Origin of the sequence: Pseudomonas sp. 44 R 15 (assembly GCF_900004965.1) — a bacterium.
GTDB lineage: Bacteria > Pseudomonadota > Gammaproteobacteria > Pseudomonadales > Pseudomonadaceae > Aquipseudomonas > Aquipseudomonas orientalis_A.
In genome coordinates this window covers 1-112,715 of record NZ_CVTU01000035.1, presented here as the reverse complement: position 1 = coordinate 112,715, position 112,715 = coordinate 1, and the positions used below count along the sequence as shown (strand labels likewise).

At 59.3% G+C, this 112,715-nt stretch carries 114 protein-coding genes and 2 pseudogenes (1 of these 116 running past the window's edge); 48 read left to right on the top strand and 68 right to left on the bottom strand.

The window, feature by feature from the left end; all coding sequences use genetic code 11:
* The 3 genes from tsaB to ppc form a co-directional block, all read right to left on the bottom strand.
* Positions 1-199, bottom strand: the 5' end (the start) of a protein-coding gene (gene tsaB, locus BFP93_RS03545) for a tRNA (adenosine(37)-N6)-threonylcarbamoyltransferase complex dimerization subunit type 1 TsaB (RefSeq protein WP_065891952.1). It extends 488 nt beyond the left edge of the window; the window shows 199 of its 687 coding nt (coding positions 1-199); it begins with the start codon at positions 197-199; its stop codon lies off the left edge, out of view.
* An 89-nt stretch (positions 200-288) separates the two neighbouring features.
* Positions 289-936, bottom strand: coding sequence for an adenylate kinase (gene adk / locus BFP93_RS03540; RefSeq protein WP_003172225.1), 648 nt, complete (start codon positions 934-936; stop codon positions 289-291).
* A gap of 280 nt (positions 937-1,216) precedes the next feature.
* Entirely contained in the window at positions 1,217-3,844 is a 2,628-nt protein-coding gene (gene ppc, locus BFP93_RS03535) for a phosphoenolpyruvate carboxylase (RefSeq protein WP_065886059.1), read from the bottom strand.
* Positions 3,845-4,007: 163 nt separating this feature from the next.
* Between ppc and BFP93_RS03530 the strand changes: the two genes are divergently transcribed.
* The 3 genes from BFP93_RS03530 (at position 4,008) to BFP93_RS03520 (ending at position 5,901) form a co-directional block, all read left to right on the top strand.
* Positions 4,008-4,352 (top strand): pilin assembly protein, encoded by a 345-nt coding sequence (locus BFP93_RS03530; RefSeq protein ID WP_065891951.1) that lies wholly within the window; start codon positions 4,008-4,010, stop codon positions 4,350-4,352.
* 281 nt (positions 4,353-4,633) lie between these two features.
* Positions 4,634-5,059, top strand: coding sequence for a DUF4398 domain-containing protein (locus BFP93_RS03525; RefSeq protein ID WP_065886057.1), 426 nt, complete (start codon positions 4,634-4,636; stop codon positions 5,057-5,059).
* 56 nt (positions 5,060-5,115) lie between these two features.
* Positions 5,116-5,901, top strand: coding sequence for an OmpA family protein (locus BFP93_RS03520; RefSeq protein WP_065886056.1), 786 nt, complete (start codon positions 5,116-5,118; stop codon positions 5,899-5,901).
* 29 nt (positions 5,902-5,930) lie between these two features.
* Here the strand turns inward: BFP93_RS03520 and BFP93_RS03515 are convergent, their stop codons facing one another.
* The 8 genes from BFP93_RS03515 to prfB all read right to left on the bottom strand — a co-directional run bounded on the left by BFP93_RS03515 (position 5,931) and on the right by prfB (position 13,151).
* A complete protein-coding gene (locus BFP93_RS03515; protein WP_065886055.1) occupies positions 5,931-6,125 on the bottom strand; it encodes a hypothetical protein in 195 nt (64 codons plus the stop codon).
* Between the two features lie 310 nt (positions 6,126-6,435).
* Complete coding sequence (locus tag BFP93_RS03510) at positions 6,436-6,834, bottom strand: type III secretion protein (RefSeq protein WP_122561479.1); 399 nt, start codon at positions 6,832-6,834, stop codon at positions 6,436-6,438.
* A 166-nt stretch (positions 6,835-7,000) separates the two neighbouring features.
* Positions 7,001-7,327, bottom strand: coding sequence for a hypothetical protein (locus BFP93_RS03505; protein ID WP_065886054.1), 327 nt, complete (start codon positions 7,325-7,327; stop codon positions 7,001-7,003).
* Positions 7,324-8,229: an alpha/beta hydrolase gene (locus BFP93_RS03500; protein WP_065891950.1), complete on the bottom strand. Its 906-nt coding sequence runs from the start codon at positions 8,227-8,229 to the stop codon at positions 7,324-7,326. The genes BFP93_RS03505 and BFP93_RS03500 overlap by 4 nt, the downstream gene beginning before the upstream one ends.
* A 66-nt stretch (positions 8,230-8,295) precedes the next feature.
* Positions 8,296-9,573, bottom strand: a complete 1,278-nt coding sequence (locus BFP93_RS03495; RefSeq protein WP_005785511.1) for a flavohemoglobin expression-modulating QEGLA motif protein — start codon at positions 9,571-9,573, stop codon at positions 8,296-8,298.
* Between the two features lie 35 nt (positions 9,574-9,608).
* Positions 9,609-10,325, bottom strand: coding sequence for a TetR/AcrR family transcriptional regulator (locus BFP93_RS03490; protein WP_083203333.1), 717 nt, complete (start codon positions 10,323-10,325; stop codon positions 9,609-9,611).
* A gap of 166 nt (positions 10,326-10,491) precedes the next feature.
* Positions 10,492-11,994 carry a lysine--tRNA ligase gene (gene lysS / locus BFP93_RS03485; protein ID WP_065891949.1) on the bottom strand — a complete coding sequence of 501 codons (1,503 nt, stop codon included), beginning with the start codon at positions 11,992-11,994 and terminating at the stop codon, positions 10,492-10,494.
* 61 nt (positions 11,995-12,055) lie between these two features.
* Positions 12,056-13,151 (bottom strand): peptide chain release factor 2 gene (prfB, locus tag BFP93_RS03480; RefSeq protein WP_104501908.1). Its coding sequence is split into 2 segments (ribosomal slippage): positions 12,056-13,078 and positions 13,080-13,151, totalling 1,095 coding nucleotides; the frame shifts between segments, so codons are not numbered across the junction.
* A gap of 525 nt (positions 13,152-13,676) precedes the next feature.
* On the opposite strand from prfB, the gene BFP93_RS03470 reads away from it, so the two are divergent.
* A complete protein-coding gene (locus tag BFP93_RS03470) occupies positions 13,677-15,944 on the top strand; it encodes an S-type pyocin domain-containing protein (protein ID WP_065891948.1) in 2,268 nt (755 codons plus the stop codon).
* 1 nt (position 15,945) lies between these two features.
* Positions 15,946-16,200 (top strand): bacteriocin immunity protein, encoded by a 255-nt coding sequence (locus tag BFP93_RS03465; RefSeq protein WP_065891947.1) that lies wholly within the window; start codon positions 15,946-15,948, stop codon positions 16,198-16,200.
* Between the two features lie 146 nt (positions 16,201-16,346).
* On the opposite strand, the gene BFP93_RS03460 is transcribed toward BFP93_RS03465, so the two are convergent.
* From BFP93_RS03460 to BFP93_RS03425, 8 genes are all read right to left on the bottom strand, one after another.
* Positions 16,347-17,348, bottom strand: a complete 1,002-nt coding sequence (locus BFP93_RS03460; RefSeq protein WP_065891946.1) for a response regulator — start codon at positions 17,346-17,348, stop codon at positions 16,347-16,349.
* Between the two features lie 51 nt (positions 17,349-17,399).
* Positions 17,400-18,410, bottom strand: a complete 1,011-nt coding sequence (locus tag BFP93_RS03455; RefSeq protein WP_065891945.1) for a chemotaxis response regulator protein-glutamate methylesterase — start codon at positions 18,408-18,410, stop codon at positions 17,400-17,402.
* Positions 18,407-20,680: a hybrid sensor histidine kinase/response regulator gene (locus BFP93_RS03450; protein WP_065891944.1), complete on the bottom strand. Its 2,274-nt coding sequence runs from the start codon at positions 20,678-20,680 to the stop codon at positions 18,407-18,409. The genes BFP93_RS03455 and BFP93_RS03450 overlap by 4 nt, the downstream gene beginning before the upstream one ends.
* A complete protein-coding gene (locus BFP93_RS03445; protein WP_065891943.1) occupies positions 20,677-21,378 on the bottom strand; it encodes a chemotaxis protein CheW in 702 nt (233 codons plus the stop codon). Before BFP93_RS03445 ends, BFP93_RS03450 begins: the two co-directional genes overlap by 4 nt.
* Positions 21,375-22,634: a CheR family methyltransferase gene (locus BFP93_RS03440; protein ID WP_065891942.1), complete on the bottom strand. Its 1,260-nt coding sequence runs from the start codon at positions 22,632-22,634 to the stop codon at positions 21,375-21,377. Before BFP93_RS03440 ends, BFP93_RS03445 begins: the two co-directional genes overlap by 4 nt.
* Positions 22,631-23,143: a chemotaxis protein CheW gene (locus BFP93_RS03435; protein WP_065886045.1), complete on the bottom strand. Its 513-nt coding sequence runs from the start codon at positions 23,141-23,143 to the stop codon at positions 22,631-22,633. Before BFP93_RS03435 ends, BFP93_RS03440 begins: the two co-directional genes overlap by 4 nt.
* Complete coding sequence (locus BFP93_RS03430) at positions 23,143-24,765, bottom strand: methyl-accepting chemotaxis protein (protein WP_065891941.1); 1,623 nt, start codon at positions 24,763-24,765, stop codon at positions 23,143-23,145. Before BFP93_RS03430 ends, BFP93_RS03435 begins: the two co-directional genes overlap by 1 nt.
* Before the next feature lie 164 nt (positions 24,766-24,929).
* The gene (locus BFP93_RS03425; protein ID WP_065891940.1) at positions 24,930-25,640 is read right to left on the bottom strand and encodes a tellurite resistance TerB family protein; all 711 of its coding nucleotides are present in this window, start codon (positions 25,638-25,640) and stop codon (positions 24,930-24,932) included.
* A 303-nt stretch (positions 25,641-25,943) separates the two neighbouring features.
* On the opposite strand from BFP93_RS03425, the gene BFP93_RS03420 reads away from it, so the two are divergent.
* Positions 25,944-27,569, top strand: coding sequence for a glucan biosynthesis protein D (locus BFP93_RS03420; RefSeq protein WP_065891939.1), 1,626 nt, complete (start codon positions 25,944-25,946; stop codon positions 27,567-27,569).
* A gap of 55 nt (positions 27,570-27,624) precedes the next feature.
* Here the strand turns inward: BFP93_RS03420 and BFP93_RS03415 are convergent, their stop codons facing one another.
* From BFP93_RS03415 to BFP93_RS03405, 3 genes are all read right to left on the bottom strand, one after another.
* A complete protein-coding gene (locus BFP93_RS03415; protein ID WP_065886041.1) occupies positions 27,625-27,810 on the bottom strand; it encodes a hypothetical protein in 186 nt (61 codons plus the stop codon).
* 284 nt (positions 27,811-28,094) lie between these two features.
* Positions 28,095-29,201: an NADH:flavin oxidoreductase/NADH oxidase gene (locus BFP93_RS03410; RefSeq protein WP_065891938.1), complete on the bottom strand. Its 1,107-nt coding sequence runs from the start codon at positions 29,199-29,201 to the stop codon at positions 28,095-28,097.
* Positions 29,202-29,352: 151 nt separating this feature from the next.
* Complete coding sequence (locus BFP93_RS03405) at positions 29,353-31,254, bottom strand: potassium transporter Kup (RefSeq protein ID WP_065886039.1); 1,902 nt, start codon at positions 31,252-31,254, stop codon at positions 29,353-29,355.
* Between the two features lie 366 nt (positions 31,255-31,620).
* Here BFP93_RS03405 and BFP93_RS03400 point away from each other — a divergent pair, with 366 nt between their 5' ends.
* The 4 genes from BFP93_RS03400 to BFP93_RS27005 all read left to right on the top strand — a co-directional run bounded on the left by BFP93_RS03400 (position 31,621) and on the right by BFP93_RS27005 (position 33,835).
* Positions 31,621-31,911: a type II toxin-antitoxin system RelB/DinJ family antitoxin gene (locus BFP93_RS03400; protein ID WP_057723256.1), complete on the top strand. Its 291-nt coding sequence runs from the start codon at positions 31,621-31,623 to the stop codon at positions 31,909-31,911.
* Positions 31,877-32,191 carry a type II toxin-antitoxin system YafQ family toxin gene (locus BFP93_RS03395; protein ID WP_065891937.1) on the top strand — a complete coding sequence of 105 codons (315 nt, stop codon included), beginning with the start codon at positions 31,877-31,879 and terminating at the stop codon, positions 32,189-32,191. The genes BFP93_RS03400 and BFP93_RS03395 overlap by 35 nt, the downstream gene beginning before the upstream one ends.
* Before the next feature lie 323 nt (positions 32,192-32,514).
* Complete coding sequence (locus tag BFP93_RS03390; protein WP_065891936.1) at positions 32,515-33,135, top strand: DarT ssDNA thymidine ADP-ribosyltransferase family protein; 621 nt, start codon at positions 32,515-32,517, stop codon at positions 33,133-33,135.
* Between the two features lies 1 nt (position 33,136).
* Positions 33,137-33,835, top strand: a complete 699-nt coding sequence (locus tag BFP93_RS27005; protein WP_083205593.1) for a DarT1-associated NADAR antitoxin family protein — start codon at positions 33,137-33,139, stop codon at positions 33,833-33,835.
* Between the two features lie 95 nt (positions 33,836-33,930).
* On the opposite strand, the pseudogene BFP93_RS03385 reads toward BFP93_RS27005, so the two are convergent.
* Positions 33,931-34,723 (bottom strand): annotated as a pseudogene (locus BFP93_RS03385) (DNA adenine methylase).
* Positions 34,724-35,252: 529 nt separating this feature from the next.
* Between BFP93_RS03385 and BFP93_RS03380 the strand changes: the two are divergent.
* On the top strand, positions 35,253-36,821 hold the full coding sequence (locus tag BFP93_RS03380) for a hypothetical protein (RefSeq protein WP_141687937.1): 1,569 nt from the start codon (positions 35,253-35,255) through the stop codon (positions 36,819-36,821).
* Between the two features lie 53 nt (positions 36,822-36,874).
* On the opposite strand, the gene BFP93_RS03375 is transcribed toward BFP93_RS03380, so the two are convergent.
* Positions 36,875-37,846, bottom strand: coding sequence for a hypothetical protein (locus BFP93_RS03375; protein ID WP_065891934.1), 972 nt, complete (start codon positions 37,844-37,846; stop codon positions 36,875-36,877).
* Positions 37,819-38,234, bottom strand: a pseudogene (locus tag BFP93_RS03370) (hypothetical protein); the annotation flags it as partial. The gene BFP93_RS03375 and the pseudogene BFP93_RS03370, both read right to left, overlap by 28 nt.
* Before the next feature lie 154 nt (positions 38,235-38,388).
* On the opposite strand from BFP93_RS03370, the gene rimO reads away from it, so the two are divergent.
* The 5 genes from rimO to tsaA all read left to right on the top strand — a co-directional run bounded on the left by rimO (position 38,389) and on the right by tsaA (position 42,308).
* Positions 38,389-39,729 (top strand): 30S ribosomal protein S12 methylthiotransferase RimO, encoded by a 1,341-nt coding sequence (gene rimO, locus BFP93_RS03365; protein ID WP_065886038.1) that lies wholly within the window; start codon positions 38,389-38,391, stop codon positions 39,727-39,729.
* A gap of 103 nt (positions 39,730-39,832) precedes the next feature.
* On the top strand, positions 39,833-40,300 hold the full coding sequence (locus tag BFP93_RS03360; RefSeq protein WP_065891933.1) for a GNAT family N-acetyltransferase: 468 nt from the start codon (positions 39,833-39,835) through the stop codon (positions 40,298-40,300).
* A gap of 67 nt (positions 40,301-40,367) precedes the next feature.
* Positions 40,368-41,078 carry an rRNA pseudouridine synthase gene (locus tag BFP93_RS03355; protein ID WP_065886036.1) on the top strand — a complete coding sequence of 237 codons (711 nt, stop codon included), beginning with the start codon at positions 40,368-40,370 and terminating at the stop codon, positions 41,076-41,078.
* 69 nt (positions 41,079-41,147) lie between these two features.
* Positions 41,148-41,609, top strand: a complete 462-nt coding sequence (locus BFP93_RS03350) for a DUF1456 family protein (protein ID WP_005785469.1) — start codon at positions 41,148-41,150, stop codon at positions 41,607-41,609.
* Positions 41,610-41,612: 3 nt separating this feature from the next.
* Positions 41,613-42,308 (top strand): tRNA (N6-threonylcarbamoyladenosine(37)-N6)-methyltransferase TrmO, encoded by a 696-nt coding sequence (tsaA, locus tag BFP93_RS03345; RefSeq protein ID WP_065891932.1) that lies wholly within the window; start codon positions 41,613-41,615, stop codon positions 42,306-42,308.
* A 117-nt stretch (positions 42,309-42,425) separates the two neighbouring features.
* On the opposite strand, the gene fpr is transcribed toward tsaA, so the two are convergent.
* Positions 42,426-43,205, bottom strand: coding sequence for a ferredoxin-NADP reductase (gene fpr / locus BFP93_RS03340; RefSeq protein ID WP_003189055.1), 780 nt, complete (start codon positions 43,203-43,205; stop codon positions 42,426-42,428).
* 124 nt (positions 43,206-43,329) lie between these two features.
* Between fpr and BFP93_RS03335 the strand changes: the two genes are divergently transcribed.
* Entirely contained in the window at positions 43,330-44,256 is a 927-nt protein-coding gene (locus BFP93_RS03335; RefSeq protein ID WP_010212678.1) for a LysR family transcriptional regulator, read from the top strand.
* Positions 44,257-44,259: 3 nt separating this feature from the next.
* On the opposite strand, the gene BFP93_RS03330 is transcribed toward BFP93_RS03335, so the two are convergent.
* The 3 genes from BFP93_RS03330 to BFP93_RS03320 form a co-directional block, all read right to left on the bottom strand.
* Positions 44,260-44,622, bottom strand: coding sequence for a diacylglycerol kinase (locus BFP93_RS03330; protein ID WP_003189051.1), 363 nt, complete (start codon positions 44,620-44,622; stop codon positions 44,260-44,262).
* Between the two features lie 76 nt (positions 44,623-44,698).
* Positions 44,699-45,349: a response regulator transcription factor ErdR gene (gene erdR, locus BFP93_RS03325; RefSeq protein ID WP_065891931.1), complete on the bottom strand. Its 651-nt coding sequence runs from the start codon at positions 45,347-45,349 to the stop codon at positions 44,699-44,701.
* Between the two features lie 251 nt (positions 45,350-45,600).
* Positions 45,601-46,320, bottom strand: coding sequence for a tRNA-uridine aminocarboxypropyltransferase (locus BFP93_RS03320; RefSeq protein ID WP_065891930.1), 720 nt, complete (start codon positions 46,318-46,320; stop codon positions 45,601-45,603).
* A gap of 178 nt (positions 46,321-46,498) precedes the next feature.
* Here BFP93_RS03320 and BFP93_RS03315 point away from each other — a divergent pair, with 178 nt between their 5' ends.
* Both BFP93_RS03315 and BFP93_RS03310 read left to right on the top strand, forming a co-directional pair.
* Entirely contained in the window at positions 46,499-46,933 is a 435-nt protein-coding gene (locus tag BFP93_RS03315; RefSeq protein ID WP_065886032.1) for a PA3611 family quorum-sensing-regulated virulence factor, read from the top strand.
* Between the two features lie 295 nt (positions 46,934-47,228).
* Positions 47,229-48,341 (top strand): LOG family protein, encoded by a 1,113-nt coding sequence (locus BFP93_RS03310; protein WP_065891929.1) that lies wholly within the window; start codon positions 47,229-47,231, stop codon positions 48,339-48,341.
* 203 nt (positions 48,342-48,544) lie between these two features.
* On the opposite strand, the gene recX is transcribed toward BFP93_RS03310, so the two are convergent.
* The 24 genes from recX to BFP93_RS03200 all read right to left on the bottom strand — a co-directional run bounded on the left by recX (position 48,545) and on the right by BFP93_RS03200 (position 64,751).
* Entirely contained in the window at positions 48,545-49,012 is a 468-nt protein-coding gene (gene recX / locus BFP93_RS03305) for a recombination regulator RecX (protein WP_065886030.1), read from the bottom strand.
* A gap of 8 nt (positions 49,013-49,020) precedes the next feature.
* Complete coding sequence (recA, locus tag BFP93_RS03300; protein WP_005785454.1) at positions 49,021-50,079, bottom strand: recombinase RecA; 1,059 nt, start codon at positions 50,077-50,079, stop codon at positions 49,021-49,023.
* A gap of 83 nt (positions 50,080-50,162) precedes the next feature.
* A complete protein-coding gene (locus tag BFP93_RS03295) occupies positions 50,163-50,663 on the bottom strand; it encodes a CinA family protein (RefSeq protein WP_065891928.1) in 501 nt (166 codons plus the stop codon).
* 81 nt (positions 50,664-50,744) lie between these two features.
* Positions 50,745-51,245 carry a lysis system i-spanin subunit Rz gene (locus tag BFP93_RS03290; protein WP_065891927.1) on the bottom strand — a complete coding sequence of 167 codons (501 nt, stop codon included), beginning with the start codon at positions 51,243-51,245 and terminating at the stop codon, positions 50,745-50,747.
* Complete coding sequence (locus BFP93_RS03285) at positions 51,233-51,790, bottom strand: glycoside hydrolase family 19 protein (RefSeq protein ID WP_065886027.1); 558 nt, start codon at positions 51,788-51,790, stop codon at positions 51,233-51,235. The genes BFP93_RS03290 and BFP93_RS03285 overlap by 13 nt, the downstream gene beginning before the upstream one ends.
* Before the next feature lie 22 nt (positions 51,791-51,812).
* A complete protein-coding gene (locus tag BFP93_RS03280; protein WP_065891926.1) occupies positions 51,813-52,814 on the bottom strand; it encodes a contractile injection system protein, VgrG/Pvc8 family in 1,002 nt (333 codons plus the stop codon).
* A gap of 9 nt (positions 52,815-52,823) precedes the next feature.
* The gene (locus BFP93_RS03275; protein ID WP_065886025.1) at positions 52,824-53,036 is read right to left on the bottom strand and encodes a tail protein X; all 213 of its coding nucleotides are present in this window, start codon (positions 53,034-53,036) and stop codon (positions 52,824-52,826) included.
* Positions 53,029-53,412, bottom strand: coding sequence for a phage tail protein (locus BFP93_RS03270; RefSeq protein ID WP_065891925.1), 384 nt, complete (start codon positions 53,410-53,412; stop codon positions 53,029-53,031). The genes BFP93_RS03275 and BFP93_RS03270 overlap by 8 nt, the downstream gene beginning before the upstream one ends.
* Positions 53,412-55,634: a phage tail tape measure protein gene (locus BFP93_RS03265; protein WP_065891924.1), complete on the bottom strand. Its 2,223-nt coding sequence runs from the start codon at positions 55,632-55,634 to the stop codon at positions 53,412-53,414. The genes BFP93_RS03270 and BFP93_RS03265 overlap by 1 nt, the downstream gene beginning before the upstream one ends.
* Positions 55,635-55,640: 6 nt before the next feature.
* Positions 55,641-55,766: a hypothetical protein gene (locus tag BFP93_RS29085; RefSeq protein ID WP_256095160.1), complete on the bottom strand. Its 126-nt coding sequence runs from the start codon at positions 55,764-55,766 to the stop codon at positions 55,641-55,643.
* Positions 55,763-56,344 carry a phage tail assembly protein gene (locus tag BFP93_RS03260; RefSeq protein WP_065891923.1) on the bottom strand — a complete coding sequence of 194 codons (582 nt, stop codon included), beginning with the start codon at positions 56,342-56,344 and terminating at the stop codon, positions 55,763-55,765. Before BFP93_RS03260 ends, BFP93_RS29085 begins: the two co-directional genes overlap by 4 nt.
* Positions 56,345-56,395: 51 nt before the next feature.
* Positions 56,396-56,902, bottom strand: a complete 507-nt coding sequence (locus BFP93_RS03255) for a phage major tail tube protein (protein ID WP_065886021.1) — start codon at positions 56,900-56,902, stop codon at positions 56,396-56,398.
* On the bottom strand, positions 56,902-58,068 hold the full coding sequence (locus BFP93_RS03250) for a phage tail protein (protein ID WP_065891922.1): 1,167 nt from the start codon (positions 58,066-58,068) through the stop codon (positions 56,902-56,904). The genes BFP93_RS03255 and BFP93_RS03250 overlap by 1 nt, the downstream gene beginning before the upstream one ends.
* A gap of 2 nt (positions 58,069-58,070) precedes the next feature.
* Complete coding sequence (locus BFP93_RS28795) at positions 58,071-58,244, bottom strand: hypothetical protein (RefSeq protein WP_176717546.1); 174 nt, start codon at positions 58,242-58,244, stop codon at positions 58,071-58,073.
* An 86-nt stretch (positions 58,245-58,330) separates the two neighbouring features.
* On the bottom strand, positions 58,331-58,567 hold the full coding sequence (locus BFP93_RS03245; RefSeq protein ID WP_065891921.1) for a tail fiber assembly protein: 237 nt from the start codon (positions 58,565-58,567) through the stop codon (positions 58,331-58,333).
* A gap of 12 nt (positions 58,568-58,579) precedes the next feature.
* Positions 58,580-59,332: a hypothetical protein gene (locus tag BFP93_RS03240; protein ID WP_065886019.1), complete on the bottom strand. Its 753-nt coding sequence runs from the start codon at positions 59,330-59,332 to the stop codon at positions 58,580-58,582.
* 80 nt (positions 59,333-59,412) lie between these two features.
* On the bottom strand, positions 59,413-59,955 hold the full coding sequence (locus tag BFP93_RS03235) for a phage tail protein (protein ID WP_065891920.1): 543 nt from the start codon (positions 59,953-59,955) through the stop codon (positions 59,413-59,415).
* Positions 59,952-60,590: a phage tail protein I gene (locus tag BFP93_RS03230; RefSeq protein WP_065891919.1), complete on the bottom strand. Its 639-nt coding sequence runs from the start codon at positions 60,588-60,590 to the stop codon at positions 59,952-59,954. Before BFP93_RS03230 ends, BFP93_RS03235 begins: the two co-directional genes overlap by 4 nt.
* On the bottom strand, positions 60,587-61,582 hold the full coding sequence (locus BFP93_RS03225; RefSeq protein ID WP_065891918.1) for a baseplate J/gp47 family protein: 996 nt from the start codon (positions 61,580-61,582) through the stop codon (positions 60,587-60,589). Before BFP93_RS03225 ends, BFP93_RS03230 begins: the two co-directional genes overlap by 4 nt.
* Positions 61,579-61,911: a phage baseplate protein gene (locus tag BFP93_RS03220; RefSeq protein WP_065886015.1), complete on the bottom strand. Its 333-nt coding sequence runs from the start codon at positions 61,909-61,911 to the stop codon at positions 61,579-61,581. Before BFP93_RS03220 ends, BFP93_RS03225 begins: the two co-directional genes overlap by 4 nt.
* A gap of 12 nt (positions 61,912-61,923) precedes the next feature.
* Positions 61,924-62,532: a phage baseplate assembly protein V gene (locus BFP93_RS03215; protein ID WP_065886014.1), complete on the bottom strand. Its 609-nt coding sequence runs from the start codon at positions 62,530-62,532 to the stop codon at positions 61,924-61,926.
* Between the two features lie 3 nt (positions 62,533-62,535).
* Positions 62,536-63,051, bottom strand: a complete 516-nt coding sequence (locus tag BFP93_RS03210; RefSeq protein WP_065891917.1) for a hypothetical protein — start codon at positions 63,049-63,051, stop codon at positions 62,536-62,538.
* Between the two features lie 19 nt (positions 63,052-63,070).
* A complete protein-coding gene (locus tag BFP93_RS03205) occupies positions 63,071-63,409 on the bottom strand; it encodes a phage holin family protein (RefSeq protein WP_065886012.1) in 339 nt (112 codons plus the stop codon).
* 592 nt (positions 63,410-64,001) lie between these two features.
* Entirely contained in the window at positions 64,002-64,751 is a 750-nt protein-coding gene (locus tag BFP93_RS03200; RefSeq protein ID WP_170876040.1) for a LexA family transcriptional regulator, read from the bottom strand.
* Between the two features lie 255 nt (positions 64,752-65,006).
* Here BFP93_RS03200 and BFP93_RS03195 point away from each other — a divergent pair, with 255 nt between their 5' ends.
* Genes BFP93_RS03195 through BFP93_RS03185 form a run of 3 tightly spaced genes read left to right on the top strand, consistent with a single transcriptional unit; the run spans position 65,007 to position 66,563 of the window.
* On the top strand, positions 65,007-65,495 hold the full coding sequence (locus tag BFP93_RS03195; protein WP_065886011.1) for a Panacea domain-containing protein: 489 nt from the start codon (positions 65,007-65,009) through the stop codon (positions 65,493-65,495).
* Complete coding sequence (locus BFP93_RS03190; RefSeq protein WP_065886010.1) at positions 65,488-65,859, top strand: hypothetical protein; 372 nt, start codon at positions 65,488-65,490, stop codon at positions 65,857-65,859. Before BFP93_RS03195 ends, BFP93_RS03190 begins: the two co-directional genes overlap by 8 nt.
* A 41-nt stretch (positions 65,860-65,900) precedes the next feature.
* A complete protein-coding gene (locus BFP93_RS03185; RefSeq protein WP_065891916.1) occupies positions 65,901-66,563 on the top strand; it encodes a hypothetical protein in 663 nt (220 codons plus the stop codon).
* Positions 66,564-66,671: 108 nt separating this feature from the next.
* Here BFP93_RS03185 and BFP93_RS03180 read toward each other — a convergent pair whose 3' ends face one another.
* On the bottom strand, positions 66,672-67,220 hold the full coding sequence (locus BFP93_RS03180) for a hypothetical protein (protein ID WP_065891915.1): 549 nt from the start codon (positions 67,218-67,220) through the stop codon (positions 66,672-66,674).
* Between the two features lie 410 nt (positions 67,221-67,630).
* Between BFP93_RS03180 and BFP93_RS03175 the strand changes: the two genes are divergently transcribed.
* The 3 genes from BFP93_RS03175 to fdxA all read left to right on the top strand — a co-directional run bounded on the left by BFP93_RS03175 (position 67,631) and on the right by fdxA (position 71,155).
* On the top strand, positions 67,631-67,912 hold the full coding sequence (locus BFP93_RS03175) for a DUF3077 domain-containing protein (protein ID WP_065891914.1): 282 nt from the start codon (positions 67,631-67,633) through the stop codon (positions 67,910-67,912).
* A 185-nt stretch (positions 67,913-68,097) separates the two neighbouring features.
* Positions 68,098-70,689, top strand: a complete 2,592-nt coding sequence (gene mutS / locus BFP93_RS03170) for a DNA mismatch repair protein MutS (RefSeq protein ID WP_057724799.1) — start codon at positions 68,098-68,100, stop codon at positions 70,687-70,689.
* A gap of 142 nt (positions 70,690-70,831) precedes the next feature.
* Positions 70,832-71,155: a ferredoxin FdxA gene (gene fdxA / locus BFP93_RS03165; RefSeq protein WP_065891913.1), complete on the top strand. Its 324-nt coding sequence runs from the start codon at positions 70,832-70,834 to the stop codon at positions 71,153-71,155.
* A 461-nt stretch (positions 71,156-71,616) separates the two neighbouring features.
* Here fdxA and apbC read toward each other — a convergent pair whose 3' ends face one another.
* Positions 71,617-72,711, bottom strand: a complete 1,095-nt coding sequence (gene apbC, locus BFP93_RS03160) for an iron-sulfur cluster carrier protein ApbC (protein WP_065886007.1) — start codon at positions 72,709-72,711, stop codon at positions 71,617-71,619.
* 171 nt (positions 72,712-72,882) lie between these two features.
* On the opposite strand from apbC, the gene metG reads away from it, so the two are divergent.
* From metG to BFP93_RS03140, 4 genes are all read left to right on the top strand, one after another.
* Entirely contained in the window at positions 72,883-74,934 is a 2,052-nt protein-coding gene (gene metG / locus BFP93_RS03155) for a methionine--tRNA ligase (RefSeq protein WP_065891912.1), read from the top strand.
* Positions 74,935-75,021: 87 nt separating this feature from the next.
* Positions 75,022-76,008, top strand: coding sequence for an electron transport complex subunit RsxB (gene rsxB, locus BFP93_RS03150; protein ID WP_065891911.1), 987 nt, complete (start codon positions 75,022-75,024; stop codon positions 76,006-76,008).
* 69 nt (positions 76,009-76,077) lie between these two features.
* On the top strand, positions 76,078-76,716 hold the full coding sequence (gene nth / locus BFP93_RS03145; protein WP_065891910.1) for an endonuclease III: 639 nt from the start codon (positions 76,078-76,080) through the stop codon (positions 76,714-76,716).
* 107 nt (positions 76,717-76,823) lie between these two features.
* A complete protein-coding gene (locus BFP93_RS03140) occupies positions 76,824-77,006 on the top strand; it encodes a PA3496 family putative envelope integrity protein (RefSeq protein ID WP_065886003.1) in 183 nt (60 codons plus the stop codon).
* Between the two features lie 91 nt (positions 77,007-77,097).
* Here BFP93_RS03140 and BFP93_RS03135 read toward each other — a convergent pair whose 3' ends face one another.
* From BFP93_RS03135 to BFP93_RS03125, 3 genes are all read right to left on the bottom strand, one after another.
* Positions 77,098-77,730, bottom strand: coding sequence for a response regulator transcription factor (locus BFP93_RS03135; protein ID WP_003188986.1), 633 nt, complete (start codon positions 77,728-77,730; stop codon positions 77,098-77,100).
* Between the two features lie 628 nt (positions 77,731-78,358).
* Positions 78,359-79,576, bottom strand: coding sequence for an argininosuccinate synthase (locus tag BFP93_RS03130; RefSeq protein ID WP_065886002.1), 1,218 nt, complete (start codon positions 79,574-79,576; stop codon positions 78,359-78,361).
* 129 nt (positions 79,577-79,705) lie between these two features.
* On the bottom strand, positions 79,706-80,614 hold the full coding sequence (locus BFP93_RS03125; protein ID WP_065891909.1) for a flagellar protein MotY: 909 nt from the start codon (positions 80,612-80,614) through the stop codon (positions 79,706-79,708).
* A gap of 156 nt (positions 80,615-80,770) precedes the next feature.
* Between BFP93_RS03125 and pyrC the strand changes: the two genes are divergently transcribed.
* Together pyrC and rnt are read left to right on the top strand one after the other, a co-directional pair.
* Positions 80,771-81,817: a dihydroorotase gene (pyrC, locus tag BFP93_RS03120; RefSeq protein WP_065886000.1), complete on the top strand. Its 1,047-nt coding sequence runs from the start codon at positions 80,771-80,773 to the stop codon at positions 81,815-81,817.
* Positions 81,814-82,488 (top strand): ribonuclease T, encoded by a 675-nt coding sequence (gene rnt / locus BFP93_RS03115; RefSeq protein WP_065885999.1) that lies wholly within the window; start codon positions 81,814-81,816, stop codon positions 82,486-82,488. The genes pyrC and rnt overlap by 4 nt, the downstream gene beginning before the upstream one ends.
* Positions 82,489-82,746: 258 nt before the next feature.
* Here rnt and BFP93_RS03110 read toward each other — a convergent pair whose 3' ends face one another.
* The gene (locus BFP93_RS03110) at positions 82,747-83,349 is read right to left on the bottom strand and encodes a peroxiredoxin (RefSeq protein ID WP_057724790.1); all 603 of its coding nucleotides are present in this window, start codon (positions 83,347-83,349) and stop codon (positions 82,747-82,749) included.
* A 244-nt stretch (positions 83,350-83,593) separates the two neighbouring features.
* On the opposite strand from BFP93_RS03110, the gene BFP93_RS27000 reads away from it, so the two are divergent.
* Both BFP93_RS27000 and bfr read left to right on the top strand, forming a co-directional pair.
* Entirely contained in the window at positions 83,594-83,812 is a 219-nt protein-coding gene (locus tag BFP93_RS27000) for a bacterioferritin-associated ferredoxin (protein ID WP_083203330.1), read from the top strand.
* A gap of 200 nt (positions 83,813-84,012) precedes the next feature.
* Positions 84,013-84,483, top strand: a complete 471-nt coding sequence (bfr, locus tag BFP93_RS03105) for a bacterioferritin (RefSeq protein WP_065891908.1) — start codon at positions 84,013-84,015, stop codon at positions 84,481-84,483.
* Between the two features lie 68 nt (positions 84,484-84,551).
* On the opposite strand, the gene grxD is transcribed toward bfr, so the two are convergent.
* Entirely contained in the window at positions 84,552-84,890 is a 339-nt protein-coding gene (gene grxD, locus BFP93_RS03100; protein WP_027604591.1) for a Grx4 family monothiol glutaredoxin, read from the bottom strand.
* A gap of 99 nt (positions 84,891-84,989) precedes the next feature.
* Positions 84,990-87,098 (bottom strand): molybdopterin oxidoreductase family protein, encoded by a 2,109-nt coding sequence (locus BFP93_RS03095; RefSeq protein ID WP_065891907.1) that lies wholly within the window; start codon positions 87,096-87,098, stop codon positions 84,990-84,992.
* Between the two features lie 362 nt (positions 87,099-87,460).
* Here BFP93_RS03095 and BFP93_RS03090 point away from each other — a divergent pair, with 362 nt between their 5' ends.
* The 3 genes from BFP93_RS03090 (at position 87,461) to BFP93_RS03080 (ending at position 90,634) form a co-directional block, all read left to right on the top strand.
* Entirely contained in the window at positions 87,461-88,357 is an 897-nt protein-coding gene (locus BFP93_RS03090; protein ID WP_083205592.1) for a methionyl-tRNA formyltransferase, read from the top strand.
* Between the two features lie 316 nt (positions 88,358-88,673).
* Positions 88,674-89,594, top strand: a complete 921-nt coding sequence (argF, locus tag BFP93_RS03085) for an ornithine carbamoyltransferase (protein WP_065885995.1) — start codon at positions 88,674-88,676, stop codon at positions 89,592-89,594.
* Complete coding sequence (locus BFP93_RS03080) at positions 89,591-90,634, top strand: ABC transporter ATP-binding protein (RefSeq protein ID WP_065891905.1); 1,044 nt, start codon at positions 89,591-89,593, stop codon at positions 90,632-90,634. Before argF ends, BFP93_RS03080 begins: the two co-directional genes overlap by 4 nt.
* A 147-nt stretch (positions 90,635-90,781) precedes the next feature.
* Here the strand turns inward: BFP93_RS03080 and ybaK are convergent, their stop codons facing one another.
* Complete coding sequence (gene ybaK, locus BFP93_RS03075; protein WP_065891904.1) at positions 90,782-91,252, bottom strand: Cys-tRNA(Pro) deacylase; 471 nt, start codon at positions 91,250-91,252, stop codon at positions 90,782-90,784.
* A 325-nt stretch (positions 91,253-91,577) separates the two neighbouring features.
* On the opposite strand from ybaK, the gene BFP93_RS03070 reads away from it, so the two are divergent.
* The 11 genes from BFP93_RS03070 to BFP93_RS03020 all read left to right on the top strand — a co-directional run bounded on the left by BFP93_RS03070 (position 91,578) and on the right by BFP93_RS03020 (position 104,001).
* Positions 91,578-92,432 (top strand): MIP/aquaporin family protein, encoded by an 855-nt coding sequence (locus BFP93_RS03070; protein ID WP_065891903.1) that lies wholly within the window; start codon positions 91,578-91,580, stop codon positions 92,430-92,432.
* Positions 92,433-92,508: 76 nt separating this feature from the next.
* On the top strand, positions 92,509-94,014 hold the full coding sequence (gene glpK / locus BFP93_RS03065; protein ID WP_065891902.1) for a glycerol kinase GlpK: 1,506 nt from the start codon (positions 92,509-92,511) through the stop codon (positions 94,012-94,014).
* An 83-nt stretch (positions 94,015-94,097) separates the two neighbouring features.
* Positions 94,098-94,853, top strand: a complete 756-nt coding sequence (locus BFP93_RS03060; RefSeq protein ID WP_057724781.1) for a DeoR/GlpR family transcriptional regulator — start codon at positions 94,098-94,100, stop codon at positions 94,851-94,853.
* 223 nt (positions 94,854-95,076) lie between these two features.
* Positions 95,077-96,615 (top strand): glycerol-3-phosphate dehydrogenase, encoded by a 1,539-nt coding sequence (gene glpD / locus BFP93_RS03055; protein ID WP_065891901.1) that lies wholly within the window; start codon positions 95,077-95,079, stop codon positions 96,613-96,615.
* A gap of 378 nt (positions 96,616-96,993) precedes the next feature.
* A complete protein-coding gene (locus tag BFP93_RS03050; protein ID WP_065885989.1) occupies positions 96,994-97,920 on the top strand; it encodes a glutamate/aspartate ABC transporter substrate-binding protein in 927 nt (308 codons plus the stop codon).
* A 193-nt stretch (positions 97,921-98,113) separates the two neighbouring features.
* A complete protein-coding gene (locus tag BFP93_RS03045) occupies positions 98,114-98,860 on the top strand; it encodes an amino acid ABC transporter permease (protein WP_065885988.1) in 747 nt (248 codons plus the stop codon).
* The gene (locus tag BFP93_RS03040) at positions 98,860-99,531 is read left to right on the top strand and encodes an amino acid ABC transporter permease (protein WP_046071144.1); all 672 of its coding nucleotides are present in this window, start codon (positions 98,860-98,862) and stop codon (positions 99,529-99,531) included. Before BFP93_RS03045 ends, BFP93_RS03040 begins: the two co-directional genes overlap by 1 nt.
* Entirely contained in the window at positions 99,528-100,262 is a 735-nt protein-coding gene (locus tag BFP93_RS03035) for an amino acid ABC transporter ATP-binding protein (RefSeq protein ID WP_065885987.1), read from the top strand. Before BFP93_RS03040 ends, BFP93_RS03035 begins: the two co-directional genes overlap by 4 nt.
* A 165-nt stretch (positions 100,263-100,427) precedes the next feature.
* Entirely contained in the window at positions 100,428-102,329 is a 1,902-nt protein-coding gene (locus tag BFP93_RS03030) for a sensor histidine kinase (protein WP_065891900.1), read from the top strand.
* Positions 102,326-103,663 carry a sigma-54-dependent transcriptional regulator gene (locus BFP93_RS03025; RefSeq protein WP_065891899.1) on the top strand — a complete coding sequence of 446 codons (1,338 nt, stop codon included), beginning with the start codon at positions 102,326-102,328 and terminating at the stop codon, positions 103,661-103,663. Before BFP93_RS03030 ends, BFP93_RS03025 begins: the two co-directional genes overlap by 4 nt.
* Positions 103,663-104,001: a GlpM family protein gene (locus BFP93_RS03020; RefSeq protein WP_065891898.1), complete on the top strand. Its 339-nt coding sequence runs from the start codon at positions 103,663-103,665 to the stop codon at positions 103,999-104,001. The genes BFP93_RS03025 and BFP93_RS03020 overlap by 1 nt, the downstream gene beginning before the upstream one ends.
* Before the next feature lie 122 nt (positions 104,002-104,123).
* Here BFP93_RS03020 and BFP93_RS03015 read toward each other — a convergent pair whose 3' ends face one another.
* The 6 genes from BFP93_RS03015 to BFP93_RS02990 all read right to left on the bottom strand — a co-directional run bounded on the left by BFP93_RS03015 (position 104,124) and on the right by BFP93_RS02990 (position 111,488).
* Positions 104,124-105,521: a sigma-54-dependent transcriptional regulator gene (locus BFP93_RS03015; protein WP_065891897.1), complete on the bottom strand. Its 1,398-nt coding sequence runs from the start codon at positions 105,519-105,521 to the stop codon at positions 104,124-104,126.
* Positions 105,511-107,289, bottom strand: coding sequence for a sensor histidine kinase (locus BFP93_RS03010; protein ID WP_065891896.1), 1,779 nt, complete (start codon positions 107,287-107,289; stop codon positions 105,511-105,513). Before BFP93_RS03010 ends, BFP93_RS03015 begins: the two co-directional genes overlap by 11 nt.
* A complete protein-coding gene (locus BFP93_RS03005) occupies positions 107,289-108,413 on the bottom strand; it encodes a GNAT family N-acetyltransferase (protein ID WP_065891895.1) in 1,125 nt (374 codons plus the stop codon). The genes BFP93_RS03010 and BFP93_RS03005 overlap by 1 nt, the downstream gene beginning before the upstream one ends.
* A 138-nt stretch (positions 108,414-108,551) precedes the next feature.
* Positions 108,552-109,400, bottom strand: a complete 849-nt coding sequence (locus tag BFP93_RS03000; RefSeq protein WP_065885980.1) for an alpha/beta hydrolase — start codon at positions 109,398-109,400, stop codon at positions 108,552-108,554.
* The gene (locus BFP93_RS02995) at positions 109,397-110,791 is read right to left on the bottom strand and encodes an aspartate aminotransferase family protein (RefSeq protein ID WP_065891894.1); all 1,395 of its coding nucleotides are present in this window, start codon (positions 110,789-110,791) and stop codon (positions 109,397-109,399) included. Before BFP93_RS02995 ends, BFP93_RS03000 begins: the two co-directional genes overlap by 4 nt.
* Positions 110,784-111,488, bottom strand: coding sequence for an HAD-IB family phosphatase (locus BFP93_RS02990; protein ID WP_065885978.1), 705 nt, complete (start codon positions 111,486-111,488; stop codon positions 110,784-110,786). The genes BFP93_RS02995 and BFP93_RS02990 overlap by 8 nt, the downstream gene beginning before the upstream one ends.
* A 229-nt stretch (positions 111,489-111,717) precedes the next feature.
* Between BFP93_RS02990 and BFP93_RS02985 the strand changes: the two genes are divergently transcribed.
* On the top strand, positions 111,718-112,488 hold the full coding sequence (locus BFP93_RS02985) for a MipA/OmpV family protein (protein ID WP_065891893.1): 771 nt from the start codon (positions 111,718-111,720) through the stop codon (positions 112,486-112,488).
* Positions 112,489-112,715 lie beyond the last annotated feature (227 nt).

Sequence of the window (112,715 nt, the reverse complement as noted above, 5' to 3'; positions counted from 1 at the left end):
CGGGGCCACGGCCGAAAGCGATGGCATCCACGGCCGCCAGGCTGGTGCCGGCGTCTTCCAGCAGTTGCTTGATCATCGGCAACAGCTTCTGCGCGTGCAGGCGCGGGATCACCTCGTAGTGGCTGGTTACTTTGCCATCGTGCAGCAAGGCAACCGAGCAAGCTTCAGTCGCGGTGTCCAGGGCCAGCAGGGTGCTCATGTGTGTGGGTGTCCAAGTCGAAAAAAGTGCGCCAGTATAAACAACAACGGCCCGCAAGCGGGCCGTTGTCAATGCAGCCGATCAACGCATCAGCTCAGTGCTTGCAGCACCTTGGCTGTAATCGCCTCCACGGAGCCGACGCCAGGGATATGGCTGTACTTCGGCTTGCCCTGGGCAGCGGAGAGCTTCTGGTAGAAGTCCACCAGCGGCTTGGTCTGGGAATGGTAGACCGACAGGCGATGACGTACGGTTTCTTCGGTATCGTCCTTGCGCTGCACCAGGTCTTCACCGGTGACATCGTCCTTGCCTTCAACCTTCGGTGGGTTGTAGACGACGTGGTACACGCGGCCCGAGCCTTCGTGCACGCGACGACCGGCAATGCGCTGGACGATTTCTTCGTCCTCGACGGCGATTTCAACCACGGCGTCCAACTCGACACCGGCCTTGACCAGGGCTTCAGCCTGGGGAATGGTGCGCGGGAAGCCGTCAAACAGGAAACCGTTCTTGCAGTCTTCCTGGCTGATGCGTTCCTTGACCAGGTTGATGATCAGGTCATCGGAGACCAGGCCACCGCTGTCCATCACACTCTTGGCGATCAGGCCCAGCTCGGTGCCGGCCTTGACGGCCGCGCGCAGCATGTCGCCGGTGGAGATTTGTGGAATGCCGAATTTTTCAGTGATGAACTTTGCCTGAGTACCTTTACCGGCCCCGGGAGCTCCCAGCAGAATGACGCGCATCGATGTGCTCCTCAATTTTTTATAGAGATGACGCTCGGATTCGCCGCGTGGGGCCAATCTCGTAAAAATGTGGTTCCAGGCCGATCAAACGGCCAAAGGCTGATCAAGATACACAGCGGGCCCTTGCCACACAAGCCGCCCAAAGTAGGAGAAACCCGCGCCAGGCGTGCGTCGGCCAACGGGTTTGCCTGAGCGCAACCCCGCCCCTCAAACAACGACCGCCCTTTTCCGGGCGGTCGTCGCAGTTCATTCGCAAGCCGTTGAGAACACGCGAAAAACCTCAACCGGTGTTGCGCAAACCTGCGGCAATACCGGCTACGGACACCAGCAGCGCCTGTTCCAGAGGGCTGTCCTGCGCCGCTTCGCGCTGGCGCGAGCGGGCGAGCAATTCAGCCTGCAACAGATGCAGGGGGTCCAGGTAGGTGTTGCGCAGGCGGATGAACTCCAGGGTGTCCGGGCTGTGGGCCAACAGTTGCGACTGCCCGGTCAGGCCAAGCACCACCTCGCAGGCCTGCGACAATAGGTCGCGTAAATGCGCGCCCAATGGCAGCAAGTCAGGTTGCACCAGGCGCTCATCATAGAGCCGGGCGATATCGGCGTCGGCCTTGGCCAGCACCATTTCCAGCATATCGATGCGGGTGCGGAAGAACGGCCACTGTTCGCGCATCTGCCCAAGCAACTCACCCTCGCCGCGCTCCAGGGCCTTGCTCAATGCCGCTTCCCAGCCGAGCCAGGCGGGCAGCATCAAGCGGGTCTGGGTCCAGCCGAAGATCCACGGAATCGCGCGCAGGCTTTCAATACCGCCGGCACGCCGCTTTGCCGGGCGGCTGCCCAACGGCAAACGGCCCAGCTCCTGCTCCGGTGTGGACTGGCGGAAATACTCGACGAATTGCGGATTTTCCCGCACAACCGCGCGGTAGGCGCTGACGCCGTCGGCCGCCAATTCGTCCATCAAGTGACGCCAGGCCGGTTCCGGGGGCGGTGGTGGCAACAGCGTGGCTTCGAGCACTGCGGCCAGGTAGAGGTTGAGGTTCTGCTCGGCAATGTCCGGCAGGCCGAACTTGAAGCGGATCATCTCGCCTTGTTCGGTGGTGCGGAACCGCCCCGCCACCGAGCCCGGCGGCTGCGACAGAATCGCCGCATGCGCCGGGCCACCGCCACGGCCGACGGTGCCACCGCGACCGTGGAACAACAGCAACTCCACTTGCTGCTCACGGCAGATGTCCACCAAGCGCTCCTGCGCCCGGTACTGCGCCCAGGCGGCGGCGGTGGTGCCGGCATCCTTGGCCGAGTCCGAATAGCCGATCATCACTTCCTGCGGGCCTTGCAACCGCGCGCGATAGCCCGGCAGCTGCAACAACCGCTCCATCACCGGCCCGGCGTTATCCAGGTCGGCCAGGGTCTCGAACAGCGGCACCACACGCATTGGCCGCTGCACGCCGGACTCTTTGAGCAGCAATTGCACCGCCAGCACATCCGAGGCGGCACCGGCCATGGAAATCACATAGGAGCCCAGCGATGCGGCCGGTGCAGCGGCGATTTCCCGACAGGTGTTCAAGACTTCCGCCGTGTCTGCCGACGGCTTGAAGTAACCCGGCAGCAGCGGTCGACGATTGTCCAGTTCCTTGCTCAGGAAGTCGATGCGCGCTTCTTCGTCCCAGTCCTCATAACGTCCCAGGCCAAGGTAGTCGGTGATTTCAGTCATGGCCGACGCGTGGCGAGTGGAGTCCTGGCGCACATCCAGGCGTACCAGGAACAGGCCAAAGGTCACGGCGCGGCGCAGGCAATCGAGCAACGGGCCATCGGCGATCACGCCCATGCCGCACTCATGCAGCGACTGATAGCACAGTTGCAGCGGACCGAGCAGGTCGCGATTGTCCTGCAACACCTGCTCCGGTGCCGCTGCGGTGCCATTCAACGAGGCATGGGCCCACTGGCGCGTGGCGCGCAGACGTTCGCGCAACTGCTTGAGCACCGCACGGTAGGGTTCGACGCTGTCTCCCGCCTGGGCCTGCAACGCCGCGCTGGCCTGTTGCATGGACAACTCGGAGGCGAGTTGATCGATATCGCGCAGATACAAATCCGCCGCCATCCAGCGCGCCAGCAACAGCACTTCACGGGTGACCGGCGCAGTGACGTTCGGGTTGCCGTCACGGTCGCCGCCCATCCACGAGGCAAATCGAATCGGCGCCGCCTCAAGCGGCAGGCGCAAACCGGTTGCGGCATGCAAGGCCTGGTCGGCCTTGCGCAAATAATTCGGGATGGCCTGCCACAAGGAATGCTCGATGACGGCAAAGCCCCATTTGGCCTCATCCACCGGCGTAGGCCGCACGCGACGGATTTCCTCGGTGTGCCAGGCCTCGGCGATCAAGCGTTGCAAACGTTCACGGATATGCTCGCGTTCGGCACGGGTAAGGTCACGGTGATCCTGCAGCGCCAGCTGGGCGGCGATCGCGTCGTACTTCTGGATCAGGGTGCGACGTGCGACTTCGGTGGGGTGGGCGGTGAGCACCAGTTCGATTTCCAGCCGCGCCAATTGGCGCGCCAGGGATTCATCGCTGTGCCCTTCACGCTGCAGCCGGGCCAACAGTTCCGGCAACACGCGGGACTCGAAGGGCGCCGGTTGCGACTCATCGCGCCGGTGAATCAACTGGTACTGCTCGGCAATGTTGGCCAGGTTGAGGAACTGGTTGAAGGCCCGGGCGACGGGCAGCAGTTCGTCTTCCTGCAGTTGATTCAGGCTCGTGCTGAGTTCATCGCCCGCGCCGCGCCGGTCAGCCTTGGCGCCTTTACGGATCTGCTCGATCTTGTCGAGAAAATCACCGCCGTATTGCTCTGCAATGGTGTTGCCCAACAGTTCACCCAGCAGGTGAACATCCTCACGCAAGCGTGCATCGATATCACTCATCAGCCACTCTCCAGCCAGAAATCCGGGACGCGCAGGGGGTCCAGAGTGCCGTCGGCGCAGGTTTCTGACAAGACACTTTAAACCTTGCCGCTTCCCGCTAGTCTCAACATCAGGTCGCCGCGTTATGCACACCGGCGGCTGGACACTCATTATTGAGGTTGCCATGAAAATTCGAGACCTGCCCCAGCATTGGGAAGAGACCGCCAAGGGTCAACTGACCAAAACCGAATACGCCATTCATCTGGATGTGGAGGCCGCCGCGAGACTGGCCGCCCTGGCCGAGATGTACCCCAAGCGTCACGCCGAAGAACTGCTCGGCGAGCTGATCGGCGCCGCCCTTGAAGAATTGGAAGCCAGCTTTCCCTACGTCCAGGGGCAGCAGGTGATTGCCACCGATGAGGAAGGCGATCCGCTGTACGAAGACGTTGGGCCCACACCGCGATTTCTGACCCTGTCACGCCGCTATCTGCATGATTTGTCAGCCGGTAATGACGAACAGCAGCACTGATCACTGTCTTACCCACCCCAATTTAACCCCTGTATTCCGGGCCTTTCAGCGGCCCGGAGTACCGTTGTGCGTGGTGAAAGTTCCAATTTTCTAGAGCTGACCATTCAGTCAGATATTTTTTTAGGCAAATCGCCATCTTCGCTGAACTTTTGAAAAAAGCCTCCGGTCACAGCCAGTAAGCCATCACTTGGAACGCTCGTTTGAACTGGCGTCATGTGCTTTACCGCCGGGCCCGCAAACGAACACCAAGATGGATTTTGATGTTTTTCAGGAGCTACCCAATGGAGTTGAAGACGATGAAGACCAGCACTGCCAAATCCTCGTTTAACCACCTGCGCGGGCTTAAATTGGCCGCGCTGGCAATCGGCACCAGCTTCGTTCTGGCAGGTTGCGCCGGTAACCCGCCGACAGAGCAGTACGCAGTGACCCAGTCTGCGGTCAACAGCGCGGTCAGCGCCGGTGGCACCGAGTTCGCAGCCGTGGAAATGAAGTCGGCCCAGGACAAGCTCAAAGAAGCTGAAATCGCCATGCACGACAAGAACTACGACAAAGCCCGTATGTTGGCTGAACAAGCCGAGTGGGATGCTCGTGTCGCTGAGCGTAAGGCCCAGGCTGCCAAGGCCGAGCAAGCGGTGAAGGATTCCCAGAAAGCAGTTGATGAGTTGCGTAAGGAAGGCATGCGCCCGGCTGCTATCCAGCAGAAGTAAGCCGCTGCCCCTTGATTGCATCGCACCTGATATCGAATTGAAAGGACGACACGACTATGCGTAAACAATTGATGATCCCTGCCCTGTTGGCGATGAGCGTTGCCCTGGCAGCCTGCTCCACTCCGCCGAACGCGAACCTGGAAAACGCACGGACCAACTTCACGGCCCTGCAAACCAACCCGCAGGCGACCAAGCTCGCAGCCCTTGAAACCAAAGACGCCAGCGAGTGGCTGGACAAGGCAGACAAGGCCTACCGCGACAAGGAAGACGAGAAGAAAGTCGACCAACTGGCTTACCTGACCAACCAGCGTGTAGAAGTGGCGAAAGACACCATTTCCCTGCGTGAGTCCGAAGCCAAGCTGAAAAACGCTGGCGACGAACGTGCCCGCGCCCTGCTGGACGCCCGTGACGCGCAGATCAAGCAACTGCAAAACAGCTTGAACGCCAAGCAAACCGATCGCGGCACCCTGGTGACTTTCGGTGACGTGCTGTTTGCCACCAACAAGTCCGACCTGAAATCCAGCGGCCTGGTCAACATCACCAAGCTGGCTCAGTTCCTGCGCGACAACCCGGACCGTAAAGTGATCGTCGAAGGCTACACCGACAGCACCGGTTCCGACTCGTACAACCAGAGCCTGTCCGAGCGCCGCGCCGCTTCCGTACAGCGCGCACTGGCCCAGCAAGGCGTGGACATTTCGCGCATCGTGACCCAGGGTTACGGCAAGGAATACCCGGTTGCCGACAACGGCAGCGTTTCCGGCCGTGCGATGAACCGTCGCGTCGAAGTGACCATTTCCAACGACAACCAGCCAGTCAAGCCACGCTCGTCCGTTGCTAACTGATTGATTGAAGCGGCATAAAAAAACCCACCTTATGGTGGGTTTTTTTTCGGCTCGTCGAACTGTACGGTTCGACCGGTATCTTCAGCCGGCATTTGAATCTGCGGGCCCGCCTGCTTGTCTGCCTGGCTCTCAAGCCTGTTGCGGCGAGCAGCTTCCTGTTCAATCGCCACATGCTGCCTTGCCATGATCAGCATATTTTCCAGCACTGGAATCTTGAATTCCATCCTCGCCTCAAACCGTGTGAGTGACACGCTTTGTGTGGTATCTGACGAAATAAGGTTCCAGGCATTCCTGCCCAGACCGACGACTGGCCATCCGATGCACGAAAAAAAACCGCCCCTGCAGGCTAATGCCGTTCAGTTAAGGCTTTTTGTAGGAGCGAGCTTGCTCGCGAAAAACCACAGGCGCCGCGTTCAACCAGGAAACACGCGTTATCGTTGACGTTTTTCGCGAGCAAGCTCGCTCCTACAGAGGGCGATGTACGCTTAACTGAACAGCATTAGCCCCTGCAGGCGGTTTTTCCATGAGGCTTGATCAGTTGCCGATTTGGCCTGAACCTTGATAGTCCGGCTGCTGGATCTGCCCCTGCCCCTGGCCCGCGCTCTGCCCACCGCTTTGGCCATCTTCGGCACCTTGACCGCCCTGGGCACCTGGAGCGCCCTGCGCACCGCCCGCCTTCTGCGCGAGCAACTTCTTCAGCAGCTCCTCCAATTCCTTGAGAGGATCTTCACCACCGGCACCACTATTTCCCTGGCTGCCTTGAGAACCTTTGGCTTTAATATCCTGGATCTGCTTTTGTACATCTTTAATCTGCTGGTCGAGGCCTTGCGAGCTTCCCTGGCCATTGCCAGCGCCGCCCACACCCCCCATGCCGCCCATGCCACCCATGCCACCCATGTTCCCGCCGCCCGAGATACCGTTGATTCCTGCCATAAATGCTAACTCCAACCTATGAATTAAGGGACCGATCAGCCTTGCCAATCGGTGAATAATCAGTGGTGGGTGAGTCAGGATGGTTCCGGCCGGTCGAGTGGCTGACATGCGTGAAATCAATAGTCTGTAAAGACTAGGGTGGTTTCCCACGGCTGGGAGGCAGAATTCACTGTTGCAGTTGCGGAGTTTCTTGCCCGATGCAACGTACTGCCTGTTTCTTGTTATTCACCAGTACGCCGCTCAGGCCTTTCTGGTCGGTATCGAACATCACCAGCACCCCGTCCACGCACTGCGCCACTTGAGCGGCGGGGGTCAGTGAGACTTTGTAATCCTCCCCCGGCACGGTCTTGAGCATCGTGAATTCACTGAGCAGCAGCGCATCTTCCGGCTTGGCGAAGTGCAGGTAGCCGTAGTACCACAAACAACCGACCGTACCGATGATGGTGCCGATCCCTGTGAGAATCAGCGGGATCATGTTGCGCTCTTCACTCATTGCGGGCTCTCTGATGGGTCAACCTTGGAAAGGGGGTAATTCGGTATTTCGCCCAGACGCCGCAGGCCGTTGAAATGCTGCGGGTCATCCAGGTAACGCAGCATGACGGTTTGCCAGGTCTTGTCGGCAAACGTCTGCACATGCCCGCCTCGCGTCAGCTGCAGTACCCTGGGCGGCGGCGCCGCTTGGTACAGGCGTATGCCGTTGGACACGGGCACGATCGGATCATCCAGGCTGTGAAACAGCAGTTTGGGAACGCCCTTGAGCTGGGGCATGGCGTTGATCGCGCTGTCGGCGTCAGGTACCAGCCAGGACAGAGGGACCTGAAACGGCCATGTTAACCAGGATGTGCTCAGGGCAAATTGTCCCACGTCACGATAACTGGCGGGCACACCGTCCAATACCAGGGCCTTGAGCCGGGACTGGCGCTCGGGGTGAGCCGCCAGATAATGCACCGCCAATGCGCCGCCCAGGCTTTGGCCAAGCACGACCAACGGCTGCCCCTGGGCTTCGGGCGCCTGATCCAGCCAACTGAAGGCTGCGTCCACGTCCTGGTAGATAGCCGGCAGTGACGGCTTGCCTTGCGAAAGCCCATAACCGCGATAGTCGAGCAACAGCACCTGGTAGCCCTGCTCCGGCAACCACCAACTGCCGCCCAGATGCCACGCCAGGTTGCCGCCGTTGCCGTGCAGGTGCAGCACCGTGCCTTTGAGGGGCACGCCAGGCTTGGCCGGCAGCCACCAGGCGTGCAGTTTCACGCCGTCGGCAGTGGTGAGGGTGACGTCGCGATACGCCAGGTGGGCTTTTTCCGGCGTGAACGGCAGGCCGGGCTCGGGGTAGAACAGCAGGGAGCTGCAGCCGTTCAATGTGAGTAGCAGGCACAGAATGCCGAGGATTCTCATCCGTTGAGCCTCGTGAGTGAGATGAAATGGGCGGACGTGGGAGATCCCAGGTGAGTCGACGTCCGGTCAAAGGATATTGGAATAGTCCGCCTCGATCCGGTCCAGGCTCAAATGGTTGAGGAAGTTGGAAAAGCACATCCAGGCCGCCAGTGCGTTCATGTCGCGAAACTGTTCGGGCAGGTACTTGGGCGGCACGACCAGGCCTTCGTCGACCAGTTGACGCAAGGTGCGCATATCTTCGAGGGTGGTCTTGCCGCAGAACAGCAACGGCACCTGTTCCAGCTTGCCCTTGCGCACGGCCAGCTGGATGTAGTTGTAGACCATGATAAAGCCCTTGAGGTAGGACAAATCCTTGGTGAACGGCAGACCGGTCGGTACCGAGCCACGGAACACCCGACTGGCGTTGCCGTAGCTTTCCGCCATTTCAAAGCCCTGCTCGCGGAAGAACTCGAACACCTGCAGGAAGTCGGCGCCCTCCTCCACCATATGGATGGCGCGGGTGCGGTTGGTCAGTTTGCGCAGCCGGCTGGGGTAGGAGGCAAACGTGATGATCTCCATCAGGATCGCCAGGCCTTCCTGGGTCACGGTGGACGAGGGTGGCCCCTTGGACAGGAACGTGCAGATCGGCTGGTTCTGGCCATTGAGGGTGGTGCCCACATGCACCAGGCCTTCGTGCACTTCCAGGGCGCGCACGTCACGGTCGTTGAACATCGCGTCGGCGCGGATCTTGATGTAGTCGGCGCCCGCGGCTGCGTCGGCGACGATGCCATCGGACTCGAATACGCGAATGGTCTCCTCGGCCTCGCCGAATACCTTGTTCAAGCGGGTCTGCAGCAGGCTCACCGCATCCTTGGCGGTCAGGGTCTTGGCTTCGTCCTTGAGGTCGCCCCGGCCATCGATGTTGTTCAGGTAGTCCGAAAGCATCAACCCCAGGTCCGCCAGCGTCGGGTCGCCGGCGTGGAAGGCGTCGGAAGCGGCGCCGTAGAGTTCCTGGGAAATCAGGCCGAAGTCCTCGGTGCCACGGGCTTCGAGCATCCGCACGACCATGCGGTACTCCCGGCACATGCGGCGCATGATCTGCCCCACCGGGCTGAACTGGCCGAGACGGCGGGTAATGTCGCGCTCGATGTTCTGGAACTCCAGCTTGACCGCGCTGGAATCGAACGACAACGGCCGGTTCAGGTAGTAATCGCGATCCACGGCGGGCATGGCCTTGCCCTTGGCCTTGAGAAAGCCCTGGCGAATGTTCTCGTCCCACTTCACCGCGTCGAGGACGCGGATCGGTGTTTGCGCCAGCACAATGCGATCGGACAAGCTGCGTATCGTCTGCTGGTAATCGTCCACCCGGTGCTTCCTCTTTGAACGTGGCCTTTCTGGTATCAGACTGAAGCCAATACCAGGTGCATGTAACGCTTGAGTATCTCCAGCATTTCTTCACCGGTCAGCGGCTCTGCGCCGCCCAACAGGCCCTGATATTCCATCCGACTGATAATCGCCGTCAACACCTTGGCATCCTGCTGCGGCTCGCGGGAGCCCAAGACCTGGAAAAACTGCCCGGTGCCTTGCAGCAGGATCTGTTGGTGGGAGCGTACCAGTTCGGCAAGGCGCGGATTGAGCAAGGCTTCCTGGCGGAAGGCCTGCTCGGCCATCAGGTATTCGCGACGGTTGATCAACTGGCGCTGCACATAGTCGGCGGTCAGCCGCGCAATGTCATCGGCCAACTGCGAGCGCGACGCCGGACTGCCGTCGCCGTAAGCGACCATCTCGCGCAGCAGGCCTTCGTTGCGCACCCACAGCTTGCCCATGAACGCGGCGCTGCGTTCGACGTATTGGGCGAAGGTGTCGGTGAGCAGGTCATCGATATCCTTGAAGTAGTAAGTGGTGGCCGACAACGGCACGCCGGCCTCCGCCGCCACGGCCCGGTGCCGCACGGCACGTACGCCATCGCGTACCACGATGCGCATGGCCGCATCGAGAATGTCCTGCCGGCGCTGTTCACTGCCCCGCCGGCTGGCCTTGCGGCCTTGGTACTGGACGCTATCGGCCACGGCAGCGGCAACGCCGGCGGCGCCTTCTTGAGCCATTACGCGGTTCACCACATTTCCCTCTTCTAAGTGTGACGCGCAGCGTCACAGGATGCATTCCCACGCAGAGCGTGGGAACGAGCAACCGATCAACAAAACCTGGCGCTATTTGTTTGACGCGAATTTACGCCACATAAAAAAGCCGCCTTATAAAAGGCGGCTTCGGATTTCGCTACGGTTACGCTTGTGGCCGCATGTGCGGGAACAAGATCACATCGCGGATCGACGGCGAGTTGGTCAACAGCATCACCAGCCGGTCGATGCCGATACCTTCACCGGCGGTGGGCGGCATGCCGTATTCCAGGGCCCTTACGAAGTCGGCATCGTAGTGCATGGCTTCGTCATCACCGGCGTCCTTGTCGGCCACCTGGGCCATGAAGCGCTCGGCCTGATCTTCCGCGTCGTTAAGCTCGGAATAGGCGTTGGCGATTTCACGGCCGCCAATGAACAATTCGAAACGGTCGGTAACGTTCGGGTTGTCGTCGTTACGACGCGCCAGCGGCGACACTTCGAACGGGTACTGGGTAATGAAGTGCGGCTGTTCCAGCTTGTGCTCCACCAACTCTTCGAAAATCATCACCTGCAACTTGCCCAGGCCTTCGAAGCCCAGCACTTTGGCGCCGGCCTTCTTGGCGATGGTGCGAGCCTTGTCGATGTCGTTCAGGTCGTCAGCGGTCAGCTCAGGGTTGTACTTGAGGATCGAGTCGAACACCGACAGACGCACGAACGGCTCGCCGAAGTGGAACACTTTGTCGCCATAAGGCACGTCAGTGCTGCCCAGCACCAGCTGCGCCAGTTCGCGGAACAGCTCTTCGGTCAGGTCCATGTTGTCTTCGTAGTCGGCGTAGGCCTGGTAGAACTCCAACATGGTGAATTCAGGGTTGTGCCGAGTCGAGACGCCTTCGTTACGGAAGTTGCGGTTGATCTCGAACACCTTCTCGAAGCCGCCGACCACCAGGCGCTTGAGGTACAGCTCCGGCGCGATCCGCAGGAACATTGGCAGGTCCAGCGCATTGTGGTGGGTTTCGAACGGCTTGGCTGCGGCGCCACCGGGGATGGTCTGCAGCATCGGCGTTTCCACTTCCAGGAAGTCACGCTGGGCCAGGAAGCTGCGGATGTGGGCGATGACCTGCGAACGCACGCGGAAGGTCTGGCGCACGTCTTCGTTGACGATCAGGTCAACGTAGCGCTGGCGGTAGCGCTGCTCGGTGTCGGTCAGGCCGTGGTGCTTGTCCGGCAGCGGGCGCAGGGACTTGGTCAGCAGGCGCACGCTGGTCATCTCGACATACAGGTCGCCCTTGCCGGAACGGGCCAGGGTGCCCTCGGCGGCGATGATGTCGCCCATGTCCCAGGTTTTCACCGAGGCCAGGGTTTCTTCGGAAAGGGTCTTGCGGTTGACGTAGACCTGGATGCGCCCGGTCATGTCCTGGATCACCATGAACGAGCCACGGTTGAGCATGATGCGACCCGCCACCTTGACCGGGATCGCCGCTTCTGCCAGCTCTTCCTTGGTCTTGTCCGCGTACTCTTTCTGCAGGGCATCGCAGTAGTTGTCGCGGCGGAAGTCGTTGGGGAAGGCGTTACCCTTGGCGCGCTCGGCAGCAAGCTTTTCCTTGCGCAGGGCGATCAGGGAGTTTTCTTCCTGTTGCAGGGCTTGCGGGTCGAGTTGTTGGTCGCTCATGTCTTAAATTTTCCATCAGGTTCGTTGTCCCCGGCCAGTGGCCGGGGATCGCCTACAATCTTTACAGCCCCGATTTCAGGCTGGCTTCCAGGTATTCGTCGATATCGCCGTCGAGCACCTTGTCGCAGTCGCTGCGCTCGATGTTGGTGCGCAAATCCTTGATCCGCGACGCATCGAGCACGTAGGAACGGATCTGGTGCCCCCAGCCGATATCCGACTTGGTGTCTTCCAGCGCCTGGGACGCGGCGTTGCGCTTCTGCATTTCCTGCTCGTACAACTTGGCCCGCAGCATTTTCATGGCGGTGTCCTTGTTGGCGTGCTGGGAGCGCTCGTTCTGGCAGCTGACCACGGTGTTGGTCGGTACGTGGGTGATACGCACGGCCGAGTCGGTGGTGTTTACGTGCTGGCCACCGGCACCGGAGGAACGGTAGGTGTCGATGCGCAGGTCGGCCGGGTTGATCTCGATTTCCACCTTGTCGTCGATCTCCGGGGAGACGAACACCGCCGAGAAGGACGTATGGCGACGGTTGCCGGAGTCGAACGGGCTCTTGCGCACCAGGCGGTGCACGCCGATCTCGGTACGCAACCAGCCAAAGGCGTATTCACCCTTGATGTGCACGGTCGCGCCCTTGATACCGGCCACTTCACCGGCGGACAGCTCCATGATGGTCGCGTCGAAACCGCGCTTGTCGGCCCAGCGCAGGTACATGCGCAGCAGGATGTTGGCCCAGTCCTGGGCCTCGGTGCCGCCGGAACCGGCCTGGATATCCAGGTAGGCGTTGTTCGGGTCCATTTCGTGGCTGAACATGCGACGAAATTCAAGCTTGGCGAGGTTTTCCTCGAGACGGGCCAGCTCGGCGACAACATCGCCCACGGCGCTTTCGTCATCTTCTTCGACGGCCATGTCCAGCAGGTCGCGGCAGTCGGCCAGGCCGGTGTTCAGCTCGTCGAGCGTGTCGACGATCTGCGCCAGCGCAGCGCGCTCGCGCCCCAGTTCCTGGGCGTACTCAGGTTTGTTCCAGACACTCGGATCTTCAAGCTCGCGATTGACTTCGGTCAGACGCTCATGCTTTTGATCGTAGTCAAAGATACCCCCGAATAGTTTCGGAGCGCTCGGACAGGTCCTTGATGGTGTTAAGGATCGGGTTGATTTCCATGGCGGGCAGCACTCGTTGGCGAACTTTTGAAAGCCGGCGAGTATAACGGCAAACGCCTGGAAACGGCAGTCCACCCGGCCGAAAAGGCAGAGGTTTGTACACAATCCCAAGACCGATGAAGAGCCCCCTCCCACGGGTTGGCGATACCCCGCGTTAGAAAACCAGCACTACTACTAGCCAAAACTACTAGCCAAAACTGACCGTTCATCTGTTTATACAAATATTCTGAAAATCAAAATTAGGGACTGCTTGGAAGACCACAAACCAGCCCACTTCAACAAAAACAAACAATTAGGTTTCTTTCAAAATTATCCTAAGACTTGAACTGCAAACATACAGGAATACAAACACACCAGTTTCAGAACCGTCTTACAAAGCCTCCTACAGACATCAAGTCAAACCAAAACGCCATCAGTTTTTAATTCCGCCCCTCTCAAATAAGTTTGATCAAAGCAACTGAGATTTTTCTTCAGGACGAACAAACTTTCGAACCCGATCACGCTTACATACGGACGGAGAGACCCCATGGCACAACAAGGGTGGCAGCCAGGACAACCGTTACAACTCAAACCGACAATAATTACCGCCGGGAGACGAAATACTTATTGGGGTGGTGAAGGTGGAGGCTACGTAGGAAGTGGAGATGGGTGGGGCCTTCAAGAGGGGCCACGTCGAGGCGAAGGAGACCGTAGCCGCTTCAAGCATTTTGACTTCCCTAGCACCACCGCCGATTTCATTGGAGAGCAAAAGTACAACCAATCCTTGATTGACGCAGAGTACAGTGCACGGTTTGCGACGCTCGCCGCTGAAACTGAACGCGAACTCGCAGAAAAACAGCAAGCAGCGAAACTTTCACAGCCACTCACAGAAAGTGCCTCAGCCATTATCGATCAAAAAATCACATTTGAAATAATCGACGCAAAAAAAACCAAATACACACGTACTGCACCACTCATTTATGGGCTCTATGATCAAAGCCCTTTTTACCTGATGGAAAACCTAACCTATACAAAGCTACGTGAAACACTTGCCTCTTCTGACCCGATAACAAATCTGGGCGGCGCGTACGCACTTTACGACAACGTATGGAGGGCCGCACAGGAACTCAAGGCTCTCTCGCTCTCCATAGATATTCTGACTAAAAAACTTTCAGGGCTGGCAAAGACCAGGCAAGCGCTGGAGACCCACTTAGCCGAACATGATCCCGCCTGGACGAATTTACACATTGAGTATCTGAAGACCATTGCAGATGAATTGGACATTCACGTGCAGTTGCTGCCGGAATACCTGCAGGTGGAACTCGCTTCTCTTGCCGGTTCGGTCGTTGGATTGACACCCGACCAAACCCTCATGCTTTACAAAACCACGCTGGACAAAATGATCGAAGAAACGATGGCTGCGATCAAACCTATTGATCCACCGTTAGCCATAAACCAGAACGGGTTGATCATTTACTACGCCGCAGCCAACCCACTGGTTACACCGCCATTGAGCAAACCTGAGCTTGAAGGGCTGAAACAACTTATTTATCTGCAGCAGAACACCACGCTTGGCGTGAAATGGCTCAGTCATCATGATTTTGTGCTCAAGTCAGAGTCCGCGAGGTATCTGGCCAATGCCTCCAATGCAATCAGTGACCTCGCAGAACGTGCGCAGCAGGTAGCAACGGCGCAGGCGCGTATTGAAGCGGTACGAGTAGCCAATACCTATCGCCTGTCGGGCCCCGCTTCTGCGACTCAAGCGGTAGTCATGACCTCAGTTGGGACTATCGCTACAGCGGAAGGGATTACTGTCACGCTGCAAGCCGCCATTCGTGCAGCCGTGGCCGCATTGACGGAGTTGGTTGCCAGTACCTCCAGTGGCTTAATGGTAGGTGTTTCAGCTCTGATCTATTCCCCAAAACTCGCGAATGGAGAGCTTCCAGAGCGTTATGCGCTTGGCACACCGGTCTCAACCTTCGTAGCAGACCTTAACGAGTCAACGATAACCTCGGCAGTCAACGGCACAATTGACCTTCCGGTTCGCATGAGCTCGAAGACGGCTGCGGATGGGCGCTCACAAGTATTCGTGGTCAACGCCGACGGTACAAGCGTGCCTTCCAAGGTCAAGGTGGTTGCTGCGACCTATGATCCAGCGCAGAAGGTGTACACCGTTACTACGGGTGACGCTCCACCAAAATTCTTGATCTGGACACCTGTCGTCGTCCCTGGGAATAGCTCAACAACACTGCCCGCTAATCAGTCTGAGCCGTCCATTTATATTGGTGCTACGGTCACTCCGGTTGAAGGCAGAATTGATTCGTTTCCAGGAGTCAGTGAGGCGAGCTTTGATGACTTCATAACAGTCTTCCCTATAGATTCAGGACTACCTCCGCTCTACATAATGTTCAGGGATCGGCGGGAAGATCCCGGAATTGTGACAGGTGGCGGGCAAGCTGTAACGGGTTCTTGGCTAGGAGCGGCCTCACAAGGTGAAGGTGCCCCTATACCATCGCAAATTGCCGATAACTTAAGAGGCCAGGAATTTAAAAATTTCAGAGCGTTTCGCGAAGCCTTCTGGAAATCGATTGCGAACGACTCGGAACTGGCGAATCAGTTCAACCGTCAAAACCTACTAAGAATACTTAACGGCAAAGCCCCATATACGAGCAAACTTGAGCATGCAGGAAAATCTGGTAAATTCGAGCTCCACCATAAGATATTCACCTCCAAAGGCGGAGAAGTTTTCGACATAGACAACATCTACATAGTCACTCCAAAACTCCACAAACAAATTCATGGCAAAGGTGATTAGGATGAAAACTTCAATTTCCGAGTACACAGAAACCGAATTTTTAGAATTCGTAATTTCCCTTTGTGACGCGAGTGCTCGTACTGAGGAAGAAGATGACGAAATGCTATTAGAGTTCACGCGCCTTACAGAACATCCTGACGGATCAGATCTCGTCTACTATCCAAGAGCTGACAGAGAAGACAGCCCGGCGGGCATTGTAGAAGAAGTTAAACAGTGGCGTGTGGCTAATGGCAAGCCTGGATTTAAAATAGAATAATCTCTCTGCTACCTCCTGCCATCGACTCTACATAGATGGCGGGCTTCTTCGTCCAACCACGTTCATGTGCACTTAATTTGGATGAATACCAAGCTCACAATGTGGGAGGGAAGCCCCTCCCACATTTAATGGGTTACAGTCTGAACTCACTCGATGCCGACTTGATTACGCCCATTATGCTTGGCCATATACAGTCCCTTGTCCGCCGCCATGATCAACTGCCGGCAATCGGTGCCCTGTACGGGTGTCAACGTCGACAGGCCAATGCTGATGGTCAGGCTCGAACCTTCCGCCGGCGCGATATGCGGGATTTTCAGGGCGGCCACCGCCATGCGCAGTTTTTCCGCCACCAGCCGCGCACCGCCCGGCGAGGTGTTGGGCAGCACCAGCGCGAACTCTTCGCCGCCATAGCGTGCCGGCAGGTCCGAGGGACGGCTGCTGGCTTCGCGGATGGTATTGGCGACTTTGCGCAAGGCCTCGTCACCCTCGACGTGGCCAAAACTGTCGTTGTAGGTCTTGAAGAAGTCCACATCGATCATCAGCAAGGAGAGTTGGGTCTGGTCGCGCATGGCTCGGCGCCATTCCAGTTCCAGGTATTCGTCGAAGTGACGGCGATTGGACAGCCCGGTCAGTCCATCGGAGTTCATCAGCCGTTGCAGCACCAGGTTGGTGTCCAGCAACTGTTGCTGGCTGACCCGCAGCGCACGGTAAGCCGCGTCGCGCTGCAACAGGGTCATGTAGGAGCGCGAGTGATAGCGAATGCGCGCCACCAGTTCGATATTGTCCGGCAGCTTGACCAGGTAATCGTTGGCCCCGGCCGCAAACGCTGCGCTCTTGATCAGCGGGTCTTCCTTGGTGGAAAGCACGATGATCGGGATATTCGCCGTGGCCGGGTGATTGCGGTACTCGCGCACCAGGGTCAAGCCGTCGAGGCCGGGCATGACCAGGTCCTGCAGGATCACGGTCGGCTTGATGCGAATTGCCTGCGCGATCGCCTGGTGCGGGTCGGCGCAAAAGTGGAAATCGATGTTTTCTTCATGGGCCAAGCCGCGCCGCACAGCTTCGCCGATCATGGCCTGGTCGTCGACCAGCAGCACCATGGCGGCGTTTTCGTCGGTCTTGAAGTCGTCAAGTTGTAGATCATTCATGTGCGGTCACCTGAATTACGCCTGCAAACCAGCACGGCGGGAGATTGTCGATCATGTTGCAAAGACCTCCTGCAATCGCGGCGCAATTTTTTCCAGTGGGCGAATTTCAACAGCGGCGTCAATCGCCGCCGCTGCTTTGGGCATCCCATACACCGCCGAACTCGACTGGTCCTGGGCGATGGTCAAATATCCTTGTTCGCGCATCAACTTGAGGCCCTGGGCGCCGTCGCGCCCCATGCCGGTCAGCAGTACGCCGACGGCGTCACCGATCCAATAGCTGGCGACACTTTCGAAAAACACGTCGATGGACGGCCGGTAAATCTCGTTCACCGGCTCTGCGGTATAGGCTAGCGTGCCATTTTTCAACAAGCGAATATGGTGGTTGGTACCGGCCAGCAAGACCACGCCGCTCTGCGGTGGCTCACCCTCTCGCGCCAGGCGCACCGGCAGGCCGGACGCACTGCTCAACCACTCGGCCATGCCGGCGGCGAACACCTGGTCCACATGCTGGACCAGCACGATGGCGGCGGGAAAGTTGCGGGGCAATCCCTTGAGCAGGACTTCCAGGGCAGCCGGACCGCCCGCTGAAGAACCGATCGCCACCAGGCTCTGGCGTTTGCCGGTGCTGCGCTCGGGCGCGGTTTCGGCGCGCACACGGCTACCGCGCTGGCCGATCAGCCAGCCGATATTGAGGATCTTGCGCAACAACGGCGCTGCCGCATCCCTGGGGTTGCCCACGCCGAGTGCCGGGGTGTCCACCACATCCAGGGCGCCGTGGCCCATGGCTTCGAACACCCGGCTCATATTGGCCTGGCGGTCGACGGTCACCAGCAGAATCGCGCAGGGCGTCTCGGCCATGATCTGCCGCGTGGCCTCCACGCCGTCCATTACCGGCATGATCAAGTCCATCAGGATCAGGTCCGGCAGCCGTTCGGCACAGCGCTGTACCGCTTCCAGGCCATTACTGGCCACCCATACCACCTCGTGCGCGGGTTCCAGGTTCAAGGCGCGCCGCAACGCCTCGACGGCCAGGGGCATGTCATTGACGATCGCAATCCTCATGCCCGGGCGCCCCCGATCAGCTCAACCACGGCGTCGAGCAAGGCATCGTCGTGGAAGCTGGCTTTGGCCAGGTAATAGTCGGCGCCGGCGTCGAGGCCTCGGCGTCGGTCTTCTTCCCGATCCTTGTAGGAAACCACCATCACCGGCAACGATTGCAGGCGACTGTCACGGCGCAAGAGTGTGACCAATTCAATACCGTCCATGCGAGGCATATCAATATCAGTGATAAGCAGGTCGAAATCCTCGGAACGCAATGCGTTCCAGCCATCCATGCCATCGACCGCAACGGCCACTTCATAACCGCGATTGAGTAATAACTTGCGTTGCAGCTCACGCACGGTCAGCGAGTCGTCCACCACCAGCACCCGCTTGCGCGGTGCCTCGGTAGCCTGCTGGGTGCGCCGGGCGATGCGTTCCAGGCGGCCGGTGTTGAGCAACTTGTCCACCGAACGCAGCATGTCCTCCACGTCGACGATCAGGACCACCGAGCCATCGTCAAGCAAGGCGCCGGCGGAAATATCCTGGACCTTGCCCAGGCGATCATCCAGCGGCAATACCACCAGGGTGCGCTCACCGATAAAGCGCTCGACGGCGATCCCATACACGGCATCGCGCTCGCGTATCACCACCACTTTCAAGGTATCGCCAGGGGTTTGCCCCGGTGGACGCTGCAACAGCTGACTGGCGGCGACCAGGCCGACATGCCGGCCCTCGTGCCAGAAATGCTGGCGACCTTCCAGTTGCACAATGTCCTCGGGCGCCAGGTCGCACATGCGTTCGATGTGCGCCAGCGGGAAGGCGTAGGCCTCTTCACCGACCTCCACCACCAGGCTGCGCACCACCGACAAGGTCAACGGCACCTCCAGGTGAAAGCGACTGCCCTGCCCCGCCGTCTGCTCCAGCACCACGGCGCCGCGCAGTTGACGCACCATATGCTGCACCGCATCCAGGCCGACGCCGCGACCGGACACTTCGGTCACCTTGTCGCGCAGGCTGAACCCCGGCAGGAACAGGAACGTGAGCAGTTCTTCCTCGCTCAGGCGCAACGCGGTCTCCACGGGGGACAGGTGCCGGTCGACAATGGTGCCGCGCAGGCGCTCAAGGTCGACGCCGTTACCGTCATCGCTCAACTCCAGCACCAGCAAGCCGGCTTGATGGGACGCGCGCAGGCGAATCAAGCCTTCCGCCGGCTTGCCCGCCAGCAGCCGCTGCTCGGGCATTTCAATGCCATGATCGACGGCATTGCGTAATAAATGCGTGAGTGGCGCCTCGAGCTTTTCCAGCACATCGCGGTCGACCTGGGTCTTTTCGCCCTCGATCTCCAGGCGCACTTGCTTGCCCAGGCTGCGGCCGAGGTCACGCACCATGCGCACCTGCCCGGCCAGCACGTCGGCAAACGGGCGCATGCGACAGGCCAACGCGGTGTCGTAAAGCACCTGGGCGCGCTGGCCGGCCTGCCAACCATACTCATCCAGCTCGGCGTTCTTCTGCGCCAGCAGCGCCTGGGCCTCACTCAACAAGCGGCGGGTATCGGCCAGGGCTTCCTGGGCTTCAAGATTCAGGTCGATGACCTTGAGGTGGCCGTCCAGGGTATCCAAGGCGCGCAGGCTGTTGCTTTGCAGGCGCTTGAGGCGCTGCAGGCTGGCCAGGTAGGGCTTGAGTCGCTGGGTTTCCACCAATGACTTGCTGGACAGGTCCAACAGGCTGTTCAAGCGTTCGGCCGTGACCCGCAGCACGCGCTCACCGCCTTCGGTCATGCGTTTGCCGTGGCGCGGCGGCTCGCTGATGACGGCGGGCGCCGGCTCAGGTTCGGGCGCCGGCGCTTCGATCACCGGCATGGGAGCCGGTTCGGGTTTCGGCGCGACCATGGCGCTGGGTTGCGACGGGTCCAGCAAGCGCTCCATCAGCGCCACATAGGCCTGGATATCCGCCGCCCCTACGTTATTGCCCGGGGTGGCGATGCGCATCAGCAAATCCGTACCCTGCAGCAACGCGTCGATATGCTCGGGCTGCAGGTACAAGCGCGCTTCCTGGGCGCTGACCAGGCAGTCTTCCATGACATGGGCCACGCTGACGCCGGCATCCACCCCGACAATCCGAGCCGCGCCCTTGAGCGAGTGCGCGGCGCGCATGCAGGCCTCAAGCTGGTCGGCCTGGGTCGGGTTGCGTTCCAGGGCCAGCAGGCCTGCACTGAGCACCTGGGTCTGGGCATCGGCTTCCAGGCTGAACAGTTCCAACAGCGAGGCATCGCGCATCTGGTCGGGGGTCATGCGAGGCTCCGGGTCACGGCGGACAACAATTGAGCCTCGTCCAGCCAACGCAGGCTGCGGCCTTTCCACTGCAATACGCCCTGGGTGAAACGCGCGCTGGCCTGGGTACCGGAGGCCGACGCGGCGCTCAAGGTGCGCTCATCGATGGCATGGATGCCATCCACTTCGTCCACCGGCACGACCACCGGGCCATCCTGCGCCGCAATGATCAGCATGCGCGGCATGATGCGCCCGCCGGTGGCGCCGGTATTGGCGCTGTCCAGGCCGAGCAGTTCCACCAGCGACAGGCAGGCCACCAATGCGCCGCGTACGTTGGCCACGCCCAGCAAAGCCCGGGAGCGCTGGTGCGGCAAGGAGTGGATCGGTTGCAGGGGCGCGACCTCCACCAGGCAACGGGTCGCGATGCCCAGCCACTCCTCGCCGAGGCGGAACATCAGCAAGGAGCGGGTGACCACCTGGTTGTCGAGCTCGCCGGCGGCTTGCGCGGGACGCTCGTCCTGCGCCAGCGCATAGCGGTCGAGCAGGCGCGTGGCCGCGGCCGAATACACCGAGCAGTTACGGCAATGGATGTGCTCCACCAGCAAGGGGCAGGATTTGTCGCCATGGATGCCGATGCGGTTCCAGCAGTCGTCGATGGCTTGGGTGTCGGCCAGGGTCAGGTCCAGGCCAGCGGTATCCAGCGCGTCAGGGCTACTCATCGTTTGGACTCACTGTCAGCTCGCTCGCTACGCGCGGCGCGCGCCTGCAAACGACGCGCCCCCGCACTGTCGCCCTGGGACTCGAGCAACGCGGCCAGGTGCATCAAGGCCTGCGGATGCTGCGGCTCCAGGTATAAGGCTTTACGGTAATACCCTTGGGCTTGCGGGGCATTGCCGGCTACATCGCTGAGCAAGCCCAGCCAGTAGAACACCTGGGCCACCGGCGGATGGCTGCCCAGATAGCGTTCGCACGCAGCGCGGGCCTCGGCACTCTTGCCCTCATTGGCCAAGGTGGCGATCTGGTTGAGCAGCTCGCCGGCCTCCGTATGCGCTGCCTTGACCGGCGCCGCCTGGGCGCCAACCGTACTGAACGGGCGCGGCTTGAGCGCAACAGGCGCCGCACTGCGCGGCGGCGTGGGTGCCGGTATCGGTGCAAACACCGGGGCTGGCGCGACCGACTCCGCGTGCCGGCTGAACGCAAAGGATTGCGGCACGCCAATCGAACGCATGCCATGGCGTCCCAGCAGGCTGCCTTCGGCTGGGCCGATAAACAACACGCCGTCCACGTGGGTCAGTTCCTTGAGCACATCGAAGACTTGCTTCTGGGTGGGCTGATCGAAATAGATCAGCAGGTTGCGACAGAACACAAAATCATAACTGGACTCATTGGCCAACAGCGCCGGGTCGAGCAGGTTGCCGACTTGCAGGCGTACTTGCTCGCGCACCCGGTCGGCGATGCGGTAGGCGCCGCCGTCTTCAGTGAAATGCCGGTCGCGAAATTCAAGGTCGGCGCCGCGAAAGGAGTTCTTGCCGTACACACCGCGGCGGGCACGCTCCACGGACAGCGGGCTGACGTCCAGCCCTTGTACTTTGAATTGGTGCGGCGCCAGGCCGGCGTCGAGCAGGGCCATGGCAATCGAATAGGGCTCTTCGCCGGTGGAACACGGCAGGCTGAGAATGCGCAAAGCGCGCATCTGCTTGATCTCGGCCAGGCGTGCATGGGCCAGGCGGGCCAGGGTCGCAAAGGACTCGGGGTAGCGGAAAAACCAGGTTTCGGGAACGATCACCGCTTCGATCAGCGCCTGCTGCTCATCGTGGGAGCTTTGCAGGAGCTGCCAGTACGCGTCCGCTGTGTCCGCCTGGGACAACTGGCACCGCTGGCGCACCGCGCGCTCGATGATCGCCTCGCCCACCGACGCGACGTCCAGGCCGATACGTTCCTTGAGGAAGGCCGAGAAGCGCGGATCACTGCTCATAGGCTCAACTCGCTGGAAAACAGCAACGCACGCACGTCATCGCTCAACAACTCGGCCACGCCGATCCATTGCATCAAGCCCAGCGCATCTTCGCGCACCGGCCCCAGGTAGGGCGCCTGGCGGTTATCCAGGCCATAGGGCTGGAACTCGGCGGGGTCGCAACGCAGGGTGTCGGTGGCCTGCTCCAGAATCAGGCCCAGCCACCGCGCCTGGCTCCCGGCTTGTGGCTGATAATTGACCAGCACCAGCCGCGTACTCGTACGGGCCTGGGCCACGGTACCGAAGGTCAGCGCGCTCAGGTCGATCACCGGCACCAGCGCGCCGCGATGGGCAAAGATGCCCGCCACCCACACAGGTGCCTGGGCGATGGGTTTGAGCGGCAGGCGCGGCAGTACCTCGACCACTTCCGTGGCCTTGAGGGCAAAGCGCTCAGTGCCGATGTGGAACACCAGGAACAACGCCTTTTTCGCTGCCGTAACGGCGCCGCGTTTAGCCGCGAAGTCGCTCATCAGACTTTGAAACGCGACACGCCGCTGCGCAGACCCACCGCGACCTGGCTCAGTTCATCGATGGCAAAGCTGGCCTGGCGCAGGGACTCGACGGTCTGGCTGCTGGCATCCCCCAACTGCACCAGCGCGTGGTTGATCTGCTCGGCGCCGGTGGCCTGGGCCTGCATGCCTTCATTGACCATCAACACCCGCGGCGCGAGGGCCTGCACCTGGTGGATGATTTGCGACAGTTGCTCGCCCACTTGCTGCACCTCGAACATGCCGCGGCGCACTTCCTCGGAGAACTTGTCCATGCCCATCACGCCCGCCGACACCGCCGACTGGATCTCGCGCACCATCTGCTCGATGTCGTACGTCGCGACGGCGGTCTGGTCGGCCAGGCGGCGTACTTCGGTAGCGACCACGGCAAAACCGCGCCCGTACTCACCGGCTTTCTCGGCTTCAATGGCAGCGTTGAGGGACAGCAGGTTGGTCTGGTCAGCCACTTTGACGATGGTCACTACCACCTGATTGATGTTGCCGGCCTTTTCATTGAGGATCGCCAGCTTGGCGTTGACGAGGTCGGCGGCGCCCATGACCGAATGCATGGTTTCTTCCATGCGTGCCAGGCCCTGTTGACCGGAACCGGCGGCGACCGAAGCCTGGTCGGCGGCAGTCGACACTTCGGTCATGGTGCGCACCAGGTCCTTGGAGGTCGCGGCGATTTCACGCGATGTGGCGCCGATTTCAGTGGTGGTGGCGGCGGTTTCGGTGGCCGTGGCCTGTTGCTGCTTGGAGGTGGCGGCAATCTCGGTCACCGAGGTGGTGACCTGCACCGACGAACGCTGCGCCTGGGAGACCAGCGCGGTCAGCTCGGTCATCATGTCGTTGAAGCCGGTTTCGACCATATTGAATTCGTCATTGCGCTCCAGGTTCAGGCGCTTGCTCAGGTCGCCCGTGCGCATGACTTCGAGGATATCGACGATGCGCTTCATCGGCGCCATGATTGCGCGCATCAACAGCAGGCCACACAGCGCGGCGGCAAGCACCGCCAGCAGCAGCGAGACGCCCATGCTGATCTTCGCGGCCTCGACCGCGTCATCGATAGCGGCGGTGGCCTCGTCGGCGACCTGCTTGTTCTGTTGGATGATGTCATTGAGCTTCATGCGGCCCGCTACCCAGACAGGCGTCAGTTGCTCGCTGAACAACCTGACGGCCTCGGCGGCGTTGTTGCTCTGCTGAGCCTGGAGCACTTGGGCAAGGATCTGGTTGTAGTTCTGATGCATTTTTTCGAAGGCATCGAACTCGCTGCGGTCCTGGGTGAAATTGATCGTCTGTGCGTAGTCGGCCATGTATTTCTCAAGGCGTGCCTCGAAGGACTTGTAGTCCTGCTTGTCCTCCTCGGAAATGCCCTGGTTTTTGTGGATGCCCACCAATTCCTGGGTCTGCAGGTAGCTGTCGACCCAGGCGCTGCGAATCATCGAGCTGAAAAACACGCCAGGCACAGCGTCATCGCGCACGGAGCTCTCACTGGTTTCGATTTTCAACAGGCGCGAATACGAGAGCACGACCATCAGCAGCATGATCGCGATAATTACCGCAAAGCTCGCCAAAATCCGTTGGCGCAGGGTCCAGTTCTTCACAGTAATTCCTCGCAGATCCATTCAAATGGAGGGGAGTATAGCTGAGCGATGGCGTGTATTAACCAATGGTTTGCGGGGACACTGCAGGCGCCCTGGCGCTTGGAACCAAGCCGGGTTTGAAGGTGGGAGCAGGCCCGCTCCCACCTGTGGACAGGTAGGCGGTTTTATTCGAGGTTAAGGCGCACCTGTTTCTCCAGCTCCGCCTTCAGGCCCGGCTCCAGCTTCAGCTGGCGCGCCAGTTCGTCCAGGTAGGCCTTCTCCATGAAGTTTTCCTCGTCCACCAGCATCACACTGGCGATGTACATCTCGGCGGCCATTTCCGGAGTACCGGCGGCGCGGGCGACATCGGCCGGGTCGAGGGGTTTGTTCAACTCGGCGTGCAGCCAGGCTTGCAGTTCGCGGTCATTGTCGAGCTTGGTGAACTCGCCTTCGATCAACGCCCGCTCACGCTCATCCACATGCCCGTCGGCCTTGGCGGCAGCGACCAGCGCCTTGAGAATGCCCTGGCTGTGTTGCTCGACCTGGGCCGGCGGCAGACGATCAATGGTTTGCGGCTCGCCCTGGGGCGCGCTGGCCTGTTGTGCCTGCCAGTTGCCGTAGGCTTTGTAGGCAATGACTCCCAACGCGGCCAGGCCTCCGTAGGTCAGGGCCTTGCCGCCGAACTTGCGCGCCTTCTTATTGCCCATCAGCAAGCCCATGGCTCCGGCCGCCAAGGCACCGCCGCCTGCGCCACCGAGCAGACTGCCGAGCCCGCCACTGCCAAGCAGCCCGCCAAGGGCGCCTTTGTCAGTTGATTGACGCTGGCCGCCGGCCTTGTTCTGCAACATATCCTGGCCAGACTTGAGCAACTGATCGAGCAATCCACGGGTATTCATTCGTAGCCTCCAGACACTTGGGTTCGTAGGACCAATAGGCCCTCAGCGTAAAACTAAGTGCCAAAAACGGTCTATCTAGAGTGCTTCCAGATGTAACGCCCTGCCCTGGCGTCGGAAATGTCTTGTTGCACAGCGGCGCCATCATGCTGCCATCAATGATTTTTCCTTCACCATCGAACCGCTTAAGCTATCCGGCGTCTGTTTATTGTCCGTTGCGTTTGGCCGAAGGCATGTCCGAACCGTTATTTCTGATCCGTTACGTGCCAGGAACGGCGCGGGATTCGCTCACGACAGGTTGTCTCTATGCACCGCAGGAATTTGCTCAAAGCGTCCATGGCCATTGCGGCCTACACCGGTTTGTCGGCCAGTGGCCTGCTGGCCGCGCAGGCCTGGGCCGGGAACCGTGCCGCCGACGGCAAGGCCGTGGCATTCGATTTCGACACGCTCAAGGCCCAGGCCAAACAGCTCGCCGGCGCCGCCTACAAAGACACCCGGCAGGTGCTGCCGCCCACGCTGGCAACCATGACCCCGCAGAACTTCAACGCCATTGGCTACGACGGCAACCATTCGCTGTGGAAGGAACTGAACGGGCAACTGGACGTGCAGTTTTTCCACGTCGGCATGGGCTTCAAGACGCCGGTGCGCATGCACAGTGTCGACCCCAAGACCCGCGAGGCCCGCGAAGTGCATTTCCGCCCTTCGCTGTTCAACTATGAAAAAACCACCGTTGACACCAAACAGCTGACCGGCGACCTGGGCTTCTCCGGGTTCAAACTGTTCAAGGCGCCGGAGCTTGACCGCCATGATGTGCTGTCGTTCCTGGGTGCCAGCTACTTCCGCGCCGTCGACTCCACCGGCCAGTACGGCCTGTCGGCGCGCGGCCTGGCGATCGACACCTACGCGAAAAAACGCGAGGAATTCCCCGACTTCACCCAGTTCTGGTTCGAAACCCCGGACAAGGACGCCACCCGCTTCGTGGTCTACGCCCTGCTCGATTCCCCCAGCGCCACCGGCGCCTATCGCTTCGATATCGACTGCCAGGCCAATCAAGTGGTGATGGCGATCGATGCCCATATCAATGCGCGCACCGCCATCGAACAATTGGGCATTGCGGCCATGACCAGCATGTTCAGTTGCGGAACCCACGAACGCCGGATGTGCGACACCATCCACCCGCAAATCCACGACTCGGACCGCCTGGCCATGTGGCGCGGCAACGGTGAGTGGATTTGCCGTCCGCTGAACAACCCGGCCAAGCTGCAGTTCAACGCCTTCGCCGACACCAACCCGAAAGGCTTCGGCCTGGTGCAGACCGACCACGAGTTCGCCAGCTATCAGGACACCGTGGACTGGTACAGCAAGCGCCCCAGCCTCTGGGTAGAACCCACCACCGCCTGGGGCGAAGGCTCGATCGACTTGCTGGAGATCCCCACCACCGGCGAGACCCTGGATAATATCGTGGCCTTCTGGACCCCGAAAAAGCCGGTGATGGCGGGCGATTCGCTTAACTACGGCTACAAGCTCTACTGGAGCGCCCTGCCGCCGGTGAGCACGCCGCTGGCCCAGGTCGACGCGACCCGTTCGGGCATGGGCGGATTTACCGAAGGCTGGGCCCCAGGCGAGCATTACCCCGAGGTGTGGGCACGTCGCTTTGCGGTGGACTTCAAGGGCGGCGGTCTGGATCGTTTGCCAGCCGGCACGGGCATCGAACCGGTGGTCACCTGCTCGCACGGCGAGGTGAAAGACTTCAGCGTGCTGGTGCTCGACAACATCAAGGGCTATCGCATTCTGTTCGACTGGTACCCCACCAGTGACAGCGTGGAGCCGGTAGAGCTGCGTCTGTTTATCCGCACCCAGGACCGTACCCTGAGTGAGACTTGGCTGTATCAGTATTTCCCGCCTGAGCCGGCGAAGCGTAAATACACCTGAGACGGCGGCCCACGCTGTGGGAGCAATGCGCTCCCACACGGTGTCCGCCCACCCTTCAAAACCGCGACACGGTTTTCATCGCCCCAATCAAATACCGCATCGCAACCTGATCGCTCTCGGTCAGGGTGCGATAATGCGCCAGCAGTTCGACTTCATCCGAACTCAACCTGCGGCCACGCAAGGACATCCTGCGGATCAGAAAAGACGCCATCACACCCGCTACACCATAGGACTTGGCCATGGACTGCTTCTCCTGATATCGATCCAATACTCCTGCTGCCCATTATCCGCGTGACGTGAAGCGGACTGACTTCCTGGGCCGAAAATCAGGCTTACCTTAAGCGTAGAAACAATCTGGTTACGTGTGGGATTTTTTTAGAGTATTCACTTAAATAATTGCGTCGGTAATAAATACCTACAACCCTTTCTCACGCCTTCACCGACCACTCAGATCGATCTGCGTCATCACCACGAGCAAAAAAAACCCACCGTGTCAGGGTGGGTTGTGTGGGCATACTCTAAGGGTCAATCCCTGAGATCCGATTCATGAATCGGCTGGTCGCGGTGCGTCGCCCGTTGATATTGCGCCGGCCAGATCGCCTTGCGCCCGCCCAGGTCATCGTCGGCATGCAGCGGCCAGTACGGGTCGCGCAACAATTCGCGGGCCAGGAAGATAATGTCGGCCTGGCAGGTGCGCAGGATGTGTTCGGCCTGGGCCGGTTCGGTGATCATGCCGACCGTGCCGGTGGCGATGCCCGACTCTTTGCGTACCCGCTCGGCAAAGCGCGTCTGGTAACCGGGGCCGGTAGGGATTTCGGCGTTGGCGGCGGTGCCGCCGGAGGACACGTCGATCAAGTCCACGCCCAGGTCCTTCAGGCGGCGCGCCAGTTCCACGGTTTCATCGGGGTTCCAGCCGTCTTCCACCCAGTCGGTGGCTGACACGCGCACAAACAGCGGCAGGTTCTGGGGCCAGACTTCGCGCACCGCGCGGGTCACCTCCAGGACCAGGCGGATGCGGTTTTCGAAGGAGCCGCCGTACTGGTCCTGACGCTGGTTACTGATGGGCGACAGAAACTGATGCAGCAGGTAACCGTGGGCGGCATGGATCTCCACCACTTCGAAACCGGCGGCCAGGGCACGCTTGGCGGCGGCGACAAAATCGGCGATCACTTGGCGGATCTGTGCTTCATCCAGCGGCTTGGGTTGCGTGTGCTGAGGGTCGAATGCGATAGGCGACGGGCCTACCGGAACCCACCCACCGTGCTCTGGCTTGACGCTGCCATGCTTGCCGATCCACGGCCGATAAGTGCTGGCCTTGCGCCCGGCGTGCGCCAGTTGAATACCGGCCACCGCGCCTTGCGCCGCAATAAAGCGTGTAATGCGTTGCAACGGTTCGATCTGTTCGTCTTTCCACAACCCCAGGTCCTGGGCGGTGATGCGGCCATCGGCGGTCACGGCGGTGGCTTCGGTGAAGATCAGCCCGGCGCCGCCCACGGCACGGCTGCCCAGATGCACCAGGTGCCAGTCGTTGGCCAGGCCATCATCGCTTGAGTATTGGCACATCGGTGATACCGCGATGCGGTTCAGCAGGGTGAGTTGACGCAGGGTATAGGGTTCGAGCAGCTGACTCATGGCGCACCTCTTCGGGTTCTGTGGGCAAGCTCCAAGGCTCTCTTTCATGGTGCTTAGAGCCTAGTCGACAACGAACAATCGCACTGGGTTCAGAGGCAAAGAGTTCAGAGGTAAACCGGGAGCCGATTGCCGGCCCCCGTGCTGCAGCGCCTTACATCTCGACCTGGGTGCCCAGCTCGATCACCCGATTGACCGGGAGTTTGAAGAAGCGCAGGTTGCCGTTGGCATTCTTCAACATGAACGCGAACAACGCTTCGCGCCAGCGCGCCATGCCTTTGATACGCGAGGCGATCACGGTTTCGCGGCTGAGGAAGTAGGTGGTGCGCATCGGGCTGAAATCCAGTTCGTCCAGATGGCACAGTTTCAGCGCCTCGGGCACGTCCGGCTCATCGGTAAAACCAAAGTGCAGGATCACCCGGAAGAACCCTTCGCCATAGGCGTCCACTTCAAAACGCCGCGCCGCAGGCACACGCGGGATGTCTTCGTAGACCACCGTCAGCAGCACCACCTGCTCGTGCAGCACCTGGTTATGCAGCAAGTTGTGCAGCAGCGCATGGGGCACGGCATCGGGCCGGGCTGTGAGGAAGACCGCCGTGCCCTGCACCCGATGGGGCGGCTGCACGCGGATACTGCCGATAAATATCGGCAGCGGCAGGCCGCCCTCGTCGAGGCGCTCGACGAGCAATTGCTTGCCGCGCTTCCAGGTGGTCATCAGCACGAACAGCACGATCCCCGCCAACACCGGAAAGGCGCCGCCCTGGATGATCTTCGGCACGTTGGCGGCAAAGTACAGCCCGTCCACCAACAGACAGCAGAGCAACACCGGCACCGCCAGCACCGGCGGCCATTTCCACAGCAGCAGCATCACCGCAGACACCAGGATCGTGGTCATCAGCATGGTGCCCGTCACCGCCACGCCATAGGCGGACGCCAGCGCACCGGAGGATTCAAAACCCAGCACCAGCAGGATCACGCCCACCATCAGCGACCAGTTCACCGCGCCAATATAGATCTGGCCCTGTTCGGCGCTGGAGGTATGTTGAATGTGCATGCGCGGGATATAACCCAGCTGGATGGCTTGGCGCGTCAGGGAGAACGCACCGGAAATCACCGCCTGGGAGGCAATCACGGTGGCCAGGGTCGACAGCACCACCAGCGGAATCAGCGCCCAGCTCGGCGCCAGCAGGTAGAACGGGTTGCGCGCCGCTTCCGGATCGCCCAGCAACATGGCGCCCTGGCCGAAATAGTTGAGCACCAGCGCCGGCAGCACCAAAATGAACCAGGCACGGGCGATGGGTTTGCGGCCGAAGTGGCCCATGTCGGCATACAACGCTTCGGCGCCGGTCAGTGCCAGCACCACCGCGCCGAGGATGGCCACGCCGATGCCGGGGTGAGCCTCGAAGAAGCGCACGGCCCACATCGGGTTCATGGCGCTGAGCACTTCAGGGTGCAGGGTGATGCCATACACGCCAAGGCCGCCCAGCACCAGGAACCAGGTCACCATCACCGGCCCGAACAGCTTGCCGATGCGGTCAGTGCCGTGTTTCTGGATCAGGAACAGCGCCACCAGGACCACCAGCGCGATGGGCACGACCCATCGTTCCAGGCCGTCGAACGCCAACTCAAGGCCCTCCACGGCCGACAACACCGAAATCGCCGGGGTGATCATGCTGTCGCCGTAGAACAGCGCCGCGCCACACAAGCCGCACACCACCAGGAAACTGCGCAATTTCCTGCGCTCCCCGGCCGCACGACGTGCCAGAGCGGTCAGCGCCATGATGCCGCCTTCGCCCTGGTTGTCGGCACGCAGCACGAACAGCATGTATTTGATCGACACGACCCAGATCAGCGACCAGAAGATCAGTGCCAGGATCCCCAACACCCCGTCATGGTTGACCTGCACCCCATAACCGCCATTGAACACCTCTTTAAGGGTGTAGAGCGGGCTGGTCCCGATATCGCCATACACCACCCCGACCGCTGCTACCAGCATGCCAATCGGCTTGGCGTTCGAATGCTCGGCACCCGCTGCCTGACTACTTGCCTGACCCATCAACCACTCCTGCCCTTTGACCTGAGGTCGCTTATAAACAACGTGCTCAAACTGACCGTAGCATGCGCTGTTTTACTTCTCGTAACAGACGTTTTGTTGACCTTCGGATTTTACCTACGCGCAACGGCGCGAAGCATAGCGCAGCGCTGGTCGCATTTCTCTGCATTAAAACAGGCGTCTTTTTGCCTGCATTGACGTCACTGAGTACCAACGCTACGTTTTCGCGTGTTAAAGGCACCGTGATTCCGACGTATGGGGGGCCGGGCGTCACGCTTGGAGCAAAAAGCGTTTGCTCGGTTTTGACGGGTTGATCCATACTCAAGACGTAGCCACAACGTAGCTACATTTTTGATAGGGAGTCACGATATGTCTGCATTACTGAAAACCACTGATGTGCGTTGTCGCATAGACGAGGATTTGAAGGAGCGTGCCACTGCTGTGCTCAATGCCTGTGGGCTTAGCCTCAGTGACGCCATGCGTCTTTTCCTCCGTCAGGTAGTGACGACGCAAGGGCTGCCTTTCGAGGTACGCATCCCTTCGGAGAAAACCGCTCGCGCCATGAAGCAAGCGCATGCTATCCGTCGCCAGTTCGACTCGATCGATGACATGCTAAGGGACGCCGATGGCGAAGCAGGGGAAGAAGCAAAAACGCGCTGACATACCCAAGCAATGCGCACAGACACCTGAGTTTAAAAAATCCTGGGAGCGCTATAAACGCGCCGGGCGTCGAGACATGAATGAGGTCAGGGTAGTGATGGTTTCGCTTTTTTTGGGCGAACAACTACCCGCCGAGTATCGAGACCATGCGCTTACCGGAAACTGGGACGGGTTCAGAGAATGCCATATTGGTGGTGATTTCCTGCTGATTTACGAACATTCACGGGCTGACCTGATCACCTTTGTAGACTTGGGGAGCCACGCTGAATTATTTGCTTAGGCATTGGGGTATTGAAGAGCACAGCGCTCGTCGCATTTCCCCGTATAAAGCTGGTCAAGTGCGCTGCCCGCCGCTAGAATTGCGCACTTTTTGATCAGAGGCGCACCAAGCGCCCGTCCGCTGCCTGCCCTTCACGGTGGCGGCGTCATTCGATACCGAGGTTAGACATGTCCACCACCATCGCAAAAGCCAACCCCAAGGTTGGCTTTGTTTCCCTGGGTTGCCCCTAAGATACTCACAGTATACAGCGTGCGCTCAACGAGCTTTCCTCCCATTCGTTTATGGGTAAGTCCCATTTCCCGCCCACCTCAAATGAAAAATACATGAGCGACATTTCTGTCAGCCATACCTACGAAGGTGAGCGCTTGACACAGTTGTTGGCTCCCGCTACGTTCGAATCGAGATGTAGCATTCCAACGAGCAAGGACGACCAAGCTATGCAAGAAGCATTGAAAAAACACAACGTAACGTGCCTTTGGCATTTCACCGACGAAAGGAATTTGAAATCTATTAGAGAGCACGGATTGTTGTCTTTAAAAGAGCTAGCCAGAAGGAATCTTTCCCCCGTAGCTCCCGGTGGTAACGACTGGAGCCATAAGGCGGACGTAAGGGCTCACGTTGACGACTACGTTCACCTTTCGTTTAAAAAAGATCACCCTATGCTACATTTCGCAAAAAATGAAGAAAGAATAGCCAACCATGTCTGGTTAGAGATTAACCTCTCAGTTATTGACGCAAACACAAGATATACAAATGACGTCGCAAATAAAGCGAACGTCGCAATACTCGAAAACGATACTGCAAAAAAATCAATTGATTTAGATGGGTTATTTACATACTTCCCATTTGACGTACCAGGCAATAAAGAGCGAAAAAACTCAGCTGCAAAAAGTGAAGTCCTAATCAAAACCATGATTGGGATTGATAAAATTAAAGGTTTATAAAATGGCAAGCCGGCCCATATTTCTAGCACTAGCTCAACCTGACCACTTAGTTAGTGAGATACTGCTCAGCTTCCCGTGGAGCCCAGGCTTTTCAGCGTCCCAGAAGAAAAAAAATGTGATAGCTCTTCACGATGCGGCAAGGTCCAATGGTTTGTTTCCCGTGCTGGAAGTATCTACAAAATCCGAAGATCTACTTGGCCAAAGGTTAAGCGCATTCAACCTTAAGATAAAAACCGCCCAGGGTGAGATGACAATAGAGTCTGCCTTTCAAGGTAGCAAAGTGTTCTCTGGGGGGGGGCCATATACTGATATTTATAGCTTTGACAGTAGATCAGCAAAAAAAGATGAACGGCTTAAAAACTCAGGGCAACTGATAGGATTTAATTTTTTCGGTCAACGATGGCCCTTAGAACCTAAAACAGCGTTTTATGATTGGCTATATTTAACGGCCCTTAGGCCTCACAAAGAATTTCTTCGAAGACTATATATATATCAAGGGTTCTCCGACATTGAATTCAACCCCGAACGTTCCATAAATTGCCAAGCAAGAACTTGCGCCTTACTGGTTTCTCTTTTAAAAATGGATGCACTCGACGATGCGTTAACCTCACAGCAACGCTTCATTTCTGTAATTCGGAATGACTCTTATAAACAACCGCACTCCACCCGCCCTATGCAACAACTGTTAATAGATGATTGACCACATACGTTCGAACGTGGAAAACCGTAAATAAGAAGGCTCTATTTGGTCAGACCTGCACATCGACGGACAGGTCTGAAAACTCACTGATTTATTTAGAACAATCCCCCCAAATCATTCGGCTCCCAGTTCATTATCACAAGCTCCCCGCTCAACTCAGCAGTTCCCTGCCGCTGGTTAGCAGTGCTGTACCGGATGTCTACAATCTCAAAATGAAAGCCCTCAAAACCCCGGCGAATATCGGGGTGATCGTTGATGCTAACCATGACCTTGCCCTTGCAGCGCCGCATGAAGTCGGCCATGCGCTCGTAGTTCTCAACTGCGAAGTCCAGCCCGTAACCTGCGGTTTGCCAGTAAGGCAGGTCCATGTAGTGGAAGGTGTGGGCACGGTCATAGCGCTCGACACACTCCAACCAAGACAGGTTCTCCACGTAGGTGCCAGAGAGGCGTTGCCAGGCGGCAGATAGGTTCTCCTCGATCCGCAGCAGATTGATAGCTGGCGCGGTGGTGGCGGTGCCGAACGACTGACCGGAGACCTTGCCCGCAAAGGCGTGATGTTGCAGGTAAAAGAAACGGGCGGCGCGCTGGATGTCAGTGAGGGTCTCGGGACGGGTCATCTTTTGCCATTCAAACACCTGCCTCGAACTGATTGCTCACTTGAACTGGCGCACGAACTCTTCCAGGTGGTTCTGCACAACTCGGTACAACGTCACCAGGTCAACATTTATGTCGTTGAGGACTTCAACCGGTGCAGCCTGCGGGCGCATGAAGTAGAGCGCTGCCCCGCCGGCAAATACTTCGACTTAACATTCATGTGGAGGGAAAAGCGGGATAAGTCGGTCGGCCAAGCGGCGTTTTCCGCCCATATGGAACGATTGGTACAGACATTTTAGCCAGATCCTTACTGTATATATAAACAGTAGTCATCATACTTTATCGCGGTCTCCACAGGTTCAATTAGTGCAAAGAATCTTTGAACCAATCCCACTCTGTAAGCCACCTTTTATAAGGGCTGCGCCGGTTTACGGCTACACAGACAGATAACTTTCTCCCGCCGTTTCTGGATCAAACACAAAAATAAAAATACCCGATTTTCTACGTTTTTCTAATTGCAGTCCCCGCAGGCCGGGGACTTCGGACTTATAGCAATTGGGGGGCTCTCAGGCTGACGGTGCAGATGTTTGGCATTCCACTGCAAATCTTTGCAATGAGTGAAAAGGCCAGTCCCCCTACAAGGCGCCCGGCCTGCGTGGGCTGCAGGGTTGGTTACACTACACCACCGTTTTGCACAAAAAAGGACGCAAAGCCCGTCGGCGGGAGGGGGATAAGTGATTTCTCATCGTAATTTTCTTTCTCATACTAGAGTTTGTATGCTGCAATCCATAGTGAAAGGGCCAAGGCTCATCTGGAGGTGTACATGAGGGATCTAGGGACCGCGGGCGAGTTGGCCGTACAAAAGTGGTGTGCGCTGTCAGGGATCACAGCTACTAAACCTGGTTTAGATCGCTATGGCTGGGACTTGCTATTTGAAACCACTAGCATTCATGACGTGAAAACCGCAAGAGGTCTACATGAATCTGGCATTGAATGTAAGATTCAAGTAAAAGCAACTGATGGAATCACCCGCACTCAGCCAATTGAGTTGAGTAATCTTCGCGCAATGGTCACAAGTTCACTTCCGGCGTTTTATCTGCTCTTGGAGTTCGACAGTACTTCAGACCCGGTTAATGGTTATTTACTTCACATAGATGAAACCCATTGCGAGAAAGTTCTCAAAAGAATACGAGAGGAAACAGTTAAACCAGCAGGATTTAGGCTAAACCACTCAACAATGAAATTAAAATTCACTAACGCAATGAAGATCTCGCCCCTTAATGGAGAGGGCCTAATGTCTGCCATAGCCAACTCCATTGGAACCTCACAAGCATCCTACGTAATCAATAAGCAAAACATGCTCAGACGCATCGGTTACGAAACCGGGCACTTCAAAGTTAAATTTGATATAAACAAAAAAGATATTCAGCAATTGGTTGAGATGACCCTCGGCACCTCAGCGAGCTTACCTATAACTAACGTCAAGTCTTTTCTAACCAGATTTGGCATCACTGAAGAACTGCCAGAATTAAAAAGCGATACAGCTGTTATATCTGTAACCAGTGTAGAACATGACAATGAAGGAATAGCCACTTTTCGAAATCGAAAATCAGGTAACTGTATCGTATACAGTGTTAAAGTTTATCGTGCAGGTTTTGGTAACTGGGCGCCTCCAGAAAATCGCACTATACGATTGAAAGGTGACAGGTTTAGCATTGACGTATACCCGCACAAAAATTCATTTAAAATTTGGTTTCACGATGGCGATAACAGCCCAGCAGACATTAAAGATCTCCTCAAATCTTATAGATTCATGCAGTTAATGAGCGATCCAAAGTCCGTCATTATGGAACTTGGAATTAATGGTATAGCATTCAAGGGCAGTCTCGGTGGTGAAGGCTTTGAAGGCGAGTTTGCCTATGCGATTTATGTACTTGAATCAACTCTTCGCATACAGCAGTTTTTTGACGTATATGATCGAATACTTGCAACCCCTATGGAAATTGAAAGCATTGCAGAGCAAATCATCAGCCTTTCAAAATTTCTGTATTTGCCAGACACAAAAATTGACATGACAGTGAACTTTTGTGTAGACATTGAAAACAAAAAGATCTTAGATGCCGAATGTATTTTTCCTGTATCGATCAGCTATGGCGGGATTCAATTCGTAGCGCTATATGTTTTGAGCGGGGACCTAAACAATACAATTGATGGTGCTTATGTATTGCATGCAAGACGACGAAAGCTCCTATACAAAACCTTCTTCAACTCTCTAGATTCGAAATCGTCGGAAGTTCCCCTTGAGGTTCGGAGAATCGCGACTGAGTATAAAAGCGATATAGCCGTGGTAGATCTTTCGGAGAACTTTATATCCCCGAAAATAAAAAATTAAGCTGTGACAGAATAGCTCGCACCTGAAAAAAATACCCAGACACACTAATCCACCTACAAAGTTATAGCCTTCAACCTAACACCTAGTTGCGCGGACACCTCCTCTGAAGCCATGAAGGCAGCAGCGTTGTTAGGATTTGGACTTGCTCCATGTACATGGCTAGCGAGCTGAGTGTTCATATGCTGTACCAGAACAAGCAAATCGCATAACACCTGCAGCACATTGGTATCCTCGGACCCCAGCCAGGTCTTGGGCGCAATCAACCGCTGGCTGACCGCCGAGATACTCTTGCGCACTCCTTCAATCCTTTCCTCCATGTCGTCACCTACCGTAGCGTTATGCTTCTGCCCCACCACCAGGTTCAAGTCTCGCCCGGTCGCCTGATGCAGATCATCCACCGCAGCCAGGCTCGCAGATCCGCCCGACAGCAGCTTGAGCGCACCCAGGGCTTCAAGCGTCTTGATGCCCCCTACCGATTCGGTTGAATGGTCTCCCACCGTCGTGGTGTGGTTCTGGAACGTCTCCGTGTTGCCCATCGCCTCTACTTCGCGCTCGATCGCCTTGTCGCGGATCTTGCCGTCCGTTTGGCGCAGCCAGTTGCCGTCAGCGTCGACGCGCTGCTGGCAGGCCTCGCTGTGCTGCCACACCTGGTCACCCTTCGGCACGCTGGGCATGCTCAGGCCGTGGGGCAGGATCGTTTGGATATAGGGCTTGTGCGGAAGGCCGTAGGCAAAGCACACCACGACTTGGGTGCCTTCCTCGGGGAACGCGTAGATGCCCATTTCCTCGCCGCCGGTGGGCAGCGGCAGAGGCACACCGGCCAGGATCAGCAGCTTGGTGTCTGGCTCGCCGTCCGGCCCCATGACCTCGATGTCGACCGCATAGCGCGGCCGGAAGTCGTCACAGATACCGGCGCCGGCCGGGGCGTCGGCCACACCGACAAAGCGGGCGAAGCGTGGCAGGTGATAACCGCCGGTGAGTTCGGGAAATTGTCGTTCTACGCTGCGGCGGATTGCGTCGTCCATCGGATGGCCATCTGGTTTTCGATGAGCGCCACGCTGGTGATGCGCTCGCCGTGGTTGATTGTTGCGCCTGGTCGCAACCCGGGAAGGGCTGCAATCATCGCGCTTTGATTGCCCTGGTAGTCGTCGAACAATTCCACCGGCAGCTGCAACGGCGAGCGGACGCCAAAGAAGCTGTTGGCCCAACTGCCCACGAACACCTCCCCGTCACCCTGCTGCTGCCAGATAAAATAAAGTCGGGGATGTTGAAAACCCGGGCCAGGCTGTCCATGGATTGGTAGCCAGCGGCCAGGCTGAAAAGAAACGGTGGCCTTACGCCGGAGGAAGGCCGATCCCGGACGTCAAAGCGCAAACAGAAGCGTTGACTGATTTGGATTAAGACGATGCCCAGGCCCGGCACAGCGCTCGTCGCATTTCCCCGCATAAAGCTGGTCAAGTGCGCTGCCCGCCGCTAGAATTGCGCACTTTTTGATCAGAGGCGCACCAAGCGCCCGTCCGCTGCCTGCCCTTCACGGTGGCGGCGTCATTCGATACCGAGGTTAGACATGTCCACCACCATCGCAAAAGCCAACCCCAAGGTTGGCTTTGTTTCCCTGGGTTGCCCGAAGGCTCTGGTCGACTCCGAGCGCATTCTCACGCAACTGCGCATGGAAGGTTATGACGTCGTCTCCACTTACCAGGACGCGGACGTGGTGGTGGTCAATACCTGTGGTTTCATCGACTCGGCCAAGGCGGAGTCCCTGGAAGTGATCGGCGAAGCCATCAAGGAAAACGGCAAGGTCATTGTGACCGGCTGCATGGGCGTGGAAGAAGGCAATATCCGCAACGTCCACCCAAGCGTGCTCGCCGTGACCGGCCCGCAGCAGTACGAACAGGTGGTCAACGCCGTGCACGCCGTGGTGCCACCGCGCCAGGACCACAACCCGTTGATCGACCTGGTGCCGCCGCAAGGCATCAAGCTGACGCCGCGTCACTACGCCTACCTGAAGATTTCCGAAGGCTGCAATCACAGCTGCAGCTTCTGCATCATCCCGTCGATGCGCGGCAAGCTGGTCAGCCGCCCGGTGGGCGATGTGCTGGACGAGGCCCAGCGCCTGGTCAAATCCGGCGTGAAAGAGCTGCTGGTGATCTCCCAGGACACCAGCGCCTACGGCGTCGACGTGAAGTACCGCACCGGTTTCTGGAATGGCGCGCCGGTGAAAACCCGCATGACCGAACTCTGCGAAGCGCTCAGCAGCCTGGGCGTGTGGGTGCGCCTGCACTACGTTTACCCGTACCCGCACGTGGACGAGCTGATTCCCTTGATGGCCGCCGGCAAGATCCTGCCGTACCTGGACATCCCGTTCCAGCACGCCAGCCCCAAAGTGCTCAAGGCCATGAAACGCCCGGCCTTCGAAGACAAGACCCTGGCGCGGATCAAGAACTGGCGCGAGATCTGCCCGGAACTGATCATCCGTTCGACCTTTATCGTCGGCTTCCCCGGTGAAACCGAAGAAGACTTCCAGTACCTGCTGGACTGGCTGACCGAAGCCCAGCTGGACCGCGTCGGCTGCTTCCAGTACTCGCCGGTCGAAGGCGCGCCGGCCAACCTGCTGGACCTGGCCGTGGTGCCGGACGACGTCAAGCAGGACCGTTGGGAGCGTTTTATGGCGCACCAGCAAGCGATCAGCTCGGCGCGCCTGCAACTGCGTATCGGCAAGGAAATCGAAGTGCTGATCGACGAAGTCGACGAGCAAGGCGCGGTCGGCCGTTGCTTCTTCGATGCGCCGGAAATCGACGGTAACGTGTTTATCGACGATGCCAGCGGTTTGAAGCCGGGCGACAAGGTCTGGTGCACCGTGACCGATGCCGACGAATACGACCTGTGGGCGCAAAAGCGCGACTAAAGCTGTAAAAAATTGAAAAAGCCCTGCTTCTGGACAAGATGCGGGGCTTTTTTAGGTCTATCGTTTTGCCCATTGTTACCTGATTAAAAAAGAGACCGCAGGCATGCGTGAGCATTCGGTTATCCACACCCCCAACAATAGCGATTACCCCGAGCTGGCGAGGATCTGGGAGGCCTCGGTGCGCGCCACTCATGACTTTTTGCCGGAAAGTTACATTGTGTTGCTCAAAGAGCTGGTGCTGACGCGCTATCTGGATTCAGTGATGCTCGTGTGTACCAAGGATTCGAGCCAGCGCATCACTGGGTTTGCCGGCGTAGCGGCGGGCAAGGTGGAAATGCTGTTTATCGATCCGCTGCACCGTGGCCAGGGCCTGGGGCAGCAATTGCTGCGCTACGCGATCAACTGCATGAATGCCGATGAGCTGGATGTGAATGAGCAGAATCCGCAGGCGCTGGGTTTTTACCTCAAGCAAGGCTTTGAGGTGATCGGACGCACGGAGCACGATGGCCTGGGCCAGCCCTATCCGTTGCTGCATCTGCGCCTGCGCCAGCAGCAAATACGCAGTGGCTGAAATGGGGCCGGGATTAACCGGCGCCAGGCAGGTACAATAGCCGCCCCCTTTTGTTACGGCCCTTGTCATGACTGACCCCATACGCCTCTCCAAACGCCTTATCGAACTGGTCGGTTGCTCCCGTCGGGAGGCTGAGCTGTTTATCGAAGGCGGCTGGGTCTCGGTGGACGGTGAAGTGATCGACGAACCGCAGTTCAAGGTCACCACCCAGAAGGTCGAGCTGGACCCCGACGCCAAGGCTACCGTGCCGGAACCGGTGACCATCCTGCTGCACGCCCCGGCGGGGATGGATGCCGAGACGGCCATGGCGTCGATCAGCGCCGAAACCTTGTCGGAAGAACACCGCTTCAGCAAGCGCCCGCTAAAAGGCCACTTCCTGCGCCTGACCGCCAGCGCCGACCTGCAAGCCAAGGCCAGCGGCCTGCTGGTGTTCACCCAGGACTGGAAAATCCTGCGCAAGTTGACCGCCGATGCGGCCAAGATCGAGCAGGAATACGTGGTGGAAGTCGAAGGCGACATGGTCGCCCACGGCCTCAACCGCCTGAACCACGGCCTGACCTACAAAGGCAAGGAGCTGCCGGCCGTGAAAGCCAGCTGGCAGAATGAAAACCGCCTGCGCTTTGCGCTGAAAAATCCGCAGCCAGGCGTTATCGCGCTGTTCTGCGAAGCCGTTGGCCTGAAAGTCGTCGCCATCCGCCGCATCCGTATTGGCGGCGTGTCCATTGGCAAGGTGCCGGTGGGCCAGTGGCGTTACCTGTCCGGCAAAGAGAAGTTTTAGGCCGTTACCCTTTTCCCGACACCGCCTGATTGGGCGGTGTCTACCCGCTGAAAACCAGGATTGCCCACCATGATTCACAACGACGTACTGCGCAGCGTGCGCTACATGCTCGACATCAGCGATAACAAGATGGTCGAGATCATCAAGCTCGGCGGCATGGACGTGACCAAGGAAGACCTGCTCACCTACCTCAAGAAAGATGAGGAAGAAGGCTTTGTGTTCTGCCCGGATGAGGTGATGGCGCATTTCCTCGACGGTTTGGTGATTTTCAAGCGCGGCAAGGATGAAAGCCGTCCGCCGCAGCCGATCGAAACCCCGGTGACCAACAATATCATCCTGAAAAAACTGCGCGTGGCCTTCGAATTGAAGGAAGACGACATGCACGCCATCCTCAAGGCCGCCGAGTTCCCGGTGTCCAAGCCCGAGCTGAGCGCGCTGTTCCGCAAGTTCGGCCACACCAACTACCGCACCTGTGGCGATCAGTTGTTGCGCAACTTCCTCAAGGGTCTGACGCTGCGGGTCCGTGCGTAAGCCATGAGTTATCAGGTCTCGCCCATCGGCTTCGTACGCTCCTGCTTCAAGGAGAAGTTCGCCATCCCGCGTCAACCGCAACTGGCCCCGGCCGCCCGTGGTGTGCTGGAGCTGGCAGCGCCGTTCGATGGCGGCGAGGCGGTGCAGGGACTGGAGCAGGTCAGCCATGTGTGGCTGCTGTTTCTGTTTCACCAGGCGCTCGAAGACACGCCACGCCTTAAAGTGCGACCGCCGCGCCTGGGCGGCAATACGTCCATGGGCGTGTTTGCGACCCGAGCGACTCATCGCCCCAACGGGATTGGCCAGTCAGTGGTCAAGCTGGACAAGGTGGAAGCGGGCCGGCTGTGGATTTCCGGAATCGATTTGCTCGATGGCACGCCGGTGCTGGATATCAAGCCGTATGTGCCGTACGCCGATATCGTCGATACGGCGACCAACAGCATCGCCAGCGGTGCGCCGCCGCTGATTGGCGTGCAGTGGCTCAAGACCGCGCTGCAACAGGCGCAGGGCCATGCCCAGCGTCTGGGTGAGCCGTTGGTGGAGCTGATTGACCAGTGCCTGGCGCAAGATCCACGGCCGGCGTACCAGACGCCTGGGCCAGAGCGCGAATACGGTGTGCAGTTCTGGGATGTGGATGTACGTTGGCACTATCCCGAGGCAGGGATGATTTGCGTATTGGAAGTGGTGCCTGCTGGATAAACCGGAACCCAAATGTGGGAGGGGGCTTGCCCCCGATAGCAGTGTGTCAGTCAACTCATCTGTGACTGATCCACCGCAATCGGGGGCAAGCCCCCTCCCACATTTTTTTGATCGCGTTTATTTTTCGACGAACGCACGCTCAATCAGATAGTCACCGGGCTCACGCATGCGTGGCGAAACCTTCAGGCCGAAGCTGTTCAGCACTTCGCTGGTTTCGTCCAACATGCTCGGGCTGCCGCACAGCATGGCGCGGTCGTCCTCGGGGTTGATCGGTGGCAGGCCGATGTCGCTGAACAGCTTGCCGCTGCGCATCAGGTCGGTCAGGCGACCTTCGTTTTCGAACGGCTCGCGGGTCACGGTCGGGTAGTAGATCAACTTGTCACGCAACGCCTCGCCGAAGAATTCGTTCTGCGGCAGGTGCTCGGTGATGAACTCGCGGTAGGCGACTTCGTTGACGTAACGCACGCCGTGGCACAGGATCACTTTTTCGAAGCGCTCGTAGGTCTCCGGGTCCTGGATCACGCTCATGAATGGCGCCAGACCCGTACCGGTGCTGAGCAGGTACAGATGCTTGCCCGGCTTCAAATCGTCAAGCACCAGGGTGCCTGTCGGTTTTTTGCTGATGATGATCTCGTCGCCTTCCTTCAAGTGCTGCAACTGGGAAGTCAGCGGGCCATCCGGCACCTTGATGCTGAAGAACTCCAGATGCTCTTCCCAGTTCGGGCTGGCAATGGAGTAAGCGCGCATGAGCGGGCGGCCATTGGGCTGTTGCAGGCCGATCATCACGAACTGACCGTTCTCGAAGCGCAAACCCGGATCGCGGGTGCACTTGAAGCTGAACAGAGTGTCGTTCCAGTGATGAACACTGAGGACACGCTCGTGGTTCATGTTGCTCATGTACGGGGGACTCCTGGAAATGGGTCTGCGCCAAATGTGAAGTGCGCAATTGCACAGCATTCTAATGGCGGCGACAATATCTGTTAACTGGATTATTAAGATAAGGGTTATCGGTTATATCGATATGCGATTTACTCTCCGTCAACTGCAAGTCTTCGTCGCCGTCGCCCAGCAGGAAAGCGTGTCCCGCGCTGCTGGCCTGCTGGCCTTATCTCAATCCGCCGCCAGCACCTCGATCACCGAGCTGGAGCGTCAATCCAGCTGCCAATTATTCGACCGCGCCGGCAAACGCCTGAGCCTCAACGCCCTCGGTCATCAACTGTTGCCCCAGGCGGTGGCGCTGCTGGACCAGGCCAAGGAGATCGAAGACCTGCTCAATGGCAAGTCCGGCTTCGGCTCACTGGCGGTGGGCGCCACCCTGACCATCGGCAATTACCTGGCGACCCTGTTGATCGGCAGCTTCATGCAGCAGCATCCCGAGAGCCAGGTGAAACTGCATGTGCAAAACACTGCCCATATCGTGCATCAGGTGGCCCATTACGAAATTGACCTGGGTCTAATCGAAGGCGACTGCAGCCACCCGGACATCGAGGTGCAAACCTGGGTGGAGGATGAGCTGGTGGTGTTTTGCGCACCCCAGCATCATTTGGCCAAACGTGGCGTGGCCAGCATGGATGAGCTGACCCATGAAGCGTGGATCCTGCGCGAACAAGGCTCGGGCACGCGCCTGACGTTTGATCAGGCCATGCGCCATCATCGCAGCGCATTGAATATCCGCCTGGAGCTGGAACACACCGAGGCGATCAAACGGGCAGTGGAATCAGGTCTGGGGATTGGCTGCATTTCGCGGCTGGCACTGCGCGATGCGTTCCGGCGTGGCAGCCTGGTGCCGGTAGAAACTCCGGATTTGGACCTGGCCCGGCAGTTCTACTTCATCTGGCATAAGCAGAAATACCAGACCTCGGCGATGCGCGAGTTCCTGGAGCTGTGCCGCGCGTTTACCGCCGGGGTTCAGCGCAGCGACGAAATCGTACTGCCGAGCATCGCCTGATCGTCAGATCAGAATCACCGCCCACACCAGCGTGATCATGGTCAAGGCCACGAATTGCGCGGCGCTGCCCATGTCCTTGGCGTTTTTCGACAGTGGGTGGCGGTCCAGGGAGATGCGGTCGATGGCCGCCTCCACTGCTGAATTGAGCAATTCGACGATCAGGGCCAACAGGCACACGGCAATCAGCAATGCGCGTTCGACGCGGCTGACCTGCAGGAAAAAACTCAACGGAATCAGGATGACGTTCAGCAGCACCAACTGACGGAACGCCGCCTCGCCGGTGAAAGCCGCGCGCAGGCCATCCAGGGAATAGCCCCCTGCGTTGAAAATACGTTTGATACCGGTTTGACCCTTGAAAGGCGACATAGATGTAGGCAACTGAACCAAAAGGAGTGGGAAAACTAGAGCACGCAAAGTCAAAAAAGCGTGAATCGGTAACAGCTTAATGCTGCGAAATTGACTCAAGTTGTTGCAGGAGTAACGCCGCCTGGGTGCGCGTGCGTACGCCCAACTTGCGGAAAATAGCGGTGACATGGGCCTTGATCGTCGCTTCCGACACGCTCAGCTCGTAGGCAATCTGCTTGTTCAACAGGCCTTCGCAGACCATGGTCAACACGCGGAACTGCTGAGGCGTCAAGCTGGCCAGGCCATCACGGGCCGCCTTGGCTTCCTCGGACACGTTGATTTCTTCAAATGCTTGCGGTGGCCAGGACACATCACCGTCCAATACCGTGCGCACAGCCTTCTGGATATCTTCCATCGCACTGGACTTGGGAATGAAGCCGCTGGCGCCGAACTCCTTGGAACGCACCACCACGTCAGCCTCTTCCTGCGCCGAGACCATCACCACGGGTATCTGCGGATATTGCCCGCGCAGCAGCACCAGCCCCGAAAAACCGTAGGCGCCGGGCATGTTCAGGTCGAGCAGCACCAGGTCCCAGTCGGATTTTTCGGTCAAGCGGGCTTCCAACTCGGCAATGCTGGCGACTTCGACCAGTCGCACATCCGGGCCAAGGCCCAGGGTTACGGCCTGATGCAACGCACTGCGAAACAGCGGGTGGTCATCGGCTATCAGGATGTCGTATGTGGCCATTGATTAAATGATCCTGTTTTTACGGGAGCCCTGATGGGTTCAGGGTTCACCAGTACACAAGGCAACGGCCAGGCAGCCATCGCCACGGGGCACGCTCAACGTCAAAAACACGCAAAACAACGTCGAAAAACCAAGGTAGCGCCCCAATCGGCGCCCAGCATGCCCAGCGCAGCCTGGGGGGTCAAGCACTACGCCCATGGGGATTTTAGCGGGTTGCGTGATTAAGGTGCCATCATGCAGACGTCGATGGGTCATACCGCCGGGATATAGGGCGCCAAACGTGTGTGGACAATGTCCGTCTCATCCACAGGCAACTGAAACTTGGCGGCCAGGTAGTGCGTGCTGAAAACATCGAGGTAGGCGTCCAGCACTTCGCTGGCGGCCTGATCACCGGCTAACTCCAGGCACAACGCGGCCACCTCGGCGGTGCAGAAATGATCATCACGCTTGGAACGGCGCAACTTGTAACGTGACAACTGCTCCGGCGCCAGGCTCAGCACCGGCAGATGCTCCAGGTACGGGCTCTTGCGAAACATCTTGCGCGCTTCGCTCCACGTGCCGTCCAGCAAGATGAACAGTGGGCGCTTGCCCTCCTCTGCATCCACCACGCTGACCACCCGTTCAGGCGCCACGAATTCCCCGGGAAACACGATGTACGGTTGCCATTGCGGGTCGGCGAGCAGGGTGAGCAGAGCCGGGTCGACCTCGGTCCGCGACCAGGCAAACGCGCTGGTGTCGTCAATGACATCGGCGATCAGCCAGCCGGTGTTGCTGGGTTTCATCGGTTCGACGTCGTGCATCAACAGGCACATCGCCGATTTGGCCTGAACCGTTGGTCGCCACGCGCACAGGCAGTATTCGGGAATCACTCGGCAGCCGGTGCACCGCTCGGCGCGCGATCCCCGATTCAGGAACGGCCTGACGGCCCGGGCCAGGCGCTGGGTGCGCAAGCGGGAGACAGCGTGGCTCATTGGATACGCCACAGAAACGGGTCAATCGACACGGGATAACTCGAAAGCAATTGGAGTGGGCGCAGTTTACCAGCGATACGCCTGGCTGTAGTGGCCGGCGCTCACCTATAATTGCGCGCCACTGAACGCACAGCGCAGTGGCTGGTCTATGCACCAGTAACCGAATCAGGAGAATTTGATGCTGCGTTCCATGCTGCGCCTCGTTGCCCCATCCGTCGCTATTGCGCTGGCCTTGCCCATGGGCGCCCACGCGGCCTCGCTGCTGGAGGCTCAAATGAACCGTAAGCTGCAAAGCGTCGCGACCGAAAGCAACAAGGACCTGCCCCGGGAAATCGATGAGAAAACCCTGGAAGTGGCCTACACCGTTGAAGGTATGCAACTGATCGATCATCTCAGCGTGCAGCCAGACCGCGCCGAGCAGATGCGCGCCAACCCCAAGGCCGTGTATTTCCAATTGGGCCGCAGTGTCTGCACCAACCCAGGCTACCGCGAGCTGATGGCGAAGGGCGCGGTCATGCGCTACGAAATCACCGAGAACAAGACCAACCGTCCTGTCGCATCGGTCAAGTTCGCCGAAGCCGACTGCCCGGCTCCGTCCAAGAAGAAAAAGTAACCCTGCCTTGCATCTTGCGCGTTGCTGCCCGGTGACGCGCCACTCCCCCGCTCCAGCGCCCGCCTGCAGCTGAACGCCGTGATCAATCACCAATAAGCGGTTGCCAGCCAAGGGTTTTCCAGCCCATGATCAGCTCATCCCATGCGCCCGCCAGAGCAGTCTTCCCTGCTGTTCTGTAATACTTTCAGGGCAAAAGAGGCCTGCCCTCCTGCGGCAAGCAACGACACATGCAGTGTCGTGCCCCCCTGACGACACGCGTCGGCTGGCCAGGCCCTGTGAAGAAGGAGAAAGTTGAATGCCTTATGAATCGAATGCCTCCCTGCTCGATCTTTTTGAACACAACGGTACCGACCTCACGCAGCAGGTTGACGCGCAGCTCCAGCTGGTCGCGCCAAACAGCCCGAACATTCCCCTTTATCGCGATATGATTCTCACGGTCCTGCGCATGGCGCAGGACGACCGTGACCGCTGGAATGCCAAGATCACCCTGCGTGCGATCCGTGAGCTGGACCATGCTTTCCGCGTGCTCGAACAATTCAAGGGACGACGCAAGGTGACGGTGTTCGGTTCCGCACGCACGCCGATAGAAAGTCCCCTGTATGCATTGGCTCGAGAGGTCGGCGCGGCATTGGCACGTTCCGACCTGATGGTCATCACCGGCGGCGGTGGCGGCATCATGGCTGCGGCGCATGAAGGCGCGGGCCTGGAGCACAGCCTGGGGTTCAACATCACCCTGCCGTTTGAACAGCATGCCAACCCGACCATCGACGGCACCGACAACCTGCTGTCCTTCCACTTTTTCTTTACCCGCAAACTGTTCTTCGTCAAGGAAGCCGACGCACTGATTCTGTGCCCGGGTGGTTTTGGCACCCTGGACGAAGCCCTGGAAGTGCTGACCCTGATCCAGACCGGTAAAAGCCCGCTGGTACCCGTGGTGCTGCTGGACGCTCCAGGCGGCGGGTTCTGGCAAGGCGCCCTGGACTTTATCCGCAGCCAGTTGGAGGCTAACCGCTACATCCTGCCGACCGACCTCAAGCTCATACGCGTGGTCTACAGCGCAGAAGAAGCCGTGGACGAGATCAACCGGTTTTATGCCAACTTCCATTCAACCCGCTGGCTCAAGCGTGAATTCGTGGTGCGTATGAACCATCCGCTCAGTGATCAAGCCCTGGCCCATTTGCAGGATGAGTTTGCCAGCCTTCGACTGAGCGGAGAATTCCAGCAGCTTGCCTACACAGGCCAAGAGCACGACGACCCCAGGTTCAGTCATTTGACGCGGCTGGTCTTCAACTTCAATGGCCGAGACCAGGGGCGTTTGCGCGAGTTGGTCGACTACATCAACTTGCCGGAAAATTGGGTGCAGCCTCAGGGTGAAGTGCAACAGCGAGGGATGCCACAGCCTGCGTGATTTTTTGCAGGCGAAAAAAAAGGCCCACTATTTTCATAGTGGGCCTTGATCGTTCCCACGCTCTGCGTGGGAATGCCATTCGGGACGCTCTGCGTCCTGCTTTCAGCGAAAAATCAGGCACCTGCGCAATGGTGACGCGGAGCGTCACGGGATGCATTTCCACGCGGAGCGTGGGAACGATCAGTCAGGCTTTCGTTTTGCGCTCAGTCGTCCATATCACGGCCGCTTAACAAGCGACTGATCATATCCATCGAAAACCCGCGATAACTCAGGAAACGCCCCTGTTTCGCACGCTCCCTGGCGTCAATCGGCAGATGCCCAGCAAACTTGCGCCGCCAAGTCTCTTCCAACTGCGACTGCCAACTGATACCGCACTCGCGCAAAGCAAGGTCGATATCGGCACGTTGCAGGCCACGCTGGCTCAACTCTTCGCGAATCCGCGCTGGGCCATAACCGGACCGCGCGCGGTAGGACACAAAGCTTTCGAGGTATCGGGACTCCGACAACAGCCCCTCTTCCGTCAACCGGTCGAGGGCCGTTTCGATCATTTCAGGCTCTGCGCCGCGCTGACGCAATTTACGCGTCAGCTCGACTCGACCATGCTCGCGGCGAGCAAGCAGGTCCATTGCAGTGCGCCGAACGGCGACGAGTGTATCCAGTACAACAGTCATCGTTTGCTTCAGATGTCAGTGTCGGCTTCTTCCATCTCGTCAACCGGCTCGCGGTTGGCGGCGGCCTTGACGTCCGGTGCTGGGGTGAGCAGCTTGTCGCGAATCTGCTTCTCAAGCGTGGCAGCGATATCCGGGTTGTCTGCCAGGAACTTGGCCGAGTTGGCCTTACCCTGACCGATCTTGCTGCCGTTGTAGGCATACCAGGCACCGGACTTCTCGACAAAACCGTGCAGCACACCCAAGTCGATCATCTCGCCATTCAGGTAGATGCCTTTGCCATAAAGAATCTGGAACTCTGCCTGACGGAAAGGCGGGGCCACCTTGTTCTTCACGACTTTAACGCGGGTTTCGCTACCGACAACCTCGTCACCTTCCTTCACCGCACCGGTACGACGGATATCCAGACGGACCGAAGCGTAGAACTTCAGCGCGTTACCACCGGTGGTGGTTTCCGGGCTGCCGAACATCACACCGATTTTCATACGGATCTGGTTGATGAAGATCACCAGGCAGTTGGCGTTCTTGATGTTGCCGGTGATTTTACGCAGCGCCTGGGACATCAGACGGGCTTGCAGGCCCACGTGCATGTCGCCCATTTCGCCTTCGATTTCTGCCTTCGGTACCAGCGCTGCCACGGAGTCGACCACGATCACGTCGATGGCGTTGGAACGCACCAGCATGTCGGTGATTTCCAGGGCTTGCTCACCGGTGTCCGGCTGCGAAACCAGCAGGTCGTCAACGTTGACGCCCAGTTTGCCGGCGTATTCAGGATCCAGGGCGTGCTCGGCGTCGACGAACGCGCACGTGGCGCCCATTTTCTGAGCCTGGGCAATCACCGACAGGGTCAGGGTGGTTTTACCGGAAGATTCAGGACCGTAGATCTCAACGATACGGCCTTTTGGCAGGCCGCCAATGCCGAGCGCGATATCCAGACCCAGAGAGCCAGTGGAAATAGCCGGGATCGCCTGACGGTCGTGATCGCCCATACGCATTACGGCACCCTTGCCGAATTGACGTTCGATCTGACCCAGGGCCGCAGCCAAGGCTTTCTTCTTGTTGTCGTCCATTAAAGTCCTCACGTAATCAATAAGGCCTGACGGCCAACACCTGTATAAGTAGACAGTATTGTTCCACAAAGATCGAAGATCGCCTACCCCTGATTGTCTATTTCTGCTGCAGCTCGTCGCAACAAGCCTTCGAGCGCGGCCTTTACCGTTTGTCGACGGACCTCGTCGCGGTTGCCGGGAAAGTGCGCACGTTCGGCCGTGACCTCATCGCCCACGCCAAACGCCAGCCATACCGTGCCCACCGGCTTGTCCGGCGAACCGCCGTCCGGGCCCGCCACGCCGCTGACCGCCACGGCAAAGCGCGCCAGGCTTTTTTCCTGCGCCCCTCGCGCCATGGCTTCCACCACTTCCTGGCTGACGGCGCCGACTTTGGCAAACAGCTTTTCCGACACATTCAGTTGCCGGGTCTTCTGGCGGTTGGAATAGGTGACATAGCCCGCCTCGAACCATGCCGAACTGCCCGGAATCCGCGTAATGGCTTCGGCAATACCGCCGCCGGTGCAGGACTCGGCGGTGGTGACATGGGCATTGAGCACCTGCAAACGGCGCCCCAGTTCAGCAGCCAGTTGAGTGATTTCCTTCACGGTCGTCTCCAGGATTGGGCGGGGGTTCGCCTACCCTACAGCAGCCCATCGGCCATGCAAGTTGCAGAGTGCATCAAAAGACTAACGCGTGACGGCTCGCACATAGGCCTGACAGGCACCCAAGGCGATCAAGGCGTTATCGCCGTCGTCGGTGATGCGGATAATTCGTTGAGCATGCGCCGGGTCAAGTCGGGCGCGTGGGGCTGCATGAACCACGCCGCCGGGGGTGGTGGCGGCTGGCACTGGCGTGCAGCCGGCGGTATCGGTGGCGTCGAGAAGGACTGACAGCCGCACATCAGCAGTGGCCAGGCGGTCGCGCAGAGCAGCTTGGTGACGTTGGGCATCGCTCAACTCCTGAGTGTGTTGTTGGTCGCTGGCAGCGAGTTGGCGCTCCAGGGCCAGGCGCTTTTGTTGTTCTGCCTGTTGCTGTTCGAACGCGGCCTGCTGTTGCTGGCTGAGCGCCAGCGCCTGCCCGGCCGCCTGACGCTCCAGCTGCGCGCCATAGCGCCAGGCCTGTACTTGCCACACCAGTGCAAGCAGCAGGCAAACGCCGACCCAACGCAACGTGCCTAGCCAACGCATAGCACCGCCTTCGCCCTCTCCCACAATTGCACGCGCGCCTGCAGGCCGTTAAGGCCGCCGTTGATACGCCGGGTAATGGTGGTGAATTGATCTTTATCCGCCAGCTCGTTGAGGCCGTTGCTGTGCCAGAACCAGGCGGCGGACTCACACGCCCACTGCGGTTGTTCCAGCAATTGCGGTTGTTGCAACAGGCGCTCATCGCCAAACAGTGCCTGGCTGCATGCCAGGTAGTTGCGCCGCCCCGTGACCTGGATCAGCCCCCTGCCCCGGTATTTCTGGCCATCGCCATCCGCCTCGGGGGTATTGCCCAGGCGGGTGGCCAGGGTGCCGGTGTCGTACTTGCTGAGGTATTGATCGCTGCCCAGTTCGCGTACGTAGCGCAGTTCGGCGGATTCGTGACCGATTTGGGCGAGGAAGGCGGCAATGCGCCTGGCACTGTTGAGCTCGTACCGTACGAAAGCTGCATTTAACGGGGACAAAAAAATGCCCGCTCGAAGGCGGGCTCCCGGCATCACATCAAGAAGCTGGGTAAGGGTAATCTGCATGGGATCTACTCTGAAAAAATGTCTACACCGACAAACCACTGGCCTGGATCGTGCTTCGGTAGCCGCCGGTGCGTTTACCGCTGGCCGTCACCGTCTTGATCGACCAGCGTCCCTGCATGAAGCCCGGCCACGACTCGTCCAGCAGCAGCAAGCCCTCAGCGGCCAGCGACGGGTTACCGGGGCACACCACATCGATCTGCAGTACTTCTCGGCCCACACGGCGCATCTCGCCCTGCGCCGCCGAGCGCGCTTCGTCCTCGCTTGGATAACGCTGCGCCACCACCTTGAACGGTGCGATCCCCAGCTCTACCACCTGCTTTTTGCCGCCCGCCGCATCCCACCAGGACGTCTGCACGCCTTTATATTTGGCGCGACTGGTTTCGGTAAGGGTGGCGCTGATGAAGGCGTGGTCGCCCGGGTGATTGTCACGGGTGACGGACAAGCGCACATCCGGCAGCGCCTTGCCCGACAAGGACTTGATCTGACCTTTGCGCCCGAGCACATAGAGCGCGTCCACAGGCTTGGCCACTGCATCGAAGCGTTTGGCCAGCCGGGTCAGAAATGCCATGTCACTTTCGTGGGTCTGGTCGATATGCGCGATCCGCTCGCCATCGAGCTCAGGCGCCACACGCGGGGAAAACCCGTAGCGACTGGTCAATTGACGAAACAGTGCGCCCAGGGTTGTCGGCCCATGGCTGGCGGTGCGGCGCTGTTTGAACCCATGCTCATCGAACGGCGCCGCCGTGGCCACCAGCACCAGGCGCATCGGGAACAGCGACGGCTTACGCTGAGTGATCTTGAACATGCCCTTATCCAGCAGGCCGGACTCCAGATAACCGACGCGCAAGCCGACTTTCCCGCCCAGATCGGGCAGGCCTTCAAGGCCCTCGATGTCGAGAGTCAACTTGAGTTGGTCGGACACAAATCCCGCCGTGTCAATATGCTCCCACTCCAATAGCCGCTCGTTGAACAAGGCGGCATTGGCGCCGTAAAGCTCCACCACCGGTGTGAATCCAAGTGCCATGATCGCTCCTTAATCCCAGGCTGAAACCGGCCGACTCGCGACAGGTTTTGCATCCAGTTCGGGCACCAGCACACTGACGCCGGCCGGCAATATTGCGCCCTTCTCCGCCAGCTCCGGATTCAAGCGCCACAGCGCCTCCTCCGCAGCATCATCACAGCGGCCGAGCTCTCGGTAGAGCAGCAGGTTTACCGAATCGCCCGCAATACTTCGCACTCTACGCATTGACGAACTCCTCCAATACCAGCAACCAGGTAATCGCCATGGCGGTGCCGTCGTCGATGACGCTGGTTTGTTTTTCGCTGATCGACTTGATGGTCCACAACCCCCAGTTGCGCCCCAGGCCGTCCACCAGAGGCAACGGCACGCGCAGGTCCTGCAGGGCCCGCAGTTCATCCAGGCGTTGCATGCCATTGGCCCGCGCGGCCTTGCCGCCCACTGCCAATGTTTCGAGACCCTGCCCCACCTGGCTGGATTTGGGTTTGCCGGCGATGATGTCCAGGCTGACCCACCCACCACTGCTGCCACGATCGAGGCTGTCGTAGGCGAACCCGCGGGACAGCCCGAAAATAAATGTGCCCAACACCATCTGTTGTCGCATCACACAGCTCCATCGGTCAGTGCTGCGCCACGTCGCGTCGCCAGCAGGTTGTCCATCGACAGCGGCGTAAATTGCGCTTCGATCTGTTGCACCACGAGTGTCGCCAATTGCTGATAGCTGGCTTGTTCCGGCGCGTTGATAGTGATTTGCGGGGCAAAATTGATTTGACGGTTATCGGCTTGGGGGTTGTTGAGGTTGTGGCTGACATCCGTGGGAGACGGCAAGCGATCCCCGGAACCCATTACTTTCTCGGCAAGCCATGCCCCCACGTCACTGCCGACAAACGTACCGACGGCGCCGCCCACCACGTTGCCGATCGCGCCACCGGCGACGCCGCCCATGACCCCGCCCAGCACCGTACCGGCACCCGGCACCACCGAACCGATCACCGCTCCGGCAAGCGTGCCGACCGCTCGGCCAATCGCCATGCCGGCGAACTCACCGGCAACGCCACCGGCGACGGCGCCGCCTACCGAACCCACGCTGGAGCCCAGCGCTTGACCCGGATTCCCCGTCAGCGCGCCCTGTGTGACATCAACTCCGGCCTGTGCCAGCACCAACCCCAACGAAGCCTGTCTGGCGACTTTGCCGGCCTTCTCCGTTTTGCTTGGCCGGTCAGGACCGGACGCCGAACCCGGCGTGGGTTTACCTGTAGGGGTGTCGTCACTCCGGGTGTGCTGCGGGCGGGCGGAAGGGTCAGCGGCAGGCCCTTCGCGGAGAATTTTCCCCGCGACCTTTTCAAACACCTTGTCCTTCACGGCATCGAACACGCCGGAAAGCACAGCCCCCAGTGCAGCCCCTGCCACCGTGACGGCGGCGGTGGTGTGAGGCAGCGCTTCAGCCAAGCCACTCACGCCGTTGACCAAACCGGTCATCGCTGTCAGCGAGGTATCCACGGCGGGCGCCAGGGCCACATCGGAGGCAGTTTGCAAGCGCGTGGTACTGGCCTCATAGGCCTGCCGTCGAGCCTGGGAGGAATCGGCGCGAATCGCTGCAACGCGCTGAACAGAGCCTTGATCGCCTAACGCCGAGGTGGCGTAGGTGGACGTTTCGGCCACCTGCGAAAAGGCGTGTTTAACGCTGTCAATAATCGGCACCAGGCTCAGAATCGACTGGTTACCGTCGAACAGTTGCGCCGCCAGCGCCGCCTGCTTTTCAGCCGGTTGTGACTTGAGGGCCTCCAGCACGGTAACCAGGGTCTGCGGGGCATCCTGTTTCATGCCACCGGCCAGCTCTTTGGGATCAAGCTTGAGCGCTGCCCAGGCACTGCGCTGCGCGGGAGAAGCGCTGTCGCCTTTGGCCAGGGCGAGACTGATTTTTTCCAGCCCGAGCTCCGCAGCACCTTTGCTGTTACCGGCACTCAACAACACCGCCGAAAGCGCTGCCGCCTGCTCGGGAAGCATGCCCGCAGTCGTTGCGGCGGCGCCGCGACGTTGCACGATCGCTGCAATGTCCGCTGACTCGGCCTTGAGCGAGACATCGTTGCCCAGCACATTTGTCGCGTCAGCCAAATCCAGCGCTTGGGCGCGGTCAAGGTGCATAGACTCACGCCATCCGCCGATGAGTTCGCCGGCATGCTTCACATCGATTTTGAACGCCGTCGCCATGATCGCGGCGTCGCGGGCGAATTGCTGCAAGTCTGCCTGGCGCCCGGCTTGGTCGATATTGCCTGACGCGTCAACTCGCTCGCTGCCGATACCCGACTTGGCCGCAACGTACTCGACCTTCGCCAGGTCCACCGCGCTCGCGCCGCTGGCCGCCACCATGGGCTCGGTCGCCATGGCGAGGTTGGCTTCGCGCATTGACTTGCGCTCACGCCCGACGAAGTGCAGCAGTTGGTCCAGGTCGGTCATCGCGGCATCCAGTGCCTGCGATGGCGTACCCGCAGGCGCCGCCGTGCGGGTGCTCGTATCGCCCGTGCCCGCCGCCTCGATGGCGTCGGCTTGCCGGGCGTCCATCATCTTGAGCAATGAGGCGTTGAACAGCTCAAGCGTGTCCACAAGCCGCGCCTGACCTTCAGCCAAATGGTTGATCTGCAGGCTGGCATCGGCCAATGCCAACACCAGGTTCGCGGCACCTCCCGGCACCGCCTCAGCCGGACTCGCCAGGGTTTGCGCGATGGGGTTGAGGCTGGCCTGTGCGCCGGCCATTTCGGGTGAGCGCTGAATCATCACGCCGTCCCTGGCGATGGCTGACTCAGCGCCTTTATTACTGTCTGCCATCCCGCTCTACTCCTGTTTAACGCCAAGGCGATTGATCGCGATGTCGTAGCGGCGCAATGCCTTGCCGGCGTCCCAGTCGAGGATTTCCGCTTCGGTTACTGAGTAAACCAGCGGTACTACATCGAGGATCACTTCGATGTCGCGTTCCGAAAGAAGTCCGCCGGTTTGTTTAAAAAATCGTCGATGCGCCCCTGCAGTTCGGTCCAGTCGGGCACGGTCAAGCCGGCGAGATCGGGAATCATCAGGCCGGCGCAATGGGCGGTGATGAACTCGGCACGTTCTTTGTTGGTGGGCAGTTTTTTCATCACTTTGGTGGCGCGCAGGGCGGGCATTTCCAGGGTGACGTGGGTGAGCGTGCGACCGCTTGCCTGAAGGGGAAGCAGCAGCGCGACCTGCTCGCTGGTCAGCGATTGGCGCGGCACATCGGCCTGATCGAGAAAAAACGATGCAGGCTGGGTCGACATCTCGTGTACGTATTGCGCAATGCTGACGTAGTCCGGGCGCTTGAGTTGGTCGAGTTCTTTTTCCGACAGGCCGGTGGCGAGCTTGGCCAGTTCGAAAAACTGCTCATCTTCATCGTCGCCAGCGCGCGCCAGGGCTTCTTTCTGTGGCGCGTAGAACAAGGGTTTGAGTTGAATCTGCTCGATCACGGCACCGGTGTCGGCGGTGATCGGGGAGAGCAGGACGTGTAGCGCAGGCATCCAGGCCATGGGGTGATTCCTTGATCAGGTATGGGGGCGAGCGAACCCGCCCCCGGGGGGTTACGGCATCAGCACGGCGCGGCGGGCGTCGCCGAGAATGTCGACGCCGTTGAGCACGAACTTCTGGGTACGCACGTCGATATCGATCACCGAAATGCCGTTTTCCAGACGGTTATAGGTACGGCAGGACAGTTCCAGGGTGGTGACGGGCTTGGCATTCATCGTCAGCGCGGTTTCGGTCAGCGACTTCAACTTGCCGCCCACGGTGTGGTAGGTGAAGTAGGTCTTGCCATCCTGATCCTGCCCGGCTTCGCGCACGTTCAACAGGATGTCATCGCCCCGCGTGACGCCAAGCGCCAGCAACACTTCTGCACCCACCCCTTGCAGTACCAGGGTTGCGCCCATCACCTTGGCGCTTTTGGCCACCTCCTCGGCGATGAAGCGCCCGCCAGTCATCGGGTCCATTTCGAACTCGATCTTCGGCGGCGTAAAGGAATCGACCGTGGCCGACAACGGCAGGCCTTGGAGGGTGGCCGCAATGGCCTGTCTGACTCGGTTGGTAAACATTAGAGAACGTCCTCCAGGAACTGCTCGATGATTTCATCGCGGGCGTTGAGTTGATAAACCATGTGTTCGTTCGGCGCGTAGCGGCCGTAGTCGATGACGATGAACCAGGTGCCGTTCTTGTACTTCTCGACGCTGTTCAACTCCGGGTGCAGGTAGACGCTGCCGCCAGGGATGGTTTCGTCGGCCACCAGGGTTTGCAGCCAGTCGTTGATGCGCTTGACCTCCTGGTCCATGAAGGATTTGGTGAGGTTCTTGGCCATGGCCTTCTGGCCGGCCTTGACCAGCTTGCGGCTGATGGCGTCTTCCAGGCCGACGTAGCTGATGAATTTGCCGGTGATGGAACGGTTGCCCAGCAGCGAGAAACCGCCGAGCACCGTGCGGGCGTAGTAGCTCACGCCATAACGGTTGAGCAGGTCGCCTTCGGTGGAGGTGTCGAGGATGTTGTACTCGACGACGCGGGAAACGTCTTCGGCGAAGGTCACCTGATTACCCGGGCTTTCCCACTGCTTGACCTTGGCCAGCGCAGCGATGGCCAACGAGGACGGCGACAGGAACACGTTCTTTTTCGCAGCCTTGGAATACACCGACGGCATGTTGTGCACCAGCAGGCAACGGTCGAAGCCCAGGTCTGCACCGCCCAGTTCGCCGCTGTAGGTCACTTGGTCGGCGACCGAAGCGTCCTTGCCATCGAGTACCACACGGGCCTTGATGCGCTTGCCGAAGGAGGCGAACTCGCCGGCCACGGCCTTGGTGCCGGTGAAGCCCGGGGCACCGATGATGGTCAGGTCTTCAGGCACGCTGCTCAGGGCAGCCAGGCCGAGTTTGCGACCGGTGACCGGGTCGTTGCCGCCGATCACATTGTTGAGCGTGTCGGCCGGGGTGGCGCCTTCTTCGACAATCACCACGTAGACCGGCACCTTGACCACTTTGAGGATCTGGTACACCGCCTGGAACAAGGTGCCCGACTCGCTACCAGTCGGGTCGAGCAGCGCCTGGGTGGTGAAGCTGTTGATACGAAACGGCGCGTTTTTCGGGATCGATGCATGGGCATTGGGGGCAGTGCCCACCAGGCCGATGACATTATCGCCCAGGCCACCCATGGCCTCGGGCGACTCGGTGGCATTGACGGTGATGCCGTTGTGCTCGAAGTTCAAAACCTCAGCCATGATTATTCAGCCTTCTTGAGGGTGGAGTTGAGGACGCTGGTCAGTTCCAGACGGCCGGCGGTGCGCAGGGCGGATGCTTCGACGTCCAGCAATTCAAGCTCCTCGCCAGCGGTGGACCAATGGCCGTTACCGATGGGAAAAGGGATGAGGACGGTGTAGGTTTGGCGCGTGGGCATGGGTAGAATTCTCCGGGTGAGAAATGCCAAAGCCCCTGCGGGAGGGGCTTTGGGGAGGCGAAAAAAAACCGCTTTCGCGGTGGGGGTTACTTAAGGAACGTAGGTTTTTCAGGCCAGACTAAGGCCTCGGGATCTGCGCCCTGATCCGGGATATCACGTAACCCTTGACGGTAAGCCACAAATGCTGGGCGATCCTTGTCCGCAATTGGATAATCAGGCATAGCCGCGTAGTCACTGGATGACAGGTCAGCATCACGCGCGGCGCGAATCAGTTTCCATTTAATCAATGGGTGAATTTCAGGAAGTACAAATTCTGGTTTCATCAATATTTCTCCTTAACCCAGACCCAATAGGGTTCCCCATTCGGTGGGGCGAGTGACAACGCCTGTACAGGCGCCGGCAAGCATCACTTCAACCGTCCCCGTTGCAGAACCGCGGACAGGGTGAACGTGCATGTAATTAGCGAAGAAGTTGTCAGGCATGTGAAGCACGGAGCACCAGCGCCATTTGCCCTTCGTATTACCAGTGGCCCACGCCCCCTCAATGGTGCCTTCATTGACCCGAACAAAAGCGCCCATCGTCATGCAGTTATTCAACGGCACAGGAGTCGTTCCGCTCAAGCGCCCCGTATCGATCGATGTGGGAAACGCCAGCCAAGTCATGGATTTGTTTTCGGACCACTTCATTTGCCAAACATTAACCTGATTTCGCCAGTAACCTGCCGCCCTTATATCAAACCCGGGAAACTGCTCGCGCACATCAGCCTCCACTTGGCGCATAAACTCAACGTCAGCGTCCGGCCGCCCAGCAGATTGAGCCTGCTGTGTAATAGTCCGTACTTTGGTGGCGGTGACTTCGCTATGCACATACCAGCCATCAATCAGTTTGCCAGTGGTATCGGGCTCCATATGAAAGTTTTTCGTCACGGCAAGACGAGGCAAGCGGCTATTCAAACTGGATAGCTGCTCATCATATTTCGCCCTTGCGTCCGTTAGCGCCTTATCAATTTCGCCAATCTTCCCTGTCACGACGTTGGTTAGCGCATTCGCTGCGCTAACCACGGCCGCCAGTTGCTGTTCAGTACTCAATGTTTGAACTCCTTGTAGTGCATTGAACGGTTGGCTGACTCTCTTCAATCAAGCCAAGTTTGAAGGTAATTAAACAACCACTAATCGACCTGGGTCTCCGCCTCCAGATTCATAACCCGAAGGAGTATGGCGATATCTCTGGACATACTGTCGATGCTGGCAGCCGACAACGAAGCCAACTCTTCAGTTAGCAGAATATTGAGACTCTCAGTCCCCACGACTACCGTCACGCTATCCGCCGGCAACGGCGAAATATCCAGCGTGAACTTCTGCAGTACCCGAGCCGCCGCCGCTTTATACGTCAGCAACTTCCCCGCTACGGAATACACCGCCAGCAAGGTCCCACTGGCGAGGTAAAAGCCGAACTCGCCAATTTCATACTCATCGTCGCCGTCAAACAGCGCGGCCATCCTGAGTTGGCGCTCACCCAGGTCTTCGTAATCCACAATGGCGACCCGTTGGCGCTCATCGCGCAAGGCCACTTCCGTGCCATCGGGGTTGTAGCGGCCGGTACCGGCGCCGATGTGGGTGATTTCGCCTTTGAGGCCCTGGTTCCTGGCCTGCAGCACTTCATCCAAACCCTTGGAAGTGAAGCGCACCAGGCGCGTGATTTCATCTGTCATGGCTGCGCCCTGAGGTCGTAGTCGTTAATGGTGTAGTGCTGGGCAACCCCGGCACTGTTTAGCCGAGCAACCAGCGAAAATTCCGGCAGCGCGCCATCTAAATAGAACTCTCCGTCGCTTAAAGGGGCGTCAAGCACTTGCGTGAACGCAAGCTGACCTTCGGTTTCATGCACGATCGTAATCGTGGCCTGATCCCGCTCGCTTTTGGCCGCGTTGACACGGCGGATCAGCCGGTTGTGGTCGCCACTGGACCAACTGCGCCCAATGATCGCCTGCACGTCAAAGGTGTACGGCATACCGGTTGGCCGCTGCTGATACCAGGCGCTGATGTTGGGAGTAAACCCCAGTGACTCCACCGCATGGCTCAAGGCCTTGGGTGTGCCGGCCTGGCGCTGGATCTGCCAGGACAAGGCCACGGTCAGGCGCTTTTCCGATTCGCTGGCTTGGGCATCCCATTCGCTGACACCTCGGTCGGCGGCCAGGTAAGGCAGAAATTCGCTGGGGGTTTGCAGCGGGTTCATCAACGCTGGAAACGGCGGTGCGACCCGGTCAAGCAGCTTGCCGAACCCTGCATCCAGCGCCTTTTCCAGCGGTGAACTGTTGGCCGGCAATAAACTCGCTTTGGGTTCACTCATAGCGTGCGCACCTCCACCTCGACACCCGTGCAATACGGGGCCTGGAACGCGCTGCTGACAATCGGCGCCAGCGGTTCCAGGATTTGCAGTTGCGCCGCCCCTGCACTGTGAATGGCGTAGTCGATCCAACTCGGGTCGACGCGCCCTTCCAGGCGATGGCAGGAATCAGCGTAAGTCTGCAGCAGTTGCTGCGCCGCCATTTGGGTCAAACCCGAGTCTGGCCCGGCGTTGATCCTGGCGATGACGCGAATCTTGTAGGGTTGAATCTGTGCGCCCTGGACGGTGACGAGATCGGTTTCCGGGCGTACATCAGGCCGTGCGAAATGTCGGCGCACACCGTCAAGCAATTCGGCGGATGGGGTACCGTCGCCGTCACGCGACAGCACGGTGACCATCACTTCGCCGGGCGCGATGCGTCGGCCGTTACCGTCCTTGACCTGGGCCGCATAGCCGTCCGGATCGAAGGTGTAGTTGACGGTCACCACGCCCGGCGATGCGCTCTGGACCTTGACCGCCGGCCGCTCGCCGAGGGTGAACACTTCGCGGCGGTACTGCATCCGCGAACCCGCCGCCGGAGCATGGGGTGCCAGGTAGTAGCGCAGGCGGGCATCGTCGTCGCTTTCAAGGATCGGCGGCACCGGCGGGAAAGCCGCAGGGTCACCGGGGTCGAGTACCTGGCGTTCCAGGCCCATATCCGCCAGCCGTGCATCCAGGTTACTGCCGGTGGCCCACCACGCCAGCATCTGCTTGATGCGTGCATTGTATTTGCGCTCATGGGTTTGCAGGCGCACGCAGAAAGCTTCCAGCGCCAGGGTCAGCAGCTCGCTTTCGTTGTCGAGGCTGACCTTGAGTTTGGCCGCGCTCTGCGGCGCACTCGCTGCAACGTAGTCGACCACAAAGGCCTTGAACTCGGCCAACAAGGGTTCGAACTCGTCAACCGCGATAATCGCCGGCTCGGCCAGTTGGTTCTGGCCAGGGATCAGCATGCTCATGTCACGACCTCAAAGGTTTGTTGGCGGTTTTTCCAGGTGCCGGCAAAGCGCAGCAGCAGGCCGGCGCCCTGGCGGGTGGCGACGATGACCTGGGGCTGAAAGTCACCGATGCCGTTCTGAGCGTTGTAGAACGCCTGGGCGGCATGGCTCTGGGCGAGCAGCAGCAGGTCGTCGCCCAGGTTCTGCCCGAGCAACTGCGGGATCAGCGAGCCATACAGCGGACGCTTCTGCCGTGTGCCAATGGGCGTGGTCAGCGCTCGGGTGGCGCGCTGGACGAATTGCAGCCAGTCATCGACGGCCGCCCCGGTGTTGCGATCGATGCCAATCATGGAGTGTCCTTGTCAGGGGCTGATGACCCGACCTTGGTGGTCTATCACCGGGCCGCTGAAGTGAGCACCGCCGGCATCCAGCAACAGTGCGGTGCCGCCGATTTGCAGGGTTATGCCCTGCGGGTTGAGGGTCAGGCTGGCGGCGCCGACCTTGAGGTCGACCTGTTCGCGAGAACCGGTGACCATCGTCGGACCGTTGGCCCAGTTGAAGGTGTGGCTGGCGTCGTCGTAATCGCTTTGGGTACCGTCTTGATGGCGCCGTCGGGTCACCGAGGGAACCGTCGAGACTGGCGGAAAGAGACTACTGTTGAGGCCGAAAAGAGCCACGGACTGCGCCCCCCCTTCCCCACCGCCGTAGTTGAGCAACAGACATTGCTCGCCTACGGACGGAATACGGGTTTCGGTTTGCGCACCGGCGCTGGGGTTGAAAAAGCGGATGGCCGGCGTGAGCAACTCACCGTGGCTGACCCGGCAGGTATTGCTGGCGGCGTCGACCTGTTGGCAAACGCCAATCCGGCAGAAGCTTTCAGCGCGGCGGTACAAGTCCTCCAGCTGAGCCTCCATCTCCGCCAGCCGCTCGACGATTGGCCCCAGTTGCATGCGTAACAGCGCGTCGAACATGGGCTACTCCGCCAGTGGTCTGTATTGATCGGGGTCATCGATGTTCAAGACGTCCCAGGTGCAGGCAAATAGCGCTTGGCCCGTAGGATCGTTGAGTAATTCGGGCCCGAGATAGAGGGTTTGAGTGAAGGAAACAGTCCAGGTGTCGTAGTCCGTCGCTACGGTGGAAACCATAGAAGGAGCGGCGACCATATTCGTCGGCAAATCGCACTGGGACTGAGGCAGGTTCCAACGGTTGTCCAGCACCAGGTCCATCAGTTGGCTGGCCAGGTCACAGGCATCGAACGGCAATGCGCCGGGGGCAACCATGGCTCTGAGCGAAATGGCCAGGACATGGGCTTTGCGCCCTTCGCGGGAGCGAATGCCCGGACCGTTGCCTTCAACCGTGATCATGACGCCGGTATTCTCCAGGTCACTCTGGAAGTCCCGGTGGCTGCCGACCTTGAGGTCCGGGTAGGCCGCATGCAGCGCCGCGCCGATAGCCTGGGGTAGTTGGGATGGCTTTTCGATAAGGGTCATTTGGGTAGCGTCCTTGCGGTTACTGCGGGTCCTGACGAGACCCTTCATTGATCCCGATGCGCTTGGCTGCCCAGCGCTCATACAGGCCGATGGCCACGTCGGCGCCGGCCATGGCGGTCAGGCAACCAATGGCGCCGGCAGTCCAGATCGACATACCGGCGGCATAACACAGCATCAGGGCCGAAACCCCGCAGACCATGCACGCGCCGGACCTGAGCGCCAGGCGGCGGATCAACGACCAGCCGCGGGCGCCCTCCTTGTCGGCGCGCCACATCTCTCCGGAAACGCCGCCGACCAAGGCCAATATGATCACCAGCCAGATAGGCATTTCCGCTAACGCTTGTTGTTCGTTTGTCATGTCACGCCTCCTGGCTGAGCACTGAATAGTCCGTTTTTCAATTACACACACTTCGATAGGTAGGCATTCCAAAAAGCCCGGTAGCCCGGGCTTTTCAGTAATGATGTCCTCGGACTTTCGGCGCTACTGGCGCGGTACGGTCCTTTCCTGAATGTTTTTCCGACCACGATCCCTGTCTGCCGGATAACTGCTTCTGGTGCTTTACGCTGCACACCCGGGTCAGTTGCCAACCCTCTGAACCGTTAAGGCCGGTTCATCGCTGCCTGTTTTTGAAGCTGGGTGAAACTAAAGAGCGTCGGCATCCTTGCCGGTGTTGCCTGGCATCCCTGCCACCGCTTCGATGGCGTCCTTGCCGATGTTGCGTGCCTTCCTTGTCTTCCTTGGCGGCATCCTTGCCGCCTCCACCAGGCCTTGTTGGCTGGCTTGAGATGAATAATATGCATGTATGCATATACAGTCAATGCATCAATGCATTTATTTTTCCAGCGAACATGCATTGGCGCATTAAAAGCCTTATGTGCTCGGGGTTTGGAGGTGTTCTGCAGGCGAAAAAAAACCCGCTCATGGGCGGGTTTCGTCTTACGCGATGAGGTTAGCGGGCGTACATCCCCCACCAGAAAACATGACCGAGGATGCTGATCTGCTCATCCTGAATATCCTGGAAGCTATAGTCTTCATCCGGATGCTCATCACGGTTGAAGCTGCGCAGGCGAATCCCGGAAGGCAGACGGTAGAGCTGTTTCACCCGGAGCTGGCCATTATGATTGATGGCATACAGGTCACCATCGACGATGTCGCCAATCCCGCTCTTGCCGGCATTGACCCCCACCGTCGCGCCATCGCGCAGCACCGGCAACATACTGTTGCCGCGCACCGTCACGCATTTGGCCTGATCGAACTGCACGCCGTTATGCCGAAGGCTGCGCTTTCCAAAGCGCAGGCTGGCTTTCTCACTTTCCTCGATGACGAATCTTCCTGATCCAGCAGCCAATTCAACCTCGCGCAGAAAGGGGATCGACACCTCGTCATCATTAACGGGCGTGTCGTCGTCCCACAGGCTTATGTCCTTGAGCTCCGAATGCATCGGGTCGCGCCCATCATCTCGCAAAGCACCCATACCGGCACCGGCGCGCCCACGCAGGTGATCGGTGCTGACGCGGAAATACTCGGCGATGCGAGAGATGTGTTTGTCCGACGGGTCAACGATCTTGCCGCTGAGGATCCGGGACAGTGTGGATTGAGGCACACCGGTGCGTCGGTGAAGCTCCGTGGGGGAGATCCGATCGCGATCCAGCAGCTCTTTCAAGACGATAGAAACGTTGCGTTTTTGCATAACGCGGATATTGACGGGAGTCTTGAAGGTTGGCAAATGCTAATTTGCATATTTATGCATTAAACACACAATTTTGTTTAGATTGAAACAAAATACTGTATATGCAAACAGTTAATTGCTTTCTATCATTCAGAACCGCTTGATATCGCCGCAGGGTAGCCTGATGCCACACCGAGCGGATGGACAGGCGCCCTTGCTTATCGACAATTCAGGGCCTATGTATAAAACTCTGGAACAACATGGCCAGCAACGACGGAGGTGCTCATGGCTTATTCAGCGCTAGCTGTCGCTAACGCCTTCATTGAACGCGCGAAGGAAGGCAAGCTTTCGGGCCTGACGCCCATGAAGCTGCAAAAACTGCTGTTCTACACGCAGTCCTGGCATCTGCGTGAACGGGATCAGCCGCTCATGGATGACCACTTCGCCCGCTGGCAATATGGCCCGGTCATCCCGTCGCTGTACCATGAGTTGAAATCCTACGGCAGCCGTCCGGTCACCTCGCTGCTCAGCAATTTGAAGCCGGACGACGAAGACATCATCTTCGTAACACCGAGGATTCCCGACAGTGACACCTATGCCCACCGCCTGATTGATCGGATCATCAGCAAATACGGCAAATGGTCAGGCACCCAACTGTCCAACCTTTCCCACGAGAACGGCACAGCCTGGGCCCTCAAGGGCGCCGACGGTTCCGCCATCGACTGGCAAGACATGGCAGCACTCATTCATCCCAAGAGTCGCATCCGTGAGTGAAGAACTCGACAGTCTGGAACTCACCCTACCCCCCGAGGCAGGACCTGACCAGGACTCACAAGCCGGTGGCGAGCAAGCCATAGGCACCGATGATGAAAGAAACCAGAACCTCAAAGACCAGAAGGCCGAACGGCAACTGCGCAAGAAATATGCGGGGCGTGCGTTCTGGTTTGCTGCCTGCGGAGTGATCTTCTGGGCGGTACTGCTGGTGTGGAATGGGTGGTCGACGTATTACTCGGGTAAGGCGCCGTTCTCGGATAACGTGCTGATTGCCATCACCACGGCGACTTCAATCAATTTGTTTGCGGCGTTTCTTGGGGTGATCAGAGGGTTGTTTCCGGCAAGTGGGCGTAGATCCAGATAGCCTGTTGAACCGCGCGGTAATTCCAACTTTGAAGGATTAATATGCTGCGAAAAAGCCAGATCATCACTCTCCCGGCATTGATCGCATCGGTACTTTTACTCACAGGCTGTCCGCCACCTGCTGAATTCACACAGTGGCGGCGTACCTCCACGAACGTCGATGATGTTAAGGCTGCGATGGCGGAATGTGGTGACCCTGTAGGCGGCTCATTGACTCAATTACCCATAAATGAACAGGTACTCCAGTTTCAATGCATGCAACTTCTGGGTTTTAAGCGTAAAGACGGTTTTGAGTTCTGTGATGTCATGAAAGACACTCCGGCCTGCGTTGAAGCAAAAAAAGGTCGTCCACTAAGCGTGTCCGAGCTTGAGGCTTTGCCGTTTAAAGATGATGACGGTTTCTACCCGATAAAACCCGATTCTGGCCGGTTTGAAGACATGCAGGTCACCTGGCGTAAAGTAGGCGCATCGACGCACCACTCCGTGCAACTGGTCAACGATAAAGAAGCGCTACCGGTCATGTACGCCTGCGGATACCCAAAACCGCTGGGGTCGAACCTGGCCGTCGCCAGCATCGGGCGCACAGCCAAGGCACAACGCTGCATGATTGATCATGGTTTTGAACCGAAGAATAAAATGATTCTGGTCTGCCTGCCTTATCCCACCGTGACGGGTTGTAAAAATGGCGCTGGAGAGAATGAGTGATCAGAGCGATAAATCGCTGAGTTTATGGCGGTGTTACTGCTTGGTGATTTGGCGCGTACTGCTTTCAGGGCGCCCGGTAGCTAATCATTCAGAAACGCAGAAATAGACTTAGCTGAAGTCAAGCGACTCGAAAACTCCTCCCGTAGCCTCACCCGAGGAGATGCAGACTTTGAACGGATACCAGCAATCGTCTACATACCATCCCTCCCCTGTAATAATCCCATCCGCGAGCGAGACTTGGATATTTCTAATCCCGTCCAAAGACAGGCGCTCAGAGCACCAGACCTCAGCCTCGCCTTTAACAAGCCTGAGCCACAACCCATTTGAAACAAGAACACTGTCTAATTCTGGAATGCTGACCAAATACTCGATATCCCCACCGAAATGCTTCAAGAGAACGCCGCTACGAATGTCCACGATATAACCCTGACCACCGGCAACTATCATCACATGGAAAGTTGAACCCAGCTCCAGAACGCAACTGAAGCGGCAAAAACCCGGTTGAAAATTCCCCACCCAAGAAGGCATCGCCTCCGGCGAGAACCTGATGACGACTCCTTCACTATGGTGCCCTTGGCCGGTAGCGCTGAACTGTAAAGGAAGAGGTCCTTCGCCTGGTAGCCCAGCAAGAATCTGATACTTCAGGGTACTCGTCATAAGTTTCCGGGTTGCGAAATTCAAACTAGTCGAATCATGACATTACCTGCCACATCGTTCTAGGAGGCGTGATTTGCCAATGGTGCCTACTGGAGAAAAGTGGACGCATCTATTTCCAGGACACAATTTTCCCAGTTGCACCCTCCCTATCACCACGCTACCCTTCCATTCGTCGCTGCCAATTCAGCGATCGGGCCTGAGAACCCGGCAAGATGCAGGCGCAAAGCGCCCCCAAACCCGATCTGCAGGCGTTTTTTTTCGCCCATCATTTCGTGCAATGGCGGCTGTGCGTGGGAGACCTTCGGGTCTGCCGGGTTCCTGTATCTCCGGTTTCTCAGCCTGCGCACAGCTGCCACCCATTCGCCTGAGAACGAACGTGGTAGCTCTCACTTGATATGGGAGTTTTACCGATGACTGCTACAAATCCGCCTGCGTTAACCACCCTCGGCGTCACCCCCTTCTCCTTTCACTCCGACCAGCCTCTATTCCGCGTCAACAGCGGTGTTTCCCTGCAGGAAGCCTTGCATCACGCCTCCGATCTTCTCCATGTCGCCAAGCTGCTCGCAGAAGATGCGGCGATGACCAAGGAGACGGACCGTTACGCATGGGCGTCGCATTACTTGCAGGAGATGGTCAAGGCGGTGATTGATGATGTGGTGAAGGTGTTGGATTCCCCCAACAACATTCCGTAAGGGCCGATAAAAAGAAGGGGGCGGTGTATTTGAATGAACGCGCTGCGCCCTTCTTCTATTTCTACCTGGCCGTTTGCAACCTGCGAACCCCCGACCTCGCGTGTTAACCTTGCGCCCATTGCAAAAAATGCTGGGCCAAGCGCCCCCTTTGCCCCATCACTTTCAACGAATTTGCCTACTACCCAATGAGTAAAAACACCTCCGATCTGTCCTCCCACACGCCAATGATGCAGCAGTACTGGCGCCTGAAAAACCAGCACCCTGATCAGTTGATGTTCTATCGCATGGGCGACTTCTACGAGATCTTCTATGAAGACGCGAAGAAGGCCGCCAAGCTGCTGGACATCACCCTGACCGCGCGCGGGCAGTCGGCGGGGCAGTCGATTCCGATGTGTGGGATTCCTTACCATTCATTGGAAGGTTATCTGGTCAAGTTGGTGAAGCTGGGCGAGTCGGTGGTGATCTGTGAGCAGATCGGCGACCCGGCCACCAGTAAGGGGCCGGTGGAACGGCAGGTGGTGCGCATTATTACGCCGGGCACGGTGAGTGATGAGGCGCTGCTGGATGAGCGACGCGATAACCTGATCGCTGCGGTGTTGGGCGATGAGCGGCTGTTCGGCTTGTCGGTGCTGGATATCACCAGCGGCAATTTCAGCGTGCTGGAGATCAAGGGCTGGGAGAACCTGCTGGCGGAGTTGGAGCGTATCAATCCGGTGGAGTTGTTGATTCCGGATGATTGGCCCAAGGACTTGCCGGCAGAGAAGCGCCGTGGGACCAAACGTCGTGCGCCGTGGGATTTTGAGCGTGATTCGGCGCTGAAAAGTCTGTGCCAGCAGTTCTCGGTGCAGGACCTTAAAGGCTTCGGTTGCGAAACCCTGACCCTGGCCATCGGCGCTGCCGGCTGCCTGCTCAGCTACGCCAAGGAAACCCAGCGCACGGCCCTGCCGCATTTGCGCAGCCTGCGGCATGAGCGGCTGGACGATACCGTGGTACTGGATGGCGCCAGCCGTCGCAACCTGGAACTGGATACCAACCTGGCGGGCGGGCGTGACAACACGCTGCAATCGGTGGTCGACCGCTGCCAGACGGCCATGGGCAGCCGCTTGCTGACCCGTTGGTTGAACCGTCCGCTGCGGGATTTGACCGTCCTCCAAGCACGTCAGACTTCCATTACCTGCCTGCTTGACGGCTATCGCTTTGAAAAGCTGCAGCCGCAACTGAAGGAAATCGGCGATATCGAGCGCATCCTCGCGCGGATCGGCCTGCGTAACGCGCGGCCTCGTGACCTGGCGCGCCTGCGTGATGCCTTGAGTGCCCTCCCCCAGTTGCAAGTCGCGATGACCGAACTGGACACGCCGCACCTGCAACAGCTTGCAGTCACCGCCGGCACTTACCCGGACCTCGCGGCGCTGCTGGAAAAGGCCATCATCGACAACCCGCCAGCGATCATCCGTGATGGCGGTGTGCTGAAAACCGGCTATGACAGCGAGCTGGATGAGCTGCAATCGCTGAGCGAAAACGCCGGCCAGTTCCTGATCGACCTGGAGGCCCGCGAAAAAGCCCGCACCGGGCTGGCCAACCTGAAGGTCGGCTACAACCGCGTGCATGGCTATTTTATTGAGCTGCCGAGCAAGCAGGCGGAGTCGGCGCCTATCGATTATCAACGTCGCCAGACGCTCAAGGGCGCCGAGCGCTTTATCACCCCCGAACTCAAAGCGTTCGAAGACAAGGCGCTGTCGGCCAAAAGCCGCGCCCTGGCGCGGGAAAAAATGCTCTACGAAGCCTTGCTTGAGGACTTGATCAGCCGCCTGGCGCCGCTGCAGGACACCGCCGCCGCCCTGGCGGAACTGGACGTGCTGAGCAACCTGGCCGAACGTGCGCTGAACCTGGACCTCAACTGCCCGCGTTTTGTCAGCGAGCCGTGCATGCGCATCGTGCAAGGGCGCCACCCAGTGGTGGAGCAGGTGTTGACCACGCCATTCGTCGCCAACGACCTGTCGCTGGACGACGACACTCGCATGCTGGTGATTACCGGCCCGAACATGGGCGGTAAATCCACCTATATGCGCCAGACCGCGCTGATCGTGCTGCTGGCACACATCGGCAGCTTCGTGCCGGCGGCCAGTTGCGAGCTGTCCCTGGTGGACCGAATTTTCACCCGGATCGGTTCCAGCGACGACCTTGCCGGTGGGCGCTCGACGTTTATGGTGGAAATGAGCGAAACCGCGAACATCCTGCATAACGCCACCGACCGCAGCTTGGTGTTGATGGACGAAGTGGGTCGCGGCACCAGTACGTTTGACGGCCTGTCGCTGGCATGGGCGGCGGCCGAGCGTCTGGCACATTTGCGCGCCTATACGTTGTTTGCCACCCACTACTTCGAACTGACGGTGTTACCGGAAAGCGAGCCGCTGGTAGCCAACGTGCACCTCAATGCCACCGAGCACAACGAGCGCATCGTGTTCCTGCACCACGTGCTGCCGGGCCCGGCCAGCCAGAGTTATGGCTTGGCGGTCGCGCAGTTGGCCGGCGTGCCCAATGATGTCATCACTCGCGCCCGCGAGCACCTGAGCCGCCTGGAAACCACGGCCCTGCCCCATGAAACCGTGGTCGCCAGCCCTGCCAAGGCCAGCAGGAAACCCGCCGCGCCGCACCAGAGCGACCTGTTCGCCAGCCTGCCCCATCCGGTACTCGATGAGCTGGCCAAGCTTGACCTGGACGACGTGACGCCGCGTAAAGCGCTCGAAATGTTATATGCACTGAAGACTCGGATATAACGCACACGCGTGCAAGCTGGTAGACTCTCGCGCGGTTTGGGATGCTGCGGGCTTTTAGCCTGGCCCGCAGACTATCGCTCCCGAACCTCGCGAGCCCTGCCACACAGGGTTTCGCTGCCGCCGCCTGAGGAGAAAATTAGAAATGACCTTCGTCGTCACCGACAACTGCATCAAGTGCAAGTACACCGACTGCGTAGAAGTGTGTCCGGTGGACTGCTTCTACGAAGGCCCGAACTTCCTGGTCATCCACCCGGACGAGTGCATTGACTGCGCCCTGTGTGAACCAGAATGCCCGGCTAACGCCATCTTCTCTGAGGATGAAGTACCTGCGGGTATGGAAAACTTCATTGAGTTGAATGCCGAGCTGGCGGATATCTGGCCGAACATCACGGAAAGAAAGGATGCTCTGCCCGATGCGGAAGAATGGGATGGCAAACCCGGCAAGATTGCAGGCCTCGAACGCTGATAGCAGCGTCGTTGCCAAAAAAAAGGCCCCTTGCGGGCCTTTTTTGCGTTTTCGTGTAGCCGCTTTCACTTTTCTACAGGCGAAAAAAGGGGCGGTATGACCCGCCCACATTTTTTCCCTAGTCCCTTTAATCCTTTTCATCGTCCTGATGAATCGCATCCTGCGACATTCCTTCAAACCACCATTCCTTGATGGCTGTGCCAATCCGTGGACACAGGGCTGATGTTAGAGCCTCCCAAGATAAGTTCAACGGGATCCAAACGGATGGAGACCAATCGGCGATGCTCGAGTGACATTAAATAATTGTTTTATTTCAAACAGTTAGAAATATCGCTCGCAGATTCGAGACGCTCATTCCCGGTAAAAAAACCGAATACCTACATGACGGTAAGCGAATGCTTACACGACTGATTGGGAAAAGAGCGTCACAAGCCTGTGCGGTACTGTTCCTACATCGCGATTCAGTCGTCGCTGACGGTGATCGTCGGCATCGCGGGACTGCTTGCCTCCTGCAGGACTATCCGCGCGCCCACATGGCGTGCCAGTTCCTGATACACCATGGCAATCTGACCATCGGGCTCGGCAGCCACGGTGGGCTTGCCGCCATCGGCCTGTTCGCGGATAGACATCGACAGCGGCAACGAGGCCAGCAGCTCGACGCCGTATTGAGTCGCCAGCTTCTCGCCACCGCCCTCGCCGAAGAGATGTTCGGCATGGCCACAGTTGGAGCAGATGTGCACCGCCATGTTTTCCACCACGCCCAGCACCGGAATGTTGACCTTGCGGAACATCTCCACGCCTTTCTTCGCGTCCAGCAGTGCCAGGTCCTGCGGCGTGGTGACGATCACCGAGCCGGCCACCGGGACTTTCTGCGCCAGGGTCAACTGGATATCGCCGGTACCGGGTGGCATGTCGATCACCAGGTAGTCCAGGTCGCCCCAGGCGGTCTGGGTGACCAATTGCAGCAGCGCCCCGGAAACCATCGGCCCGCGCCAGACCATGGGCGTGTTGTCATCGGTCAGGAACGCCATGGACATCACTTCCACGCCCAGGGACTCGATCGGCACAAACCACTTCTGGTCCTTGACCTTGGGTCGTGTGCCTTCGGCAATGCCGAACATCACACCCTGGCTCGGGCCATAGATATCGGCGTCGAGGATGCCCACGCGGGCACCTTCGCGGGCCAGGGCCAGGGCCAGGTTGGCGGCGGTGGTGGATTTACCCACCCCGCCCTTGCCCGATGCCACGGCGATCACGTTTTTGACGTTGGCCAGGCCAGGGATCTGTGCCTGGGCCTTGTGCGAGGCGATCACACACCGGATGTCGACCTTGGCCGAGCGCACGCCGTCGAGGCCTTCGATGGCCATTTGCAGCATCTGCGCCCAGCCGTTTTTGAACAGGCCGGCGGCGTAGCCCAGCTCCAGCTGGACCGATACGTGGTCAGCCTGTACCTCGATGGCCCGCACACAGCCGGCACTGACCGGGTCCTGGTTCAAATAGGGGTCGGTGTACTGGCGAAGGACGGCTTCCACCGCTGCGCGATTGACGGCGCTCATGGGCAACTCCCGAAAAAGACTGACTGAAACAGGCGGCTATCCTAACCGTTCCAGGCCACCAGCGGCATGCTTTCGCAGGATCGGAAGATGCTGAAACAGCACCACGGGGTGAAATAAATTTCCCGGCGCTTTATAGTGGCCGACCTCCGTTTCATCAAGTAGCCGAGCCCCATGTCCGAGCCACGCAAGATCCTCGTCACCAGCGCCCTGCCCTATGCCAATGGTTCCATCCATCTTGGCCATATGCTTGAGTACATCCAGACCGATATGTGGGTGCGCTTCCAGAAGCATCGCGGCAATCAATGCATTTATGTCTGCGCGGACGACGCCCACGGTTCGGCCATCATGTTGCGCGCCGAAAAGGAAGGCATCACCCCGGAACAACTGATCGCCAATGTGCAGGCTGAACACAGCGCCGACTTTGCCGAGTTCCTGGTGGAGTTCGACAACTTCCATTCGACCCACTCCGACGAAAATCGTGAGCTTTCGAGCCAGATCTACCTGCGATTGAAAGACGCCGGGCACATTGCCACGCGCTCGATCACCCAGTATTTCGACCCGGAAAAGAAAATGTTCCTGGCCGATCGCTTCATCAAGGGCACCTGCCCGAAATGCGGCACCGACGACCAGTACGGCGACAACTGTGAGAAATGCGGTGCCACCTATGCACCCACCGACCTGAAGAACCCGAAGTCGGCCATCTCCGGCGCTACCCCGGTACTCAAGGATTCCCAGCACTTCTTCTTCAAGCTCCCGGATTTCCAGCAGATGCTGCAAACCTGGACCCGTAGCGGCGCCTTGCAGGATGCCGTGGCCAACAAGATCGCCGAATGGCTGGATGCCGGCCTGCAACAGTGGGACATTTCCCGCGATGCGCCGTACTTCGGCTTTGAAATTCCGGGCGAGCCGGGCAAGTACTTCTATGTCTGGCTGGACGCGCCGATCGGCTACATGGCCAGCTTCAAGAACCTCTGCGACCGCACACCGGCGCTGGACTTCGATGCGTTCTGGGGCAAGGATTCCACTGCCGAGCTGTACCACTTCATCGGCAAAGACATCGTCAACTTCCACGCGCTGTTCTGGCCGGCGATGCTCGAAGGTTCGGGCTACCGCAAGCCGACCGGCATTGCCGTGCACGGCTACCTGACGGTGAACGGGCAGAAGATGTCCAAGTCCCGCGGCACCTTCATCAAGGCGCGCACCTACCTGGACCATCTGTCGCCGGAATATTTGCGCTACTACTATGCGTCCAAGCTGGGCCGTGGCGTCGACGACCTCGACCTGAACCTGGAAGACTTCATTCAGAAGGTCAACTCGGACCTGGTCGGCAAAGTGGTCAATATCGCCAGCCGTTGCGCCGGTTTTATCCACAAGGGCAATGCGGGTGTGCTGGTCGCTGAAAACGCCGCGCCGGAACTGACCGATGCCTTCCTGACCGCCGCGCCGAGCATCGCCGACGCCTATGAAGCCCGCGATTTTGCCCGCGCCATGCGCGAAATCATGGGCCTGGCCGACCGCGCCAACGCCTGGATTGCCGACAAGGCGCCATGGTCGCTGAACAAGCAGGAAGGCAAGGAAGCTGAGGTCCAGGCGATCTGCGCCACCGGCGTCAACCTGTTCCGTCAGTTGGTGATCTTCCTCAAGCCGGTGCTGCCGCTACTGGCCGCCGATGCAGAGGCGTTCCTCAACGTCGCGCCGCTGACCTGGAACGACCACGCCACGCTGCTCGGCAACCATCAGTTGAACGCGTTCAAGCCATTGATGACCCGCATCGACCCGGTAAAAGTCCAGGCCATGACCGACGCTTCCAAAGAAGACCTCGTCGCCAGCCAGACCGATACCGGCTCGACCGCGCCAGCCGATGACAGCGAGTTGGCCAAAGACCCTATTTCCGAGGAAATCGAGTTCGACGCTTTCGCCGCCGTGGACCTGCGGGTTGCACTGATCGTCAAGGCCGAAGCCGTGGAAGGCGCCGACAAGCTGTTGCGCCTGACGCTGGATCTGGGCGGCGAGCAACGCAATGTGTTCTCCGGCATCAAGAGCGCTTACCCGGACCCGTCCAAGCTCGATGGTCGCCTGACGATGATGATCGCCAACCTCAAGCCACGAAAAATGAAATTCGGCATCTCTGAAGGCATGGTGATGGCGGCCGGTCCTGGCGGCGCAGAAATCTATCTGCTCAGCCCGGACAGCGGCGCCAAGCCAGGTCAACGCATCAAGTAACCCCTGCAGGATGCCCCGGCGTTTCGACGCCGGGGCTTTTCAGCCCGCCCACATCGGCGGGCCGGGCGTCAACGCAATGATCAAAGCATGAACCTGATTCAACGTATCGACGCGCTGCTACCGCAGACTCAATGCGGCAAGTGCGGGCACCCGGGCTGCAAGCCTTACGCCGAAGGCATTGCTAACGGCGAGGCGATCAACAAGTGCCCACCCGGAGGCCAGGAAACCATCGCCGGGCTTGCGCAATTGCTGCGCGTGCCGGTGCTGGCCCTGGATACGAGCCGCGGCGACGCGCCGGCCCAGATCGCCTACATCCGTGAGGCTGAATGCATCGGTTGCACCAAATGCATCCAGGCTTGCCCGGTGGACGCCATCATTGGCGCCGCCAAGTTGATGCACACGGTCATCATCGACGAGTGCACCGGTTGCGACCTGTGCGTCGCGCCCTGCCCTGTCGACTGCATCGAGATGCGCCCACTTGCTGAAGTCCTGCCGATTGCGGGCGACCTGGCGCGCAGCGATGACGAGCGGCGCGAACGTGGCCTTAAACGCGACCGGGCACGTCGGCGTTTCGAACAGCGCAACGCACGCCTGCAACGTGAGCAAGCCTGCAAACACGCCGAACGCGTGGCCCGGGCCAAGCGCATTGCGCCCGTGGCAGCGGCATCAGCCGATAGCCATCAGGCCGCTCAGGATGCAGCAATCAAGCAAGCCAAAATCAGTGTCGCCATGAGCCGTGCGCAGTTGCATAAATCCCTGAAGGCGTTTGGTCACCCCCCGACCTTTGAGCAACAGTCGCAATTGATTGCCCTGCAAAGGCAGTTCGAAGCCTCGGAGCAGGCGCTTGCCGCGCTGGAGGTCAACGTCCCGCCACCGCTGCCTACAAGCAAAAGCGCTGAACTCAAGCGCGCGAAGATCCAACTGGCAATGCGCCGGGCAGCATTGAAAAAGGCCCAGGATCAACAGGCTGACGAACAGCAACTGGCACACTTGAGTGCCGCGCTGGACGCCGCCGAGCAGACGCTGCATGACGCCCAGGCCACTTGCGACGCCAGCGCCAACGGTAACGCCTGACCCACAACCGACGCTGCGTTGTGTATTGCTACAATTACGTCGACAGCCTGCAAGGAAACGTCCCTCCCTATGAACGCTGCAAAACGCCTGGAAATTTTCCGCAGGTTTCACGAAGACAATCCGGAACCCAAGACCGAACTGGCCTACTCCTCGCCGTTCGAGCTGCTGATCGCAGTGATCCTGTCGGCCCAATCCACAGATGTCGGCGTCAATAAGGCCACGGCCAAGCTGTTTCCGGTGGCCAATACGCCGGAGACGATTTATGCCCTGGGTGTGGAAGGGTTATCGGCGTACATCAAGACCATCGGCTTGTACAACAGCAAGGCCAAGAACGTGATCGAGACGTGCCGCCTGCTCATGGAACTGCACGCCAGCGAAGTACCGCAAACCCGCGAAGCCCTCGAAGCATTACCCGGCGTGGGCCGCAAGACCGCCAACGTTGTACTCAATACGGCGTTCCGGCAGCTCACCATGGCGGTGGATACGCATATTTTTCGCGTCAGCAACCGTACCGGCATCGCTCGCGGAAAAAATGTTGTGGAGGTCGAGAAACAGCTTATGAAGTTCGTGCCCAAGCCCTATCTGCTCGATTCCCATCACTGGCTGATTCTTCACGGGCGCTATGTTTGCCAGGCGCGCAAGCCTCGGTGCGGCAGTTGTCGGATCGAAGATCTATGTGAATACAAGGACAAGACCTCCGATGATTGAGGGTTGTCGGGTTTTGCCTATGAATCGATTGAAAAAATCTTTTTTACGCGTCCGTGGTTTATCGCTATAAGGAGCGCCAATGGCAGTCTTAGCCTGGAGTGAACCTTATGAGCACTGGCAAAGAACAACTGGAAGTAGATGACGAACCGGTGGAGCTGGAAGACGATGACGCGCCAGCGCCCGTCCCGGAGGTGGCCAAGACCAATTTGAGCAAACGCCTGATTATCGACAACCTCTTGGAAGAGCGACGCTTGCAAAAACAATTGGCCGATTACGACTTCGACCTCTGACCATCCGGCAGCCAGCCGGAAGCCTCCCTGACGGAGGCTTTTTTGTGCCGGATTTTACAGCGGTGTCAGAAGGGTGAACGCCCCCTCCTCCTCACACCAAGCCATTGCGCTGGGCCAGCTCTATCAGGTCGACAAGTGACCGGGCATTGAGCTTCAGCAGCAGGCGCGTCTTATAGGTGCTGACGGTCTTGTTGCTCAGGAACATACCGTCGGCAATCTCCTTGTTGGTTTTGCCACGGGCCAGCTGTTGCAGCACCATCATCTCCCGCCCCGATAAACGTTCGACCATGTCAGCCTCACTGGCGTTGCCCATGGTGGACCGCACCGAGTTGAGCGCCTGGTTCGGGAAGTAGCTGTAGCCGGAAAGCACCGCCTTGATGGCGCTCAACAACTCGGTCAGGTCCTGTTGCTTGCACACGTAGCCGGCGGCACCGGCCTGCATGCAACGCATGGAAAAATGACCAGGTGCCTGGGACGTCAGCACCAGCACCTTGAACGACACGGCTTGCTTGGTCGAGGCCAGCCGGCAAATAACTTCAAGGCCATCGAGTTTGGGGATTCCAATATCCAATATGACAATATCCGGCATATGTTCCCGCGCAAGTTGCAGCGCATCGACACCGTTATCAGTCTCGGCAACAACCTCATAACCATGACGCTCCATTAGCATGCGCACAGCTAGCCGAATGACGGGATGATCATCCACGATCAGCACTTTATTCATGAGAAAGTCCAATTTCGCTGTTCGAATTATTTAGAGAAAGCACAATAGCCTAGTCGCCTGCTAGTTGGCATAGCGTGCCCCCCCGAGCAACAGCAGACAGAGACCCAACCCACAACAAGAAAGGAATTAGCCTACAAAAATTCGCCAACTTTAGTGTATTGGGCTTTATGGAACCCTTCAGACCTTTCCCTGCTCGTACATATTTTGAGTGAAATATCCTCATCCCGAGGCCTATGCCGTAAACGTTGCGCACAGCGCTCTCAGGAAATACCCCTTGCTTACCGTTGCGGCTTATACAAAGGGCTGAAAAAACCCCGTCAGCTTCAGTTCCATTTAACATATTTATATACATCCAATTTTCCTACAGAAAATTCCACAAATTACAGATCCTTTGCGCCTATATGAGTGAATTTTCTGTAAGACATGGTTCCTGTCTAGATGTAAAAAACCTTTCCGTAGGAGAGTAGATTTCTGAAACTGAAAAAATCTCGAAAGACTTGAATAAAACGCTTAAACACATACCAAACATTTTTAAACGTTGCTCACACCTGATTAATGTTTGTATGGGTATATTCAGAGCAAAAAAAAGCCCCTTGCATAAGGGGCCTTTTTCACAACAAGCAAACACTCAGAACAACTTGCGTCCCTTGTTGGCCGCGATGCGCATGCGCAAGGCGTTCAACTTGATGAAGCCGGCCGCGTCCGCCTGGTTGTAGGCACCGCCATCTTCCTCGAAGGTCGCGATGTTGGCGTCAAACAGTGACTCATCGGACTTGCGACCGGTCACGATCACATTGCCCTTGTACAGCTTCAGGCGCACCACGCCGTTCACGTGGGCCTGGGAGGCGTCGATCATCTGCTGCAGCATCAGGCGCTCAGGGCTCCACCAATAGCCGGTATAAATCAGGCTGGCATACTTGGGCATCAGCTCATCTTTGAGGTGGGCCACTTCACGGTCCAGGGTAATGGACTCGATGGCGCGGTGAGCACGCAACATGATGGTGCCGCCCGGTGTTTCGTAGCAGCCACGGGACTTCATGCCGACGTAACGGTTCTCGACGATGTCGAGACGACCGATGCCGTGTTCGCCCCCGATACGGTTCAGGGTCGCCAGCACGGTGGCGGGTGTCATCTCGACACCATCCAGCGCGACGATGTCACCGTTGCGGTAGGTCAGTTCCAGATACTGCGGCTTGTCTGGAGCATTCTCCGGGGAGACGGTCCATTTCCACATGTCTTCTTCGTGTTCGGTCCAGGTGTCTTCCAGCACGCCGCCTTCATAGGAAATGTGCAGCAAGTTGGCATCCATCGAGTACGGGGACTTCTTCTTGCCGTGACGCTCGATCGGGATCGCGTGCTTTTCAGCGTAATCCATCAGCTTTTCACGGGACAGCAGGTCCCATTCACGCCAGGGCGCAATCACTTTCACGCCGGGCTTGAGGGCGTAGGCGCCCAGTTCGAAACGCACCTGGTCGTTGCCCTTGCCGGTGGCGCCATGGGAAATGGCATCGGCGCCGGTTTCGTTGGCGATTTCGATCAGGCGCTTGGCGATCAGCGGACGTGCAATGGAGGTGCCGAGCAGGTACTCGCCTTCATAGACGGTGTTGGCGCGAAACATCGGATAAACGAAATCGCGGACGAACTCTTCGCGCAGGTCGTCAATGTAGATCTCTTTCACGCCCATGGCTTGCGCCTTGGCACGTGCAGGTTCGACCTCTTCGCCCTGACCCAGGTCAGCGGTGAATGTCACCACTTCACAGTTATAAGTATCCTGCAGCCACTTGAGGATCACCGAAGTGTCCAGGCCGCCGGAATACGCGAGAACGACCTTGTTTACGTCGGCCATGCCATCACTCCACGGGGTTGTACGGAAAGGCAACGATTCTACCGATCAAAACCGCGAATTTACAGGGGCGCGACAGCAAATGAAGATAAAGCGACAGATTGTGTCGAACGAGCGACCGATGACCGCGCCTTACGAGGTCGCAGCAGGGTTGCTCGGAGTTGCGGCCTGGGGTGCCGGTTTCTCGGGCGCCGCCACGCGTTCGAGCTGCACGTTGACCCGACGGTTGCGCGCTCGATTGGCGGCATTGGTGTTGGGCGCCAAGGGGTAGCTTTCACCATGGAAACGCATCGTGATCTGGGATTCCGGGATGCCGTTGGCCTTGAAGTAGTCCACTACCGCCAAGGCACGGCGTCGTGAAACATCACGGTTGGTCAGGCGGTTGCCGCTGTTATCCGAATGGCCGTTCAGCTCGATGTGGTTGACCGTAGGGTCGGCTTTCATGAACGCGACAATGACCGACAGTTTCTTCCGGGCCGCTGCATCCAGTTCGATGCCACCACCGGGGAAACCGACTTCCGTCTGTTTAACCTGATCGTAGTTCATCGGCAACAGCTTGGTAGTACACAACTGATAGTCGTTGTAGGCCTTGGAGAATTTCACCGGCAGCAGGCGAATTTCCGAATAACCGCCTTCGCGTCCGTAGTGCCGCACGGTCGGGCTGCGGCCTTCGAGCAAACCGGTGAACAGACGCCCGGCCTGGGCCTGGGAGCTGTTGAACAGTACATCACCACTGCCGACGCGTACCGCACCGAGGTTGATGTCACCGCGACCCGGTTGCCAGGGCGCGGCGGCGGCCAGCAACGTGGCGGAGCCGGCACCGAGCGAACCACTGTAGGCTTTCAGGCGAAAGGTCGCATGCTCGCCCGCCCGGCGCACAAACTCACCCGAGCCGAAATCAGTGATCGGCTGGGTCAGGCGGCACTCGAACTGATCGCCCTCCACTTTCCACTCAATATTCTCCAGGCGTGTCTGGAACGTGAGGGCCATCGCGGGCAGGCTGGCGAACACACTGAGCAGGGCTAGATAATGCTGGCGCACGGGAGGCTCCACTGGTTTCTACAACACTTCAAGGCGTCATACATCGTTAAGGCATACCCAGTGCTATCGGTTGCATCCTGCAAAACTTGATAGCGAGTGCCTGCACGAGTCTTTTCCGGTAGCATTCCCACCAGATTGACCCGCCTGGAATCCCCAATGTCCGACCGCCTGACCCTGCTGCGTCCCGACGACTGGCATATACATCTTCGTGATGGTGCTGTGTTACCCCACACCGTGGCCGATGTCGCGCGCACATTTGGACGCGCCATCATCATGCCTAACCTGGTACCTCCGGTGCGTAACGCCGAGCAAGCCGATGCCTATCGCCAGCGTATCCTCGCTGCACGACCGGCCGGCAGCCGCTTCGAACCGCTGATGGTGCTCTACCTCACCGACCGCACCCAGCCTTCGGAGATTCGCGAGGCCAAGGCCAGCGGTTTCGTGCACGCCGCCAAGCTGTACCCGGCCGGCGCGACCACCAACTCCGACTCCGGCGTGACCAGCATCGACAAGATACTGCCGGCCATCGAAGCCATGGCCGATGTGGGCATGCCGCTGTTGATCCACGGTGAAGTCACCCGTGGCGATGTCGACGTGTTCGATCGCGAAAAGATCTTCATCGACGAACATATGCGCCGCGTGGTCGAGCTGTTCCCGACCCTCAAGGTGGTGTTCGAACACATCACCACCGCAGACGCCGTGCAGTTCGTCACCGAGGCTTCGGCCAACGTCGGCGCGACCATCACCGCACACCACCTGTTGTACAACCGCAATCACATGTTGGTGGGCGGTATTCGGCCGCACTTCTATTGCCTGCCGATCCTCAAGCGCAACACCCACCAGGTGGCGTTGCTGGATGCCGCGACCAGCGGCAACCCGAAGTTCTTCCTCGGCACCGATTCCGCGCCCCACGCCCAGCACGCCAAGGAAGCCGCCTGCGGTTGCGCGGGATGCTACACCGCGTTTGCCGCCATCGAGCTGTACGCTGAAGCGTTCGAACAACGCAACGCCCTGGACAAGCTTGAAGGTTTCGCCAGCCTCAACGGCCCCCGCTTCTATGGCCTGCCGGCCAATACCGACCGCATCACCCTGGTTCGTGAAGACTGGACCGCCCCCGCCAGCCTGCCGTTTGGCGAGCTGACCGTTATCCCGCTGCGCGCCGGTGAAACACTGCGCTGGCGCCTGCTGGAGGAAAGCAAGTGAGTGAAGACCATTACGATGAAGACCAGGAACATGGCGGTGGCGGCGGTTCGCGCCACCCGATGGCCGAGCGTTTCCGCGGCTACCTGCCTGTCGTTATCGATGTAGAAACCGGCGGTTTCAATTGCGCCACCGACGCGTTGCTGGAAATTGCCGCGACCACCATCGGCATGGACGAGCAGGGCTTCGTGTACCCGGATCACACCCACTTCTTCCGCGTCGAGCCGTTTGAAGGGGCCAACATCGAAGCAGCGGCCCTGGAGTTCACCGGCATCAAGCTCGATCACCCGCTGCGCATGGCGGTGAGTGAAGAAGCGGCGCTGACCGACATCTTCCGTGGCGTGCGCAAGGCGCTGAAGGCCAACGGCTGCAAGCGCGCGATCCTGGTGGGGCACAACAGCAGTTTCGACCTGGGCTTCCTGAACGCCGCCGTGGCGCGGCTGGACATGAAACGCAACCCGTTTCATCCGTTCTCCAGTTTCGACACCGCCACGCTCGCCGGCCTGGCCTATGGCCAGACCGTGCTGGCGAAAGCCTGCCAGGCCGCCGGTATCGACTTTGACGGCCGCGAAGCTCATTCGGCGCGCTACGACACCGAAAAGACCGCCGAGCTGTTCTGCGGCATCGTCAATCGCTGGAAACAGATGGGTGGCTGGGAAGACTTCAGCGACTGAGACTCGTCCCGCCAGGTCTGTAGGAGCGAGCTTGCTCGCGAAAAACGTTAACGATAACGCGTGCTTGCTGAATGAACGCGGTGCCTGTGAGTTTTTCGCGAGCAAGCTCGCTCCTACATGGCATTAGGGCTTGCGGCGTGTCAGTGACGTATTTATGGACTGATACTGCGCAATCACGCGCAAGTCGAATCGTCGCACCGCCCCGCCCATAAAAAAACCGGCCCTCACAGGCCGGTTTTTTTCTACCTTGAATCCGGCTTACAGCTTGCCGGCGTTCTCGGTCAGGTAAGCCGCCACACCTTCGGTGGAAGCGGTCATGCCTTTGTCGCCTTTTTTCCAGTTGGCAGGGCAGACTTCGCCGTGCTCTTCGTGGAATTGCAGCGCGTCGACCAGACGAATCAGCTCTTCCATGTTACGGCCCAGCGGCAGGTCGTTGATGATCTGCGAGCGCACAACGCCCTTGTCGTCGATCAGGAATGCGCCACGGAAAGCCACACCGCCTTCGGACTCTACGTCGTAGGCCTTGGCGATATCGTGCTTCATATCGGCAGCCATGGTGTATTTGACTTTACCGATGCCGCCATCGTTGATGGCGGTGTTGCGCCAGGCATTGTGGGTGAAGTGGGAGTCGATGGAAACGGCGACCACTTCAACGTTGCGTGCCTTGAAATCGTCCATGCGGTGATCCAGAGCGATCAGCTCGGATGGGCAGACAAAGGTGAAGTCCAGCGGGTAGAAGAACACCAGGCCGTATTTGCCTTTGATGGCTTCAGACAGTTTGAAGCTGTCTACGATTTCGCCATTGCCGAGGACGGCAGGTACGTCGAAATCCGGGGCTTGTTTGCCGACGAGTACGCTCATTGGATATCTCCTGATGAAGGGGTGACGATTGAAGTAACAGGACCAGCGTCGAGTCTGCCGTGTAGTGGCGACAGACCTGTGACGCGGTCACGCTTCGTGAAGACCGACCATCATACACCGAAAAAACCGTTCGTCAGCGCGCAGGCAATACCCAAGGGACAGTCGACGAAACTATTTTGACAATCATTCTCGTTAACATTAAGATCCATCGCACTTAAGCCCTAAACCCGCGACGGTTCTCCTTATGTATGTGTGCCTCTGTACTGGCGTCACCGACGGACAAATCCGCGAAGCAATCTATGAAGGTTGCTGCAGCTACAAGGAAGTGCGTGAAACCACCGGCGTTGCCAGCCAGTGTGGAAAATGTGCATGCCTCGCCAAGCAAGTGGTACGGGAAACCCTTACGCAGTTGCAGACAGCCCAGGCTGCGGCACCGTATTCAGTAGAATTTACACACGCTTAAATAGGCGTGTTTTAAAGAACCGGACCCTGTGTCCGGTTTTTTTATGCCTGAAATTCAATTAGTTAGCGTCAAGACGCGGAACACAAACATTCTTATTCCGATTAATTTTCATTTATTATTCAATAACTTAGGTTTGACACCGGGATTGTCGCCGCTCAAACTCCGCCCATACACAGCTATTACAGGGCAGGACCCCAGTCATGAAAGGCGACATCTCAGTCATCCAGCAACTCAACAAAATCCTTGCCAATGAACTGGTCGCGATCAATCAGTACTTTCTGCATGCACGCATGTACGACGATTGGGGCCTGGAAAAGCTGGGCAAGCGCGAATACAAAGAATCGATCAAGGCCATGAAAGACGCCGATGCGCTGATCAAACGCATCCTGTTCCTGGAAGGCCTGCCGAATGTGCAGGACCTGGGCAAGCTGAATATCGGCGAGCACACCCAGGAAATGATCAGCAGCGACCTGGGCTTTGAACGCAAGAGCCACAGCGACCTCAAGGCCGCCATCGCTCACTGCGAAGCCACGGGCGACTATGGCAGCCGCGAATTGCTGGAAGATATCCTTGAAGATCAGGAAGAACACATCGACTGGCTGGAAACCCAACTGGGCCTGATCGACAAAGTCAGCCTGGAAAACTACCTGCAATCGCAGATGGGCGAATAACCCCAAGCGTTCAGGTACAAAAAAGCCCCGCTCTCTGATGAGAAGCGGGGCTTTTTATTGCAGGCCAATCAAGCGTCGGTCTTGGCCGCCGCGTTTGCTGCTGCGTCTTTGATCAGCGCCTGCAACGAGCCATCAGCTGCCATTTCAGTGATGATGTCGCTACCGCCGACCAGTTCACCGGCTACCCACAGCTGCGGGAACGTCGGCCAGTTGGCGTACTTTGGCAGGTTCGCGCGGATTTCAGGGTTTTGCAGAATATCCACGTAAGCGAACTTCTCGCCACACTGCATCACAGCCTGGGAAGCCTTCGCGGAAAAACCGCACTGGGGAGCGTTTGGCGCGCCTTTCATGTAAAGCAGAATGGTGTTGTTGGCAATCTGCTCTTTGATCGTTTCGATGATATCCATGGAACACCTCTGCAGGAACTTTGCGACTCACGGGTCGGCACGGTGCCGCATTGTAACGCAAAAAACCTGCTGGATGCTCGGGCGCGCCGACAGCCAACCTCAAGCTGCCGAAACGTTCACCGGTACGCCGTTGAGCGCCGCATTGCCCGACAGCTCGTCCAATTGCCGCTCGTCGGTCAAGTCGTTGGCACTCGCCCCGGGCTGGCCGCTGGCGATGCTCATCTGCACACCCGGGCGCCCGTGCCCCCAGCCGTGGGGCAGGCTGACCACGCCTGGCATCATGTCGGTGCTGGCCACCACCTCGATTTCGACCATGCCGATGCGCGAACTGACCCGCACCCGCTGACCGTCGCTCAATTGCCGACTGGCCAGGTCGTCGGGGTGCATCAACAGTTGGTGGCGCGGTTTGCCCTTCACCAGTCGGTGATAGTTATGCATCCAGGAATTATTACTGCGCACATGGCGACGGCCAATCAGCAGCAGTTCGTCAGCCGCCGGTTGCGGTTGCGCGGCAAAGCGCGCCAGGTCAGCCAGGATCACCGCCGGCGCCGCCTGCACCTTGCCGTCGACGGTTTTCAGCCGCTCGGCCAGGTTGGGCTTGAGCGGCCCCAGGTCAACACCATGGGGATGATCGGCCAGCATCGCCACTGACAGCTTGTGCGCAGAGGCATCGCCGTAAGTCCCGGCGCGCAGTCCAAAGTCGATCATCTGCGCGGGCGGCATCGTCGGTTTGAGCACCACGCCGGTATGCGCCGCAAACGCCTTGGCCAGGCCGACGAAAATTTCCCAGTCGTGCAGCGCACCGTCAGGCTTGGGCAGGATCGCGCGGTTGAAGCGCGTGACATTGCGCACCGCGAACATATTGAAGGTGGTGTCGTAGTGATCATTCTCCAATGCCGATGTGGACGGCAGGATCAGGTCGGCATAGCGCGTGGTCTCGTTGATGTAGAGGTCGACACTGACCATGAACTCCAACCCCTCCAGCGCCTGCTCCAGCTGACGGCCGTTGGGCGTCGACAGTACCGGGTTGCCGGCCACCGTCACCAGGGCGCGGATTTGCCCCTCACCTTCGGTGAGCATTTCCTCGGCCAAGGCAGACACCGGCAGCTCGCCGCCGTATTCAGGCCGCCCGGATACGCGGCTTTGCCAGCGGTTGAAATGCCCGCCTCCGGTCGACGCCACCAGGTCCACCGCCGGCGTGGTACACAAGGCGCCGCCCACGCGGTCCAGATTGCCGGTGACCAGATTGATCAACTGCACCAGCCAATGACACAGCGTGCCGAATGCCTGGGTCGAGACGCCCATGCGCCCGTAACACACCGCCTTGTCCGCTGCGGCGAAGTCACGCGCCAACTGGCGGATCTGTTCGGCAGGCACCGCGCACTGACGGCTCATGGCCTCGGCGGTGAACCCGGCGATCGCCTGGCGCACACTTTGCAGCCCCTCAACCGGCAAATGGCTGTCGCGGGTCAACCCTTCTGCAAACAGCGTGTTGAGCAGCCCGAACAACAAGGCCGCATCGCCGCCGGGGCGCACGAACAGATGCTGATCGGCAATCGCCGCCGTTTCACTGCGGCGCGGGTCGACGACCACCACTTTTCCACCCCGGGCCTGAATCGCCTTGAGGCGCTTCTCAACATCGGGCACGGTCATGATGCTGCCATTGGAGGCGAGCGGGTTACCACCCAGGATCAACATGAAGTCGGTGTGGTCGATGTCCGGAATGGGCAGCAACAGGCCATGGCCGTACATCAGGTGACTGGAGAGGTGATGGGGCAGTTGGTCCACCGAGGTTGCGGAGTAGCGGTTACGGGTCTTCAGCAGGCCAAGAAAGTAGTTGCTGTGGGTCATCAACCCGTAGTTGTGCACGCTGGGGTTGCCTTGATACACCGCCACCGCATTCTGCCCATGCCTGGCCTGGATGCCCGCAAGGCGTTCGGCGACCAGCGCAAACGCGTCTTCCCACGGGATCGGTTGCCACTCGCTGCCCACGCGCAACATGGGCTGGTGCAGGCGGTCCGGATCATTCTGGATATCCTGCAATGCCACGGCTTTGGGACAGATGTGCCCGCGACTGAACGTGTCCAGCGGGTCACCCTTGATTGAGGTGATCGACAGGCCGCCGTCGTCGTCTCGGGTGGTTTCCAGGGTCAGGCCGCAGATGGCTTCGCACAGGTGGCAGGCACGGTGATGGAGAGTCTTGGTCATGGCCAGTCTCTTTTATAAGGGCTTTGTTCAACTATGGGCCGCGCCTGCGCGCTGCGCTAGCAACGTTCGCGCGGTGAATCGGCGGCTATAGGCCAGGGCATGGCTAAGCGTGAGCAAATGTTTCAGAAACTTCCCACAGGCGCCCCTGAGCATTGCCTTGCGCTGCTTGCGACCCAGAAGGTTTTCAAGCCAATCCCCCCGTCGCACCCCACCCATCCCCGCTATCAAAATTCATCCTTGGCCCAAGAATTGGCCCAGGTATCTACGGCGTCCTGCCGAAACGAACGAACACAACTAACTTTGCCAATGCTAAAAATTGTGGCTATCTTCGCCGCCTACCCTATCCCCGTGGAAGGATTGCAATGATAGCCACAACTCTTACACCAATGCTGACCCTGTTTGTTATGACTGAAAAAGGGCTGGCTTTTACCGAACAGGCTGTTTCCCAGTTCAAAAGTATCATCGCCGAGGTGGTCATCGGACAAGATTCGGCACTCACCAACGATTACTCCGCTGAAATCGCCGGTGTATGTGATAGAGCTGGCGTCAAGCACACCCAGCGCAAAGACTTTCAAGGACTCTCCACTGAATACGCCATGGCCATATCTTGGCGATGGCTGATAGATCATCCAGCACAGAAGCTGATCGTTTTCCATGACTCCCTGCTTCCGAAATACCGAGGGTTTGCGCCATTGGTCAATGCGCTGATCAACGGAGAAAGCAGGATCGGGGTATCGGCAATCTTCGGCGCCAGCGAATATGATCGTGGCGACATCATCCATCAAACATCCGTGCCTATCCGTTACCCGATCACCATTGCTGAGGCGATCACAGCTGTAAACGAATGCTACCTGTATTCAGGTTTGGCGGTGCTGGAAGCTTTGTCCAGTGGAGAGCCATTGAAGGCTAAAGCACAGGACCATAGCGAGGCGAGCTATAGCCTGTGGCGAGACGACGAGGATTATCAAATTGACTGGACCCAGTCGGCCAGACGAATTCGACGCATGATCGATGCAGTCGGCAACCCCTATCGCGGCGCGTTCTGCCGGGTAGATGGTGTCCCGGCTCGCATCCTTGCAGCTGAAGAGTTGGACGATGTGCAGATAGAGAATCGAACAGCCGGGAAAGTGATATTCGTTGAAAATGGGACGCCTGTTGTCGTTTGCGGAACCGGCCTCCTAAGAGTTACCGCTTGCGTATCCGACGATGGTGGCGCGCCCCTGATACCACTTGCCAAGTTTCGTGCGCGGTTTAGTTGATAGGTGCTATCACACAATCCGCACCTTACCGCTGTCGTTACTGGTGCCTGCTTCCAGTGGTATCAGACATAGGATGGGAGCCGAACTGAACAAGCTGAGAGTGTACAAATTGGCCCGATTGTGGCCCATCGCACCAAAGGCGTCTGGCTAGAGCCCCTAAAAATAAGCCTCCTATTGGTAAGACGCGACATTTAATGTCAATATCGCGCCTTCCCCTATTTCGTCGCCCCGTGCGGCTTTCGCCGCAGGTCTCGCCCGTTGTCACAATAAACAAGGCTTTGAGTATCTGCGGTCTGTTGCAAAAAGGTAGTTAATGATGAGCGCAAGGCACTTTCTCTCCCTGATGGATTGCACGCCCGAAGAGCTGGTCAGCGTGATCCGTCGAGGCATTGAGCTTAAAGACCTGCGTAACCGCGGCGTACTGTTTGAGCCTTTGAAAAATCGCGTGCTCGGGATGATTTTCGAGAAGTCCTCGACCCGCACCCGCCTGTCTTTCGAAGCCGGCATGATTCAGCTGGGTGGCCAGGCTATCTTCCTGTCGCCACGCGATACCCAATTGGGCCGTGGCGAGCCGATCAGCGATTGCGCCATCGTGATGTCGCGCATGCTCGACGCCGTGATGATCCGTACCTTCGCCCACAGCACCCTGACCGAATTTGCCGCCAACTCGCGCGTGCCGGTGATCAACGGCCTGTCCGATGACCTGCACCCGTGCCAGTTGCTGGCCGACATGCAAACCTTCCTCGAACACCGCGGCTCGATCCAGGGCAAGACCGTGGCCTGGGTCGGCGACGGCAACAATATGTGCAACAGCTATATAGAAGCGGCCATCCAGTTCGACTTCCACCTGCGCATCGCCTGCCCCGAGGGTTACGAACCCAGCGCCGAGTTCATGGCCAAGGCCGATGGCCGTGTGCAACTGCTGCGCGATCCGAAAGACGCGGTGGTCGGCGCCCATCTGGTCAGCACCGACGTTTGGACCTCCATGGGCCAGGAAGACGAAACCGCCAGGCGCCTGGCCCTGTTCGCGCCATTCCAGGTGACCCGCGCCCTGCTCGACCTGGCCGCGCCGGACGTGTTGTTCATGCACTGCCTGCCCGCCCACCGTGGCGAGGAAATCAGCCTGGACCTGCTCGACGACCCGCGCTCGGTCGCCTGGGACCAGGCCGAAAACCGCCTGCATGCGCAAAAGGCCCTGCTCGAATTCCTCGTGCCGCCGTCGTATCACCACGCATGAGCCAGCCATTACTGCTGAGCCTGCGCAACCTGGCATGCGGCTATCAAGATCAACGGGTGGTGCAGAACCTCAACCTGCACCTCAACGCGGGCGACATCGGCTGCCTGCTCGGCTCCTCGGGCTGCGGCAAGACCACCACCCTGCGCGCCATTGCCGGGTTCGAGCCGGTGCACGAAGGCGAAATCAGCCTGGCGGGCGAAGTGATCTCCAGTGCCGGTTTCACGCTGGCGCCGGAGAAACGTCGTATCGGCATGGTGTTCCAGGATTACGCGTTGTTTCCTCATCTGAGCGTGGCCGACAACATCGCCTTCGGCATCCGCAAGCACCCGCACAAAGAGCGTGTGGTCGCCGAGTTGCTGGAACTGGTCAACCTCAAAGACTTGGGCAAACGCTTCCCCCACGAGCTTTCCGGTGGCCAGCAACAACGCGTCGCCCTCGCCCGCGCCCTGGCGCCGGAACCGCAATTGCTGCTGCTGGACGAGCCGTTTTCCAACCTGGATGGCGAACTGCGGCGCAAGCTCAGCCATGAAGTGCGCGACATTCTCAAGGCGCGCGGCACCAGTGCGATCCTGGTCACCCATGATCAAGAGGAAGCCTTCGCCGTCAGCGACCATGTGGGCGTTTTCAAGGAGGGTCGTCTTGAGCAATGGGATACGCCCTACAACCTCTATCACGAGCCGCAGACGCCGTATGTGGCGAGCTTTATCGGCCAGGGCTATTTCATTCGCGGGCAATTGAGCTCGCCCGAGTCCGTCAGCACCGAGCTGGGCGAGCTGCGTGGCAACCGTGCCTATACCTGGCCGACCGGTGGCGCGGTGGATGTATTGCTGCGACCGGATGACATCGTCTACGCGCCGGACAGTGCGCTGAAAGCGCGGATTGTCGGCAAGACCTTCCTCGGCGCGTCAACGCTATACCGCCTGCAACTTGCGACGGGCGCGCAGTTGGAGTCGATTTTTCCCAGCCATGTCGATCAGCAGGTCGGGGCGGATGTGGGCATTCGAGTGGCTGCCGAGCATCTGGTGCTGTTCCAGGCGTAAGCAGCTACCTGAAAAAACTGGTTTAAACCTGTAGGAGCGAGCTTGCTCGCGAAAAACTCACAGGCACCGCGTTCATTCAGGAAGTACGCGTTATCGTTGACGTTTTTCGCGAGCAAGCTCGCTCCTACTGGCATTAGGGCGAGCCCATCAGGCCCGGCCAATCGGCGCGAACCTGGCTTGGGTATGTTCAGCCAACACCTCGGCCGGCAGCTCAACTTCCAGCCCGCGCCGGCCAGCACTGACAAAAATCGTTGCAAACGGCTGCGCGCTCACATCGATGAACGTGCGCAAACGCTTCTTTTGCCCCAAGGGGCTGATACCGCCCAATAGATACCCGGTGGAACGCTGCGCGGCCGCCGGGTCAGCCATTTCGACTTTCTTGACGCCTGCCGCATTCGCCAGGGCTTTGAGATCAAGACTTCCGACGACCGGCACCACCGCCACCAGCAATTCACCCTTCTCACTGCTGGCCAGCAACGTCTTGAACACCTGCGCCGGGTCGAGGCCCAATTTTTCCGCGGCCTCCAGGCCATACGACGCCGCCTTGGGATCATGTTCATAACTGTGGATACGATGTTCGGCGCGAACTTTTTTCAACAGGTCCAAGGCAGGCGTCATGTGGGCTCCGAAAGATCAAACTGACCGTCAATTCTAGGCCAAGCCTGCGCAAAACGCTCTAGTACAGTCGCTCAAGCGCATACACAGCTGACTCCTTCGATGATCATTCACCACACCAATAGTTAGGAAATGACCAACCGTTCACTTTCGACCTTTGACAGCGGTCATTCTTGTCTATATTTTTTCGTTTCCGAATGCTGTAGGAATAACTCCCCAGTACTCGAGCAGTAAGCCGTGACCAGGATGGGGATCCTTGCCACGGTGAAAATCGCGCAACCGCCCGTTGAGGCAGTGCGCCAGACAAGAACAACAACTGAGGTTTTCCATGACAACTGCTCTTCAACAGCCCTCACTTTCGAGCCAATGCATGGCCGAATTCCTCGGCACTGCGCTGCTGATCTTCTTCGGTACCGGATGCGTCGCTGCGCTCAAGGTCGCGGGCGCCAGCTTTGGCTTGTGGGAAATCAGCATTATCTGGGGCGTCGGCGTCAGCATGGCGATCTACCTGAGTGCCGGTATTTCCGGGGCTCACCTCAATCCGGCGGTGAGTATCGCCCTGTGCATTTTCGCCGATTTCGAAAAGCGCAAACTGCCCTTCTATATCCTCGCCCAAATCGCCGGGGCCTTCTGTTCCGCCGCATTGGTGTACACGCTCTACAGCAATCTTTTTTTCGATTACGAACAAACTCACCACATGGTGCGTGGGTCCCAGGCCAGCCTGGAATTGGCCTCGGTGTTCTCCACTTATCCCCATGCGCTGCTGAGCACGGCCCAGGCGTTCCTGGTGGAAATGGTCATCACCGCGATCCTGATGGGCGTGATCATGGCCCTGACGGACGATAACAATGGCCTGCCACGTGGCCCGTTGGCTCCACTGCTGATCGGCCTGCTGATCGCGGTGATTGGCAGCGCCATGGGCCCGTTGACCGGCTTTGCGATGAACCCGGCGCGGGATTTCGGGCCCAAGCTGATGACCTTTTTCGCCGGCTGGGGTGAAATGGCCTTCACTGGCGGCCGCGATATTCCTTACTTCCTGGTACCGATTTTCGCGCCGATTGTCGGCGCATGCCTTGGCGCTGCCGCGTATCGCGGGCTGATTGCCCGTCATCTGCCGAGCGCCGCACCTGCTATAGCTGAAACACCTGACACGGCTGTCAACGGCAAGACCCGTATTTCCTGAAAGCGCCAGCCAGGGTCCCTGCCCTTCGTGACCCCGGCTGATTTCTGACTTCCTTATTTCGTCCAAGGCAATTGACATGACCGACCTTCAGAATAAGAACTACATCATTGCCCTTGATCAGGGCACCACCAGTTCCCGGGCGATCATCTTCGATCGCGACGCCAACGTGGTCTGCACCGCCCAGCGTGAATTCACCCAGCATTACCCGCAAGCGGGCTGGGTCGAGCATGACCCGATGGAAATTTTCGCGACCCAGAGCGCGGTGATGGTCGAAGCGCTGGCGCAGGCCGGCCTGCACCATGACCAGGTCGCCGCCATCGGCATCACCAACCAGCGTGAAACCACCGTCGTGTGGGACAAAGTCACCGGCCGCCCGATCTACAACGCGATCGTCTGGCAATGCCGCCGCAGCACCGAGATCTGCCAGCAGCTCAAACGCGACGGCCACGAGCAGTACATCAATGACACCACCGGCCTGGTCACCGACCCGTACTTTTCCGGCACCAAGCTCAAGTGGATCCTCGACAACGTCGAAGGCAGCCGCGAGCGTGCGCGTAACGGCGAACTGCTGTTCGGCACCATCGACAGCTGGCTGATCTGGAAATTTACCGGCGGCAAGACCCACGTCACCGACTACACCAACGCCTCGCGCACCATGCTCTTCAACATCCACACGCTGGAGTGGGATGCGAAGATGCTGGAGATCCTCGACGTACCGCGCGAAATGCTGCCGCAAGTGAAGTCGTCGTCGGAAATCTACGGCCGTACCAAAAGCGGTATCGCCATCGGCGGCATCGCGGGTGACCAACAGGCTGCCCTGTTCGGCCAGATGTGCGTCGAAGCCGGCCAGGCCAAGAACACCTACGGCACCGGTTGCTTCCTGCTGATGAACACCGGCGACAAAGCGGTGAAATCCAAGCACGGCATGCTCACCACCATCGCCTGCGGCCCCCGTGGCGAAGTGGCGTATGCCCTGGAAGGCGCGGTATTCAACGGCGGCTCCACCGTACAGTGGTTGCGTGACGAGCTGAAGATCATCGCCGATGCCACCGACACCGAATACTTCGCCGGCAAGGTCAAGGACAGCAACGGCGTGTACCTGGTGCCCGCGTTCACCGGCCTGGGCGCGCCGTACTGGGACCCGTACGCCCGTGGCGCACTGTTCGGCCTGACCCGTGGCGTACGCGTGGATCACATCATTCGTGCTGCCCTGGAGTCGATTGCCTACCAGACCCGCGACGTGCTCGACGCCATGCAGCAGGACTCCGGCGAACGCCTCAAGGCCCTGCGCGTGGACGGCGGTGCGGTGGCCAACAACTTCCTCATGCAGTTCCAGGCCGACATCCTCGGCACCCAGGTCGAGCGCCCGCAGATGCGCGAGACCACCGCACTCGGCGCGGCCTACCTGGCCGGCCTGGCGTGCGGCTTCTGGAGCAGCCTGGATGAGTTGCGCGGCAAGGCGGTCATCGAGCGCGAGTTCGAACCGCAACTGGACGAGGGCGCCAAGGAAAAGCTCTACGCCGGCTGGCAAAAAGCGGTCAGCCGCACCCGTGACTGGGAGCCGCACGAAGGCGCTGAATAAGCCAACCGCAGGTTGTAACTGGCAGGGAGCGGATTCCTGCGTCATCATGGGCCACTTTTGTATGGCAGCCCAAAGGACGCCCCATGAATCTGCCTCCCCGCCAACAACAAATCCTCGAACTGGTCCGCGAACGCGGCTACGTCAGTATCGAGGAAATGGCGCAGTTGTTCGTTGTCACCCCGCAAACCATCCGCCGCGATATTAACCAGCTGGCGGACGCCAATCTGCTGCGCCGCTACCACGGCGGCGCGGCCTATGACTCCAGCGTCGAGAACACCGCGTACGCCATGCGTGCCGACCAGATGCGCGATGAAAAGCAGCGTATCGGCGAAGCCATCGCGGCGCAGATTCCCGATCACGCCTCGTTGTTCATCAATATCGGTACCACCACCGAATCCATCGCCCGTGCGTTGCTCAATCACCATCACCTGAAAATCATCACCAACAACCTCAACGTCGCCACCATGCTCAGTGCCAAGGACGACTTCGACGTGTTGCTGACCGGCGGCAATGTGCGGCGTGACGGCGGTGTGGTTGGCCAGGCCAGCGTCGATTTCATCAACCAGTTCAAGGTCGACTTTGCGCTGGTGGGTATCAGCGGCATCGATGAAGATGGCAGCCTGCTCGACTTCGATTATCAGGAAGTGCGGGTTTCCCAGGCGATCATCGCCAATGCGCGGCAAGTGATCCTGGCGGCGGACTCCAGCAAATTCGGGCGCAACGCCATGATTCGCTTGGGACCGATCAGCCTGGTGGACTGCCTGGTCACCGATCAGCAGCCGGTGCCGGCGCTGGTACAGGTGTTGAATGAGCATAAGGTTCGTCTGGAAGTCGTCTGACTTCTCGTTCCCACGCTCTGCGTCCGCTGTGACGCAGAGCGTCATAGGCTGAATTCCCACGCGGAGCGTGGGAACTATCGGTTCACAAATTTTCCTTTCCCCGCCCTTCGATGAGTTTTTTCAATCGAAGTCGGCTGGCTGTGCCCGCATTTATCAGCTACCATTTTCGCAAATGAACATTAATGTTCGAATTCCAATACGAAAAGATCGCGAGGCCAAGCCGATGAACCCTTCTACCTTGCCTGCCCCACCGCTTGCCGAAGTCTATGATGTCGCCGTTATCGGCGGCGGGATCAATGGCGTCGGCATTGCAGCAGACGCAGCCGGTCGCGGTTTGTCGGTATTCCTTTGCGAAAAGGACGACTTGGCCAGCCACACCTCGTCAGCCAGCAGCAAACTGATCCACGGTGGCTTGCGCTACCTGGAGCACTACGAGTTCCGTCTGGTACGCGAGGCCCTGGCCGAGCGCGAAGTGCTGCTGGCGAAGGCGCCGCACATCGTCAAGCAGATGCGCTTCGTGCTGCCGCACCGTCCGCACCTGCGCCCGGCCTGGATGATTCGTGCGGGCCTGTTCCTGTATGACCACTTGGGCAAGCGCGAGAAACTGGCCGGTTCCAAAAGCCTCAAGTTCGGCGCCGACAGCCCGCTGAAAAGCGAAATCACCAAAGGCTTCGAATACTCCGACTGCTGGGTCGACGACGCCCGCCTGGTGGTGCTCAATGCCATGGCTGCACGCGAGAAAGGCGCCCATATCCACACCCAGACCCGCTGCATCAGTGCACACCGCAGCAACGGCCTGTGGGAAATGAACATGGAGCGCGCCGATGGCAGCCTGTTCTCGATCCGCGCCCGTGCGCTGGTAAACGCCGCAGGCCCGTGGGTCGCCAAGTTCATCAAGGAGGATCTGAAGCTGGATTCGCCTTACGGTATCCGCCTGATCCAGGGCAGCCACCTGATCGTGCCGAAACTCTACGACGGGGCGCATGCGCACATTCTGCAGAACGAAGACCAGCGCATCGTCTTCACGATTCCGTACCTGAATCACCTGACCATCATCGGCACCACCGACCGTGAATACACCGGCGATCCGGCGAAAGTGGCTATCACCGAAGGTGAAACCGACTACATGCTCAAGGTGGTCAACGCACACTTCAAGAAACAGCTGAGCCGTGACGACATCGTGCACACCTATTCGGGCGTACGTCCGTTGTGCAACGACGAATCGGATAACCCGTCTGCCATTACCCGCGACTACACCCTGTCGTTGTCCGACGCTGCCGGCGAGGCACCGATCCTGTCGGTGTTCGGCGGCAAGCTGACCACGTATCGCAAGCTGGCTGAATCGGCCATGGCGCAACTGGCGCCGTACTTCACGCAAATGCGCCCAAGCTGGACCGCCAAGGCCAGCCTGCCCGGCGGCGAAGACATGACCACGCCAGAAGCCCTGGCCGAGGCGATTCGCAGCAAGTTCGACTGGCTGCCAGGCGAAATCGCCCGTCGCTGGTCGACCACCTACGGCAGCCGCACCTGGCGCCTGCTGGAAGGTGTGCAGACCCAGGCCGACCTGGGTGAGCACCTGGGAGGCGGGCTCTACACCCGCGAAGTCGATTACCTGTGTGCTGAAGAATGGGTGACGCAGCCTCAGGACGTGCTGTGGCGCCGTACCAAGCTGGGCCTGTTCACCACGGCGGCGGAACAGGACAACCTGCAACGCTACCTGTCCCGGGTTGAACAGAACCGCAGCAAGATCGAAGCGGCCTGACCCCCTCCCGACACTGTAGGAGCGAGCTTGCTCGCGAAAAACCCGAGAGCGCCGCGTTTATGCAGAATAACCGCGGCGCTTTTGCGTTTTTCGCGAGCAAGCTCGCGCCTACCGTCAGCGGATGTGACATTCGGTTTTCCGAACGTTATACCTCCTCTCTATTCGGTTAGCCGTACCTGCGATGCAGACAGCGACTGTCACACAAAGTTAATTTCCATGTAATTCAATACGTTAAGCTTTTGTTTTCGGTATGGCACGACTCATGCTCTACACTTCCTGACGATTGCCCGAGACGCCTCAGGAGCCGTCAAGGCATTCGCTGTACAAGAGAGCCGTTTAGCTGGCTTCATAAAAAAAACAAATGTCGAGGAAGTATTGATGCGCATCGTTCCCCATATCCTGGGCGCAGCTATCGCTGCTGCTCTGATCAGCACTCCAGTTTTCGCCGCCGAACTCACCGGCACGCTGAAGAAAATCAACGACTCCGGCACTATCACTCTCGCTCACCGCGACAGCTCCATCCCGTTTTCCTACATTGCGGATGGTTCGGGCAAGCCTGTCGGCTACTCCCATGACATTCAACTGGCCGTCGTCGAAGCCCTGAAAAAAGACCTGAACAAGCCCGACCTGAAGGTCAAGTACAACCTGGTGACCTCGCAAACCCGCATTCCGCTGATCCAGAACGGCACTGCGGACCTTGAGTGCGGCTCCACCACCAACAACGCCGAACGCGCCCAGCAAGTTGATTTCACCACCAACATCTTCGAAATCGGCACCCGCCTGCTGGTCAAGAAAGACAAGGAAGGCAAGCCGTCCTACGCCGACTTTGCCGACCTGAAAGGCAAGAACGTCGTGACCACCGCCGGCACCACGTCCGAGCGCATCATCAAGGCGATGAACGCCGACAAGCAGATGGGCATGAACGTCATCTCCGCCAAAGACCATGGCGAATCCTTCCAGATGCTCGAAAGCGGCCGCGCCGTAGCGTTCATGATGGACGACGCCCTGCTGGCCGGTGAAGAAGCCAAGGCCAAGAAGCCGGACGACTGGGTCATCACCGGTACTCCGCAGTCCTTCGAAGCCTATGCCTGCATGGTTCGCAAAGGCGACCCGGACTTCAAGAAAGCCGTGGATGACGCCATTGTCAGCCTGTACAAGTCCGGCGAAATCAACAAGATCTACGCCAAATGGTTCGAAAGCCCGATCCCACCGAAAGGCCTGAACCTCAACTTCCCGATGAGCGACAAGGTCAAGGAGCTGATCGCCAACCCAAGCGACAAACCAGCGCCAGAAGTAAAAATCTGATACCTGACTAAGCTAATCCCCTGAGGGAACCACCCCTCCCTCAGGCGTCTGTTACTACCTGCTGGCTTTAACTTGGAACACTCGACCTGGCGGTTTTCGAGCCGATCGTGTGTGCCTGGCGTTCAACGTCAGGTGGGAAATGGCATTCCCCAAGCGGGTGCTTGTACATCGATCGATTTCGGGGGAGACCCTAATGAATTACAACTGGGACTGGAGCGTGTTCTTCAAGTCCACTGGCGTTGGCAGCGAGACTTATCTCGACTGGTACATCGCCGGCCTGGGCTGGACCATCGCCATCGCTGTCGTGGCATGGATTGTCGCCTTGCTGCTGGGCTCCATTCTGGGAGTCATGCGCACCGTGCCAAACCGCCTCGTCGCGGGCATCGCGACCTGCTACGTGGAACTGTTTCGAAACGTGCCGCTGCTGGTTCAGCTGTTTATCTGGTACTTCCTGGTACCCGACCTGCTGCCGCAGAACCTGCAGGACTGGTACAAGCAAGACCTCAACCCGACCACCTCGGCCTACCTGAGCGTCGTCGTGTGCCTGGGCCTGTTCACCGCCGCCCGTGTGTGTGAGCAAGTGCGCACCGGCATCCAGGCGCTGCCCCGTGGCCAGGAAGCCGCAGCTCGCGCCATGGGTTTCAAGCTGCCGCAGATCTACTGGAACGTGCTGCTGCCCCAAGCCTACCGCATCATCATTCCGCCGCTTACCTCCGAATTCCTCAACGTGTTCAAGAACTCCTCCGTGGCGTCCCTGATCGGCTTGATGGAACTGCTGGCACAAACCAAGCAGACCGCCGAGTTTTCGGCCAACCTGTTTGAAGCCTTCACCCTGGCCACGCTGATCTACTTCACCCTGAACATGAGCCTGATGCTGCTGATGCGCGTGGTCGAGAAGAAAGTCGCAGTGCCCGGCCTGATCTCCGTGGGGGGTAAATAATGGACTTCGATTTCAGCGGCATCATCCCCGCGATCCCGGGCCTGTGGAACGGCATGGTCATGACCCTGCAGCTGATGGTCATGGGCGTGGTCGGCGGCATCATCCTGGGCACGATCCTGGCGCTGATGCGCCTGTCGTCCAGCAAGCTGCTGTCCCGCGTGGCCGGCGCCTATGTGAACTACTTCCGTTCGATCCCGCTGCTGCTGGTCATCACCTGGTTCTACCTGGCGGTGCCCTTCGTGCTGCGCTGGATCACCGGCGAAGACACGCCGATCGGCGCGTTCACTTCGTGCGTCGTGGCGTTCATGATGTTCGAAGCGGCGTACTTCTGTGAAATCGTGCGGGCCGGCGTGCAGTCGATCCCCAAGGGACAGATGGCTGCCGCTCAGGCGATGGGCATGACCTACGGCCAGACCATGCGCCTGATCATCCTGCCCCAGGCGTTCCGCAAGATGACGCCGTTGCTGCTGCAACAGTCGATCATCCTGTTCCAGGACACCTCGCTGGTCTACACCGTGGGCCTGGTGGACTTCCTCAACTCCGCCCGCTCCAACGGCGACATCATCGGCCGCTCCAATGAGTTCCTGATCTTCGCCGGTGTCGTCTACTTCATCATCAGCTTTTCCGCCTCGCTGCTGGTCAAGCGTCTGCAAAAAAGGTTTGCCGTATGATCTCTATCAAGAACATCAACAAGTGGTATGGCGACTTCCAGGTGCTGACCGACTGCAGCACCGAGGTTAAAAAAGGCGAAGTGATCGTGGTGTGCGGGCCGTCCGGCTCGGGCAAATCCACGCTGATCAAGTGCGTCAACGCGCTGGAACCGTTCCAGAAGGGCGACGTCGTCGTGGACGGCACCTCGATTGCCGACCCGAAGACCAACCTGCCGAAACTGCGCTCGCGCGTGGGCATGGTGTTCCAGCACTTCGAGTTGTTCCCGCACCTGACCATCACCGAAAACCTGACCATCGCGCAGATCAAGGTGCTTGGTCGCAGCAAGGAAGAAGCCACCCAGAAGGGCCTGCAACTGCTTGAGCGCGTAGGCCTGTCGGCCCATGCCCACAAGCACCCGGGGCAACTGTCCGGTGGCCAGCAGCAACGTGTCGCGATTGCCCGCGCCCTGGCCATGGACCCGATCGTCATGCTGTTCGACGAACCGACCTCGGCGCTGGACCCGGAAATGGTCAACGAAGTGCTCGACGTGATGGTGCAACTGGCCCACGAAGGCATGACCATGATGTGCGTGACCCACGAAATGGGCTTTGCGCGCAAAGTGGCCGACCGCGTGATCTTCATGGACGCCGGCAAGATCATCGAAGACTGCCCGAAAGAAGAATTCTTCGGCGACATCAGCGCCCGCTCCGAACGTGCGCAGCACTTCCTTGAGAAAATCCTGCAGCACTAAGTAAAGCTTCCCCTGCCGAAACCGGGCCAATGTGGGAGGGGGCTTGCCCCCGATAGCGGTGGATCAGTTAAAGCTGTACCGACTGACACACTGCTATCGGGGGCAAGCCCCCTCCCACAGTGGACCACACAGGCTGGCAGCGCTGGTTGACCCAAGGCATCTGTGATGAAATGCGACCCCACTCAATATCGCGCCGCGCCGCCATCACTTGCCGTGAAGCCTCGTCTGATACGCCAACTGTTCCTGCCGCCGTTGATCATCGCCCTGATGATCGGCCTGGGTTTTATCGGCTTCTGGGTCAGTGAGTACTACGGCATCCGCACCCTCAGCGACAATGGCGGACGCCAGCTGGAGCTGCATGCCCGCACCGTCGAAAGCGAACTGAGCAAATACACCTACCTGCCCAGCCTGCTCGAGCTCGAATCCAGCGTTTCGCTGCTCCTGGCCGATCCCAACCAGGAAACCCGCAAGACCGTCAACGATTACCTCGAAGGCCTGAACCGCCGCAGCCGCAGCCGGGCCATCTACGTCATGGACACCACCGGTCGGGTACTGGCCACCAGTAACTGGCGCGACGCCGACAGTTATCAGGGTGAAGACCTGTCCTTTCGCGCCTATTTCCAGAACGCCGTACGCGGCCAGCCCGGTCGTTTCTACGGCATTGGCAGCACCAATGGCGAACCCGGCTATTACCTGGCCCACGGCCTGGAAGAGCACGGCAAGATCATCGGCGTCGCCGTGGTCAAGGTGCGCCTGGAAGCGCTTGAGGAACGCTGGCAGCGCGCGCGCCTCGAAGCCTTCGTCAGTGACGAAAACGGCATCATTATCCTGTCCAGTGACCCGGCCCGCCGTCTCAAGGCGGTGCGCCCCCTGAGCGATGACACCAGGGACCGACTGGCGCACAGCCTGCAATATTACTGGGCGACCCTGAGTGCGCTGGAGCCCCTGGCCCGCGAGCGCTTGAACGAAGGCAGCGAAAAGCTGACCTTCCCGGCCAACAGCGAAGTGGTCAGCGACAAGCACGAAGTCAGCTACCTGGCGCAAACCCGCCCGCTGAATGACACGCCGTGGAATTTCACCCTGCTTACCCCGCTCAATGACCTGCGCCGCGCCGCCATCAACCAGGGCATCCTGGTCGCCGTCGCGTTCGGTCTGGTCGCATTTTTGCTGATTGCCTGGAACGAGCGGCGCAAGGTCATCGCCACCCGCCTCGCCGCGCGCGAAGCCCTGCAGGAAGCCAACAGCCAGTTGGAGCGACGGATTGCCGAACGCACCGCCGACCTGCGCGCCAGCAACGATCGCCTCAAGGGCCAGATCCGCGAACGGCGCCAGGCCGAAGAGACTTTGCGCCACGCCCAGGACGAACTGGTGCAGGCCGGCAAACTCGCGGCAATCGGCCAGATGTCCACCAGCATCGCCCACGAATTGAACCAACCCCTGGCCGCGCTGCGCACCCTGTCCGGCAACACCGTGCGTTTCCTCGAACGCGGGGCCCTGGACACCGCGAGCGCCAACCTCAAGACCATCAACGAACTGATCGACCGCATGGGCCGCATCACCGCCAGCCTGCGCTCGTTTGCCCGGCGCGGTGACGACCAGGGCGAGGCGAGCCTGGCCAAGGCCGTGGACGCCGCGTTCCAGGTGCTCGGCGCGCGCATGGACAGCGTGCCGCTGGCCGTGCACCGTGAGTTCGCCAATGTCCAGTTGCAGATCGACCAGACGCGCCTTGAGCAGATCCTGGTCAACCTGATCGGCAACGCCCTCGACGCGATGCAGGCGCAACCGGCGCCGCAGTTGTGGCTCGAAGGCCACAGTGCCGAGGGCAAGTATCGCCTGCGGGTGCGCGATAATGGCCACGGCATTGACCCCGAGGCGCGCAAGCATCTGTTCGAGCCGTTCTTTACCACCAAACCCGGCGAGCAAGGCCTGGGCCTGGGCCTGACCTTGTCTGCGAGCCTCGCGGCGGCCACCGGCGGCAGCCTGGCGGTGGAACATCCGGCCAGTGGTGGTACCGCGTTTGTCCTGAACCTGCCGTTGGCGGGCGCCGAAAAAGTTGAGTCGACATGAATATGCAAGCCCAAGCCCTCACTGTTCTGATCGTCGAAGATGACCCCCATGTGCTGCTGGGTTGCCAGCAAGCCCTGGCGCTGGAAGACATTCCCAGCGTTGGCGTGGGCAGCGCTGAAGAAGCCTTGACGCACATCGGCGAGAACTTCGCCGGGATTGTCATCAGCGATATCCGCCTGCCGGGCATCGATGGGCTGGAGTTGCTGACCCGCCTCAAGGCGCTGGATAAAAGCCTGCCGGTGGTGCTGATCACCGGGCATGGCGACATTTCCATGGCGGTCGGTGCCATGCGCAACGGCGCCTACGACTTCATGGAAAAACCCTTCTCCCCCGAGCGTCTGGTGGACGTTGCCCGGCGTGCCCTGGAGCAGCGCGGGCTGGCGCGGGAAGTCTGGTCGCTGCGCCGCCAGCTGGCCGAACGCGACTCACTGGAGGGTCGCATCATCGGGCGCTCGCCGGCCATGCAGGCCCTGCGCGAACTGATCGCCAACGTCGCCGACACCTCGGCCAACGTGCTGATCGAAGGCGAAACCGGCACCGGCAAGGAGCTGGTCGCGCGTTGCCTGCATGACTTCAGCCGGCGCCATTCCCACCCGTTCGTCGCACTGAACTGCGGTGGGTTGCCGGAGAATCTGTTCGAAAGCGAGATATTCGGCCACGAAGCCAACGCCTTCACAGGCGCCGGCAAGCGCCGCATCGGCAAGATCGAGCACGCCCATGAGGGCACGCTGTTTCTCGATGAAGTGGAAAGCATGCCGATCAACCTGCAGATCAAACTGTTGCGGGTGCTGCAGGAACGCACCCTCGAACGCCTGGGTTCGAACCAGAGCGTGGCCGTGGACTGCCGGGTGATCGCCGCCACCAAGTCCGACCTCGACGAACTGAGCCGCGCCAGCCAATTCCGCAGCGACCTGTACTACCGGCTCAATGTGGTCACCCTGGAACTGCCGCCCCTGCGCGAGCGCCGTGAAGACATCCTGCAGTTGTTCGAACACTTCCTGCAGCAATCCTCGCTGCGCTTTGATCGCACCGCGCCGGAACTGGACAACCAGACGCTGTCGAGCCTGATGAGCCACGATTGGCCTGGCAACGTGCGCGAACTGCGTAACGTCGCCGAACGCTTCGCCCTGGGCCTGCCCGCGTTCAAGAAAAGCGGCACGGGCGGCAGCACCCAGGGCCTGGCCTTTACCGAGGCGGTGGAAGCCTTCGAGCGCAACTTGCTCAACGATGCCCTGCAACGCAGCGGCGGCAACCTGACCCAGGCCAGCCAGGAACTGGGGATGGCCAAGACCACGCTGTTCGACAAGGTCAAGAAATACGGGTTGAGTCACTGATGGATCTATTTCTGAAAGCCGCGCTTGGCGCTGCGGTAGTGCTGATATTGGCGGCGCTGGCCAAGACCAAAAACTATTACATCGCAGGCTTGGTGCCGCTGTTTCCTACCTTTGCGCTGATCGCCCACTACATTGTCGGCAAGGGCCGCTCGGTGGAGGACCTGAAGACCACGATACTGTTCGGGATGTGGTCGATCATTCCGTACTTTGTGTACCTGGCCACGTTGTATGTGGTGGTGGATCGGATGCGGCTGGAGGCGTCGCTGGCAGTCGCCGCAGTCGCTTGGTTGATGGCCGCGACGATACTGGTCAGCATCTGGGTACGCGTCCACACCTGACACACCACAGTCCAACTGTGGGAGGGGGCTTGCCCCCGATTGCGGTGTGTCAGTCACCTTATCTTTAACTGACCCACCGCTATCGGGGGCAAGCCCCCTCCCACAGTTTCAATCACATTCGGTCAGCGGACTATTTTGTCGACCTGGATGCCAAGCTTCTTCAGGCGGTACCAGAAACTGCGCTCTGAAATCCCGATGCGCTGCGCCGCGGCGGCCTGTACCCCGTTGCTCTCCTGCAAGGCCGCCAGGATGTACGACTTCTCCACCTCCGCCAGCGCCGCATCCAGGTCCTGCGGTACACCCGGCCCATCGGCCAGGATTGTCGCCGCGCCGACATCGGCGGGCCTGGAGGCGAACAGGTAACCCGGCAAATCGATATCTTCGATCACCGGCGACGCCGCCACGATGGTCGCCCGCTCCACGCAGTTTTGCAGCTCGCGGATATTGCCCGGCCAGTGGTACGCCGCCATGGCCTGCAAGGCTTCGGGGCTGAACCCGCTGATGCGTTTGCCGGTGGTCGCGCTGAGGGTGCGGGCGAAGTGCCGGGCCAGGGGCGTGATATCTTCCACACGCTCGCGCAGGGCCGGCAGCGGAATCGGGAAGACATTCAGGCGGTAATACAGGTCTTCGCGAAACTCCTTGTTGGCCACGGCGTCCAGCAGGTTCTTGTTGGTGGCGGCGATCACCCGCACGTCCACCTTGCGCTCGCGGGGGTCGCCCACCGGTTCGATAACCCGTTCCTGCAAGGCGCGCAGGATCTTGGCCTGCAAGGCCAACGGCATATCACCGACCTCATCGAGGAACAGCGTGCCCTTGTCGGCCTGCATGAAGCGCCCTACCCGATCAGCCACCGCGCCGGTGAACGCGCCTTTGCGATGACCGAACATCTCGCTTTCCAGCAAACCTTCAGGAATCGCCGCGCAATTGACCGCCACGAACGGCTGGTCGGCACGGCTGCCGTGCTTGTGAATGGCGCGGGCGACCATTTCCTTGCCGGTGCCGCTTTCGCCGGTCAGCAGGATGGTTGCGCTGCTGTCGCGCACCGAGTCCACCGCTTGCAGCACTTTGCGAAACGCCGGGCTGTCGCCCACCAGGCTGTCGAACTGGGCGTGCTCATCCAGCTCGGCGCGCAGCCGTGCGTTATCGCGCATGATGTCGCGAAATTGCAGGGCCTTGGCCACGGTGATATCGAGCTCGTCGATATCGAACGGCTTGGCAATGTAGTCGTAGGCGCCATTGCGCATCGATTGCACGGCATTTTTCACCGTGCTGTAGGCCGTCATCACGATCACCGGCACGTTTGGATAGCGCTGCTTGATCTCGGCCAGCAATGCCGGCCCGTCCATGCCCGGCATGCGCCAGTCGCTGATGACCAGGTCGATGTCCTCCTGCTCCAGCACTTTGAGCGCGTGCAGGCCATTGCCGGCGGTAAACACCTGGATGCCGTTCTGGCTCAGTGCGGACGACAGCAGTTCACAGAGCTTGGGCTCGTCATCGACCACCAATACGTTATGCGTCATGCCCGTCCTCATCCTCGCCGTTGTCTTCACCGTTAGCCGGAATGTACAGGTTGAAGGTGGCGCCGGCATCTTTCTCGGTGACGCACTCGATGCTGCCGTCGTGACTTTCCATGATCGAATAGACCTTGGCCAGGCCCAGGCCTGTGCCCGAGGCCTTGGTGGTGACAAAGGGCGTGAAGATGCGCTCGACCATATCCGCCGGGATGCCCTCGCCGGTATCGGCGATGCTGATCACGGTATTGTCGCCTGCGCTGCGGATACCCAGGGTGAGACGCCCGCCTTCGGGCATCGCGTCGATGGCGTTGAGAATCAGGTTGAGACAGGCCTGCTTGAGCTGCTTGGCGTCCGCGTAGATCGTGGCGTCGGGCGCTTGGTCGTCAATCTGGGCGTCGATGTTGTGGGTACTCAATTCCGGGGCGCAGAAACCGAGGATTTCCTCCACCAGCGCGCGTGCCGGTTGCAGGACACGCATCGGCGGATTGGGCTTGGCGAAATCGAGGAATTCGGTGATCAGTTCGTTGATCCGGCTGACCTCGCTGATGACGTACTCCAGGTGGCGCTTGTCGGTGTCCGGCAGGTCGGCGCGACGATGCAGCAGTTGGGTGGCGGTCTTGATGATGCCCAGCGGGTTGCGGATTTCATGGGCCAGGCCCATGGCGACTTCACCCAGGGCATGCAGACGGTCACGCCGGCGTAGCTGGGCTTCCAGATGATGCAATTCGCCCAGCCGTGCAGTCATGTGGTTGAACGTGCTGCTCAGTTGCGCCAGTTCGTCGCCGCCGCTGACCACGACGCGGTGCGTGTAGTTGCCGGAGATCACCGCGTTCACGCCCTGGGACAAGTCACGCAGGGGCTGGGTCAGGCGTCGTGACACCCACATGCCTGCGGCCAGCGACAGCGCCGAGCTGACCAGGAAAATCAGCAGGAACAAATTGCTCTGGTTCACCAGCCCCACCAGGCTCGTGTGGCGCAGCAGGCCGCTGAAGATCACACCTTGCAGCTCGCCGTCGTCGTTGAAGATCGGCCAGTACAAGCCGCTGTACTGAGTGGTGAACTGCTCGCTCGGCTGCCGGGTGCTGCGCAGCTCGGCTTCGACGTCTTTGGGAATGCGCGACGGGTGATTTTCGAAACGCTGAGTCGAGAATATCTCGGAAAACCCCGACGGGTTGGCCAGGTACAAGCGCAGGTCGAGGGAATGCACGTCGGCCACGCTGGTAAGGAAACTGCTGTCCAGGTAAGTCGCCACCAGCAGCACATAATCGACCCCATCGCGGGTGGTCTCGAAGGTCGACACCACCAGGCCTGTGCTCACACCGGCCACCTGTATGGTCTGCAACACCGCATTGCTGGTCAGGCTGATCTGCTTGACGATATCGTCGGCGGCGGTGCTGAACAGCACCTTGCGGTCGCTGGTACGAATCAGTGCCACCACATCGATGTCGGTGGCGCTGGCGATGTCGGCGGTGAGCTGATCATGCCGTTCAGCCTGCCTGGATGAGGGTGGGCTGGCGTAGCGCAGGAACAGCTTGGCCATGCGCGCGTTATCGTGAAGGATGTCGCCGATCTCGTCCTTGACGATCTTGGTCGACTCCTGCAGCCAGATGCGCACGTTACTGTCGAAAATCTGCGACAGCGTGGTGGCGGCCAGTTCCGCCGCGATCATGGTCGGGATCACGCTGACCAGCCAGAAGGCCAGCACCAGCTTGCGCTGCACGCTCCAGCGTGAAATGGCAAAAGGGCGGGCTTTCTGGCGGGTCTTGGTAATCATCAGGTTTCGCTTATCGCAGCAGCCATGGCAGGGTCGGAACGGTCCGGTCGGATAAACAGTTTTACAAGCGCGAGCAGGCCGTTGACCAGCCGATTGCGGTGGCGGAAAAACAGGCTGTTGCCCTGGAACTGGCAACCCAGGCGCAGTTTACTGGCATAACCGGCCTGGCCGCATTCGTACAGCGCAATATTGTGTTGAATACAGTAGTCGACATTGGTCAGCCAGCTGCGAAAGTACAGGTTGTACTCACGGCTGAACGTGATGTCATGCCCGAAAAACTTGTCGATCAGCCGATGCTCGTCAAGCAGCATCAGGTTGAACGCCACCAGGTGCTCGTCCACCCAGTAGAGAACACACACCGCACGCTCTTGCAGTTGCTCGAGAATCCCCGTGAAGTAACCGGCAGGCAGGCGTTCGAACTGCAAGTCCGCGCGTGTGAGTGTCGCTTCATAGAGGCGCATCACCTCGGGCAGCACGTCATCGATGTTGTGCCGCCACTCCACCCGTGGCCCCGGCGCGCGCAGTTTGCGCCGCAGGTCCTTGCGGGTGGATTTGCCCAGCGAGCCCAGGTAGGCATCCACCGAACCATAGGGTAGCGGCAACACGCCGGTGGGCAGGCTCGGCATGCTTTGAAAGCCTGCGGCGCGACAACTCTGGGCCCAGTGCGCATCGTGGGTCGGTGCGTCCTTGACCGCCAGCAGGCCGATGCCGAACCCGTCGGCATCGCGCCGCGCCGCGATGAGCAATTGCTCGAGCAACAGGGGCCTGCGCCCCTCGGGCACGTGGCTGGCGACACCCGCGTCACACCGTTCGGCCACCGGCGAGCCGATCGCGTACAGGGCCAACTGCAAGGCCCCCGGCCACAGGCGTTGCAAGCGCTCGGTCAAGCGTTTGCCGACCCCGGACACCGTGGTGTCGAGGCGATAATGGGTCATGAACGCGACCGCCACGGCCACCAGCGTTTGATCTTCGTAGACGGCCAGGTAACGCCACTGGAAGTCATCGATCGCGGCGTTTTCCACGGCGAGGTAATAGTCCCAGTCCTCCAGGGCACCGGGGAAACAGTCATTCCAGGCATCGCGCTGGATAGCCCGGATAGACGGGTAGGCTTGGGTGGTTATCACAGTTTTTCCTTATCAACACCGCCCCTGCTGCAGGAGCGAGCGTGCTCGCGAAAATCGCGCAGAGACCGCGTTCAGCCTGGCATTACGCGTTATCGTGAACGACCTTCGCGAGCAAGCTCGCTCCTACAGGTCAGCGAATCAGGCCACACGATTGAGATGCATCGAATGCCGCTCGACAAACTCGGCGCTCAACTCGATCACACGGCGGTATTGCAGGTCGACGGTAATCATGTGATAGCAGTTATCCAGCAGAATCTTGGTCACCGGGCCACCGAGGTGGCGCTCCACGTAATCGGCGTTCCAACGGCTGGTGATGTCGTCCTCGATGGAGTGCAACACCAGCGCCGGTGCCTTGATCGCCGGCATGCGCTTCTTGACCACGGCGTTGAGGCGATGCAACTCGCGCACGGTGACGCCTTCCATGGTCAACAACCCCGCCTCGCTGCTCTCGCCCTCCTTCATCTGCCGCTCGACGACGGCCCGCAGGCGTTCGTTCTTGATGCCATAGGGCGGCTTCTCCTCGAAGCTGCAGACGTGCACGCCGAACGGAATCTTCATCAGCAACGGCGTGAGAAAGGCCAGCTTGTTGATGCTCCAGCCGTCGTACTTCAACGTGGTGGAATACATCAGCAGCCCCGCGACCTGCCCCGGGTGCTCGGCGGCCACGTACATCGACATCACCGCGCCCATGGACAAGCCGCCGACGAACACCTGCGCGTGACGCCGCTTGACCTGTACGAAGGTCTTGCGCACCCCTTCGTACCAGTCGCGCCAGCCGGTGGCCTGCAGGTCGCTGTTATCGCCGCAGTGCCCGGCCAGGGTGGGCACGTACACCGTGCAATTGCCCGCTTTGACCAGCCCCCTGGCGACCTGGCGCAATTCCGTTGGAGTGCCGGTCAGGCCGTGAATCAACAGAATCCCGACCGGACCCTCACCGAGAACGAAGCCGGCACCGCCTTCACCGAGGTCGATCTCGCCGATACTCACCGGTTGGTCGCTCGCACCAGCAGTTGCTCGAGCAGCTTCAGGCCCAGATCGATTTCCGGGTAGCTGATTTCCAGGGACGGTGCCAGGGTGATCACGTTCTTGTAGTAACCGCCCACGTCGAGGATCAGGCCGAGTTTCCGGCCATCGACCACCATGTCGCCTTTCATGCCTTCCTCGACCATGTAGTCCAGGGTCGCCTTGTCCGGGGCGAAGCCATCCGGCCCGCAGATTTCGCAGCGCAGCGCCAGGCCCAGGCCGTCGACATCACCGATGATCGGAAAACGTTTCTGCAAATCCTGCAGGCCTTCAAGGAAGTATTTGCCCTTGGCCATGACCATTGCGCCGTAGTCGATTTCGCTGGTCATCTTGAACATTTCCAGACCCACCGCCGTGCCCAACGGGTTGGAGGCGAAGGTGGAGTGGGTCGAGCCTGGCGGGAAGATCTTCGGGTTGATCAGCTCTTCTCGGGCCCAGATGCCGCCCAGCGGGTTGAGGCCGTTGGTCAGCGCCTTGCCGAACACGATCACGTCCGGCTGCACGTCGAAGTGCTCGATCGACCAGAGTTTGCCGGTGCGGTAGAAGCCCATCTGGATTTCATCCGAGACCATCAGGATGCCGTGCTGATCCAGGACGTGCTTGAGTTCGCGATAGAAGTTCATCGGCGGGATCACGTAGCCGCCGGTGCCCTGGATCGGCTCCACATAGAACGCCGCGTATTCGCACTGGTTGGTTTTCGGGTCCCAGACACCGTTGTATTCGGTCTCGAACAAACGCGCGAATTGCTGCACGCACTGGCTGCCGTACTCTTCCTTGGTCATGCCTTTGGGGCCGCGGAAGTGATACGGGAACGGAATGAAGTTGGCGCGCTCGCCAAAATGGCCGTAACGGCGACGGTAGCGGAAGCTCGACGTGATCGACGAGGCACCGAGCGTACGGCCGTGGTAGCCGCCTTCGAAGGCGAACATCAGGCTCTTGCCGTTGCTGGCGTTGCGCACCACTTTCAACGAGTCTTCAATCGACTGCGAACCGCCGACGTTGAAGTGCACGCGACCGTCGAGGCCGAATTTTTTCTTGGCGTCGACCGCGATCATTTCCGACAGCTCGATCTTGCCTTTGTGCAGGTACTGGCTGGCGATCTGCGGCAGCGTGTCGATCTGCTGTTTCAACGCATTGTTCAGGCGCGGGTTGGCATAACCGAAGTTGACGGCCGAGTACCACATCTGCAGGTCGAGGTAGGCCTGGTCTTCGGTGTCCCACACGTAGGAGCCTTCGCAGCGACTGAAAATACGCGGCGGCTCGATGTAGTGAACGGTGTCGCCGTAGGAACAGTACTTGGCTTCTTTATCCAGAAGGATCTGGTCTTCGGCGGTGGCGATGCGGATATCAGACATGATGGAAGAGGTCCTGAGTGTCGGAAGAGGTATTGAAAGTCGCGGCGTTGGCGGCGATGCCTTGCGGCAGTTGCGCCAGCAGGGCAGGCACCTCGGCAAAGGTGTCAAAGCGCGCATGAGGAATCTGGTGAGCGACGCAATACTCGGCGAGGCTGCCCTTGGCGAACACGAAGTCGGCGGTGGAGGCCACGCACATGTCGGATTTGCCGTCGCCGATCACCAGCACGCGCTTGTTGCCCGGCGTGGACTTGCACTTGCAGTTGCCGGAAGCGGCGCGGCAGGCATCGCTGGCGTACGGAAAGTCGATGCGCCAGCTGTTCTGGTCGATCTGGCGCAGGCGGTTGGCGAGGATCGGCAGCAAAGTCACGTAGTTGCGCGACAGAATGCGTGCGATGCCCTGCTCGATGCCGTCGCTGACCACTTCGATAGTCGCGCCCAGGCCCATGACGTGATCGACGAAATCCGGGAAGTCCGGGTCAATCTCGACGCTGTCGAAATACGCCAGCAGTTCACTGGGGGTGGCCTTGATCAGCGCCAGCTGGCGGCTCAGGCATTCGCGTGAACCGATATGTCCATCCAGCCATTGCTGTTCGATGGTTTCCCACTCGGGGCCGGCGAAGCGTTGGAGGACGTTGTCGATGACATCGGTGGGGGTGATGGTCCCGTCGAAGTCACACACGATATGCCATTGGATCATTGCGTCTACCTTTGGAAAGAGGCGCGCTGTATGCGCTTGCATTACCGGTAGAGCAGGGAGCGTGCCAACAGGCCAGGGCCCAGCGGGGCTGGGGCTTTCTCAGGGTTTGCAGAGGATATGTGTTCGGCAAGCTACAATTTTTGTAGCTTGCTACAAACAAGATGAGTGCTTGCGGGCAAGGCGCAGTCTGCGCGTTCATGCGCGCATGAACTCATCAGGAAAGCGTGCCATGTCCACCTTCACGTCTGTCGTATGCGCAGGGTTTCTCGGGCTGTGCGGCCTCTCCAGTGCCGCCTGCGCGCAAGGCATCAGCGGCGACGTGGGCGCCGGCCTCAGCTACCAGCCCCATGACCCGACGGGCAGCCGCTACGAAACCCGCCCCGTGCCCTACCTGGACCTGGACTGGGGCGACGTCAGCCTGGGCACCGATGACGGCTTGACCTGGAGCGCGTTGAACGCCCATGGCATCACCGCCGGCCCGTATATCAATTACCTGTCGGGGCGTACGTCCAACGGCGCGCTGCAAGGTCTGCGCAATGTGTCGGACATGGCCGAGGTCGGCGGGTTCGTCCAATACGCCCCGGCCGATTTCTGGCGGGTCTACGCGCAGGTGGGCCAGGCCGTGGGCGGTGGGCATACGCAAAGTGGCGCGCTCGGCAAACTGGGCGGCGAACTGGGCTATCCACTGGGTGGCGGGATTATCGGCAGCACCGGGCTGGTCGCGCATATTGCCGATGCACGCCAGGCCAATACCTTCTTCGGCGTGGACAACCACGAAGCCGCCGCCACGGGCTTTCGGCCCTACACCGCCAGCGGTGGCGTGCAGAACGTGACGCTGAGCCAGAGCTTCGCGTTCCCGGTGGCAACGCACTGGTCATTGCTGACCAGCGCCAGTTGGGTCCACCTGGTCGGTTCGGCAGCCAAAAGCAGCATCGTCAGACAGGCCGGCAGCGTCAACCAGCGCCAGGTGCAGACGGCGATCAGCTACAGCTTCAATTAAAAGCCACCACCGATCTACCTGATGTATAGAGATCAACATGTGGGAGGGGGCTTGCCCCCAATAGCGGTGGGCCAGTCGCAGATGCACTGACTGACACTCCCTCATCGGGACATAGGTATCTACACAAGTCAGTAGCGCCCAACCGTAACCACGATGCGAAGCGAGCCGCTCTTGATCTTGATCTGCTTTTGATCTCAGGCGCCCCGTTAAACCACGCTGGCCGAACG

Excerpts from the sequence above, each read along its gene's own strand:
- adk (WP_003172225.1), bottom strand. The coding sequence starts at position 936 with ATGCGCGTCATTCTGCTGGGAGCTCCCGGGGCCGGTAAAGGTACTCAG.
- ppc (WP_065886059.1), bottom strand. The coding sequence starts at position 3,844 with ATGAGTGATATCGATGCACGCTTGCGTGAGGATGTTCACCTGCTGGGT.
- BFP93_RS03530 (WP_065891951.1), top strand. The coding sequence starts at position 4,008 with ATGAAAATTCGAGACCTGCCCCAGCATTGGGAAGAGACCGCCAAGGGT.
- BFP93_RS03525 (WP_065886057.1), top strand. The coding sequence starts at position 4,634 with ATGGAGTTGAAGACGATGAAGACCAGCACTGCCAAATCCTCGTTTAAC.
- BFP93_RS03520 (WP_065886056.1), top strand. The coding sequence starts at position 5,116 with ATGCGTAAACAATTGATGATCCCTGCCCTGTTGGCGATGAGCGTTGCC.
- BFP93_RS03515 (WP_065886055.1), bottom strand. The coding sequence starts at position 6,125 with ATGGAATTCAAGATTCCAGTGCTGGAAAATATGCTGATCATGGCAAGG.
- BFP93_RS03510 (WP_122561479.1), bottom strand. The coding sequence starts at position 6,834 with ATGGCAGGAATCAACGGTATCTCGGGCGGCGGGAACATGGGTGGCATG.
- BFP93_RS03505 (WP_065886054.1), bottom strand. The coding sequence starts at position 7,327 with ATGAGTGAAGAGCGCAACATGATCCCGCTGATTCTCACAGGGATCGGC.
- BFP93_RS03500 (WP_065891950.1), bottom strand. The coding sequence starts at position 8,229 with ATGAGAATCCTCGGCATTCTGTGCCTGCTACTCACATTGAACGGCTGC.
- lysS (WP_065891949.1), bottom strand. The coding sequence starts at position 11,994 with ATGAGCGACCAACAACTCGACCCGCAAGCCCTGCAACAGGAAGAAAAC.
- BFP93_RS03470 (WP_065891948.1), top strand. The coding sequence starts at position 13,677 with ATGGCACAACAAGGGTGGCAGCCAGGACAACCGTTACAACTCAAACCG.
- BFP93_RS03465 (WP_065891947.1), top strand. The coding sequence starts at position 15,946 with ATGAAAACTTCAATTTCCGAGTACACAGAAACCGAATTTTTAGAATTC.
- BFP93_RS03460 (WP_065891946.1), bottom strand. The coding sequence starts at position 17,348 with ATGAATGATCTACAACTTGACGACTTCAAGACCGACGAAAACGCCGCC.
- BFP93_RS03455 (WP_065891945.1), bottom strand. The coding sequence starts at position 18,410 with ATGAGGATTGCGATCGTCAATGACATGCCCCTGGCCGTCGAGGCGTTG.
- BFP93_RS03450 (WP_065891944.1), bottom strand. The coding sequence starts at position 20,680 with ATGACCCCCGACCAGATGCGCGATGCCTCGCTGTTGGAACTGTTCAGC.
- BFP93_RS03445 (WP_065891943.1), bottom strand. The coding sequence starts at position 21,378 with ATGAGTAGCCCTGACGCGCTGGATACCGCTGGCCTGGACCTGACCCTG.
- BFP93_RS03440 (WP_065891942.1), bottom strand. The coding sequence starts at position 22,634 with ATGAGCAGTGATCCGCGCTTCTCGGCCTTCCTCAAGGAACGTATCGGC.
- BFP93_RS03435 (WP_065886045.1), bottom strand. The coding sequence starts at position 23,143 with ATGAGCGACTTCGCGGCTAAACGCGGCGCCGTTACGGCAGCGAAAAAG.
- BFP93_RS03425 (WP_065891940.1), bottom strand. The coding sequence starts at position 25,640 with ATGAATACCCGTGGATTGCTCGATCAGTTGCTCAAGTCTGGCCAGGAT.
- BFP93_RS03420 (WP_065891939.1), top strand. The coding sequence starts at position 25,944 with ATGCACCGCAGGAATTTGCTCAAAGCGTCCATGGCCATTGCGGCCTAC.
- BFP93_RS03415 (WP_065886041.1), bottom strand. The coding sequence starts at position 27,810 with ATGGCCAAGTCCTATGGTGTAGCGGGTGTGATGGCGTCTTTTCTGATC.
- BFP93_RS03410 (WP_065891938.1), bottom strand. The coding sequence starts at position 29,201 with ATGAGTCAGCTGCTCGAACCCTATACCCTGCGTCAACTCACCCTGCTG.
- BFP93_RS03405 (WP_065886039.1), bottom strand. The coding sequence starts at position 31,254 with ATGGGTCAGGCAAGTAGTCAGGCAGCGGGTGCCGAGCATTCGAACGCC.
- BFP93_RS03400 (WP_057723256.1), top strand. The coding sequence starts at position 31,621 with ATGTCTGCATTACTGAAAACCACTGATGTGCGTTGTCGCATAGACGAG.
- BFP93_RS03395 (WP_065891937.1), top strand. The coding sequence starts at position 31,877 with ATGGCGAAGCAGGGGAAGAAGCAAAAACGCGCTGACATACCCAAGCAA.
- BFP93_RS03390 (WP_065891936.1), top strand. The coding sequence starts at position 32,515 with ATGAGCGACATTTCTGTCAGCCATACCTACGAAGGTGAGCGCTTGACA.
- BFP93_RS27005 (WP_083205593.1), top strand. The coding sequence starts at position 33,137 with ATGGCAAGCCGGCCCATATTTCTAGCACTAGCTCAACCTGACCACTTA.
- BFP93_RS03380 (WP_141687937.1), top strand. The coding sequence starts at position 35,253 with ATGAGGGATCTAGGGACCGCGGGCGAGTTGGCCGTACAAAAGTGGTGT.
- BFP93_RS03375 (WP_065891934.1), bottom strand. The coding sequence starts at position 37,846 with ATGGACGACGCAATCCGCCGCAGCGTAGAACGACAATTTCCCGAACTC.
- rimO (WP_065886038.1), top strand. The coding sequence starts at position 38,389 with ATGTCCACCACCATCGCAAAAGCCAACCCCAAGGTTGGCTTTGTTTCC.
- BFP93_RS03360 (WP_065891933.1), top strand. The coding sequence starts at position 39,833 with ATGCGTGAGCATTCGGTTATCCACACCCCCAACAATAGCGATTACCCC.
- BFP93_RS03355 (WP_065886036.1), top strand. The coding sequence starts at position 40,368 with ATGACTGACCCCATACGCCTCTCCAAACGCCTTATCGAACTGGTCGGT.
- BFP93_RS03350 (WP_005785469.1), top strand. The coding sequence starts at position 41,148 with ATGATTCACAACGACGTACTGCGCAGCGTGCGCTACATGCTCGACATC.
- tsaA (WP_065891932.1), top strand. The coding sequence starts at position 41,613 with ATGAGTTATCAGGTCTCGCCCATCGGCTTCGTACGCTCCTGCTTCAAG.
- fpr (WP_003189055.1), bottom strand. The coding sequence starts at position 43,205 with ATGAGCAACATGAACCACGAGCGTGTCCTCAGTGTTCATCACTGGAAC.
- BFP93_RS03335 (WP_010212678.1), top strand. The coding sequence starts at position 43,330 with ATGCGATTTACTCTCCGTCAACTGCAAGTCTTCGTCGCCGTCGCCCAG.
- BFP93_RS03330 (WP_003189051.1), bottom strand. The coding sequence starts at position 44,622 with ATGTCGCCTTTCAAGGGTCAAACCGGTATCAAACGTATTTTCAACGCA.
- erdR (WP_065891931.1), bottom strand. The coding sequence starts at position 45,349 with ATGGCCACATACGACATCCTGATAGCCGATGACCACCCGCTGTTTCGC.
- BFP93_RS03320 (WP_065891930.1), bottom strand. The coding sequence starts at position 46,320 with ATGAGCCACGCTGTCTCCCGCTTGCGCACCCAGCGCCTGGCCCGGGCC.
- BFP93_RS03315 (WP_065886032.1), top strand. The coding sequence starts at position 46,499 with ATGCTGCGTTCCATGCTGCGCCTCGTTGCCCCATCCGTCGCTATTGCG.
- BFP93_RS03310 (WP_065891929.1), top strand. The coding sequence starts at position 47,229 with ATGCCTTATGAATCGAATGCCTCCCTGCTCGATCTTTTTGAACACAAC.
- recX (WP_065886030.1), bottom strand. The coding sequence starts at position 49,012 with ATGACTGTTGTACTGGATACACTCGTCGCCGTTCGGCGCACTGCAATG.
- recA (WP_005785454.1), bottom strand. The coding sequence starts at position 50,079 with ATGGACGACAACAAGAAGAAAGCCTTGGCTGCGGCCCTGGGTCAGATC.
- BFP93_RS03290 (WP_065891927.1), bottom strand. The coding sequence starts at position 51,245 with ATGCGTTGGCTAGGCACGTTGCGTTGGGTCGGCGTTTGCCTGCTGCTT.
- BFP93_RS03285 (WP_065886027.1), bottom strand. The coding sequence starts at position 51,790 with ATGCAGATTACCCTTACCCAGCTTCTTGATGTGATGCCGGGAGCCCGC.
- BFP93_RS03280 (WP_065891926.1), bottom strand. The coding sequence starts at position 52,814 with ATGGCACTTGGATTCACACCGGTGGTGGAGCTTTACGGCGCCAATGCC.
- BFP93_RS03275 (WP_065886025.1), bottom strand. The coding sequence starts at position 53,036 with ATGCGTAGAGTGCGAAGTATTGCGGGCGATTCGGTAAACCTGCTGCTC.
- BFP93_RS03270 (WP_065891925.1), bottom strand. The coding sequence starts at position 53,412 with ATGCGACAACAGATGGTGTTGGGCACATTTATTTTCGGGCTGTCCCGC.
- BFP93_RS03265 (WP_065891924.1), bottom strand. The coding sequence starts at position 55,634 with ATGGCAGACAGTAATAAAGGCGCTGAGTCAGCCATCGCCAGGGACGGC.
- BFP93_RS03260 (WP_065891923.1), bottom strand. The coding sequence starts at position 56,344 with ATGGCCTGGATGCCTGCGCTACACGTCCTGCTCTCCCCGATCACCGCC.
- BFP93_RS03255 (WP_065886021.1), bottom strand. The coding sequence starts at position 56,902 with ATGTTTACCAACCGAGTCAGACAGGCCATTGCGGCCACCCTCCAAGGC.
- BFP93_RS03250 (WP_065891922.1), bottom strand. The coding sequence starts at position 58,068 with ATGGCTGAGGTTTTGAACTTCGAGCACAACGGCATCACCGTCAATGCC.
- BFP93_RS28795 (WP_176717546.1), bottom strand. The coding sequence starts at position 58,244 with ATGCCCACGCGCCAAACCTACACCGTCCTCATCCCTTTTCCCATCGGT.
- BFP93_RS03245 (WP_065891921.1), bottom strand. The coding sequence starts at position 58,567 with ATGAAACCAGAATTTGTACTTCCTGAAATTCACCCATTGATTAAATGG.
- BFP93_RS03235 (WP_065891920.1), bottom strand. The coding sequence starts at position 59,955 with ATGACAGATGAAATCACGCGCCTGGTGCGCTTCACTTCCAAGGGTTTG.
- BFP93_RS03230 (WP_065891919.1), bottom strand. The coding sequence starts at position 60,590 with ATGAGTGAACCCAAAGCGAGTTTATTGCCGGCCAACAGTTCACCGCTG.
- BFP93_RS03225 (WP_065891918.1), bottom strand. The coding sequence starts at position 61,582 with ATGAGCATGCTGATCCCTGGCCAGAACCAACTGGCCGAGCCGGCGATT.
- BFP93_RS03220 (WP_065886015.1), bottom strand. The coding sequence starts at position 61,911 with ATGATTGGCATCGATCGCAACACCGGGGCGGCCGTCGATGACTGGCTG.
- BFP93_RS03215 (WP_065886014.1), bottom strand. The coding sequence starts at position 62,532 with ATGTTCGACGCGCTGTTACGCATGCAACTGGGGCCAATCGTCGAGCGG.
- BFP93_RS03210 (WP_065891917.1), bottom strand. The coding sequence starts at position 63,051 with ATGACCCTTATCGAAAAGCCATCCCAACTACCCCAGGCTATCGGCGCG.
- BFP93_RS03205 (WP_065886012.1), bottom strand. The coding sequence starts at position 63,409 with ATGACAAACGAACAACAAGCGTTAGCGGAAATGCCTATCTGGCTGGTG.
- BFP93_RS03195 (WP_065886011.1), top strand. The coding sequence starts at position 65,007 with ATGGCTTATTCAGCGCTAGCTGTCGCTAACGCCTTCATTGAACGCGCG.
- BFP93_RS03185 (WP_065891916.1), top strand. The coding sequence starts at position 65,901 with ATGCTGCGAAAAAGCCAGATCATCACTCTCCCGGCATTGATCGCATCG.
- BFP93_RS03180 (WP_065891915.1), bottom strand. The coding sequence starts at position 67,220 with ATGACGAGTACCCTGAAGTATCAGATTCTTGCTGGGCTACCAGGCGAA.
- BFP93_RS03175 (WP_065891914.1), top strand. The coding sequence starts at position 67,631 with ATGACTGCTACAAATCCGCCTGCGTTAACCACCCTCGGCGTCACCCCC.
- mutS (WP_057724799.1), top strand. The coding sequence starts at position 68,098 with ATGAGTAAAAACACCTCCGATCTGTCCTCCCACACGCCAATGATGCAG.
- fdxA (WP_065891913.1), top strand. The coding sequence starts at position 70,832 with ATGACCTTCGTCGTCACCGACAACTGCATCAAGTGCAAGTACACCGAC.
- apbC (WP_065886007.1), bottom strand. The coding sequence starts at position 72,711 with ATGAGCGCCGTCAATCGCGCAGCGGTGGAAGCCGTCCTTCGCCAGTAC.
- metG (WP_065891912.1), top strand. The coding sequence starts at position 72,883 with ATGTCCGAGCCACGCAAGATCCTCGTCACCAGCGCCCTGCCCTATGCC.
- rsxB (WP_065891911.1), top strand. The coding sequence starts at position 75,022 with ATGAACCTGATTCAACGTATCGACGCGCTGCTACCGCAGACTCAATGC.
- nth (WP_065891910.1), top strand. The coding sequence starts at position 76,078 with ATGAACGCTGCAAAACGCCTGGAAATTTTCCGCAGGTTTCACGAAGAC.
- BFP93_RS03140 (WP_065886003.1), top strand. The coding sequence starts at position 76,824 with ATGAGCACTGGCAAAGAACAACTGGAAGTAGATGACGAACCGGTGGAG.
- BFP93_RS03135 (WP_003188986.1), bottom strand. The coding sequence starts at position 77,730 with ATGAATAAAGTGCTGATCGTGGATGATCATCCCGTCATTCGGCTAGCT.
- BFP93_RS03130 (WP_065886002.1), bottom strand. The coding sequence starts at position 79,576 with ATGGCCGACGTAAACAAGGTCGTTCTCGCGTATTCCGGCGGCCTGGAC.
- pyrC (WP_065886000.1), top strand. The coding sequence starts at position 80,771 with ATGTCCGACCGCCTGACCCTGCTGCGTCCCGACGACTGGCATATACAT.
- BFP93_RS03110 (WP_057724790.1), bottom strand. The coding sequence starts at position 83,349 with ATGAGCGTACTCGTCGGCAAACAAGCCCCGGATTTCGACGTACCTGCC.
- BFP93_RS27000 (WP_083203330.1), top strand. The coding sequence starts at position 83,594 with ATGTATGTGTGCCTCTGTACTGGCGTCACCGACGGACAAATCCGCGAA.
- bfr (WP_065891908.1), top strand. The coding sequence starts at position 84,013 with ATGAAAGGCGACATCTCAGTCATCCAGCAACTCAACAAAATCCTTGCC.
- grxD (WP_027604591.1), bottom strand. The coding sequence starts at position 84,890 with ATGGATATCATCGAAACGATCAAAGAGCAGATTGCCAACAACACCATT.
- BFP93_RS03095 (WP_065891907.1), bottom strand. The coding sequence starts at position 87,098 with ATGACCAAGACTCTCCATCACCGTGCCTGCCACCTGTGCGAAGCCATC.
- BFP93_RS03090 (WP_083205592.1), top strand. The coding sequence starts at position 87,461 with ATGATAGCCACAACTCTTACACCAATGCTGACCCTGTTTGTTATGACT.
- argF (WP_065885995.1), top strand. The coding sequence starts at position 88,674 with ATGAGCGCAAGGCACTTTCTCTCCCTGATGGATTGCACGCCCGAAGAG.
- BFP93_RS03080 (WP_065891905.1), top strand. The coding sequence starts at position 89,591 with ATGAGCCAGCCATTACTGCTGAGCCTGCGCAACCTGGCATGCGGCTAT.
- ybaK (WP_065891904.1), bottom strand. The coding sequence starts at position 91,252 with ATGACGCCTGCCTTGGACCTGTTGAAAAAAGTTCGCGCCGAACATCGT.
- BFP93_RS03070 (WP_065891903.1), top strand. The coding sequence starts at position 91,578 with ATGACAACTGCTCTTCAACAGCCCTCACTTTCGAGCCAATGCATGGCC.
- glpK (WP_065891902.1), top strand. The coding sequence starts at position 92,509 with ATGACCGACCTTCAGAATAAGAACTACATCATTGCCCTTGATCAGGGC.
- BFP93_RS03060 (WP_057724781.1), top strand. The coding sequence starts at position 94,098 with ATGAATCTGCCTCCCCGCCAACAACAAATCCTCGAACTGGTCCGCGAA.
- glpD (WP_065891901.1), top strand. The coding sequence starts at position 95,077 with ATGAACCCTTCTACCTTGCCTGCCCCACCGCTTGCCGAAGTCTATGAT.
- BFP93_RS03050 (WP_065885989.1), top strand. The coding sequence starts at position 96,994 with ATGCGCATCGTTCCCCATATCCTGGGCGCAGCTATCGCTGCTGCTCTG.
- BFP93_RS03045 (WP_065885988.1), top strand. The coding sequence starts at position 98,114 with ATGAATTACAACTGGGACTGGAGCGTGTTCTTCAAGTCCACTGGCGTT.
- BFP93_RS03040 (WP_046071144.1), top strand. The coding sequence starts at position 98,860 with ATGGACTTCGATTTCAGCGGCATCATCCCCGCGATCCCGGGCCTGTGG.
- BFP93_RS03035 (WP_065885987.1), top strand. The coding sequence starts at position 99,528 with ATGATCTCTATCAAGAACATCAACAAGTGGTATGGCGACTTCCAGGTG.
- BFP93_RS03030 (WP_065891900.1), top strand. The coding sequence starts at position 100,428 with ATGAAATGCGACCCCACTCAATATCGCGCCGCGCCGCCATCACTTGCC.
- BFP93_RS03025 (WP_065891899.1), top strand. The coding sequence starts at position 102,326 with ATGAATATGCAAGCCCAAGCCCTCACTGTTCTGATCGTCGAAGATGAC.
- BFP93_RS03020 (WP_065891898.1), top strand. The coding sequence starts at position 103,663 with ATGGATCTATTTCTGAAAGCCGCGCTTGGCGCTGCGGTAGTGCTGATA.
- BFP93_RS03015 (WP_065891897.1), bottom strand. The coding sequence starts at position 105,521 with ATGACGCATAACGTATTGGTGGTCGATGACGAGCCCAAGCTCTGTGAA.
- BFP93_RS03010 (WP_065891896.1), bottom strand. The coding sequence starts at position 107,289 with ATGATTACCAAGACCCGCCAGAAAGCCCGCCCTTTTGCCATTTCACGC.
- BFP93_RS02995 (WP_065891894.1), bottom strand. The coding sequence starts at position 110,791 with ATGTCTGATATCCGCATCGCCACCGCCGAAGACCAGATCCTTCTGGAT.
- BFP93_RS02990 (WP_065885978.1), bottom strand. The coding sequence starts at position 111,488 with ATGATCCAATGGCATATCGTGTGTGACTTCGACGGGACCATCACCCCC.
- BFP93_RS02985 (WP_065891893.1), top strand. The coding sequence starts at position 111,718 with ATGTCCACCTTCACGTCTGTCGTATGCGCAGGGTTTCTCGGGCTGTGC.